At 72.0% G+C, this 115,343-nt stretch carries 98 protein-coding genes, 1 tRNA gene and 3 pseudogenes (2 of these 102 cut by a window edge); 61 read left to right on the forward strand and 41 right to left on the reverse strand.

Annotated features, from left to right (window positions below; all coding sequences use genetic code 11):
- From ftsZ to E6R18_RS03245, 6 genes are all read left to right on the forward strand, one after another.
- Positions 1–1,131, forward strand: partial view of a cell division protein FtsZ gene (gene ftsZ / locus E6R18_RS03220; protein WP_136315291.1) — the 3' portion only. It extends 87 nt beyond the left edge of the window; 1,131 of the gene's 1,218 nt are visible here — the last part of the coding sequence; its start codon lies off the left edge, out of view; it ends in the stop codon at positions 1,129–1,131.
- 17 nt (positions 1,132–1,148) lie between these two features.
- Positions 1,149–1,886, forward strand: coding sequence for a peptidoglycan editing factor PgeF (pgeF, locus tag E6R18_RS03225; RefSeq protein ID WP_136315292.1), 738 nt, complete (start codon positions 1,149–1,151; stop codon positions 1,884–1,886).
- A gap of 6 nt (positions 1,887–1,892) precedes the next feature.
- Positions 1,893–2,612 (forward strand): YggS family pyridoxal phosphate-dependent enzyme, encoded by a 720-nt coding sequence (locus tag E6R18_RS03230; protein ID WP_136315293.1) that lies wholly within the window; start codon positions 1,893–1,895, stop codon positions 2,610–2,612.
- A gap of 125 nt (positions 2,613–2,737) precedes the next feature.
- The gene (gene sepF / locus E6R18_RS03235; RefSeq protein WP_132902199.1) at positions 2,738–3,355 is read left to right on the forward strand and encodes a cell division protein SepF; all 618 of its coding nucleotides are present in this window, start codon (positions 2,738–2,740) and stop codon (positions 3,353–3,355) included.
- A gap of 71 nt (positions 3,356–3,426) precedes the next feature.
- Positions 3,427–3,711 (forward strand): YggT family protein, encoded by a 285-nt coding sequence (locus E6R18_RS03240; RefSeq protein ID WP_136315294.1) that lies wholly within the window; start codon positions 3,427–3,429, stop codon positions 3,709–3,711.
- A 49-nt stretch (positions 3,712–3,760) separates the two neighbouring features.
- A complete protein-coding gene (locus tag E6R18_RS03245; protein WP_136315295.1) occupies positions 3,761–4,885 on the forward strand; it encodes a DivIVA domain-containing protein in 1,125 nt (374 codons plus the stop codon).
- A 462-nt stretch (positions 4,886–5,347) separates the two neighbouring features.
- Here E6R18_RS03245 and ileS read toward each other — a convergent pair whose 3' ends face one another.
- Positions 5,348–8,497 carry an isoleucine--tRNA ligase gene (gene ileS, locus E6R18_RS03260; protein WP_136315297.1) on the reverse strand — a complete coding sequence of 1,050 codons (3,150 nt, stop codon included), beginning with the start codon at positions 8,495–8,497 and terminating at the stop codon, positions 5,348–5,350.
- Between the two features lie 587 nt (positions 8,498–9,084).
- Here ileS and E6R18_RS03265 point away from each other — a divergent pair.
- The 5 genes from E6R18_RS03265 (at position 9,085) to E6R18_RS03285 (ending at position 13,650) form a co-directional block, all read left to right on the forward strand.
- Positions 9,085–9,786: a TraR/DksA C4-type zinc finger protein gene (locus E6R18_RS03265; RefSeq protein WP_136315298.1), complete on the forward strand. Its 702-nt coding sequence runs from the start codon at positions 9,085–9,087 to the stop codon at positions 9,784–9,786.
- A 57-nt stretch (positions 9,787–9,843) separates the two neighbouring features.
- Positions 9,844–10,518 carry a signal peptidase II gene (lspA, locus tag E6R18_RS03270; RefSeq protein ID WP_136315299.1) on the forward strand — a complete coding sequence of 225 codons (675 nt, stop codon included), beginning with the start codon at positions 9,844–9,846 and terminating at the stop codon, positions 10,516–10,518.
- Between the two features lie 23 nt (positions 10,519–10,541).
- A complete protein-coding gene (locus E6R18_RS03275; RefSeq protein WP_136315300.1) occupies positions 10,542–11,483 on the forward strand; it encodes an RluA family pseudouridine synthase in 942 nt (313 codons plus the stop codon).
- Positions 11,480–11,956, forward strand: a complete 477-nt coding sequence (locus E6R18_RS03280) for a GNAT family N-acetyltransferase (protein WP_136315301.1) — start codon at positions 11,480–11,482, stop codon at positions 11,954–11,956. The genes E6R18_RS03275 and E6R18_RS03280 overlap by 4 nt, the downstream gene beginning before the upstream one ends.
- A gap of 107 nt (positions 11,957–12,063) precedes the next feature.
- Positions 12,064–13,650, forward strand: coding sequence for a Na+/H+ antiporter (locus tag E6R18_RS03285; RefSeq protein ID WP_136315302.1), 1,587 nt, complete (start codon positions 12,064–12,066; stop codon positions 13,648–13,650).
- A 27-nt stretch (positions 13,651–13,677) separates the two neighbouring features.
- Here the strand turns inward: E6R18_RS03285 and E6R18_RS03290 are convergent, their stop codons facing one another.
- On the reverse strand, positions 13,678–14,808 hold the full coding sequence (locus tag E6R18_RS03290) for a mechanosensitive ion channel domain-containing protein (RefSeq protein ID WP_136315303.1): 1,131 nt from the start codon (positions 14,806–14,808) through the stop codon (positions 13,678–13,680).
- Positions 14,809–14,845: 37 nt separating this feature from the next.
- Between E6R18_RS03290 and E6R18_RS03295 the strand changes: the two genes are divergently transcribed.
- The gene (locus E6R18_RS03295) at positions 14,846–15,424 is read left to right on the forward strand and encodes a dienelactone hydrolase family protein (RefSeq protein ID WP_136315304.1); all 579 of its coding nucleotides are present in this window, start codon (positions 14,846–14,848) and stop codon (positions 15,422–15,424) included.
- 57 nt (positions 15,425–15,481) lie between these two features.
- Here the strand turns inward: E6R18_RS03295 and E6R18_RS03300 are convergent, their stop codons facing one another.
- Positions 15,482–16,306 carry a thioredoxin domain-containing protein gene (locus E6R18_RS03300; protein ID WP_136315305.1) on the reverse strand — a complete coding sequence of 275 codons (825 nt, stop codon included), beginning with the start codon at positions 16,304–16,306 and terminating at the stop codon, positions 15,482–15,484.
- A 50-nt stretch (positions 16,307–16,356) separates the two neighbouring features.
- Entirely contained in the window at positions 16,357–17,076 is a 720-nt protein-coding gene (locus tag E6R18_RS03305; RefSeq protein WP_206308204.1) for a hypothetical protein, read from the reverse strand.
- 243 nt (positions 17,077–17,319) lie between these two features.
- Between E6R18_RS03305 and dnaE the strand changes: the two genes are divergently transcribed.
- Positions 17,320–20,856 carry a DNA polymerase III subunit alpha gene (gene dnaE / locus E6R18_RS03310; protein ID WP_136315307.1) on the forward strand — a complete coding sequence of 1,179 codons (3,537 nt, stop codon included), beginning with the start codon at positions 17,320–17,322 and terminating at the stop codon, positions 20,854–20,856.
- 87 nt (positions 20,857–20,943) lie between these two features.
- Here dnaE and E6R18_RS03315 read toward each other — a convergent pair whose 3' ends face one another.
- A complete protein-coding gene (locus E6R18_RS03315; protein WP_136315308.1) occupies positions 20,944–21,123 on the reverse strand; it encodes a hypothetical protein in 180 nt (59 codons plus the stop codon).
- Between the two features lie 222 nt (positions 21,124–21,345).
- Between E6R18_RS03315 and E6R18_RS03320 the strand changes: the two genes are divergently transcribed.
- From E6R18_RS03320 to E6R18_RS03335, 4 genes are all read left to right on the forward strand, one after another.
- A complete protein-coding gene (locus E6R18_RS03320; RefSeq protein WP_136315309.1) occupies positions 21,346–22,641 on the forward strand; it encodes an NYN domain-containing protein in 1,296 nt (431 codons plus the stop codon).
- A 180-nt stretch (positions 22,642–22,821) separates the two neighbouring features.
- On the forward strand, positions 22,822–23,796 hold the full coding sequence (locus tag E6R18_RS03325) for an ABC transporter ATP-binding protein (RefSeq protein WP_136315405.1): 975 nt from the start codon (positions 22,822–22,824) through the stop codon (positions 23,794–23,796).
- Positions 23,793–24,578, forward strand: a complete 786-nt coding sequence (locus tag E6R18_RS03330; RefSeq protein WP_136315310.1) for an ABC transporter permease — start codon at positions 23,793–23,795, stop codon at positions 24,576–24,578. The genes E6R18_RS03325 and E6R18_RS03330 overlap by 4 nt, the downstream gene beginning before the upstream one ends.
- Before the next feature lie 34 nt (positions 24,579–24,612).
- A complete protein-coding gene (locus tag E6R18_RS03335; protein WP_136315311.1) occupies positions 24,613–25,404 on the forward strand; it encodes an ABC transporter permease in 792 nt (263 codons plus the stop codon).
- Between the two features lie 212 nt (positions 25,405–25,616).
- On the opposite strand, the gene ybaK is transcribed toward E6R18_RS03335, so the two are convergent.
- The 4 genes from ybaK to E6R18_RS03355 form a co-directional block, all read right to left on the reverse strand.
- Complete coding sequence (gene ybaK / locus E6R18_RS03340) at positions 25,617–26,120, reverse strand: Cys-tRNA(Pro) deacylase (RefSeq protein WP_136315312.1); 504 nt, start codon at positions 26,118–26,120, stop codon at positions 25,617–25,619.
- 25 nt (positions 26,121–26,145) lie between these two features.
- Complete coding sequence (locus E6R18_RS03345) at positions 26,146–26,889, reverse strand: LON peptidase substrate-binding domain-containing protein (RefSeq protein WP_136315313.1); 744 nt, start codon at positions 26,887–26,889, stop codon at positions 26,146–26,148.
- A 5-nt stretch (positions 26,890–26,894) separates the two neighbouring features.
- Complete coding sequence (locus E6R18_RS03350) at positions 26,895–27,932, reverse strand: hypothetical protein (protein WP_136315314.1); 1,038 nt, start codon at positions 27,930–27,932, stop codon at positions 26,895–26,897.
- A 220-nt stretch (positions 27,933–28,152) separates the two neighbouring features.
- Positions 28,153–29,754: an oxidoreductase gene (locus E6R18_RS03355; protein WP_136315315.1), complete on the reverse strand. Its 1,602-nt coding sequence runs from the start codon at positions 29,752–29,754 to the stop codon at positions 28,153–28,155.
- Between the two features lie 146 nt (positions 29,755–29,900).
- Here E6R18_RS03355 and hisD point away from each other — a divergent pair, with 146 nt between their 5' ends.
- The 9 genes and pseudogenes from hisD to E6R18_RS03395 form a co-directional block, all read left to right on the forward strand.
- On the forward strand, positions 29,901–31,223 hold the full coding sequence (gene hisD, locus E6R18_RS03360; RefSeq protein WP_136315316.1) for a histidinol dehydrogenase: 1,323 nt from the start codon (positions 29,901–29,903) through the stop codon (positions 31,221–31,223).
- Entirely contained in the window at positions 31,220–32,347 is a 1,128-nt protein-coding gene (locus E6R18_RS03365; protein WP_136315317.1) for a histidinol-phosphate transaminase, read from the forward strand. Before hisD ends, E6R18_RS03365 begins: the two co-directional genes overlap by 4 nt.
- Entirely contained in the window at positions 32,344–32,940 is a 597-nt protein-coding gene (hisB, locus tag E6R18_RS03370) for an imidazoleglycerol-phosphate dehydratase HisB (protein ID WP_037786278.1), read from the forward strand. The genes E6R18_RS03365 and hisB overlap by 4 nt, the downstream gene beginning before the upstream one ends.
- A complete protein-coding gene (locus tag E6R18_RS33940) occupies positions 32,937–33,104 on the forward strand; it encodes a hypothetical protein (RefSeq protein WP_018518714.1) in 168 nt (55 codons plus the stop codon). The genes hisB and E6R18_RS33940 overlap by 4 nt, the downstream gene beginning before the upstream one ends.
- A 10-nt stretch (positions 33,105–33,114) precedes the next feature.
- Entirely contained in the window at positions 33,115–33,756 is a 642-nt protein-coding gene (gene hisH, locus E6R18_RS03375; protein WP_136315318.1) for an imidazole glycerol phosphate synthase subunit HisH, read from the forward strand.
- Positions 33,756–34,481 (forward strand): bifunctional 1-(5-phosphoribosyl)-5-((5-phosphoribosylamino)methylideneamino)imidazole-4-carboxamide isomerase/phosphoribosylanthranilate isomerase PriA, encoded by a 726-nt coding sequence (priA, locus tag E6R18_RS03380; RefSeq protein WP_136315319.1) that lies wholly within the window; start codon positions 33,756–33,758, stop codon positions 34,479–34,481. The genes hisH and priA overlap by 1 nt, the downstream gene beginning before the upstream one ends.
- Positions 34,478–34,876 carry a RidA family protein gene (locus tag E6R18_RS03385; RefSeq protein WP_136315320.1) on the forward strand — a complete coding sequence of 133 codons (399 nt, stop codon included), beginning with the start codon at positions 34,478–34,480 and terminating at the stop codon, positions 34,874–34,876. The genes priA and E6R18_RS03385 overlap by 4 nt, the downstream gene beginning before the upstream one ends.
- Positions 34,873–35,628 carry an imidazole glycerol phosphate synthase subunit HisF gene (hisF, locus tag E6R18_RS03390; RefSeq protein ID WP_136315321.1) on the forward strand — a complete coding sequence of 252 codons (756 nt, stop codon included), beginning with the start codon at positions 34,873–34,875 and terminating at the stop codon, positions 35,626–35,628. The genes E6R18_RS03385 and hisF overlap by 4 nt, the downstream gene beginning before the upstream one ends.
- A gap of 193 nt (positions 35,629–35,821) precedes the next feature.
- Positions 35,822–36,061, forward strand: a pseudogene (locus tag E6R18_RS03395) (PucR family transcriptional regulator); the annotation flags it as partial.
- A 158-nt stretch (positions 36,062–36,219) separates the two neighbouring features.
- On the opposite strand, the pseudogene E6R18_RS34640 reads toward E6R18_RS03395, so the two are convergent.
- Both E6R18_RS34640 and E6R18_RS03405 read right to left on the reverse strand, forming a co-directional pair.
- Positions 36,220–36,390 (reverse strand): annotated as a pseudogene (locus E6R18_RS34640) (aldo/keto reductase); the annotation flags it as partial.
- Between the two features lie 103 nt (positions 36,391–36,493).
- Positions 36,494–37,126, reverse strand: a complete 633-nt coding sequence (locus E6R18_RS03405) for a TIGR03085 family metal-binding protein (RefSeq protein ID WP_136315322.1) — start codon at positions 37,124–37,126, stop codon at positions 36,494–36,496.
- An 84-nt stretch (positions 37,127–37,210) separates the two neighbouring features.
- Here E6R18_RS03405 and hisI point away from each other — a divergent pair, with 84 nt between their 5' ends.
- The 10 genes from hisI (at position 37,211) to lgt (ending at position 46,093) form a co-directional block, all read left to right on the forward strand.
- Positions 37,211–37,594 (forward strand): phosphoribosyl-AMP cyclohydrolase, encoded by a 384-nt coding sequence (gene hisI, locus E6R18_RS03410; RefSeq protein WP_136315323.1) that lies wholly within the window; start codon positions 37,211–37,213, stop codon positions 37,592–37,594.
- An 11-nt stretch (positions 37,595–37,605) separates the two neighbouring features.
- Complete coding sequence (locus tag E6R18_RS03415; protein WP_136315324.1) at positions 37,606–39,093, forward strand: anthranilate synthase component I; 1,488 nt, start codon at positions 37,606–37,608, stop codon at positions 39,091–39,093.
- A gap of 50 nt (positions 39,094–39,143) precedes the next feature.
- Positions 39,144–39,800 (forward strand): TIGR02234 family membrane protein, encoded by a 657-nt coding sequence (locus tag E6R18_RS03420; RefSeq protein ID WP_136315325.1) that lies wholly within the window; start codon positions 39,144–39,146, stop codon positions 39,798–39,800.
- A 137-nt stretch (positions 39,801–39,937) separates the two neighbouring features.
- The gene (locus E6R18_RS03425) at positions 39,938–40,186 is read left to right on the forward strand and encodes an HGxxPAAW family protein (RefSeq protein ID WP_136315326.1); all 249 of its coding nucleotides are present in this window, start codon (positions 39,938–39,940) and stop codon (positions 40,184–40,186) included.
- A 127-nt stretch (positions 40,187–40,313) separates the two neighbouring features.
- Positions 40,314–40,796, forward strand: a complete 483-nt coding sequence (locus E6R18_RS03430) for a DUF2752 domain-containing protein (protein ID WP_136315406.1) — start codon at positions 40,314–40,316, stop codon at positions 40,794–40,796.
- Between the two features lie 127 nt (positions 40,797–40,923).
- Positions 40,924–41,733: an indole-3-glycerol phosphate synthase TrpC gene (gene trpC / locus E6R18_RS03435; RefSeq protein WP_136315327.1), complete on the forward strand. Its 810-nt coding sequence runs from the start codon at positions 40,924–40,926 to the stop codon at positions 41,731–41,733.
- A gap of 316 nt (positions 41,734–42,049) precedes the next feature.
- Entirely contained in the window at positions 42,050–43,336 is a 1,287-nt protein-coding gene (trpB, locus tag E6R18_RS03440; protein ID WP_136315328.1) for a tryptophan synthase subunit beta, read from the forward strand.
- Positions 43,333–44,145: a tryptophan synthase subunit alpha gene (gene trpA, locus E6R18_RS03445; protein ID WP_136315329.1), complete on the forward strand. Its 813-nt coding sequence runs from the start codon at positions 43,333–43,335 to the stop codon at positions 44,143–44,145. The genes trpB and trpA overlap by 4 nt, the downstream gene beginning before the upstream one ends.
- 75 nt (positions 44,146–44,220) lie before the next feature.
- Positions 44,221–45,039, forward strand: coding sequence for a thioredoxin domain-containing protein (locus E6R18_RS03450; RefSeq protein WP_136315330.1), 819 nt, complete (start codon positions 44,221–44,223; stop codon positions 45,037–45,039).
- A 106-nt stretch (positions 45,040–45,145) separates the two neighbouring features.
- On the forward strand, positions 45,146–46,093 hold the full coding sequence (gene lgt, locus E6R18_RS03455) for a prolipoprotein diacylglyceryl transferase (protein WP_136315331.1): 948 nt from the start codon (positions 45,146–45,148) through the stop codon (positions 46,091–46,093).
- 65 nt (positions 46,094–46,158) lie between these two features.
- Here lgt and E6R18_RS03460 read toward each other — a convergent pair whose 3' ends face one another.
- From E6R18_RS03460 to E6R18_RS03490, 7 genes are read right to left on the reverse strand one after another with little or no spacing between them, the layout of a single operon-like run.
- Complete coding sequence (locus E6R18_RS03460) at positions 46,159–46,980, reverse strand: CoA ester lyase (protein ID WP_136315332.1); 822 nt, start codon at positions 46,978–46,980, stop codon at positions 46,159–46,161.
- The gene (locus E6R18_RS03465) at positions 46,977–48,176 is read right to left on the reverse strand and encodes a CoA transferase (RefSeq protein ID WP_136315333.1); all 1,200 of its coding nucleotides are present in this window, start codon (positions 48,174–48,176) and stop codon (positions 46,977–46,979) included. The genes E6R18_RS03460 and E6R18_RS03465 overlap by 4 nt, the downstream gene beginning before the upstream one ends.
- A complete protein-coding gene (rbsK, locus tag E6R18_RS03470) occupies positions 48,173–49,057 on the reverse strand; it encodes a ribokinase (RefSeq protein WP_136315334.1) in 885 nt (294 codons plus the stop codon). Before rbsK ends, E6R18_RS03465 begins: the two co-directional genes overlap by 4 nt.
- A complete protein-coding gene (locus E6R18_RS03475) occupies positions 49,054–50,436 on the reverse strand; it encodes an ADP-ribosylglycohydrolase family protein (RefSeq protein WP_136315335.1) in 1,383 nt (460 codons plus the stop codon). Before E6R18_RS03475 ends, rbsK begins: the two co-directional genes overlap by 4 nt.
- Positions 50,433–51,635 carry an ADP-ribosylglycohydrolase family protein gene (locus tag E6R18_RS03480; protein ID WP_136315336.1) on the reverse strand — a complete coding sequence of 401 codons (1,203 nt, stop codon included), beginning with the start codon at positions 51,633–51,635 and terminating at the stop codon, positions 50,433–50,435. The genes E6R18_RS03475 and E6R18_RS03480 overlap by 4 nt, the downstream gene beginning before the upstream one ends.
- Positions 51,562–52,839 carry an ADP-ribosylglycohydrolase family protein gene (locus tag E6R18_RS03485; protein ID WP_136315337.1) on the reverse strand — a complete coding sequence of 426 codons (1,278 nt, stop codon included), beginning with the start codon at positions 52,837–52,839 and terminating at the stop codon, positions 51,562–51,564. The genes E6R18_RS03480 and E6R18_RS03485 overlap by 74 nt, the downstream gene beginning before the upstream one ends.
- Positions 52,836–54,047 (reverse strand): ADP-ribosylglycohydrolase family protein, encoded by a 1,212-nt coding sequence (locus tag E6R18_RS03490; RefSeq protein ID WP_240799578.1) that lies wholly within the window; start codon positions 54,045–54,047, stop codon positions 52,836–52,838. Before E6R18_RS03490 ends, E6R18_RS03485 begins: the two co-directional genes overlap by 4 nt.
- A gap of 267 nt (positions 54,048–54,314) precedes the next feature.
- Between E6R18_RS03490 and E6R18_RS03495 the strand changes: the two genes are divergently transcribed.
- From E6R18_RS03495 to E6R18_RS03505, 3 genes are all read left to right on the forward strand, one after another.
- Positions 54,315–55,049 (forward strand): VIT1/CCC1 transporter family protein, encoded by a 735-nt coding sequence (locus tag E6R18_RS03495; protein ID WP_136315338.1) that lies wholly within the window; start codon positions 54,315–54,317, stop codon positions 55,047–55,049.
- A 394-nt stretch (positions 55,050–55,443) separates the two neighbouring features.
- The gene (gltB, locus tag E6R18_RS03500) at positions 55,444–60,003 is read left to right on the forward strand and encodes a glutamate synthase large subunit (RefSeq protein WP_136315339.1); all 4,560 of its coding nucleotides are present in this window, start codon (positions 55,444–55,446) and stop codon (positions 60,001–60,003) included.
- Positions 59,996–61,456 carry a glutamate synthase subunit beta gene (locus tag E6R18_RS03505; protein ID WP_136315340.1) on the forward strand — a complete coding sequence of 487 codons (1,461 nt, stop codon included), beginning with the start codon at positions 59,996–59,998 and terminating at the stop codon, positions 61,454–61,456. The genes gltB and E6R18_RS03505 overlap by 8 nt, the downstream gene beginning before the upstream one ends.
- Before the next feature lie 116 nt (positions 61,457–61,572).
- Here the strand turns inward: E6R18_RS03505 and E6R18_RS03510 are convergent, their stop codons facing one another.
- Together E6R18_RS03510 and E6R18_RS03515 are read right to left on the reverse strand one after the other, a co-directional pair.
- Positions 61,573–62,793 carry an SLC13 family permease gene (locus E6R18_RS03510; RefSeq protein ID WP_136315341.1) on the reverse strand — a complete coding sequence of 407 codons (1,221 nt, stop codon included), beginning with the start codon at positions 62,791–62,793 and terminating at the stop codon, positions 61,573–61,575.
- Between the two features lie 35 nt (positions 62,794–62,828).
- Complete coding sequence (locus E6R18_RS03515) at positions 62,829–63,752, reverse strand: rhomboid family intramembrane serine protease (RefSeq protein WP_136315342.1); 924 nt, start codon at positions 63,750–63,752, stop codon at positions 62,829–62,831.
- 187 nt (positions 63,753–63,939) lie between these two features.
- Between E6R18_RS03515 and E6R18_RS03520 the strand changes: the two genes are divergently transcribed.
- The 4 genes from E6R18_RS03520 to E6R18_RS03535 all read left to right on the forward strand — a co-directional run bounded on the left by E6R18_RS03520 (position 63,940) and on the right by E6R18_RS03535 (position 67,173).
- Positions 63,940–64,446 (forward strand): pyridoxamine 5'-phosphate oxidase family protein, encoded by a 507-nt coding sequence (locus E6R18_RS03520; protein ID WP_136315343.1) that lies wholly within the window; start codon positions 63,940–63,942, stop codon positions 64,444–64,446.
- Between the two features lie 46 nt (positions 64,447–64,492).
- Positions 64,493–65,104 carry a TetR/AcrR family transcriptional regulator gene (locus E6R18_RS03525; RefSeq protein ID WP_136315344.1) on the forward strand — a complete coding sequence of 204 codons (612 nt, stop codon included), beginning with the start codon at positions 64,493–64,495 and terminating at the stop codon, positions 65,102–65,104.
- Positions 65,105–65,313: 209 nt separating this feature from the next.
- Positions 65,314–65,517, forward strand: coding sequence for a cold-shock protein (locus E6R18_RS03530; protein WP_018555593.1), 204 nt, complete (start codon positions 65,314–65,316; stop codon positions 65,515–65,517).
- Between the two features lie 84 nt (positions 65,518–65,601).
- A complete protein-coding gene (locus E6R18_RS03535) occupies positions 65,602–67,173 on the forward strand; it encodes a DEAD/DEAH box helicase (RefSeq protein ID WP_136315345.1) in 1,572 nt (523 codons plus the stop codon).
- 9 nt (positions 67,174–67,182) lie between these two features.
- Here the strand turns inward: E6R18_RS03535 and E6R18_RS03540 are convergent, their stop codons facing one another.
- The 3 genes from E6R18_RS03540 to E6R18_RS03550 all read right to left on the reverse strand — a co-directional run bounded on the left by E6R18_RS03540 (position 67,183) and on the right by E6R18_RS03550 (position 70,992).
- Entirely contained in the window at positions 67,183–68,187 is a 1,005-nt protein-coding gene (locus E6R18_RS03540; protein WP_240799579.1) for an ankyrin repeat domain-containing protein, read from the reverse strand.
- A 39-nt stretch (positions 68,188–68,226) separates the two neighbouring features.
- Positions 68,227–69,135: a hypothetical protein gene (locus tag E6R18_RS03545; protein ID WP_136315346.1), complete on the reverse strand. Its 909-nt coding sequence runs from the start codon at positions 69,133–69,135 to the stop codon at positions 68,227–68,229.
- Between the two features lie 69 nt (positions 69,136–69,204).
- Complete coding sequence (locus tag E6R18_RS03550) at positions 69,205–70,992, reverse strand: glycoside hydrolase family 35 protein (RefSeq protein ID WP_136315347.1); 1,788 nt, start codon at positions 70,990–70,992, stop codon at positions 69,205–69,207.
- A gap of 146 nt (positions 70,993–71,138) precedes the next feature.
- On the opposite strand from E6R18_RS03550, the gene E6R18_RS03555 reads away from it, so the two are divergent.
- The 5 genes from E6R18_RS03555 to E6R18_RS03575 all read left to right on the forward strand — a co-directional run bounded on the left by E6R18_RS03555 (position 71,139) and on the right by E6R18_RS03575 (position 78,034).
- The gene (locus E6R18_RS03555) at positions 71,139–72,017 is read left to right on the forward strand and encodes an AraC family transcriptional regulator (protein ID WP_136315348.1); all 879 of its coding nucleotides are present in this window, start codon (positions 71,139–71,141) and stop codon (positions 72,015–72,017) included.
- 54 nt (positions 72,018–72,071) lie between these two features.
- Positions 72,072–72,389: a chorismate mutase gene (locus E6R18_RS03560; protein ID WP_136315349.1), complete on the forward strand. Its 318-nt coding sequence runs from the start codon at positions 72,072–72,074 to the stop codon at positions 72,387–72,389.
- 82 nt (positions 72,390–72,471) lie between these two features.
- Positions 72,472–74,973 carry an aminopeptidase N gene (gene pepN, locus E6R18_RS03565; RefSeq protein ID WP_136315350.1) on the forward strand — a complete coding sequence of 834 codons (2,502 nt, stop codon included), beginning with the start codon at positions 72,472–72,474 and terminating at the stop codon, positions 74,971–74,973.
- A 257-nt stretch (positions 74,974–75,230) separates the two neighbouring features.
- The gene (locus E6R18_RS03570; RefSeq protein ID WP_136315351.1) at positions 75,231–76,634 is read left to right on the forward strand and encodes an aminotransferase class V-fold PLP-dependent enzyme; all 1,404 of its coding nucleotides are present in this window, start codon (positions 75,231–75,233) and stop codon (positions 76,632–76,634) included.
- Positions 76,631–78,034, forward strand: coding sequence for a SidA/IucD/PvdA family monooxygenase (locus E6R18_RS03575; RefSeq protein WP_136315352.1), 1,404 nt, complete (start codon positions 76,631–76,633; stop codon positions 78,032–78,034). Before E6R18_RS03570 ends, E6R18_RS03575 begins: the two co-directional genes overlap by 4 nt.
- 89 nt (positions 78,035–78,123) lie before the next feature.
- Here the strand turns inward: E6R18_RS03575 and E6R18_RS03580 are convergent, their stop codons facing one another.
- Complete coding sequence (locus E6R18_RS03580) at positions 78,124–79,929, reverse strand: 5'-nucleotidase C-terminal domain-containing protein (protein ID WP_136315353.1); 1,806 nt, start codon at positions 79,927–79,929, stop codon at positions 78,124–78,126.
- Positions 79,930–80,185: 256 nt separating this feature from the next.
- On the opposite strand from E6R18_RS03580, the gene E6R18_RS03585 reads away from it, so the two are divergent.
- Both E6R18_RS03585 and pyk read left to right on the forward strand, forming a co-directional pair.
- The gene (locus E6R18_RS03585; RefSeq protein WP_136315354.1) at positions 80,186–80,881 is read left to right on the forward strand and encodes an SIMPL domain-containing protein; all 696 of its coding nucleotides are present in this window, start codon (positions 80,186–80,188) and stop codon (positions 80,879–80,881) included.
- A 146-nt stretch (positions 80,882–81,027) separates the two neighbouring features.
- On the forward strand, positions 81,028–82,461 hold the full coding sequence (pyk, locus tag E6R18_RS03590; protein ID WP_136315355.1) for a pyruvate kinase: 1,434 nt from the start codon (positions 81,028–81,030) through the stop codon (positions 82,459–82,461).
- A 10-nt stretch (positions 82,462–82,471) separates the two neighbouring features.
- Here the strand turns inward: pyk and E6R18_RS03595 are convergent, their stop codons facing one another.
- Together E6R18_RS03595 and E6R18_RS03600 are read right to left on the reverse strand one after the other, a co-directional pair.
- Positions 82,472–83,236: a helix-turn-helix domain-containing protein gene (locus E6R18_RS03595; RefSeq protein ID WP_136315356.1), complete on the reverse strand. Its 765-nt coding sequence runs from the start codon at positions 83,234–83,236 to the stop codon at positions 82,472–82,474.
- Positions 83,237–83,344: 108 nt separating this feature from the next.
- Positions 83,345–83,420: transfer RNA gene (locus tag E6R18_RS03600), tRNA-Leu, on the reverse strand.
- A 94-nt stretch (positions 83,421–83,514) separates the two neighbouring features.
- Between E6R18_RS03600 and E6R18_RS03605 the strand changes: the two genes are divergently transcribed.
- On the forward strand, positions 83,515–84,165 hold the full coding sequence (locus tag E6R18_RS03605) for a response regulator (protein ID WP_136204607.1): 651 nt from the start codon (positions 83,515–83,517) through the stop codon (positions 84,163–84,165).
- A 63-nt stretch (positions 84,166–84,228) separates the two neighbouring features.
- Here the strand turns inward: E6R18_RS03605 and E6R18_RS03610 are convergent, their stop codons facing one another.
- The 7 genes from E6R18_RS03610 to E6R18_RS03640 all read right to left on the reverse strand — a co-directional run bounded on the left by E6R18_RS03610 (position 84,229) and on the right by E6R18_RS03640 (position 93,409).
- Positions 84,229–84,945, reverse strand: a complete 717-nt coding sequence (locus E6R18_RS03610; RefSeq protein WP_136315357.1) for an ABC transporter ATP-binding protein — start codon at positions 84,943–84,945, stop codon at positions 84,229–84,231.
- Positions 84,942–85,877, reverse strand: coding sequence for an ABC transporter ATP-binding protein (locus E6R18_RS03615; RefSeq protein WP_136315358.1), 936 nt, complete (start codon positions 85,875–85,877; stop codon positions 84,942–84,944). Before E6R18_RS03615 ends, E6R18_RS03610 begins: the two co-directional genes overlap by 4 nt.
- Positions 85,878–85,882: 5 nt before the next feature.
- A complete protein-coding gene (locus E6R18_RS03620) occupies positions 85,883–87,667 on the reverse strand; it encodes a branched-chain amino acid ABC transporter permease (RefSeq protein WP_136315359.1) in 1,785 nt (594 codons plus the stop codon).
- 5 nt (positions 87,668–87,672) lie between these two features.
- A complete protein-coding gene (locus E6R18_RS03625) occupies positions 87,673–88,602 on the reverse strand; it encodes a branched-chain amino acid ABC transporter permease (protein ID WP_136315360.1) in 930 nt (309 codons plus the stop codon).
- Positions 88,603–88,701: 99 nt separating this feature from the next.
- On the reverse strand, positions 88,702–89,925 hold the full coding sequence (locus E6R18_RS03630) for a branched-chain amino acid ABC transporter substrate-binding protein (protein ID WP_136315408.1): 1,224 nt from the start codon (positions 89,923–89,925) through the stop codon (positions 88,702–88,704).
- Between the two features lie 648 nt (positions 89,926–90,573).
- Complete coding sequence (locus E6R18_RS03635) at positions 90,574–91,044, reverse strand: hotdog fold thioesterase (protein WP_136315361.1); 471 nt, start codon at positions 91,042–91,044, stop codon at positions 90,574–90,576.
- Between the two features lie 91 nt (positions 91,045–91,135).
- Positions 91,136–93,409 carry an FdhF/YdeP family oxidoreductase gene (locus E6R18_RS03640; protein WP_136315362.1) on the reverse strand — a complete coding sequence of 758 codons (2,274 nt, stop codon included), beginning with the start codon at positions 93,407–93,409 and terminating at the stop codon, positions 91,136–91,138.
- 157 nt (positions 93,410–93,566) lie between these two features.
- On the opposite strand from E6R18_RS03640, the gene polA reads away from it, so the two are divergent.
- Positions 93,567–96,278 carry a DNA polymerase I gene (polA, locus tag E6R18_RS03645; protein WP_136315363.1) on the forward strand — a complete coding sequence of 904 codons (2,712 nt, stop codon included), beginning with the start codon at positions 93,567–93,569 and terminating at the stop codon, positions 96,276–96,278.
- On the opposite strand, the gene E6R18_RS03650 is transcribed toward polA, so the two are convergent.
- Positions 96,264–97,154 (reverse strand): DUF4184 family protein, encoded by an 891-nt coding sequence (locus E6R18_RS03650; protein WP_136315364.1) that lies wholly within the window; start codon positions 97,152–97,154, stop codon positions 96,264–96,266. The genes polA and E6R18_RS03650 overlap by 15 nt on opposite strands.
- 222 nt (positions 97,155–97,376) lie before the next feature.
- Here E6R18_RS03650 and E6R18_RS03655 point away from each other — a divergent pair, with 222 nt between their 5' ends.
- From E6R18_RS03655 to E6R18_RS03665, 3 genes are all read left to right on the forward strand, one after another.
- Positions 97,377–99,095 (forward strand): lytic transglycosylase domain-containing protein, encoded by a 1,719-nt coding sequence (locus tag E6R18_RS03655; RefSeq protein ID WP_136315365.1) that lies wholly within the window; start codon positions 97,377–97,379, stop codon positions 99,093–99,095.
- 136 nt (positions 99,096–99,231) lie between these two features.
- Complete coding sequence (locus E6R18_RS03660) at positions 99,232–99,369, forward strand: SPW_0924 family protein (RefSeq protein WP_136315366.1); 138 nt, start codon at positions 99,232–99,234, stop codon at positions 99,367–99,369.
- A 35-nt stretch (positions 99,370–99,404) separates the two neighbouring features.
- A complete protein-coding gene (locus E6R18_RS03665) occupies positions 99,405–100,370 on the forward strand; it encodes a DUF3068 domain-containing protein (protein WP_136315367.1) in 966 nt (321 codons plus the stop codon).
- Here the strand turns inward: E6R18_RS03665 and hrpB are convergent.
- Positions 100,357–102,864, reverse strand: coding sequence for an ATP-dependent helicase HrpB (hrpB, locus tag E6R18_RS03670; protein ID WP_136315368.1), 2,508 nt, complete (start codon positions 102,862–102,864; stop codon positions 100,357–100,359). The two genes, E6R18_RS03665 and hrpB, sit on opposite strands and share 14 nt — an antisense overlap.
- Before the next feature lie 49 nt (positions 102,865–102,913).
- A complete protein-coding gene (locus E6R18_RS03675) occupies positions 102,914–103,726 on the reverse strand; it encodes a class I SAM-dependent methyltransferase (protein ID WP_136315369.1) in 813 nt (270 codons plus the stop codon).
- Positions 103,727–104,123: 397 nt separating this feature from the next.
- On the opposite strand from E6R18_RS03675, the gene rpsA reads away from it, so the two are divergent.
- Entirely contained in the window at positions 104,124–105,635 is a 1,512-nt protein-coding gene (gene rpsA, locus E6R18_RS03680; RefSeq protein ID WP_018555634.1) for a 30S ribosomal protein S1, read from the forward strand.
- A gap of 89 nt (positions 105,636–105,724) precedes the next feature.
- Here rpsA and E6R18_RS03685 read toward each other — a convergent pair whose 3' ends face one another.
- A complete protein-coding gene (locus E6R18_RS03685) occupies positions 105,725–106,687 on the reverse strand; it encodes a right-handed parallel beta-helix repeat-containing protein (RefSeq protein WP_136315370.1) in 963 nt (320 codons plus the stop codon).
- Between the two features lie 155 nt (positions 106,688–106,842).
- On the opposite strand from E6R18_RS03685, the gene E6R18_RS03690 reads away from it, so the two are divergent.
- The 3 genes from E6R18_RS03690 to E6R18_RS03700 all read left to right on the forward strand — a co-directional run bounded on the left by E6R18_RS03690 (position 106,843) and on the right by E6R18_RS03700 (position 108,935).
- Positions 106,843–107,781 (forward strand): PAC2 family protein, encoded by a 939-nt coding sequence (locus E6R18_RS03690; RefSeq protein WP_206308205.1) that lies wholly within the window; start codon positions 106,843–106,845, stop codon positions 107,779–107,781.
- A gap of 52 nt (positions 107,782–107,833) precedes the next feature.
- Positions 107,834–108,436: a dephospho-CoA kinase gene (coaE, locus tag E6R18_RS03695; RefSeq protein WP_136315371.1), complete on the forward strand. Its 603-nt coding sequence runs from the start codon at positions 107,834–107,836 to the stop codon at positions 108,434–108,436.
- Positions 108,437–108,572: 136 nt separating this feature from the next.
- On the forward strand, positions 108,573–108,935 hold the full coding sequence (locus E6R18_RS03700) for a tetratricopeptide repeat protein (protein WP_136315372.1): 363 nt from the start codon (positions 108,573–108,575) through the stop codon (positions 108,933–108,935).
- On the opposite strand, the gene E6R18_RS03705 is transcribed toward E6R18_RS03700, so the two are convergent.
- From E6R18_RS03705 to E6R18_RS03720, 4 genes are read right to left on the reverse strand one after another with little or no spacing between them, the layout of a single operon-like run.
- Positions 108,932–109,180: a DUF6343 family protein gene (locus tag E6R18_RS03705; protein WP_136315373.1), complete on the reverse strand. Its 249-nt coding sequence runs from the start codon at positions 109,178–109,180 to the stop codon at positions 108,932–108,934. The two genes, E6R18_RS03700 and E6R18_RS03705, sit on opposite strands and share 4 nt — an antisense overlap.
- A 58-nt stretch (positions 109,181–109,238) precedes the next feature.
- Positions 109,239–110,318 (reverse strand): tyrosine-protein phosphatase, encoded by a 1,080-nt coding sequence (locus E6R18_RS03710; protein WP_136315374.1) that lies wholly within the window; start codon positions 110,316–110,318, stop codon positions 109,239–109,241.
- A 37-nt stretch (positions 110,319–110,355) separates the two neighbouring features.
- The gene (locus tag E6R18_RS03715; protein WP_136315375.1) at positions 110,356–112,347 is read right to left on the reverse strand and encodes a hypothetical protein; all 1,992 of its coding nucleotides are present in this window, start codon (positions 112,345–112,347) and stop codon (positions 110,356–110,358) included.
- Between the two features lie 3 nt (positions 112,348–112,350).
- A complete protein-coding gene (locus E6R18_RS03720; protein ID WP_136315376.1) occupies positions 112,351–113,253 on the reverse strand; it encodes an SGNH/GDSL hydrolase family protein in 903 nt (300 codons plus the stop codon).
- 184 nt (positions 113,254–113,437) lie between these two features.
- Here E6R18_RS03720 and E6R18_RS03725 point away from each other — a divergent pair, with 184 nt between their 5' ends.
- A complete protein-coding gene (locus E6R18_RS03725; RefSeq protein WP_136315410.1) occupies positions 113,438–114,685 on the forward strand; it encodes a helix-turn-helix domain-containing protein in 1,248 nt (415 codons plus the stop codon).
- Positions 114,686–114,740: 55 nt separating this feature from the next.
- A pseudogene (locus E6R18_RS03730) lies at positions 114,741–115,343 on the forward strand (methyltransferase domain-containing protein); it runs 91 nt beyond the window's last position.

Here is a 115,343-nt window from a genome sequence, read left to right on the forward strand (position 1 = left end):
GTCGGTCTCAAGGGCGTCGAGTTCATCGCGATCAACACGGATGCGCAAGCCCTGTTGATGAGCGACGCCGACGTCAAGCTCGACGTCGGCCGCGAACTCACCCGCGGCCTCGGCGCCGGGGCGAACCCGGCCGTCGGTCGTAAGGCGGCAGAGGACCACCGTGAGGAGATCGAGGAGGTCCTCAAGGGGGCCGACATGGTCTTCGTCACCGCAGGCGAAGGCGGCGGCACCGGTACCGGTGGCGCACCCGTCGTCGCGAACATCGCACGCTCGCTCGGCGCCCTGACGATCGGTGTGGTCACCCGCCCGTTCACCTTCGAGGGCAGGCGTCGCGCGAACCAGGCGGAGGACGGCATCGCCGAGCTCCGCGAAGAGGTCGACACCCTCATCGTCATTCCCAACGACCGGCTGCTGTCCATCTCGGACCGCCAGGTCAGCGTGCTCGACGCGTTCAAGTCGGCCGACCAGGTCCTGCTCTCGGGTGTGCAGGGCATCACCGACCTCATCACCACCCCGGGTCTGATCAACCTCGACTTCGCCGACGTCAAGTCGGTCATGTCCGAGGCCGGATCGGCGCTCATGGGCATCGGCTCGGCCCGCGGCGACGACCGTGCGGTGGCGGCCGCGGAGATGGCGATCTCCTCGCCGCTCCTGGAGGCGTCCATCGACGGCGCCCGCGGTGTCCTGCTCTCCATCTCCGGCGGCAGCGACCTCGGTCTCTTCGAGATCAACGAGGCCGCCCAGCTGGTGAGCGAGGCGGCGCACCCCGAGGCGAACATCATCTTCGGCGCGGTCATCGACGACGCGCTGGGCGACGAGGTGCGGGTCACCGTCATCGCGGCGGGCTTCGACGGCGGCCAGCCGCCGGCCCGGCGGGAGAACGTCCTGGGCGCGAACACGGCCAAGCGCGAGGAGCCGGCCCCGCCGGTCCGGGCCGCCGAGCCCGTGCGCCAGCAGGGCGGACTGGGCTCCGTGCCCCCGCGCGAGGAGCCGGCGGTCCAGGCCGAGCCGGCACCGGTGCAGGGCGAGAGCCACCTGCCGCCGGCCGTCTCCCCGCCGCACGTCCCGCCGGCCCGTCCCTACTCGGACTCCCAGGCCGAGGAGCTGGACGTACCGGACTTCTTGAAGTGATAGGTCCGCATGACGCAGTGAGCTCGAAGGTTTCTGTCTTTTCGCGGGGCGGCGCTCACTTCTCCTTCACCGACAGGTGGGGCGGGGTGAGCGCCGCTCCGTACGCGGAGCTCAACCTCGGCGGCGCGGTCGGTGACGACCCCGCCGCCGTTCGCGCCAACCGGGAGCGCGCCGCGCGGGCCCGTGGGCTCGATCCGGCGCGGGTCGTCTGGATGAACCAGGTCCACGGCCGTGATGTGGCCGTGGTGGACGAACCCTGGGGCGACGCCCGGGAGATCCCGGCCGTGGACGCGGTGGTGACCGCGCGGCGCGGGCTCCCGCTCGCCGTTCTGACCGCCGACTGCACCCCCGTCCTGCTGGCCGACCCGGTCGCCGGTGTCGTCGCGGCGGCGCACGCGGGCCGGCCGGGGCTGGTCGCCGGAGTGGTCCCGGCCGCGGTCGGGGCCATGGTCCGGCTCGGCGCGGCGGTCTCCCGGATCACCGCGCACACCGGGCCCGCCGTCTGCGGACGGTGCTACGAGGTGCCGGCGGCGATGCGGGACGAGGTCGCCGCGCGCGTGCCCGGCTCCTGGTCCGAGACGAGCTGGGGCACCCCGGCGGTGGACGTCACCGCCGGAGTCCACGCCCAGCTGGAGGCCCTCGGCGTCACCGACCGGCACACGTCGCCCTTCTGCACCCTCGAATCGGGCGACCACTTCTCGTACCGACGCGACCGCACCACCGGGCGGCTCGCCGGATATGTCTGGCTGGACTGATAGGGCATGACGGAACGCAAGGAACAACTCGCCGCGAATCTGGCGCAGGTGGAGGAGCGGATCCATTCCGCCTGCGCCGCGGCCGGCCGCGAGCGGGACGAGGTGACCCTCATCGTGGTCACCAAGACCTACCCCGCGAGCGATGTGCGGATTCTGCACGGACTCGGTGTGCGTCAGGTCGCGGAGAACCGCGACCAGGACGCCGCCCCCAAGGCCGCCGCATGCACGGATCTGTCCCTCTCCTGGCACTTTGTCGGTCAATTGCAGACCAACAAGGTCCGTTCTGTGGCAAGTTATGCCGATGTCGTGCAGTCCGTGGACCGTACGAAGCTGGTGACCGCCCTCTCGGCGGCGGCCGAGCGCGGCGGTCGCGAACTCGGCTGCCTCATCCAGGTCGCGCTCGACGCGGAGAGCGGCGAGCGGGGGGCCCGCGGCGGTGTCGCCCCCGACGGGATCGAGGAGTTGGCCGACGCGGTCGCGGCGGCGCCGGGCCTGCGGCTGGACGGTCTGATGACCGTCGCCCCGCTCGCCGGGCCGTACGCCGGGCGGCAACGGGCCGCGTTCGACCGGCTGATGGAATTCTCATCCCGGCTGCGCGGGAACCATCCGGCTGCGAACATGGTCTCCGCAGGGATGAGTGCGGACCTCGAGGACGCGATCGCGGCCGGAGCGACACATGTGCGCGTCGGTACTGCGGTACTCGGAGTCCGACCGGGGCTCGGGTAACGTCGCCAAGCAAGTCGGACCACAGCAGAAAATATGGTCATTACCGCCCTTGGCGGGCAGGCCGGAGTGGATCGCGGGCACTTGGTGACAGATGCCGATCCACCACAGAGCGGAGGACTCAGAGCATGGCCGGCGCGATGCGCAAGATGGCGGTCTACCTCGGCCTCGTGGAGGACGATGGGTACGACGGCCCGGGGTTCGACCCCGACGACGAATTCGAACCCGAGCCGGAGCCCGAGCGCGACCGGCGCCGGCACCAGCCCGCACATCAGGTGGAGCGCGACCGGGAGCGTGAAGAACCGGTCCGGGCGGTCCAGCCGCCGGCCCAGCGGGAGCCGGTTCAGATCCCGGCGGAGCGTGAGCGACCCGCCCGGATCGCACCCGTGGCATCCATCACACCTGAACGCCCGAACATGGAGAAGAACGCACCGGTGATCATGCCCAAGGTCGTGTCCGAGCGGGAGCCCTACCGGATCACCACGCTGCACCCCAGGACGTACAACGAGGCCCGTACCATCGGGGAACACTTCCGTGAGGGCACCCCGGTGATCATGAATCTCACGGAGATGGACGATACGGACGCAAAGCGACTTGTCGACTTTGCCGCGGGACTCGTCTTCGGTCTCCATGGCAGCATTGAGCGAGTGACACAGAAGGTGTTCCTGTTGTCGCCTGCTAACGTCGATGTCACGGCGGAGGACAAGGCCCGCATCGCAGAGGGCGGATTCTTCAACCAGAGCTGAGAACACGACACCGGGAACAACCCGGCCGCGAGGCCGGCGCTACGAGAGCCAGGGGAGAGGGAAGCGCGAGGATGGGCGTCGCACAAAGTGTTGTCTACATCGCGTTGATGTGTTTCCTCATCGTGCTGATCTTCCGGCTCGTCATGGACTACGTCTTCCAGTTCGCACGTTCATGGCAGCCGGGCAAGCCGATGGTGGTGGTCCTCGAGACCACTTACACGGTCACCGATCCACCGCTCAAGCTCCTGCGGCGGTTCATCCCGCCGCTGCGTCTCGGGGGCGTGGCACTCGACCTGTCCTTCTTCGTTCTGATGATCATCGTTTCCATCCTGATCAGCGTTGTGACCGGGCTGTGAGCGATACGGTCTTGCCGACTGCCGACGACTACGTAGAGGTGAAGAAGAGATGCCGCTGACTCCCGAGGACGTGCGGAACAAGCAGTTCACGACGGTCCGCCTCCGAGAGGGCTACGACGAGGACGAGGTCGATGCCTTCCTCGACGAGGTCGAGTCGGAGCTGACCCGCCTGCTCCGTGAGAACGAGGACCTGCGCGCCAAGCTGGCCGCCGCCACGCGTGCCGCCGCGCAGAACCAGCAGCAGCAGGGCATGCGCAAGCCGCCCGAGCAGCAGGACCGGCCGGGGGCCCCGGTGCCCGCCGCCATATCGGGCCCGCCGGTCCAGCAGCAGCCCCCGCAGATGGGTCCCCCCCAGCTGCCCGGTGGTGCTCCGCAGCTGCCCGCCGGTCCCAGCGGCCACGGCCCCCAGGGCCCGCACGGTCCCGGTCCGCAGGGCCCGCACGGCCCCGGCCCGATGCAGGGTGGTCCCATGGGCGGCCCGATGGGCGGTCCCATGGGCGGCCACAACCCGCAGCAGCAGATGCAGCAGATGCAGCCGCCGCCGCAGATGCAGCAGCAGGGCCCCGGTGGCGACAGCGCCGCGCGTGTCCTCTCCCTGGCGCAGCAGACCGCCGACCAGGCGATCGCGGAGGCCCGTTCCGAGGCCAACAAGATCGTCGGCGAGGCGCGCAGCCGCGCCGAGGGCCTGGAGCGCGACGCGCGTGCCAAGGCGGACGCGCTGGAGCGGGACGCGCAGGAGAAGCACCGCGTGGCGATGGGCTCGCTGGAGTCGGCCCGCGCGACGCTGGAGCGCAAGGTCGAGGACCTGCGGGGCTTCGAGCGCGAGTACCGGACCCGTCTGAAGTCCTACCTGGAGAGCCAGCTGCGTCAGCTGGAGACCCAGGCCGACGACTCGCTGGCTCCGCCGCGGACGCCGGCTGCCGCGTCGCTGCCGCCGTCGCCCTCGCTGGCTCCGGCCGGCGCCGGTGCCATGGGGCACACCATGGGCGGCAACCACGGCGGTCACGGCAACCAGCCGATGGGTGGCAACCAGTCCATGGGCGGTGGCCCGTCCTACGGCGGTCAGCAGCAGATGTCCCCGGCGATGACGCAGCCGATGGCACCGGTGCGGCCGCAGCCGATGCAGGCGCCGTCGCCGATGCGGGGATTCCTGATCGACGAGGACGACAACTGAGCGGGGCGCGCTCGTTGAGCGCGTAGCCGTCGGCAGGCTGAGGGCCGGGCCCCGGGGTTTTCCCCGGGGCCCGGCCCTTTGCCGTGGCCGGGGCCGGCCGGTGCGGGTGCGGTGGGCCGGGCCGCTGCGCGGGGCTTTGCCCCTGCCCGCCCCTTCCCGTAACCGGGGCTCCGTCCCGGGCCCCGCTCCTCAATCGCCGGAGGGGCTGGGTGGTGGGGCTCCGTCCCGGGCCCCGCTCCTCAATCGCCGGAGGGGCTGGGTGGTGGGGCTCCGTCCCGGGCCCCGCTCCTCAATCGCCGGAGGGGCTGGGTGGTGGGGCTCCGCCCCGGGCCCCGCTCCTCAATCGCCGGAGGGGCTGGGTGGTGGGGGCTCCGCCCCCGGGTTCGGGAAGGGGCGGGGTGGGAACAAGCAAGGGCCCGGCCGGAAGTTGCTTGTCCGGCCGGGCCCCAGGCGTTCCGCGGGTTACCGCTCCGTCTTGCGGAGGCGGAACGTCAGGGACAGGCCCTCGTCCTCGAACGGCGTGCCGTACGTGGCGTCCGCATCGCCCTCCGCGTAGTCCAGGGCCAGGACCTCGTCCGCGATCAGGGTCGCGTGCTCGGTCAGGGCCTCCGTCGTCGCGAGGGAGGCGGACGTCCAGCGGACGGCGATGCGGTCCGCGACGTCCAGGCCGCTGTTCTTGCGGGCCTCCTGGATGAGGCGGATCGCGTCACGGGCCAGGCCCGCCCGCCGCAGCTCTGGGGTGATCTCCAGGTCCAGCGCGACCGTCGCGCCAGAGTCGGAGGCGACCGACCAGCCCTCGCGCGGGGTCTCCGTGATGATCACCTCGTCCGGCGAGAGGGTGATCTGCTCGCCGTCCACCTCCACGGACGCCGTGCCCTCGCGCAGGGCGAGCGACAGAGCCGCCGCGTCCGCGTTCGCCACGGCCTTGGCCACTGCCTGGACGCCCTTGCCGAAGCGCTTGCCCAGCGCACGGAAGTTGGCCTTGGCCGTGGTGTCGACCAGCGAGCCGCCGACCTCGGAGAGGGAGGCCAGCGAGGAGACGTTCAGCTCCTCCGTGATCTGGGCGTGCAGCTCGGGGGAGAGGCTCTCGAAGCCCGAGGCCGCGACCAGGGCGCGGGAGAGCGGCTGGCGGGTCTTGACGCCCGACTCGGCACGCGTGGCCCGGCCCAGCTCGACCAGGCGGCGCACCAGCGCCATCTGTGTCGAGAGGGCGGGGTCGATCGCCGCCGGGTCCGCCTTCGGCCAGGACGACAGGTGGACCGACTCCGGGGCGTCCGGGGCGACCGGCACGACCAGGTCCTGCCAGACCCGCTCGGTGATGAACGGGGTCAGCGGGGCCATCAGCCGCGTGACCGTCTCGACGACCTCGTGGAGCGTGCGCAGCGCCGCCTTGTCGCCCTGCCAGAAGCGGCGGCGGGAGCGGCGCACGTACCAGTTGGACAGGTCGTCCACGAACGCGGACAGCAGCTTGCCGGCGCGCTGGGTGTCGTAGCCCTCCAGCGCCTGCGTGACCTGGTCCACCAGCGCGTTCAGCTCGCTGAGCAGCCAGCGGTCCAGGACCGTGCGGTCGGCCGGGGCCGGGTCGGCGGCCGAGGGAGCCCAGTTCGACGTACGGGCGTACAGGGCCTGGAAGGCGACCGTGTTCCAGTACGTGAGGAGCGTCTTGCGGACGACCTCCTGGATCGTGCCGTGGCCGACGCGCCGCGCCGCCCAGGGGGAGCCGCCGGCCGCCATGAACCAGCGGACCGCGTCGGCGCCGTGCTGGTCCATGAGGGGGATCGGCTGGAGGATGTTGCCCAGGTGCTTGGACATCTTGCGGCCGTCCTCGGCGAGGATGTGGCCCAGGCAGACCACGTTCTCGTACGACGACTTGTCGAAGACCAGGGTGCCGACCGCCATCAGCGTGTAGAACCAGCCGCGGGTCTGGTCGATGGCCTCCGAGATGAACTGCGCCGGGTAGCGGCTCTCGAAGACCTCCTTGTTCTTGTACGGGTAGCCCCACTGCGCGAACGGCATCGAGCCCGAGTCGTACCAGGCGTCGATGACCTCCGGGACGCGGTACGCCTCCAGCTGGCAGCTCTCGTGCGAGCAGGTGAACGTGATCTCGTCGATGAACGGCCGGTGCGGGTCGAGGCCGGAGAGGTCGGCGCCGGTCAGCTCGCTCAGCTCGGCGCGCGAACCCACGCAGGTGAGGTGGCCGTCCTCGCAGCGCCAGATCGGCAGCGGGGTGCCCCAGTAGCGGTTACGGGACAGCGCCCAGTCGACGTTGTTGGTCAGCCAGTCGCCGAACCGGCCGTGCTTGACCGAGTCCGGGAACCAGTTGGTCTTCTCGTTCTCCTGGAGCAGCCGCTCCTTGACCGCCGTCGTGCGGATGTACCAGGACGGCTGCGCGTAGTACAGCAGCGCGGTGTGGCAGCGCCAGCAGTGCGGGTAGCTGTGCTCGTAGGGGACGTGGCGGAAGAGCAGTCCGCGGTCGTTGAGGTCCTCGGTCAGCGCCTCGTCGGCCTTCTTGAAGAAGACCCCGCCCACCAGCGGCACGTCCTCCTCGAAGGTGCCGTCGGGGCGGACCGGGTTCACCACCGGCAGCCCGTACGCCTTGCAGACCTGGAGGTCGTCGGCGCCGAAGGCGGGGGACTGGTGGACCAGACCCGTACCGTCCTCGGTCGTCACGTACTCGGCGTTGACGATGTAGTGGGCCTCCGCCGGGAAGTCCACCAGGGCGAAGGGGCGCTCGTACGTCCAGCGCTCCATCTCGCGGCCCGTGAACGTCTGCCCGGTCGGCTCCCAGCCCTCGCCGAGCGCCTTCTCGACCAGGGGCTGCGCGACGACGAGCTTCTCCTCGCCGTTCGTCGCGACGACGTAGGCGACGTCCGGGTGCGCGGCGACGGCGGTGTTGGAGACCAGGGTCCACGGGGTCGTCGTCCAGACCAGGAGCGCCGCCTCGCCGGCCAGCGGGCCGGAGGTGAGGGGGAAGCGGACGAAGACCGAGGGGTCGACGACCGTCTCGTAGCCCTGCGCCAGCTCGTGGTCCGAGAGGCCGGTGCCGCAGCGCGGGCACCAGGGGGCGACGCGGTGGTCCTGGACCAGCAGGCCCTTGTTGAAGATCTCCTTCAGCGACCACCACACGGACTCGACGTACTCGGGATCCATCGTGCGGTACGCGTCGTCCAGGTCGACCCAGTAGCCCATGCGGGTCGTGAGCTCGGCGAAGGCGTCGGTGTGCCGGGTGACGGACTCGCGGCACTTGGCGTTGAACTCGGCGATGCCGTACGCCTCGATGTCCTTCTTGCCGTTGAAGCCGAGCTCCTTCTCGACCGCGAGCTCGACCGGCAGGCCGTGGCAGTCCCAGCCGGCCTTGCGGCCCACGTGGTAGCCCTGCATGGTCCGGAAGCGGGGGAAGACGTCCTTGAAGACGCGGGCCTCGATGTGGTGGGCGCCCGGCATGCCGTTGGCGGTCGGGGGGCCCTCGTAGAACACCCACTCGGGGCGGCCGTCGGACTGGTCGAGGCTCTTGGTGAAGACCTTGTTCTCGCGCCAGAAGTCGAGCACGGCGTGCTCCAGCGCGGGCAGGTCGACCTGGGCGGGTACCTGGCGGTACTGCGGCGATGTCATGTGCGGGCTTCCTCCGGCGGACGTCTTCCACTTCCGTCGGAGGGACGAGAACCGACGCCGGTCCCCGCGGTACCACCCTCCTTGGCCCCGGGCGTGCGCCCCGGGCCCCCTCATTGGGGTGCGATGCCGGCTCTACTGGCCCTGGAGCCCGTGGGCGGAGCCCACTGTCCCGAGCTTTCTTCCGACGGCTCCGGGTGATCTTCACGACGCGCTCGCCCCCGGGCTTCCACCGTCCCCGGGTCGCTCCTGGCCGCGTACGACGCTACTCGTCCCATCCACGCCTTTCGCTGGGCCCAGTGTACGGGCCCGGGGGACAGGCGCCGACCCGTTTACGGACCGGCCCCCGGACCGGCCCCCGCGTGACCCGAATGGCCAGACGGGCCGTACCGGGTTCCGGCGCGTCCCGGCGCGGTGCGGAAAGCCGGATTACCCGGCGGGGAGCTGGGCACAACGGATGGAGGCGCGCGGTGATCCGGAGACGGGGAGGGGCGATGCGGCGGCGTGCCCCGTTGCCGCGGGGCTGGGGTCGACTTATCGTCCCAGCACGACTCGCGAGCAAGATCACACTGCGTGAAGGGGCCGCGGCCATGGTGGAGAAGAAGGCAGCCGCACGGAAGACGGCGGCGGCCGAGCAGGCGCCCGCCAGGAAGGCCGCGGCGAAGAAGGCGCCCGCGAAGAAGGCGCCCGCGAAGAGAGCCGCCGCCGGGAAAGCCACAGCCAAGAAGACCCCGGCCGGGACTCCGGCCGGGGAGGGGTCGAAGACCACGGGGGCGGCGCAGGCCGCCGAGCAGACGGGAGCCCACACGGTGGTAGCCAAGAAGAGCGCGGCCAGTACCCGGACCGCGGGCGGGAGCACGGCACCCGTGCCGACGGCCCGCCTCGCCACGGCGCCCGGGGAGCTGGCCGTACGGCCGGGCGAGGACCCCTGGACGCCGGAGGAGGTCGAGGCCGCCCGCAGCGAGCTGACCGGTGAGAGCACCCGGCTGCGCAACGAACTGGAGGCGTCCGGTCTGGCGCTGGCCGGGCTGATGCGGGACTCCGGCGACGGAGCGGGCGACGACGAGGCCGACACCGGCACCAAGAACATCACCCGCGAGCACGAGATGCAGCTCGCCGCCAACGCCCAGGAGATGCTGGACCAGACCGAGCGCGCCCTGGCGAGGCTGGAGGCCGGTACGTACGGGCTCTGCGAGGTCTGCGGGAACCCGATCGGCAAGGCGCGGATGCAGGCGTTCCCCCGCGCCACCCTCTGCGTCGAGGACAAACAGAAGCAGGAGCGACGAGGCTGATCCGCACAGGTGTGCCGTACCCTCGTTCTCTGTCGGGAACTAGCTTGAGGGACTCACGTGGCAGAGGCGGAGCGCATCATCGGTACGCCGGACATCACCGGGCCTGAGGGAAGCGGAGAGACCGGGCCGGACGGCGCGGCCGCTTCCCCGGAGGCCGGCACGTCGTCGGACGGGCAGGACACCGGCGCGACCGCGGCCGACGTCGACGCGGAGGCGGAGGCGGCGGTCGACCGCTCGCCGGCCACCCGCCGGCGCCGGATCATCCTGCTCTTCTGCGTCGCCGTCGTCGCCTACCTGCTCGACCTCGGCAGCAAGATGCTCGTCGTGGCGAAGCTGGAGCACCAGGAGCCGGTCGAGCTCCTCGGCGACTGGCTCAAGCTCGACGCCATCCGCAACGCGGGCGCCGCATTCGGGTTCGGTGAGGCGTTCACGATCATCTTCACGATCATCGCGGCGACCGTCATCGTGGTGATCGCGCGGCTCGCCCGCAAGCTGTACAGCCTGCCGTGGGCCATCGCGCTCGGCCTGCTGCTCGGCGGGGCGCTCGGCAACCTCACCGACCGCATCTTCCGCGCGCCGGGCGTGTTCGAGGGCGCGGTGGTGGACTTCATCGCCCCCGCGCACTTCGCCGTCTTCAACCTGGCCGACTCCGCGATCGTCTGCGGTGGCATCCTGATCGTCCTCCTCTCCTTCAAGGGCCTGGACCCCGACGGCACCGTGCACAAGGACTAGTGGGCACAAGGCATACTCGACAGGTGAGTACGCAACCCGAGATCCGCACCCTGCCCGTCCCCGATGGCCTGGAGGGCGAGCGCGTCGACGCCGCCATCTCCCGGATGTTCGGTTTCTCCCGCACCAAGGCCGCCGACCTGGCCGCCGCCGGCAAGGTGCAGGTGGACGGCTCGGTGGTCGGGAAGTCCGAGCGGGTGCACGGCGGTGCCTGGCTCGAAGTGGAGATGCCGCAGGCCCCCGCGCCCGTGCAGGTCGTCGCCGAGCCCGTCGAGGGCATGGAGATCGTGCACGACGACGACGACATCGTCGTGATCGTGAAGCCGGTCGGCGTCGCCGCGCACCCCAGCCCCGGCTGGACCGGCACCACCGTCATCGGCGGCCTCGCCGCCGCCGGGTACCGGATCTCGACCTCCGGCGCCGCCGAGCGCCAGGGCATCGTCCACCGCCTGGACGTCGGGACCTCCGGGCTGATGGTCGTCGCCAAGTCGGAGCGCGCCTACACCCTGCTGAAGGCCCAGTTCCGCGACCGGGTCGTCGAGAAGAAGTACAACGCGCTGGTCCAGGGCCACCCGGACCCGATGAGCGGCACCATCGACGCGCCCATCGGCCGCCACCCCAACCACGACTACAAGTGGGCGGTCGTCGCGGACGGCAAGGCATCGGTGACGCACTACGACCTGATCGAGGCGTACCGGGCCGCCAGCCTCCTGGACATCAAGCTGGAGACCGGCCGCACCCACCAGATCCGGGTGCACATGTCCGCCCACCGCCACCCCTGCGTCGGTGACCTCACCTACGGCGCCGACCCGACCATGGCCAAGCGCCTCGGCCTGACCCGGCAGTGGCTGCACGCGGTGAAGCTCGGCTTCGAGCACCCCTCGGACGGCGGCTGGGTCGAGTTCACCAGCTCCTACCCGGACGACCTCCAGCAGGCGCTGGACCGCATCGCGGCGGAGAGCGAATGACCCCCAGGCCCTCTTGGTACGTCACGCGTACCGTCACCGACGAGCAGGACCGCGCCGCGTGCTTCCAGCTCCGCAAGGACGTCTTCGTCGGTGAGCAGAACGTGCCCGAGGAGATCGAGTACGACGCCTACGACGCGGACGCGGTGCACGTCATAGCCGTCGCGGCCGACGGCACCGCGCTCGGTACCGGCCGGCTGCTGCACGGCCCCGCCGCCGCGTCGCACACGGGCCCGGACCCCGTGGTCGGCTCGCTGGGCCGGCTCGCGGTGAGCAAGGAGGCGCGGGGCCTCGGCGTCGGAGCCGCGCTGGTGCGGGCCATCGAGGACGCGGCCCGGGACGCCGGCCTGACCGCCGTCGACCTGCACGCCCAGACGCACGCGCTCCGCTTCTACGAGCGCCTCGGGTATGTGGCGTACGGCCCCGAGTTCATGGACGCGGGCATCGCGCACCGGGCGATGCGCCGGGCGATCTGACGCCCCGCCGAACCCCCTGAACCCGGGGCGGGCAGGGCACATGGCAGGGTGAGGGGCATCGGCCGAGCGGATACCGGGCCCGGCCGGAACGCTTCGGAAGGCACCCCGTGGACCAGATGACCCTGCTGCTCCTGCTGCTGCTCGGAGCCGTGGTCACGGTTCCGCTCGGGGACCGTCTCAAACTGCCCGCGCCGGTGCTGATGACGATCCTCGGCGTCCTGATGGCCTTCGCCAGCTTCGTGCCGAACGTGGACATCCCGCCGGAGATCATCCTCCCCGCGCTGCTGCCCCCGCTGCTCTACGCCTCCGTGCAGCGCACCTCCTGGCGGCAGTTCGCCGCCAACAAGCGGCCCATCTTCCTGCTGGCCGTCGCGCTGGTCTTCCTGACGACGGCGGCCGTCGCCGCGGTGGCCAACGCGATCGTGCCCGGACTGCCGATTGCCGCCGCCGTCGCGCTCGGCGCGCTGGTCGCACCGCCCGACCCGGTCGCCGCGACCGCCGTCGCCGGCTCGGTCGGGCTGCCCCGCCGGCTCGTCTCCATCCTGGAGGGCGAGGGCCTGTTCAACGACGTCACCGCGATCGTGCTGTACCACGTGGCCATCGCGGCTGCGGTCAGCGGCACCTTCTCGCTGCCCGAGGCGTTCGGCCTGCTGATCCTGTCCGCCGTCGTCGCCGTCGTGGTGGGCCTCGGGCTCGGCTGGCTCACCATCAAGCTCATGGGGCTGCTCGGTGACGCCACCCTCCAGGTCGGCCTGACCCTGCTGGTGCCGTTCGTCAGCTACGTGCTCTCCGAGGAGCTGATGGGCTCAGGCGTGCTCGCCGTCCTGACCACCGCGCTCTTCCTCGCCGAGCACACCGCGGACGCCGACGACGTCCTCGGGCGGCTCACCGGGCGCACCTTCTGGGACATCGTCGACACCCTCGTCACCGGCGTCGCCTTCGGGCTGATCGGCCTGGAACTGCACAGCGTGTTCGGTACGGCCCACGGACACGAGCTGCGGATGGCCGGCTGGGGCCTCGTCGTCGTCGCGGTCGTCGTCGGCGTACGGCTGCTGTACCTGCTGCCGGCGACCTGGCTGGCCAAGCGGCTGCACACCCGGCGGGACGTCAGCGAGGAGATCCCCACCAGCTGGCGCGAGACGGTGATCATGTGGTGGGCCGGGATGCGCGGGGTGGCCTCCGTCGCGCTGGCGCTCGCGATCCCGCTGGAGACGGACGACGGCAAACCCTTTCCCGGCCGCGACGAGATCGTCTTCATCGCCTTCGCCGTGATCATGGTGACCCTGGTCTTCCAGGGCCTGACGCTGCCGTGGCTGGTGCGCCGACTGGGCGTGCGCGCGGACACGGACGCCGAGGCGGCCCTGGAGAGGGACCTCGCCATCCGGGCGGCCAAGGCGGCCAGGCAGCGGCTCAAGGAGATCGAGAAGGCCGAGGACTTCCCCGAGGAGGTCACCGAGCGGCTGCACCGGCTCGCCTACGACGTGGGGGCCAGGATCAGCCCCGACATGGTGGACGACGAGCGGCGCGACGCCTACGCGACACGTGCCGAGCGCTTCAAGGCGGTCAGCCGCGTCCAGCGCGAGATGATGTCGGCCGCCCGCCACGCGGTGCTCTCCGCCCGCAGCGAGCCCGGCGCGGACCCCGAGGTCGTGGACCGGGTCCTGCGCCAGCTCGACGTACGCAGCCTGCGCTGACCCCGGCCCCCGCCCGGGGGCGGGCGGTCAGCCGCGTCCTGTGCGCGGGGCCTTGCCCCAGCTCGCGTGCTTCTCGGCCCGGCCGTGGCCGTTGACGGACGGCCACGTGTCGCCGGGCGGGAGCGCCGCGGGGGCCGTCGCGACCCGCGGCAGCGCGTACGGGTGGTGGTCGCGCAGCCAGCCGACCATCTGCTCGCGGACCGCGCAGCGCGCCGTCCACAGGTCGCCCGAGTCCTTCGCCGTGACCACCGCGCGCACCTGGATCGTGGTGGGCGTGGTGTCCGTGACCGCGAGCGACCAGTCCCGGCCGTCCCACGCGGCGCACTCGCCGAGGATGTCCCGCAGCTGGTCGCGCATCGCCTCGATGGGCGCCGAGTGGTCCAGGTGGAAGAAGACCGCACCGGTCATCTGCACACCGCCGCGCGACCAGTTCTCGAACGGCCTGCCCGTGAAGTACGAGACTGGCATGGTGATCCGCCGCTCGTCCCACGTCCGCACGGCGAGGAAGGTCAGCGTGATCTCCTCGATGGTGCCCCACTCCTCGTCCACCACCACGGTGTCCCCGATCCGCACCATGTCGCCGAAGGCGATCTGCAGTCCGGCGAAGAGGTTGCCGAGCGTGGACTGGGCGGCGACACCGGCGACGATGCCGAGGAGGCCGGCCGACGCCAGCATCGAGGTGCCGACCGTCTGCATCGCGGGGAACGTCAGCAGCATCGCGGACACCGCCACGGTCGCCACCACCGCCACGACCACCCGCTGGATCAGCGTCACCTGCGTACGCACCCGGCGCACCCGGGCCGGGTCCCGGTTGTGGGCCGCCGCGTAGCGCGCGTACACCGAGTCCACCACCGCGACGGCGATCCGCACCACCAGCCAGGCGGACGCGCCGATCAGCACCAGCGTCAGCAGCCGGCCGATGCCCACCCGGTGGTCCTTGACCGCGCCGAGCCCGGTGTGGGCGTACGTGCCGCGCAGCAGCGCCGCGCACATGACCAGCTGGAACGGTATCCGGCAGCGCCGCAGCAGACCCCACAGCGGGGTCTCGTGGTGCCGGGCGTCGGCGCGCCTGAGCAGCCGGTCGAGCAGCCAGCCCGCCGCCACCGTGATCACGATCGAACCGCCGAGGACGATCAGCGGCCGCAGAACGTTTTCCATGCTGTCGCTCTCCATCCCTTCGAACGCAACTGGCACCATGGGCCTCATGAACATCATGCTTTTCCACTCGATGTACGGTCTGCGCCCCGCGGTCCACGCGGCAGCCGAACGGCTGCGCGCCGCCGGGCACGAGGTGCGCGTGCCCGATCTGTTCGAGGGCCACACCTTCGAATCGGTGGAGGAAGCGGAGGCGTTCCGGGAGGAGACCGGCAAGGAGGAGCTGCTGAAGCGGGCCGTGCTGGCCGCCGCGCCCTACTCCGACCAGGGCCTGGTGTACGCCGGCTTCTCGCTCGGCGCCTCGGTGGCCCAGACGCTGGCGCTCGGCGACGCGAAGGCGCGCGGGCTGCTGCTCTTCCACGGCACCTCGGACATCGCCGAGAACGCCTCGGTGGACGAGCTGCCCGTACAGCTGCACGTCGCCGACCCGGACCCGTACGAGACGCACGACTGGCTCAACTCGTGGTACCTGGAGATGCAGCGGACCGGGGCGGACGTCGAGGTCTACCGCTACCCGGGCGCCGGGCACCTGTTCACCGACGCGGAGCTGCCGGACTTCGACCAGGCGGCGGCGGAGCTGGCCTGGAAGGTCGCGATCGGGTTCCTCGCCACGCTGTGACGCGCGAAGGGCTCCGCGCGGCGGCCGCGCGGAGCCCTTCGGGAGGTGCGGGGCGGATCAGCCCTTCAGGGCGGCGGTGAGCGCCGTCGTGTACTCGTCCACGGTCATCGGCGCGTTCTTGTCGTCGCTGCCCGTGACCTTCTTGTCGTCCATGACGAGGGTCGGCGTGCCCTGGAAGTCGTACTTCGCCCCGTCCTCGTTGAATTTGTCGCTCAGCGTCAGGGCCCACTTGTCGAAGGTGCCGTCCTTGACGTCCTTCTGGAACGCCGTATTGCCCTTCAGCGTGTCAACGGTGTCGGCGACCTTGATCAGGTACGAGTCGTCCTTGAACTTGTCGTCCTGCTCGTCGGGGTGGTACTTCGCCGAATACAGTGCGCTCTTGTATTCGAGGAACGCCTCGGGGCTCACGTCCAGTGCCGCGCCCAGTGCGCTCAGAGCGTTCCTGGACCCTTCCCCGGGGATGTTGGTGTCGAGGAAGGTCGCGCCGACGAACTGAACCTTGTACTTGCCGTCGTCGATGTCCTTCTTCATGGTCGGGCCGACGGTCTGTTCGAGCTGCGCGCACACGGGGCAGCGCGGGTCCTCGTACACCTTCAGGGTCTTCTTCGCGCTGTCCTTGCCGAGGACGACCGTGGTGCCGTTCTTACCCGTGGTGTTCTTGGGCGCGACCAGCTTGGCGTCCTTGGCCGCTTCCCAGTAAGCGGGCTCGTTGAGCTTCATCACGCCGTAGCCGACACCGGCCGCGATGGCGAGGACGGCGACGACCGAGGCGCCGACGACGATCTGCCGGCGGGCCCTGTCCTTCTTCGCCTGGCGCTCGCGCTCCGCGCGCAGCCGCTCGCGGGCGGCGGACTTGTTGGCCTGGCTGTTGCGCTTGCTCATGGGGCTGTCTCCGTGGGGTCGTGGGGTCGTACGGTCCGGGGTTCGCGTGCTCAGGCGGCACAGGCCCTAAGCGGCGGACCCCTCCGTCCCACGGAGTGCACGAGGAGGCGGGCGGGCGCGAGCGGGTGCGGGCCCCGGGGCGCGGGCCGTGCCGAGCGGGGGGTCAGGCGCCGGGCGGTGCCCACCACGGCCACCGCGGTCAGCAGCGGCCGGAACGCCAGCAGCGCGCACGCGCCGACCAGCCCGGCGAGCGCCAGCTCACCGCGGTGCAGCCAGGCGGCGGCGAGCAGCCCGACCGTCACATGGGCGGCCAGCAGCAGCCACGGGACCAGCGGGCCGGGGGAGGCGAGCAGTGCGGCGGCGCCCTGGCCGCCGGTCGTCACCGAGGCCAGCGGGGTGCCGACGTCGCCGAGGTGCGAGGCGCCGGGACCGACGTCACCGCCGCCGCACAGGACATCGACGCCGACCGAGCGCAGCGGTCCGGCTATGGGGCCGCCCGCCGCCCCGTAGCAGAGGTGCTGGCCGGTGGTGAAGAAGGTGTCGGCGGCCAGCTCCAGTGGGACAAGGAGTCCGGCGATCGCCCCGAAGCCGCGCTGGCGGCCGGCCAGGGCGTAGGCCGCCGCGAAGACGGTCACGGCCAGCACGGCGACGGGGACCAGCGGCAGCGGGACCTGCGAGAGCAGGACGTGGGACGCGGCGGAGAGCGTCACGACGAGCGCGGTGAAAAGCGCCGCGCGTGCCGCTCTGAGCTGCGTCCCGGATATGTCCATCGCCCAGGAGTGTCGCATGCGAACCTGTAAGCGAGTCCTGAAGCCCCGGATTCCGGCCTGCCTCCCGGTGCCGGGCCCGCGTGACGAAGTACATGACAAAAGGGGCGGGTGGCGGTGCCCTTCCCCCGCGCGACCGTATCCAGGAGTGCCCGCCGTTCGGCTCCCCGGAGACGTAGACTTCCACGCTGTCCCCCCCAGACACCCCCAGCCCCGTCGTCCCCCTTTCCCCGGAGGCACAGCGCCGTGACCAAGCCGCCTTTCACGCACCTTCACGTCCACACGCAGTACTCGCTCCTGGACGGTGCCGCGCGGCTCAAGGACATGTTCAACGCGTGCAACGAGATGGGCATGTCCCATATCGCGATGACCGACCACGGCAACCTGCACGGGGCGTACGACTTCTTCCACTCGGCGCAGAAGGCGGACGTGACGCCGATCATCGGCATCGAGGCGTACGTCGCGCCCGAGTCGCGCAAGCACAAGCGGAAGATCCAGTGGGGGCAGCCGCACCAGAAGCGCGACGACGTCTCCGGTTCGGGTGGTTACACCCACAAGACGATCTGGGCGGCGAACGCGAAGGGGCTGCACAACCTCTTCAAGCTCTCCTCGGACGCCTACGCCGAGGGCTGGCTCCAGAAGTGGCCGCGTATGGACAAGGAGACCATCGCGCAGTGGTCCGAGGGCCTGATCGCGTCCACCGGCTGCCCCTCCGGCGAGGTCCAGACCAGGCTGCGGCTCGGCCAGTTCGACGAGGCGCTCAAGGCGGCCTCCGACTACAAGGACATCTTCGGCGAGGGGCGCTACTTCCTGGAGCTGATGGACCACGGCATCGAGATCGAGCGCCGGGTCCGCGACGGGCTTCTGGAGATCGGCCGGAAGCTGGACATCCCGCCGCTCGTCACGAACGACTCGCACTACACGTACGCCTCCGAGGCGACCGCGCACGACGCCCTGCTCTGCATCCAGACCGGCAAGAACCTCTCCGACCCGGACCGCTTCCGCTTCGACGGCACCGGCTACTACCTCAAGACCACGGACGAGATGTACGGCGTCGACTCTTCCGACGCCTGGCAGGAGGGGTGCGCCAACACCCTCCTGGTCGCCCAGCAGATCGACACCACCGGGATGTTCGAGAAGCGCGACCTGATGCCGAAGTTCGACATCCCCGAGGGCTACACGGAGATCACCTGGTTCCAGGAGGAGGTCCGGGTCGGGATGAACCGCCGTTTCCCGAACGGCGTCCCCGAGGACCGGCAGAAGCAGGTCGAGTACGAGATGGACATCATCATCCAGATGGGGTTCCCGGGGTACTTCCTGGTCGTCGCCGACTTCATCATGTGGGCCAAGAACAACGGCATCGCCGTGGGCCCCGGCCGAGGTTCCGCGGCCGGTTCGATCGTCTCGTACGCGATGGGCATCACCGACCTCGACCCGATCGAGCACGGGCTGATCTTCGAACGCTTCCTCAACCCCGAGCGCGTCTCCATGCCCGACGTCGACATCGACTTCGACGAGCGCAGGCGCGTCGAGGTGATCCGGTACGTCACGGAGAAGTACGGCGCCGACAAGGTCGCCATGATCGGCACCTACGGCAAGATCAAGGCCAAGAACGCCATCAAGGACTCCGCCCGCGTCCTCGGCTACCCGTACGCCATGGGCGACCGGCTCACCAAGGCCATGCCCGCCGACGTCCTCGGCAAGGGCATCGACCTCAACGGCATCACCGACCCCAACCACCCGCGCTACAGCGAGGCGGGCGAGATCCGGGGGATGTACGAGAACGAGCCGGACGTCAAGAAGGTCATCGACACCGCGAAGGGCGTCGAGGGCCTGGTCCGGCAGATGGGCGTGCACGCCGCCGGCGTCATCATGTCCAGCGAACCGATCGTCGACCACGCCCCGGTCTGGGTGCGGCACACCGACGGCGTCACCATCACGCAGTGGGACTACCCGCAGTGCGAGTCGCTCGGCCTGCTGAAGATGGACTTCCTGGGGCTGCGCAACCTGACGATCATGGACGACGCCATCAAGATGGTGAAGTCCAACAAGGGCATCGACCTGGAGATGCTCGCCCTCCCGCTGGACGACCCCAAGACCTACGAGCTGCTCTGCCGCGGTGACACACTCGGCGTGTTCCAGTTCGACGGCGGCCCGATGCGCTCCCTGCTGCGCCAGATGCAGCCCGACAACTTCGAGGACATTTCCGCCGTCTCGGCCCTCTACCGGCCGGGCCCGATGGGCATGAACTCGCACACGAACTACGCCGAGCGCAAGAACGGCCGCCAGGAGATCACCCCGATCCACCCGGAGCTGGAGGAGCCCCTCAAGGAGGTCCTCGGCCTCACCTACGGCCTGATCGTGTACCAGGAGCAGGTGCAGAAGGCCGCCCAGATCGTCGCCGGCTACTCGCTCGGCGAGGCCGACATCCTGCGCCGCGTGATGGGCAAGAAGAAGCCCGAGGAGCTGGCCAAGAACTTCGTCCTCTTCGAGGCCGGCGCCAAGAAGAAGGGCTTCTCGGACGCGGCGATCAAGGCGCTGTGGGACGTGCTGGTCCCGTTCGCCGGGTACGCGTTCAACAAGGCGCACTCCTCCGCGTACGGCCTGGTCACCTACTGGACCGCCTACCTCAAGGCGAACTACCCCGCCGAGTACATGGCGGCCCTGCTGACCTCGGTCAAGGACGACAAGGACAAGTCCGCGGTCTACCTCAACGAGTGCCGGCGCATGGGCATCAAGGTGCTCCCGCCGAACGTCAACGAGTCGGAGTCCAACTTCGCCGCGCAGGGTGACGACGTGATCCTCTTCGGGCTCACCGCCGTCCGCAACGTCGGCCAGAACGTCGTGGACTCGATCATCCGGTGCCGCAAGACGAAGGGGAAGTACAGCACCTTCCCCGACTTCCTGGACAAGGTCGAGGCGGTCGTCTGCAACAAGCGGACCGTGGAATCGCTCATCAAGGCCGGCGCCTTCGACGAGATGGGCCACACCCGCAAGGGGCTCGTCGCCCACCACGAGCCCATGATCGACAACGTGGTGCAGGTCAAGCGCAAGGAGGCCGAGGGGCAGTTCGACCTCTTCGGCGGCGGCGAGGAGGACAGCGACGAGCCGGGCTTCGGGCTCGACGTCGAGTTCTCCGACATCGAGTGGGAGAAGTCCTACCTGCTGGCCCAGGAGCGCGAGATGCTCGGGCTCTACGTCTCCGACCACCCGCTCTTCGGCATCGAGCACGTCCTGAGCGACAAGTCGGACGCGGCGATCTCGCAGCTGACCGGCGGCGAGCACAGCGACGGCGCGATCGTCACCATCGGCGGCATCATCTCGGGCCTCCAGCGCAAGATGACCAAGCAGGGCAACGCCTGGGCCATCGCCACGGTGGAGGACCTGGCCGGTTCCATCGAGTGCATGTTCTTCCCGGCCACCTACCAGCTGGTCTCCACCCAGCTCGTCGAGGACACCGTCGTCTTCGTCAAGGGGCGCCTCGACAAGCGCGAGGACGTGCCGCGCCTGGTCGCCATGGAGATGCAGGTCCCCGACATCTCGAACGCGGGAACCAACGCGCCCGTGGTGCTGACCATCCCCACCGTCAAGATCACCCCGCCCATGGTCAGCCGGCTCGGCGAGGTGCTCAGCAGCCACCGGGGCGACACCGAGGTGCGCATCCGGCTCCAGGGTCCGCGCAAGACCACGGTCCTGCGGCTCGACCGGCACCGGGTGAAGCCCGACCCGGCGCTCTTCGGTGACCTGAAGGTGCTGCTCGGCCCGTCCTGCCTGGCCGGCTGAGCACAGACGTACGAGAGGGGCGGCTCCGCTTGCGCGGGGCCGCCCCTCTCGGTCCTACCGGCCTGTGGCCGTACCGGAAGAGTCCGGTCAGTTGTGGCCGAAGCGCCGCTGATGCTTACGCGCAACATCGGCAGGGCTGCCCTGGGACTGCGCCTGCGGCTGGTTCTGTGACTCGAAAGCCGTCGAACGAGCCTCCTGCGCACCGCGCTCCGCCTGCGAAGCGCGGTCCTGCTGGCTGCCCTGCTTGCGGTTCTTGTTCTTGGCCATGGTGTTCCTCCTGTAAGGACTCTCGGGGCCAGGACCAACGTCAGATTCACATAATCGGATAAACATCGCATGTCGGGGCATTACCGTGCGTAGTGACGGGGTATGATGCGCGCTTTTCCCGATCCGCCACGCCGATGATCGAGTTCCGGCCGTCAACCCAGGCGCGGTCGGGCAGACTCGAAGGAACCTTTTGAAAACCCGATCCCGAATTCCTGGAAGAGGGTGGAACGCGTGGACCGTTGCGTCGTCCTGGTGGACGCCGGCTATCTGCTGGGCGCAGCCGCGAGTCTGCTGGCAGGAGAGCCCGCCCGGTCCCGCATCACCGTCGACCACGCGGCCCTCATCCAGCAGCTGCGCGAACGGGCCGAGGCCGACACCGAACAGCCGCTGCTGCGGATCTACTGGTTCGACGGCGCCCCCGACCGCGTACCGCAGCCCGAACACCGGCGGCTGCGCGTCATGCCGCGGGTCACGGTCCGCCTGGGAGCGCTCACCCGCAGTGACGGGCGCTGGGCGCAGAAGGGCGTCGACGCGGCCATGCACGCCGAACTCACCGAGCTGGCGCGCAACCGGGCCTGCTCCGACGTGGTCCTGGTGACCGGCGACGGCGACCTGCTGCCCGGCCTGATGTCCGCCAAGGAGCACGGAGTCGCCGTCCATCTCTGGGCCGTCCAGGCCGCCGACGGCGACTACAACCAGTCCGAGGACCTGGTGGCCGAGGCCGACGAGCGCCGCGTCCTGGACCGGGCCTGGATCACCCAGGCGGTCCGGGCCAAGGAGACCGGCGGTGCCTGCGCCCCGGCGCCCGTGACGCGCCCCGACATCGCCGCGATCCTGTCCGCGCCGCTGCCCGAATCGGCCCTCGCCGCCTCCGCCGAGCGCGCCTCCCGGGCCGCGCGGGCCGAAGCCGCCCGTACCGAGGAAGCGGCCCCAGCGCCCGACGAGAGCACCGCCGCCGCGCCCCCGCACAGCCACGGCGGCAAGGGCGTCCCCACCCCGAAGGACCTCGCCGGCACCCTGCGCGGTCCCGCCGGCCAGCCGGACCGGCACCCCGCCCCGCAGCCCGCGGGCGCGACCCTGCGCTGGTCCTCCGACCGGGGCTGGGTGGAGCGCGGCGGCCTGGGCGAACCCGCCGAGACCGCATCCCTGCCCACGCTCGCCCAGCTCACCAGCGCCGAACAGCGCTGGGCCGACCGCGAGGAGGACATCACCACGGTCGGCGGCGACCCCTTCGAGGTGGGCCAGGTCTTCGCCCGGCGCTGGATGGAGCGGCTGCCCGAGACCGTCCACCTGCAGAAGCTCTCCACCCTCTACCCCCGCATCCCGCACCGCATCGACGGCGAACTGCTGCGGTACGCGGCACGCTTCGGGCTCCTCGCCCACAAGGACGACCAGATCGACGAGCACGACCGGTACGCGATCCGGGCCGGGTTCTGGCGCGAGATCGACGTCCGGGCGGCGGCCGACCACGCACCGGCGGCGGAGAAGGCGGGGAGGTCGAGTTCCGCAGGGGACTGAGTCCGCGTTCGTTCCCCCCAAGGGATGTCCGAGAAACCTTTCCGGCCGCTCAACCCTCCCGCTGTCTGCCGCGTTGATGTCCGATCGGTGCGGCCCCGGGCGTAATGCCGGTCCCCGGACCCCGTACCCTCGTACCTCGTGAGTACGGGGACAGCACAGGCGCCGACAACGACCGGCACCGTGTGCGCGGTGCGTGACCTGGTGAAGACCTACCCCCCGGCCCGGGGCCGCCGCGGCACGCCCGCGACCCCGGAAGTGCGCGCCACCGACGGCATCAGCCTCGACGTCCGGCGCGGCGAGATCTTCGGGCTGCTCGGCCCCAACGGTGCCGGGAAGTCCACCCTCGTACGGCAGCTCACCGGTCTCATGCGGCCCGACTCCGGCAGCGTCGACATGCTGGGCCACGACCTCGTACGCCACCCCGAGCGGGCCTCCCGGCTGATCGGCTACCTCGGGCAGGAGTCCACCGCGCTGGACGAGCTGACCGTCGCCCTCGCCGCCGAGACCACCGGGCGGCTGCGCGGGCTCCCGGTGCGCGAGGCCCGGGCCGAGCGCGACGCCGTCCTGGACGAACTCGGCCTCGCCGACATCGCCGGCCGGCCCCTGAAGAAGCTCTCCGGCGGCCAGCGGCGGCTGGCCTGCGTGGCCGCCGCGCTCGTCGGGGAGCGTCCCGTGCTCGTCCTGGACGAACCGACGACCGGCATGGACCCGGTGGCCCGGCGCGCCGTCTGGGCCGCCGTCGACCGCAGGCGCGCCGAGCGCGGTGCGACGGTCCTGCTGGTCACCCACAACGTCATCGAGGCCGAGACCGTCCTCGACCGCGTCGCCGTCCTCGAACGCGGCAAGGTCATCGCCTGCGACACCCCCGCCGGGCTCAAGGAGCGCGTCGCCGGCGAGGTCCGGGTCGAGCTGGTGTGGCGCGAACGCGCCCCGCTGGAGATCCCCGAGGTCGCGGCCCTGCGCGCCTGCGCGCAGGAGTCCGGGCGCCGCTGGGCGCTGCGGCTCGCGCCCGACGAGGCCCGGGCGGCGGTCGCCGCGGTGACCGGTGGCGCGGCCTTCGCCGCGCTCGACGACTTCAGCCTGGCGACGCCGAGCCTGGAAGACGTCTACCTCGCCCTCGGCGGCGGCGCGACCAAGGGACTGGTGAAGGCATGAGCGCCATCGGTGCGGTGGCCGGGGCAGAGGCGGCACTCGCGCCCAGGGCCCGGCTGTTCCCCTCGCTCGCGGCCGTCTACCGGGCCCAGCTCTCCCGGGCCCGGGTGGCCCGCATCCCGCTGCTGTTCGTCGCGACGTTCCAGTCCGTAGGGATCATGGTCCTGATGCGCGGGGTCGTGGACGGCGGCTCCGAGGCGCGGGCCGTCGTGGCCGGGTCCAGCGTCCTGGTCGTCGCCTTCGTCGCCCTGAACCTGCTCGCCCAGTACTTCGGGCAGCTGAGGGCCGGCGGGGGCCTCGACCACTACGCGACCCTGCCGGTGCCGCCCGCCGCCGTGGTGCTCGGCGCGGCCGGGGCGTACGCCTCCTTCACCGTGCCCGGCACCATCGTCACCGCCGTCACCGGCAGCGTGCTGTTCGGGCTGCCGATGGTCCACCTCTGGGTGCTCGTCGCCGTCGTCCCGCTCTCCGGGGCGGCGCTCTCCGGCCTCGGCGCCGCCCTCGGGCTCCTCGCGCCGCGCCAGGAACTCGCCACGCTGCTGGGGCAGCTGGGCATGTCCGCCGCGCTGCTGCTGGGCATCCTGCCCGCCGACCGGCTGCCGGGGCCGATCGGCTGGGCGCGCGATCTGCTGCCGTCCACGTACGGGGTCGAGGCGCTCTCCCGGTCCTTCGACGCCCACCCCGACTGGGCGGTCGTCGCCCTCGACCTGGCCGTCTGCGCCGTCGTCGGCGTGCTCTCGCTCGCCGTGGCCACCTGGGCGTACCGCAGGGCAGCGGTCCGGTGAGGCGCGGCGGGCGGGCGCCTGGCACGATGGCACGGTGACCGCACCTCTGACGCCGCCGCACCGGCCCTCGTCCGACGACCACCACGACTGGCAGAAGCCGCCGGCCGGGGGCGGGCCCTTCGACCCCCGCGGCCCCCACTGGGCCCCTTCGGAGGCGGAGCACGGGAGCGACCTGGGCGCGGACCTGCGCCGGGCGGGCGTCGCCGCGGCGGCGGTGACCGTCGCGGGCGTGCTGATGGGGCTCCTGTGGCTGTGGCTGGCTCCCCGGGTGCCGCTCGTCTCCGACAACACGGCGGTCTTCCTCAGCGACAGCGAGGGCGAGGAGGCGATCGGGGCCGACGGCACGTTCGCCCTGCTCGGGCTGGCGTTCGGGGCGGTCTCGGGGGCCCTGGTCTTCTGGTTCCAGCGGCGCGGCGGAATCCTGCTGTCCCTCGGGCTCGGGGTGGGCAGTGTGCTCGGGCCGGTGCTGGCCTGGCAGGTCGGGACGCGGCTGGGACCGACGGACGACGTGGTGGCCCATGCGCGTGAGGTCGGCAAGGGCGTGATCTTCGATGCGCCGCTGGAGCTGCACGCGAAGGGGGCGTTGCTGGCCTGGGGGCTGGCGGCGATGGCGGTGCATCTGGGGGTTACGGCGGTGTTCGGGCCGCGGGAGTTCGAGGGGGAGTGGGGGGCCTACGCGGGGGGTTGGGGGGCGACTGCGCCTTCGGCGCCTTCGGCGCCGGCGTCTGGGGCGGCTGGGTCGTCCGGGGCGGCTGGGTCTGGGCCGGCGTCTGGGGCGGCTGGGTCGTCCGGGGCGGCTGGGTCTGGGCCGGCTACGGGGGGTTGAAGGGCGCTGCGCGGGGCTTTTCCCCTACCCGCCCCTTCCCGAAACCGGGGCTCCGCCCCGGGCCCCGGTCCTCAATCGCCGGACGGGCTGGAAGTGGTCGGACGGGCTGGGAGCGGCCGGACGGGCTGGGAGCGGCCGGACGGGCTGGATTTTCCAGCTCGTCCGGCGATTGAGGACGGAACCGGGGCGTCGGAGGGCGGGGGCCTCTCGGACTACGGGCGCCCGATCTCCGCGAACACCGCCCCCGTCAGCGCCGCCAGGTCCTCGGGGGACAGTTCCACCTCCAGGCCCCGGCGGCCCGCCGACACGCAGATCGTCGCGTGGGTGCGGGCCGACGCGTCCAGGACCGTGGGGAGGCGTTTGCGTTGGCCCAGGGGGGAGATTCCGCCCCGTACGTAGCCCGTGGTGCGTTCCGCCGCGGCCGGGTCCGCCATCGTGGCGCGTTTGCCGCCCACCGCCGAGGCCAGGGCCTTGAGGTCGAGGGAGCCGGCCACCGGGACCACCGCCACCGTCAGACGGCCGTCCACGTCGGCCACCAGGGTCTTGAAGACGCGGTCGGGGGAGACGCCCAGGGCTTCGGCCGCCTCCTCGCCGTAGGACGGGGACGCGGGGTCGTGCTCGTAGGCGTGCACCGTGAACGTGGTGCCCGCCGCGGTCAGGGCGACCGTGGCGGGGGTGCCGCCGGACTGGGCCTGCTTCTTCTGCTTCTTCGCCACGGGGCGCGGTTCTCCGGTCGCTCGGTCAGTTGGGGTGGGTCGGGGCGACGGTCAGGTCCACCGCCGGGAGCGACGGAAGGTGCCGGATGACCGCGGTCTCCGAGCGCAGGAGTTTCAGTTCCTCGCGGAGCCGGGTCGCGGTGTCCGTGGCCTGGAGCAGGCGCTGCCTGGCGGGGACGTCGAGGACCACGGCGGAGGCGACCAGGTAGGAGACGACGGACGGGTCGTCGGGCAGGTCGGCGCCCGTGGTGAGGGACTGCTCGCTCGCCCCGGCCAGCCGCTTCTGGTAGCCCCGGAAGGCCCGCAGGACGCCCTGGGCGAGCGGGCCCGCCTCGTCGCCCGGGTCCTCCTCCAGCTCCTCCAGCTCGGCCATGAGGTACGGGCCGCTCGCGTCCACCGAGAGGAGCCGGACGCGGGTGGTGCCGGTGGCCAGGACCTCGTAGCTGCCGTCCGCGCGTTCCCGGATGGTCGCCGCGTCGGCGATGCAGCCCACCCGGTGCAGCGCCTGGACGGGGTCGGTGCCGAAGCCGTCCGCCGGGCCGCGTTCGACGGGCCCCCGCACCGCCTCCGGCATGCCGACGCCCGTGGCGGCGGTCTCGCGGCCGTCGCGGATGGCGACCACGGCGAAACGGCGCGGTTCGTCCTCGTCGATGGTGAGGAGCTCACGCATCATGGCGCGATATCGCTCCTCGAAGACGTTGAGGGGCAGCACGAGGCCGGGGAACAGCACCGCGTTCAGCGGAAACAGAGGCAGGCGAGCGGTGGTCACAGCGGTCAAGCGTAATGGCCGCGCGCCCGTCCTCGTCCGGCCCCATGGCGCAGCGGTGTCGCGGAGGCCACCCGGAGCCGGGCGCTGTCCCGCGCGTCGAGGAACCGGCCCAGCGGATCGCCGGACACCGAGGCCCACGGGAACGAGGCCGCGTGCGGCCCGATCCGCCGGAACTGCTCCAGCGCCTCGGCCCACCGGCCCCGTGCCACCAGCACGTACGCGAGGAGGTTGCGCACCTCGGCCGGCCACGGGTCGCCGGGTGCGAAGGCGGCGGACAGCGCGATCGCCAGGTCCGCCGCCGCGTCGATCCGCTCCTCCTGCACCGAGGTGGACCGGGCCCCGGACCCCTCGGCCAGCATCGCGAACGCGGCCCGCAGCGGCAGTGCCTGGACCAGGGAGCTGGGCAGCGAGTCCTCGGCGGCCCGCTCGGCGAAGTCGAAGCACTCGCGGTGCGAGCCGTACCAGGCGGCCGAGAGGTACTGGAGGGCCGCGACATGGCAGCCGTAGTGGTGTGTGGAGCGCAGCAGCGCCTGCTCCCACAGCGCCTCGAACGTGGTGTGCGTGGCCTGCGTGCCCCGGGCGTGGTCCAGCGCGAGGCGCCAGGGCACCGGGTCCCGCGGATCGCTCTGCACGGCGGCCGTGATCACCGGCCCCACCTCACGCAGCTGCTCCGCACGGGCCGGCGACTCCCAGGCGCGGTCGACGGCGAGCTGGGCCTTGACCAGCAGCGCGTCGGGGTCGTGCGGGGCGGCGGACAGCCAGTGGCCGAGCCAGCCGTCCCGGCTGCGGGCGAACGCGACGAGCCGCTTCAGATAGCGGTCCCTGCTCTCCCACTCGGCGCCGTCCCGGGTGGTGGCCAGCAGCTTCGCGGCCGGTTCGTACTCCCCGGCGGCGGCGGCCACCAGTGCGGGCGACAGCCGCTCGTCGGGGGCGTCGAGCAGCACCGCGTGGTCCGCGGGCAACCCGGAGGACAGCGCCGGGGTGTTCCGGATCACGCGCGCGGTACGGAGCAGAGCGCGGAGGAAAGGCATGGTGCAGACCATTGAAAAGCGCTGGTGGGGGCGGGCGCCAGGGGAGCGCTGTGAAGCTTTGGTGCTGAGTGGATGGTTGCCCGGGGCCCAGTCAAGAAGAAGTAAAGGAAAGCGCGGATTCTGGCTGATACTCGCCGGTGCTGGGCAGAAGGTCCGTGGTCCGCCCCGCGCCGGAGGGTGACCGTGCGGCCCGCCGGGCAAGGGCGTGCCGCCTCCGCCGCCGGTGCGGCCGTCAGCCGCGGCGCAGCAGCCGGGAGGCGCCGGCCGCGACCGTGGTGGCCAGTATCCAGCCCAGCAGGATCAGCGACGCGGCCATCCACTGCCAGCCGCCCTCCATCCGCCAGTAGCCGTCCTGGCCGAGGTCGATCACCGGGATGAGCAGATCCAGCGCGTACAGCGCCGCGTTCCACTGCGGATGCTCCTCGCCCTTGAGCGAGGCCGGGTCGTACCGGGAGAACGCCAGCGTCCCCGCCGCCCACAGCACCGCCATCCACACCGCCGCCCGCCCCGGCCGGTAGCCGTACGCCACCGTCCAGTCCTGGAGGTAGCCCCAGAGCTTCCCGGCGGGCGGCAGTGTCTCGCGGCGGCGGCGCTGCTTGGCGAGCAGCACCTCCCGGGCGTCCGCGTCCTCGCCGCTGCCGCGCAGCACGGCCGCCAGCCGCTCGTACGGCTCCGGCACGTACTCCGGGGTGGCCGCCGCCACCCACTCCAGGCGCCGGGAGAGCGGGAAGTGCCCGTACGGGACGAGGTTCTCGTAGACGAACCCGCCCATCGCCAGGCCGCCGGGCCCCGGCCAGCTCGTCGACACGTCGATCAGCGTGACGACCTTCGCCCCGCTGAGCACGACCCGCCCCCGGGCCGGGCGCTCGGGGTTGAACCGCAGTTCCGGGGTGACCGTCCGGCGCAGCGACAGCTCCTCGTGCGTGTCCAGCACGAAGACCGCCTTGTGCAGGTCCACCGCGTCACCGAACCGGCCGTCGTCCAGGCGCACCCCGCCCCGGCAGCGGAACACCTGCGAGCGGGTGCCGCGCGCCGGGGTCGGCGAGGTGGCGATGCCGTACGGGGGAGTGGTGCCCTGGTTCCCCGTGTCCACGCTGACCCACGCCTCGCTCATGTACAGCGTCCGCTCGACGCTCAGCTGCGGTGCGTTCAGCGCGCGGCGGCCCCGGCCTGCGCGCAGCCGGCTGCCGCGCAGGCTCAGCGAACCGCCCACCTTCGCCCCGCGCAGGCTCAGCTCGCCCAGCGTCTCGATCATCTCGGCCTGGAGGTCCTGGGCGACCGTCAGCCCGTCCCCGAGCAGCGCCCGCCCCTGCCGGTCCGGGCCGATGTCGATCTGGCTGAGCAGCAGGTCCGTACCGATCTGCGCGTCCGTGAGGCGGATGCCGCGCTCCACCCGGCAGCGCGGCAGATGCAGATCGCCCTCGGTGCGCAGCCGGGCCGCCTCCAGCCGAGGCACCGCGCACCCCACCAGGCGCAGGGTCGTGAAGTGGCACTCGGGGAACGCCACCTCCTCGTCGAACCGGCAGCCCGTCAGCTCCACGTACGGATCGACGCGCCCGCCCGCCAGGTCCAGTTTTCCCGTGATCCGTACGCCCCTCAGCTTCAGGGCCGTCACCCGGCCGGGCCGGGCCGGCGGACCGCTCAGCAGCAGCCGCGCCACGACCCGGGCCTCCACACTGCGCTCGGGCCCCCACTCGTGCGGGGCGAAAGGGTCGTCGCGGGCCTTGTCGCGGGCCCGCAGGTCGTAGGTCGTGCCGTTCCGGAAGGACTGCCACATGCCCAGCTCGGCTGCGCTGAGGCCGTCCGGAAGATCCCCGTCGTGCCGCTCCGTCACCGGTGCCCCTTTCGTTCGGAGGCGTGATCCCGTTATTCCCACTGAGTGACCGGATGAACGCACTTAGTCAGCCGTCACAGCGTGGGCGTGTATCAGCCAGTGATACGGCCGTCCGGGCGCTCGCGGCGGTCTGCGAGAATTGCGGTGTGATCTCTCGAATCGATCTGCGCGGCGATGCCCTCCCCGAGGGCGGCGCCCTGCGCGACCTGCTGCCCCGTGCCGAGTTCGACGTGGAAGCCGCCCTGGAGACGGTGCGGCCCATCTGCGAGGACGTGCGCCATCGCGGCTCGGCGGCAGTGATCGACTGGGGGGAGAAGTTCGACGGCGTCCGGATCGAGTCGGTCCGGGTGCCCGCCGCCGCCCTCGCCCGGGCGCTCGAAGAGCTCGATCCGGCCGTCCGCGCCGCCCTGGAGGAGTCGGTCCGCCGCGCCCGCCTCGTCCACCGCGCCCAGCGCCGCACCACGCACACCACCCAGGTCGTCCCCGGCGGCACCGTCACCGAGAAGTGGGTGCCGGTCGAGCGCGTCGGTCTTTACGTGCCGGGCGGACGTTCGGTCTATCCCTCGTCCGTGGTGATGAACGTGGTGCCCGCCCAGGAGGCGGGCGTCGAGGGCGTCGCCGTCGCGTCCCCGCCGCAGAGCGGCTTCGGCGGTCTGCCGCACCCCACCATCCTGGCCGCCTGCGCCCTGCTCGGCGTGGACGAGGTCTACGCGGCAGGCGGCGCCCAGGCCGTCGCGATGTTCGCGTACGGCACCGAGGACTGCCTGCCCGTCGACCTGGTCACCGGCCCCGGCAACATCTACGTCGCCGCCGCCAAGCGCCTCCTCAAGGGCCGCATCGGCATCGACGCCGAGGCCGGCCCCACCGAGATCGCGATCCTCGCCGACGCCGGCGCCGACCCGGTGCACGTCGCCGCCGACCTGATCAGCCAGGCCGAGCACGACCCGATGGCCGCCGCCGTCCTGGTCACCGACTCCGAGGAGCTGGCCGCCGCCACCGAGGCCGAACTGGCCGGGCAGGTCGCCGCGACCAAGCACGTCAAGGAGCGCATCGAGCCCGCGCTGGCCGGCCGGCAGTCCGCGATCGTCCTGGTCAACGACCTGGAGGACGGGCTCACGGTCGTCAACGCGTACGCCGCCGAGCACCTGGAGATCCAGACCGCCGACGCCGCCGCCGTCGCCGACCGGGTCCGCAACGCCGGGGCGGTCTTCGTCGGCCCCTGGTCGCCGGTCTCGCTCGGCGACTACTGCGCCGGCTCCAACCACGTCCTGCCCACCGGCGGCTGCGCCTGCCACTCCTCGGGCCTGTCCGTGCAGTCCTTCCTGCGCGGCATTCACATCGTCGACTACACGCGCGACGCGCTCGCCGAGGTCACCCACCACGTCGTGACCCTCGCCGAGGCGGAGGACCTCCCCGCCCACGGCGCCGCCCTCAAGGCCAGGTTCGGCTGGAAGGTTCCGCAGCAGTGACGAACGACAGCACCGCGCGCAACGCCTGGGACGAGCTCCCCATCCGCGACGAACTGCGCGGCCAGTCCCCGTACGGGGCGCCCCAGCTCGACGTACCCGTGCGCCTCAACACCAACGAGAACCCCTACCCGCTGCCCGAGGCGCTGGTCGACCGCATCGCCGAACGGGTCCGCGAGGCCGCCCGCGACCTCAACCGCTACCCCGACCGCAACGCCGTCGAACTGCGCACCGAGCTCGCCCGCTACCTCACCCGCACCGCCGGGCACCGGGTCGAGACCGCCAACGTGTGGGCGGCGAACGGCTCCAACGAGGTGCTCCAGCAGCTGCTGCAGACCTTCGGCGGACCCGGGCGCACCGCGATCGGCTTCGAGCCCTCGTACTCCATGCACGCCCTCATCGCCCGCGGCACCGGAACCGGCTGGATCTCCGGACCGCGCAACGAGGACTTCACCATCGACGTGGACGCCGCCCGCGCGGTCATCGCCGAGCGCCGCCCCGACGTCGTCTTCATCACCTCCCCCAACAACCCCACCGGCACCGCCGTCGACGCCGAGACCGTCCTCGCGCTGTACGACGCGGCGCAGGCCGCCAAGCCGTCGATGGTCGTGGTGGACGAGGCGTACGGCGAATTCAGCCACCACCCCTCGCTGCTCCCGCTGATCGAGGGCCGCCGCCACCTGGTCCTCTCGCGGACCATGTCGAAGGCGTTCGGCGCCGCCGGGCTCCGCCTGGGCTACCTCGCCGCCGACCCGGCCGTCGTGGACGCGGTCCAGCTGGTGCGGCTGCCCTACCACCTGTCCTCCGTCACCCAGGCCACCGCGCTCGCCGCCCTGGAGCACACCGATACGCTCCTCGGGTACGTCGCGCAGCTCAAGAGCGAGCGCGACCGGATCGTCACCGAGCTGCGCGCCCTCGGCTTCGACGTCACCGAATCGGACGCCAACTTCGTCCAGTTCGGCCGCTTCGCCGACAACCACACCGCCTGGCGGCAGATCCTCGACCGGGGCGTCCTGGTCCGGGACAACGGCGTACCGGGATGGCTGCGGGTCTCCGCGGGGACCCCGGCAGAGAACGACGCGTTCCTCGACGCGGTTCGCGAAATCAAGAAGGAGCACGACGCATGAGCCCCCGCGTAGGCCGCGTGGAACGCACCACGAAGGAAACGTCCGTGCTGGTCGAGATCAACCTCGACGGCACCGGCAAGGTCGATGTCGCGACCGGGGTCGGCTTCTACGACCACATGCTCGACCAGCTCGGCCGGCACGGTCTGTTCGACCTCACCGTCAAGACCGACGGCGACCTGCACATCGACTCCCACCACACCATCGAGGACACCGCCCTCGCGCTCGGCGCCGCCTTCAAGCAGGCACTCGGCGACAAGGTCGGCATCTACCGCTTCGGCAACTGCACCGTCCCGCTGGACGAGTCGCTCGCCCAGGTCACCGTCGACCTCTCCGGCCGCCCCTACCTGGTGCACACCGAGCCCGAGAACATGGCGCCGATGATCGGCGCGTACGACACGACGATGACCCGGCACATCCTGGAGTCCTTCGTCGCGCAGGCGCAGATCGCCCTGCACGTCCACGTCCCGTACGGGCGCAACGCGCACCACATCGTGGAGTGCCAGTTCAAGGCGCTCGCCCGCGCCCTGCGCTACGCCAGCGAGCACGACCCGCGCGCGGCCGGAATCCTCCCCTCCACGAAGGGCGCCCTGTGACCGGCCTCAACACCATCCTGATCCTGGTCGGCCTGTTCCTGGCCGGCGGGGTCTACTCCTTCTCCAAGCAGGGCATGCCCAAGGGCGTCATCGTCCTGCTCGCCATCGCCTCCCTGATGTGCCTGGTGGCGGGCGTCCTGCGCATCCAGGGACTCTGGGACTAGGGGCCGACACGTGGACACGAAGAAGAAGGTCGTCGTCTTCGACTACGGCTTCGGCAACGTCCGTTCCGCCGAGCGCGCCCTCGCCCACGTCGGCGCGGACGTCGAGATCACCCGCGACTTCGACGCGGCGATGAACGCCGACGGGCTGCTGGTGCCCGGCGTCGGCGCGTTCTCGGCGTGCATGGAGGGCCTGAAGAAGGCCCGCGGCGAGTGGGTCATCGGCCGCAGGCTGGCCGGCGGGCGCCCCGTCATGGGCATCTGCGTCGGCATGCAGATCCTGTTCGAGCGCGGCATCGAGCACGGCGTCGAGACGGATGGCCTGGACGAGTGGCCCGGCACGGTCGGCCCGCTGAAGGCCGACGTCGTCCCGCACATGGGCTGGAACACCGTCGAAGCCCCCGAGGAATCCCAGCTGTTCGCCGGACTCGACCCCGAGGCCCGGTACTACTTCGTGCACTCCTACGCGGCGCACGACTGGAGCCTCGAAGTCACCAACGCGAAGATCCGTGCCCCCAGGGTCACCTGGGCCACGCACGGCGAACGGTTCGTGGCGGCCGTGGAGAACGGCGCGCTGTGGGCCACCCAGTTCCACCCCGAGAAGTCCGGCGATGCCGGCGCCCAGCTGCTGACCAACTGGATCGAGACGCTGTAATGCCGAAGCTTGAACTGCTCCCCGCCGTAGACGTCCGCGACGGCCAGGCGGTCCGCCTGGTGCACGGCGAGTCCGGCTCCGAGACCTCCTACGGCTCCCCGCTGGAGGCCGCACTCGCCTGGCAGCGCGCCGGCGCCGAGTGGCTGCACCTGGTCGACCTGGACGCCGCCTTCGGCACCGGCGACAACCGCGCGCTCATCGCCGAGGTGGCCGGCGCCATGGACATCAAGGTCGAGCTGTCCGGCGGCATCCGCGACGACGCCTCGCTCGCCGCCGCCCTGGCCACCGGCTGCCGCCGGGTCAACCTCGGCACCGCCGCCCTGGAGACCCCCGAGTGGGTCGCCAAGGTCATCGCCGAGCACGGCGACAAGATCGCCGTCGGCCTCGACGTGCGCGGCACCACGCTGCGCGGCCGCGGCTGGACCCGCGACGGCGGCGACCTCTACGAGACGCTCGCCCGCCTCGACTCCGAGGGCTGCGCCCGCTACGTCGTCACCGACATCGCCAAGGACGGCACGCTCCAGGGCCCCAACCTGGGCCTGCTGAGGGACGTCTGCGCGGCCACCGACCGCCCCGTCGTCGCCTCGGGCGGAGTCTCCTGCCTCGACGACCTGCGGGCGATCTCCCTGCTCGTCCCCGAAGGCGTCGAGGGCGCGATCGTCGGGAAGGCGCTGTACGCGAAGGCGTTCACGCTGGAGGAGGCCCTGAAGGCGGTCTCCGTATGACCGACTCCGTACGCCGCGTCTCCTCCGGCGCCCCGTGGGAGGAGAGGTTCGGCTACTCCCGCGCGGTCGAACTGCCGAACGGCCTGGTGCTGGTGGCCGGCTGTACGTCGGTGGTGGGCGGCGAGATCGCCCCCGGCGGCCCCTACGAGCAGACCGTCACCGCCTTCCAGGTCGCCTTCGAGGCGCTGAAGGAGCTGGGCCTGGGCCGCGAGGACGTCGTCCGCACCCGGATGTACGTCATGCACGCCCGGGACACGGAGGAGGTCGGCCGCGCCCACAAGGAGCTGTTCGACGCCGTGCGCCCCGCCGCCACCATGATCGTCGTGTCCGGCTTCGTGGACCCCGGCCTCGTCGTCGAGGTCGAGGTCGAGGCATACCGGGCGGGTGCGCGATGAGCCTCGCGGTACGCGTCATCCCCTGCCTCGACGTGGACAAGGGCCGGGTCGTCAAGGGCGTCAACTTCCAGAACCTGCGTGACGCGGGCGACCCCGTCGAGATGGCGAAGCTGTACGACGCCGAAGGCGCCGACGAGCTGACCTTCCTGGACATCACCGCCTCCAGCGGCGACCGGGAGACCACCTACGACGTGGTGCGCCGCACCGCCGAGCAGGTATTCATCCCGCTCACCGTCGGCGGCGGCGTCCGCACCCCGGACGACGTCGACAAGCTGCTGCGGGCCGGCGCGGACAAGGTCGGCGTCAACACGGCGGCCATCGCCCGGCCGGAGCTGATCCGGGAGATCGCCGAGCGCTTCGGCCGCCAGGTCCTGGTGCTCTCCGTGGACGCCCGGCGCACCCCCGCCGGCACCTTCGAGGTCACCACGCACGGCGGCCGCAAGGGCACCGGCATCGACGCCGTCGAGTGGGCCCACCGGGCCGCCGAGCTCGGCGCCGGCGAGATCCTGCTCAACTCGATGGACGCCGACGGCACGAAGGACGGCTACGACACCGAGATGATCGCCGCCGTACGCGAGCACGTCCGGGTCCCCGTCATCGCCTCCGGCGGCGCGGGCCGGCTCGCGGACTTCGCCCCGGCCATCGGCGCCGGGGCCGACGCGGTCCTGGCCGCGTCCGTCTTCCACTTCGGCGACCTGCGGATCTCCGAGGTCAAGGGCGCCCTCAAGGAGGCCGGACACCCGGTCCGCTGACCCGGACCGGTTGTGCGGGCGCACAGCCCGGGGCGCCCCTCCTCGGGAGGGCGCCCCGCAGGCGCACGCGCACCCTTCTGAGCCGGTGCCCCCGGACGTGGTGAGAAGGAGGGCGTACACCCCTAGGTACCGACTGGGCGGTATGTCATTCTGCGGGCGTCAGGATCTTTCGGTGCGCCCGTGCCCGTGCGGGATCCAGCCCCGCGAGTTCCGGGACGCCGCGCACCGCACCTCCCGGCGGATCGGCGAGGTCCGGGCGGAGCAGGGGGTGCCGCTGGACGCGGTCCTGCACGCGTTCCGGATGGGCGGGGCGATGGTCTGGCAGGACCTGGTGGACGAGACCGCGTGCCGCCACCCCGAGGACATCCGGCTGCTGGTCCATGTCGCCGCGGACGTCTGGAACTTCGTGGACGAGCACTGCGGTGTCGTCAGCGGTCGAGTCGTCGTGAGACACCGGGCGGCCGGGTGAGCTGAACCATCGAGGGCAACCGGCTGAAAGCCATACCCGGCGTCTCTGGATCTCTGGACCTTACGACGGCCCGTCCAACCCACCAACAACGTAGGACCGGCTGAGCGGGAGCCCGGCACTCGGGCCGGGGCTCGTTCCGTGAGCGGGCGGCGGCGCAGGGCGGTGTCGGTCAGCGAGCGCGGCGGGAAGGAGGTGGCGGGGTTGTAGAGGCTCACCCCCGGCGGCACGATCGCGTCGAGCGCGGCGCCGTCCAGGGTGAGCACGGCGCCCTTGAGCAGGCCCTCCAGCTGTTCCCGCCTCCGCCCTGCTCCCGGCCGTACAGGGCCGGGCGCCCCGGGCCGGGCTCACCGTGTCCCCGGCCCTGCTGACCGGGGCCGCAGGGCGTACGCACGCGGGCTACATACCCAGCTTCGCCGTCGTCACCCGGCCGATCGCGTCCGGCTCGCCCTCCAGCTCCACCCGCGCCGCCTCCTGCCGCCCGAACGCGAACAGCAGCAGCTCGCCCGGCTCACCGGTCACCGTCACCACCGGCGTCCCCCGGTGCGCCACCGCGGTCTGTCCGTCCGGGCGGCGCAGGACCAGGCCCACCGGCGCCTTGCGGCCCAGCATCCGCGCCGCCTTCTCCGTACGCGACCACAGGACGTCGGCGAAGACCGGGTCCAGCTCCCGCGCCGACCAGTCGGGCTGCGCCCGGCGCACGTCCTCGGCGTGGACGTAGAACTCCACCGTGTTCGCCGCCTCGTCCAGCTGCTTCAGCCCGAACGGGGACATCCGCGGCGGGCCCGTACGGATGAGCTGGATCAGTTCCTCGTACGGCTTCGCGGTGAACTCGGCCCGGACCCGCTCACTCCGGTTCTTCAGCGGGCCGATCATGCTCCCGGCGGCCGCATCCGGCCGCCGCTCCCGCACCACCACATGGGCCGCGAGATCACGGGCCGTCCAGCCGTGGCACAGGGTCGGGGCCTGCGGACCCGCCGCCTCCAACAGGTCGGCGAGCAGAAGTCGTTCGCGCTTCGCATGGGTCGACATGCCCGCCAGCGTACGGCCGCCGCCCCCCGTCCGCCCAGTGGACGCACGCCCGGACCCCTCGCGCCGCCACGGCACAATGGGCCCATGACCAGCACGCCCACGCCCGGCACCCCCCGGCCCGCCAGCGCCCTCGACCCCGCCATCGCCGCCCGGCTCAAGCGCGGCGCCGACGGGCTGGTCCCGGCCATCGCCCAGCAGTACGACACCGGCGAGGTACTGATGCTGGGCTGGATGGACGACGAGGCGCTGCACCGCACCCTCACCACCGGCCGCTGCACCTACTGGTCGCGCAGCCGCCAGGAGTACTGGGTCAAGGGCGACACCTCGGGCCACGTCCAGCAGGTCAAGTCCGTCGCCCTGGACTGCGACGCCGACACCGTCCTCGTCAAGGTCGACCAGACCGGCGCCGCCTGCCACACCGGCGACCGCACCTGCTTCGACGCCGACGTCCTTCCGCTCGGACAGTAGGGTCTGCCGCCATGGACCTCGACACGTTCCGCAAGCTGGCCGTCGACCGGCGCGTCATCCCCGTCACCCGCCGCCTCCTCGCGGACGGCGACACCCCGGTGGGCCTCTACCGCAAGCTCGCGGGCGAACGCACCGGCACCTTCCTCCTCGAATCCGCGGAGAACGGCCGCACCTGGTCGCGCTACTCCTTCATCGGCGTACGCAGCGCCGCGACCCTCACCACCCGCGACGGCGAGGCCCACTGGCTCGGCACCCCGCCGGTCGGCGTCCCCGTCGACGGCGACCCGCTGCACGCCCTGCGCGCCACCATCGAGGCCCTGCACACCCCGCACGACCGGGAAGCCGGCCTCCCGCCCTTCACCGGAGGCATGGTCGGCTACCTCGGCTACGACATCGTGCGGCGCCTGGAGAAGATCGGCGACAGCGCCGGCGACGACCTGAAGCTGCCCGAGCTGACGATGCTGCTCACCTCCGACCTCGCGGTCCTGGACCACTGGGACGGCAGCGTCCTGCTCATCGCCAACGCCATCAACCACAACGACCTGGCCAGCGGCGTCGACGAGGCGTACGGCGACGCCGTCGCCCGGCTCGACGCGATGGAGCGGGACCTGCGCCGCCCCGTCGAGAACGCCCCCGCCGCCCTGCCGCCCTCCGAGCTGCCCCCGTACACCGCGCTGTGGGGCGGACCGGCCTACCAGGACGCCGTCGAGGACGTGAAGGAGCGCATCCGGGCCGGCGAAGCCTTCCAGGTCGTGCCCTCCCAGCGCTTCGAGACCCCCTGCACGGCGAGCGCGCTCGACGTCTACCGGGTCCTGCGCGCCACCAACCCCTCGCCGTACATGTACCTCTTCCGGTTCGACGGCTTCGACGTCGCCGGCTCCAGCCCCGAGGCCCTGGTCAAGGTCGAGGACGGCCGGGCCATGGTCCACCCCATCGCCGGCACCCGGCACCGCGGCGCCACCCCCCAGGAGGACCAGGCCCTCGCCGACGAACTCCTCGCCGACCCCAAGGAACGCGCCGAGCACCTGATGCTGGTCGACCTCGGACGCAACGACCTGGGCCGGGTCTGCGAACCGGGCAGCGTCGAGGTCGTCGACTTCATGTCCATCGAGCGCTACTCGCACGTGATGCACATCGTCTCCACCGTCACCGGCAAGGTCGCCGAGGGCCGCACCGCCTTCGACGTCCTGACCGCCTGCTTCCCCGCCGGCACCCTCTCCGGCGCCCCCAAGCCCCGCGCCCTGCAGATCATCGAGGAGCTGGAACCCACCCGCCGCGGCCTGTACGGCGGCTGCGTCGGCTACCTCGACTTCGCCGGGGACTCCGACACCGCCATCGCCATCCGCACCGCCCTGCTGCGCGACGGCACGGCCTACGTCCAGGCCGGGGCGGGCGTCGTCGCCGACTCCGACCCGGCCGCCGAGGACGACGAGTGCCGCAACAAGGCGGCGGCGGTACTCCGCGCCGTCCACACCGCCAACCGCCTCGGCGGCGTCTGAGCAGGCCCCTCACCGGCCCGCGGTGGGCCACCGCGGGCCGGTAAGGGATAGTGGAGTACGTGAGTGCCGTCCCCATACCCCAGCCACGTGCCGAAGCCGCCGACGCGCCCGACAGCGCGGGAAGCCGCCGCAGCCTGGCCGCCGGCCTGCTCCTCGGAGCGGCCGGCGCGACCGTCGTCCTGCTCGCCTCCGGGCAGACCTGGGCCGAGGGCAAGGCCCCGGTCGGCGGCGGCACCCTGCCGCTCAGCGCCGACGGGCAGGACGTCACCGGACTGCCCGCCGCCCTCGCGATCGTCGGCCTGGCCGCCCTCGTCGCCGTCTTCGCCGTGCGCGCCACCGGCCGGCGCGTGGTCGCCGGACTGCTCGCCCTCAGCGGACTCGGTGCCGCGCTGAGCGCCTTCCTCGGCGCGTCCGACAGCGGGGCGCTGGACGAGAAGGCCGCACAGACCAGCGGCGACAGCGCGGCGACCATCACCGCCCTCAGCCACACCGCCTGGCCCTACGTCACGGCCGTCGGCGGCCTGCTGATCCTGCTCGCCGGGCTCCTCGCCCTGCGCTACGGCAGCCGCTGGCCCACGATGTCGGGACGCTACGAGCGCGACGGCACCCCGCGCCCCCGCAAGGCCCCCCGCGCCCCGGACCCGGACCGGCCCGAGGACCTGTGGAAGGCCCTGGACCGCGGCGAGGACCCGACGCGCGAGGCATGACCCCCAAGCTCACGTCGTACCCGCACGTACGGGACAATGACCGTGAGCTCACAGCACAGCGGCAGCCACAGCGGCACCGGCCGTGCGTACAGCGACCCGAGCGATTCCAACAGCGCAACACCAACGAGGAGCAACTCATGGCGGGCAGCAGCCACGGACACACCCCGGCCGCCTGGACCGGTGTCATCATCGCCTTCATCGGCTTCTGCGTCGCGGGCGTCTTCATGGTCGCGGCCAACCCGCTCGGCTTCTGGGCCGGCATGGGCGTCGTCCTCATCGGTGGTGTCGTCGGCCTCGCGATGAAGCTCGCCGGCCTCGGCATGCCGAAGGAGTCGGCGGACCTGGCCGCCGCCAGGGCCCGCGCCGGCCACGCGCAGACCTCTTGATCCAGGACATACGCATGCGAGGCGCAGCCCGGTCCGGGCTGCGCCTTTCCGCGTCAGCGGCGACAATCACCGGGTGGACGCATCGCCTACCCCCGCCGCAGCACCGTCGACGCCGGGCCCAGCCCCGGTGAACGCCGGACCGCCCCCGGTCCCGGAGCCCGCCCCCGGCCCCCCGGCGGGCCCGCCGCTCTTCCCCACCGCCCCCGCGGGCGCCTCGCGGCTGCGCCGGACCGCCACCCCGGTGGGCGTCCTGGCCGCCGTCGTCGGCGCCTTCGGCTACGTCGCCACGGTGGACCCGAACCAGCCGGGCCACTACCCCGTCTGCCCGCTGCTGCGGCTCACCGGCATCTACTGCCCCGGCTGCGGCGGACTGCGCAGCGCCCACGCCTTCGCCCACGGCGACCTGGCGGCGGCCTTCGGCTCCAACGCGCTCGCCGTCGTCGGCTACGGGATCTTCGCCGTGCTCTGGGCGGTGTGGATGGTCCGCGAGGCCACCGGGAAGCCCTGGCGGTTCGCCCTGCGGCCGGTCCACTGGTGGGGGATCGGAGCCGTACTGCTGATCTTCACCGCCGTCCGGAATCTGCCGTTCGGCTCGGCGCTCGCCCCGTGAATGCCCAGGTAGTGGGACGGGCGGTGGCCGGATGCGGGCGCAGCGGCCTCCTGCGGATACCATCGAAGGGGCTGATCCTGTGGCCTGTTACGTTTTTCAGTCACCGTTCCGGAAGGGGGCCGCTCGCGTGAGTGTGCTCGACGAGATCATCGACGGCGTCCGCGCCGACCTCGCGGAGCGGCAGGCGCGCGTCAGCCTCGACGAGCTCAAGGAACGCGCCGCCCGAGCACCCCGTGCCAAGGACGGCGTCGCCGCCCTGCGCGGCGAGGGCGTGACCGTCATCTGCGAGGTCAAGCGCTCCAGCCCCTCCAAGGGCGCGCTCGCCGCCATCGCCGACCCGGCCGCGCTCGCCGCGGACTACGAGGCCGGCGGGGCTTCCGTCATCTCCGTCCTCACCGAGGAGCGCCGCTTCGGCGGTTCGCTGGCCGACCTGGAGGCCGTCCGCGCCAAGGTCGACATCCCGATCCTGCGCAAGGACTTCATCGTCACCTCGTACCAGCTGTGGGAGGCCCGCGCCTACGGTGCCGACCTCGCGCTGCTGATCGTCGCCGCCCTCGAACAGGAGGCGCTGGTCTCCCTGATCGAGCGCGCCGAGTCCATCGGCCTGACGCCGCTGGTCGAGGCGCACGACGAGGAGGAGGCCGAGCGCGCCGTGGAGGCGGGCGCCAGGATCATCGGTGTCAACGCGCGCAACCTGAAGGACCTCAAGGTCGACCGCTCCACCTTCGAGCGCGTCGCCCCCGAGATCCCCGACCACATCGTCAAGGTCGCCGAGTCCGGCGTCCGCGGCCCGCACGACCTCATCGCCTACGCCAACGCCGGCGCCGACGCCGTGCTCGTCGGCGAGTCCCTGGTCACCGGCCGCGACCCGCGCACCGCCGTCGCCGACCTGGTCGCCGCCGGCGCCCACCCGGCCCTGCGCCACGGGCGAGGCTGATCCGGCCGTGTCCCTCCCGCACCCCGAGCCGATGCGCTGCGCACTGCCCACGTGGCACCGCGGCTGCCGGGCCCCGGCCCGCCGTGTACACGGCCGGCGGGTGCGGTACGTGATCGGCGACGAGCCCGGTCAGGTCAACGGCATGCGATGGCGCACGGGGTCCGCGCAGTAGAGCGAGCCCCGGCCGCCGTGACAGCCCAGCCCGCGAGGGCCGGTTCCGTGCGTCCGCATCCGCCCCGGCCCCCGGCCGAGGCGGCGCTCCGCTCACGGCGCACACGGTGTAGACAGCCATGCCATGACGAGGAGCACATCCCAGATGTTGTCCGAATTCTTCATCCCGGACCCCGAGGGTCTGATCCCCAGCGCCGAGGGTTATTTCGGCGCCTACGGCGGAAAGTTCATCCCGGAGGCGCTGGTCGCCGCCGTGGACGAGGTCGCCGACGAGTACGAGAAGGCCAAGGCCGACCCCGCCTTCGCGGCCGAGCTGGGCGAGCTGATGGTCCACTACACCGGCCGTCCCAGCGCCCTCACCGAGGTCCCGCGCTTCGCCGAGCACGCGGGCGGCGCCCGGATCTTCCTCAAGCGCGAGGACCTCAACCACACCGGCTCCCACAAGATCAACAACGTGCTGGGCCAGGCGCTGCTGACCCGGCGCATGGGCAAGACCCGCGTGATCGCCGAGACCGGAGCCGGCCAGCACGGCGTCGCCACCGCGACCGCCTGCGCCCTCTTCGGCCTCGACTGCACCATCTACATGGGCGAGATCGACACCCGGCGGCAGGCGTTGAACGTGGCGCGGATGCGGATGCTGGGCGCCGAGGTCATCGCCGTGAAGTCCGGCTCCCGCACCCTGAAGGACGCCATCAACGAGGCGTTCCGCGACTGGGTCGCCAACGTGGACCGCACCCACTACCTCTTCGGCACGGTCGCGGGCCCGCACCCCTTCCCGGCGATGGTCCGCGACTTCCACCGCGTCATCGGCGTCGAGGCCAGGCGGCAGATCCTGGAGCGGGCCGGCCGGCTACCCGACGCCGCCGTGGCCTGCGTCGGCGGCGGCTCCAACGCCATCGGCCTCTTCCACGCCTTCGTCCCCGACGCGGACGTCCGGCTCATCGGCTGCGAGCCCGCCGGACACGGCGTGGAGACCGGGGAGCACGCGGCGACCCTCACCGCGGGCGAGCCCGGCATCCTGCACGGCTCGCGCAGCTACGTCCTCCAGGACGAGGAGGGCCAGATCACCGAGCCCTACTCCATCTCGGCGGGCCTGGACTACCCGGGCATCGGCCCCGAGCACGCGTACCTCAAGGACGCGGGCCGCGGCGAGTACCGCGCGGTCACCGACGACGCGGCCATGCAGGCGCTGCGCCTGCTCTCCCGTACCGAGGGCATCATCCCGGCCATCGAGAGCGCGCACGCGCTGGCCGGGGCCCTGGAGGTCGGCAAGGAGCTGGGCAGGGACGGGCTGATCCTCATCAACCTGTCCGGCCGGGGCGACAAGGACATGGACACGGCGGCCCGCTACTTCGGGCTGTACGAGACGGACGCCGCCGTCGAGGCGGACGCCGAGGGCGGCAACGCGGAGATCGAGGGGGACGTCCAGTGAGCGGCAACACCGAGCTGCTGAGCACCACGCTCGCCACGGCACGGGCCGAGGACCGGGCCGCGCTGATCGCGTACCTGCCCGCCGGCTTCCCGACCGTCGACGGCGGCATCGAGGCGGTCAAGGCCGTGGTGGCGGGCGGCGCCGACGTCGTCGAGGTGGGCCTGCCGCACAGCGACCCCGTGCTCGACGGCCCCGTCATCCAGACCGCCGACGACATCGCGCTGCGCGGCGGCGTGAAGATCGCCGACGTCATGCGCACGGTGCGCGAGGCGTACGAGGCGACCGGGGCGCCGATCCTCGTCATGACGTACTGGAACCCGATCGACCGGTACGGCGTCGAGCGCTTCACCGCCGAGCTCGCCGAGGCGGGCGGGGCCGGGTGCATCCTGCCCGACCTGCCGGTCCAGGAGTCCGCGCTGTGGCGCGAGCACGCGGAGCGGCACGGCCTCGCCACCGTCTTCGTCGTCGCGCCCAGCAGCAAGGACGAGCGGATCGCCACCATCACGGCGGCCGGCTCCGGCTTCGTCTACGCGGCGTCCCTGATGGGCGTCACCGGCACCCGCGCCTCGGTCGGCGCACAGGCCGAGGACCTGGTGCGGCGCACCCGCGCCACCACCGAGCTGCCGGTCTGCGTCGGCCTCGGCGTCTCCGACGCCGCCCAGGCCGCGGAGGTCGCCGCCTTCGCCGACGGCGTCATCGTCGGCTCGGCCTTCGTCAAGCGGATGCTGGACGCCCCCGACGAGGCGGCGGGCGTCGCGGGCGTCCGTTCGCTGGCGGCCGACCTTGCCGAAGGTGTTCGAAAGCGCTGACACCTGGCGTCATCCGAACGGGTGGACCTCGGACCGGGGAGGCACGCGAGTGCCTCCCCGGGTCGTTGCTGCGGTGTGAGCGAGAAGAATCAACAGGGTAAGAGGGCCGCGCGAGACCGGCTGGTCCAGGAGCGCGAGCAGGCGAAGGCGCGCGACCGCCGCCGCCGGACGCTGATCGTGTCCACGGCGGTGGTGGGGGTCCTGGGGCTGGCCGCCGTCGTCGGTGTGATCGCGGCGAACACCGACGGCAAGAGCGACAAGTCCAAGGCGTCAGGCCCCGCCGTGGCGCCGTCGGGCGCGACCGGCAAGGACGCCCTGGCGATCCGGGTCGGCGCGGACGACGCCCCGTCCACCCTCACCATCTGGGAGGACTTCCGCTGCCCGGTCTGCGCCCAGTTCGAGAACGCCTTCCGCGACACGATCCATCAGCTGGAGCGCGACGGCGAGCTCAAGGTGGACTACCACCTGGCCACGATCATCGACGGCAACATGGGGGGCAGCGGCTCGCTCAAGGCGGCCAACGCGGCGGCCTGCGCGCAGGACGCCGGGAAGTTCTCCGCGTACCACGACGTGCTGTACCGCAACCAGCCGCAGGAGACCGACGACGCCTTCGGGGACAACGCCAAGCTGATCGATCTCGCCAAGAAGGTCGACGGGCTCGACACGCCGGGATTCCGCAGCTGCGTCGAGGACGGCAAGCACGACGCCTGGGTGGAGAAGTCGAACAGGGCCTTCCGCGACGGCGGCTTCCAGGGCACGCCCACCGCGCTGCTCAACGGCGAGTCGATCTTCCCGAAGAAGGGGGACGAGGCGATCACCGCGGCCAACCTGAAGAAGTGGGTCGCCGAGGCCGACAAGGGCAAGAAGCCGGGCACCGCGACGCCCACGCCGTAGCGGCCGGCGCGGGGCCGGTCGGCGTAATCGATGACCCGCTCGTTACCCAGAAGTTGCCGGGCGGGTTGCCGTACCTCCCGCCCGGCAAGGTAGCGTCGACGCTGCCATGAACCTTGCCTACATTCCCAGCCCGTCGACCGGCGTGATCGATCTCGGACCGATCCCGCTGCGCGGCTACGCGTTCTGCATCATCATCGGTGTCTTCGTCGCCGTCTGGTTCGGCAACAAGCGCTGGGTCGCCCGAGGAGGCACCGCCGGCACCGTTGCCGACATCGCCGTCTGGGCCGTGCCCTTCGGGCTTGTCGGCGGCCGGCTCTACCACGTCATCACCGACTACCAGCTGTACTTCAGCGACGGTGAGAACTGGGTCGACGCCTTCAAGATCTGGCAGGGCGGCCTCGGTATCTGGGGTGCGATCGCGCTGGGCGCGGTCGGTGCCTGGATCGGCTGCCGCCGCCGTGGGATTCCGCTGCCCGCCTGGGCCGACGCACTCGCCCCCGGCATCGCCCTCGCCCAGGCATGCGGCCGCTGGGGCAACTGGTTCAACCAGGAGCTGTACGGCAGGGAGACCGACGTCCCGTGGGCGCTGAAGATCAGCGAGGGCCCCAACCGGGTGGCCGGCACCTACCACCCGACCTTCCTGTACGAGTCGCTGTGGTGCATCGGTGTGGCCCTCCTGGTGGTCTGGGCCGACCGCCGCTTCAAGCTCGGGCACGGGCGGGCGTTCGCGCTGTACGTCGCGGCGTACTGCGCGGGGCGCGCGTGGATCGAGTACATGCGCGTGGACGAGGCCCATCACATTCTGGGCCTGCGGCTGAACGTGTGGACCGCCCTCATCGTGTTCGTGCTGGCGGTGACGTACATCGTGGTCTCGGCGAGGGTGCGGCCGGGGCGCGAGGAGGTTGTCGAGCCCCGGGCGCCGGAGGCGCCGGAGGGCTCGGAGAAGGCGGATGCGGCTGAGGCGGACGAGCCTGTCGAGGCTGCGGACGCGGACGCAGATGCGGACGCGGATGCGCCGAAGGCGGACGGGACGGCAGAGGCGGCCAAGGGCTGACGTCGCGCAAGCTGAGTGAGGGGCCGCCGAGATTCTCGGCGGCCCCTCACCGTTGTGCGGTGTCCTCAATCGCCGGACGGGCTTGATCTCGCCAGCGCAAGCGTTCGTTGCGCCTGCGCAACCACCGCCGCGTCCACGAAGCGGCCGTCCGGGAGGGCCTGGGCCCCTGCCTGGTCGCGGGCCGCTTCCACGATGTGCCAGGCCGCTTCGATCTCCTGCGGCGTCGGCCGGAACGCCCGTTCGATCACCGGGAGCTGCCGGGGGTGGATCGCCGCCCGGCCGAGGAAGCCCAGCGTCCGGCCGTGGGCGCAAGAGGTCCACAGGCCGTCCAGGTCCCGGACGTCCGGGAACACCGACTGGGCCGGCGGTGCCAGGCCGGCCGCGCGGGCGGCGACCACCACCCGGCTGCGCGACCAGTCGAGCCCCGCGTCCTCCCGTACGCCCAGGTCGGCCCTCAGGTCCGCCTCGCCCAGGGCGATGGCGTGGACCTGGGGGTGGGCGGAGGCCACCGAGTACGCGTGCTCGATGCCGAGTGCGGACTCCAGCAGCGGGCAGAGGGCGACCCCGGGGGCCAGCGCCGCGATGTGGTGGACGGACGCGGCGTGGGTGATCTTCGGCAGCCGCAGCCCGCCGAGGCCCGGCAGCCCCGCCAGGGCCAGGACGTCCGCCTCGTCGTTGACCCGGACGTGGACCGGCGGCGCCGTGGCGGAGGGCGGGTCGGACAGGAGCTCCACCGTCGCCGAGCGCGCGTACTCCTTGCGGTCGGGGGCGACCGCGTCCTCCAGGTCGACGATCACCACGTCCGCCCCCGCGACGGCCGCCTTGCGGATGACGTCGGGCCGGTCCCCGGGCACGTACAGCAGGGTGAGAGGGGCCGCCGTGCTCACAGCACCCGCTCCGCCCGCAGCGCCGAGATCTCCGGGCCGCTCAGCCCCAGCTCGGTGAGGATCTCCTCGGTGTCGGCCCCGTGCGGGCGGCCCGTCCAGCGGATCGCCCCCGGGGTCCGGGAGAGCCGGAAGAGGACGTTCTGCATCCGCAGCGGGCCCAGCTCCGGGTCGTCCACCTCGGTGACGGAGTCCAGGGCGCGGTACTGCGGGTCCTCCATCACGTCCCGGACGTCGTGGATGGGCGCGATGGCGGCCTGCGCCTTCTCGAACGCGGACAGGGCCTCGTCCCGGGTGTGCCGGGCGATCCAGTGCCCGACGGCCTCGTCCAGCTCGTCGCTGTGCTCGGCACGGGTGGTGCCGGACGCGAACCACGGCTCGTCGATCAGGTCCGCCCGCCCGACCAGGCGCATCACCCGTTCCGCGACGGACTGGGCGGAGGTGGAGACGGCCACCCACTGCCCGTCCGAGGTGCGGTAGGTGTTGCGGGGGGCGTTGTTGCGCGAGCGGTTGCCGGTGCGCGGCTGTACGTAACCGAGCTGGTCGTACCAGAGCGGCTGCGGGCCGAGCACGGTCAGGATCGGTTCGATGATCGCCATGTCGACCACCTGGCCCTCGCCGGTGCGGTCGCGCCCGGCCAGCGCGGCCATCACCGCGTACGCCGTGGCGAGCGCCGCGATCGAGTCGGCCAGCCCGAACGGCGGCAGGGTCGGCGGCCCGTCCGGCTCCCCGGTGATCGCCGCGAAGCCGCTCATCGCCTCGGCGAGGGTGCCGAAGCCGGGCCGGTGGGCGTACGGGCCGAACTGGCCGAAGCCCGTGACGCGGACCAGCACCAGGCGCGGGTTGACGGCGTGCAGCTCCGCCGGTCCGAGGCCCCAGCGCTCCAGCGTGCCCGGCCGGAAGTTCTCGATGATCACATCGGTGCCGGCGGCGAGCCGCAGGAGCAGATCGCGGCCGTCCGGGCAGGACAGGTCCAGTGTCAGGTTGCGCTTGTTGCGGCCGAGCAGCTTCCACCACAGGCCGATGCCGTCCTTCGCGGGTCCGTGTCCCCGGGAGGGGTCGGGGCGGGTCGGATGCTCGACCTTGATCACCTCGGCGCCGAAGTCGCCGAGCATCGTGGCGCAGAGCGGGCCCGCGAACAGCGTGGCGAGATCGACGACGCGCAGCCCGGTCAGCGGCGCCGCCTCCGGGGCGCTCACGCGGTGTCGATTTCGCTGCGGTACGGCATGGAGGCCGAGGCGCCCGGTTTCTGTACGCAGAGTGCGGCGGCCGCCGAGGCCCAGGCGATGGCCTGCGGCACCGGGCGCCCCTCGCCCAGCGCCACGGCGAGCGTGCCGACGAAGGTGTCCCCGGCGCCGGTCGTGTCCACGGCGGAGACGTCCGGGGCGGGGAAGTGGATGGCCCGGCCGCCCCGGGCCGCGTACAGGCAGCCCTTCGCGCCGAGCGTGATGAGCACCGCCGGCACCTGGCTGAGCAGGATCTCCGCCGCCGCGTGCGGCTCTTCGTGGCCGGACAGCTCGGCGGCCTCGTGCTCGTTGGGGATCAGCAGATCGACGTGGTCGAGGAGTTCGGCGGGCAGCTTCTGCACCGGGGAGGGGGTGAGCACGGTCCGTACGCCCTGGGCGTGGCCGGCCCTCGCCCCCTCGATCACGGCGGACAGCGGCAGCTCCAGTTGCAGCAGCAGCAGATCGGCCTCGGCGATGGCGGCGATCTCGCCCGGGCCGAGCGAGGTGACGGTGCCGTTGGCGCCGGGGATGACCACGATCGCGTTGGAGCCCTCGGCGTCGACCACGATGTGCGCGGTGCCGCTGGGGCCCTCGGCCGTGTGCAGGAGGTCGGTGTCGACGCCGGAGTGCTCCAGGCTCTCCCGCATCCGTACGCCGTACTCGTCGTCGCCGACCGCACCGATCATCAGCACGTCACCGCCGGCGCGGGCCGCGGCGACGGCCTGGTTGGCGCCCTTGCCGCCGGGGATGGTGCGGAACTCCCGTCCGGTGACGGTCTGCCCGCGTTCCGGGGCCCGGTCGACGTAGGCCACAAGATCCATATTGGTGCTGCCGAGCACCGCGACTCTGGTCATGGGCGGAGTGCCTCCTCGTGGGTGAGCCGGTGGGTCAGGTCGGCCAGGGTGTCGAAACCGGCCGAGTCGAATCCGGGGACGGACGTGGCGAGCCGGTTCTTCAGCGGGGTGGTCCACCGGTCCGGCAGCGCGTCCGGGCGCCCGGCGAGCAGTCCGGCGAGCGAACCGGCGGTCGCGCCGTTGGAGTCGGTGTCCCAGCCGCCGGAGACAGCCCGGCAGATGGAACCGGTGAAGTCGCCGTCGGCATGGGTGAGGGCGGCGGCCAGCAGAGTCGCGTTGGGCAGCACATGCACCCAGTGATACCTGCCGTACACCGTGTGCAACCGGTCGACGACCGTATCGAAATCATGTTCCGCGCGGGCCGCCGCGATCCCGTCCCGTACCGCCCGGGCGTACCGCGAGCGCGGCGGCACCACCCGCAGCCCCGTGGCCAGGCAGCCGTGCACGTCCCGCTCGCCGGTGGCGGCCTCGGCCAGGGCCGCCGCCGTGAACATCGCGCCGTAGACGCCGTTCCCGGTGTGGGTGAGGACCGCGTCGCGGTACGCCTGCTCCGCCGCCCCGGCCGGGTCGCCGGGGCGGGTCCAGCCGTGCACGTCGGCCCGGATCTGGGCGCCGATCCACTCGCGGAACGGGTTGCGGTGGCGGGCGGTGTCCGGCGGCTCCACCCCGTCGAGCAGATTGCGGTACGCGACCCGCTCGGCGGTGAACGTACGCCCCGCCGGAAGCTCGTCCAGCCACAGCCGGGCCAGGTCGGCGGTGGTGAACGACCGGCCGTGCCGCCGGAGCAGCAACAGGGCGAGCAGCGGGTGGTCGAGGTCGTCGTCCTCGGGCATCCCGTCGATGTTCTCGGCCAGCGAGGTTCCCGCGGAGCGCCGGTTCCACGGGTAGGCGGCGGCCAGCGACGGGGGCAGGCCCCGGGCGGTGAACCAGGTGTTCAGCGGCCAGTTCCCGGTGGCGCGGGCCAGGGCGCGGATGCCCTCCAGCGGCAGCTTCTCGACCGGCTTGCCCAGCAGGCACCCGGCGGCGCGCCCCAGCCAGGCCGCGTGCAGCCGTTCCCGGCCGGCCGCCGGCTGGGCGCTCCGGGTGCGCGGCCACTGCGGGCAGGCGGCCCGGATCGCGTCCAGGCAGGTCGGTTCGTCGTCCGCCAGCGGGGATTCCAGCAGGGCGAGTTCGTCCAGCAGCCGCTCGGCGACCGCGCGCAGCCCGGGAGGGGCGCCGGGAGCGGAGGCGCCCGCGCGCTCCGGGGCGGGGGAGCCGCCGGCCTCGTACCACCGGCGCGCGATGTCGCGCGCGTCGCGCCCGTCCTCGGCGGCCTGCCGCAGCTCGTGGCCCACCAGGTCCTCCGGCTGCACCCAGGTCACGCGCACCGCCGTGGTCACGGGGTGCCCGCCAGCGTGGCGAAGGCGGCCTCGTGGGCGCGGCGGCGGGCGGTGTCCTGCGCGAACACCTCGCGGGCCACCTCCGCGAGGGTCCGGGCCGGGGCACGCAGGTCGAGGCGGCTGGCCTCGGCGACCGTCGCCGCCCAGTCGGCGGGGATGGCCCGCTCGCCGTGCAGGGCGCCCGCGAGCGCGCCGCTCATGGTGGCGATCGAGTCGCAGTCGCGCCCGTAGTTGACCGAACCGAGCACCGCCCGCCGGTAGTCCCCGCCGGCGACGAGCAGCATGCCGAGCGCGATGGGAAGCTCCTCGATGGCGTGCAGCCGCGACGGGCGGCGGGCGCCGAGCGAGGGCGCGCGGTAGTCGGGGCCGACCGTGTCGAACGGGGCGACGGCCTCGCGCAACGGGGCGAGCGCGGCCTCGAAGTCCTGGTAGCGGGCGGCGGTTTCGCAGACGGCATCGATGGCGGCGCGGGTACCGTCCTTGGCCAGCGACAGACAGGTCTCCACGACCGTCTCTGGCGTCGCCCGGGGCGCGCAGGCGGCGGCGACGGCCGCCGCGAAGACGCCCGCCGCCTCCCTGCCGTAACTCGACTGATGGGCGCCCGCCACATCGAGCGCCTCGGCGTACGCGGCGTGCGGCTGGGCGGCGTTCACCAGCCCGACCGGCGCCATGTACATCGCCGCCCCGCAGTTGACGATGTTTCCGCAGCCCGCCTCGCGCGGGTCCACGTGCCCGTAGTGCAGCCGGGCGACGATCCACTTCTCGGCGAGGAAGACCCGCTGGAGCGGCAGCGCCTCGGCCTCCAGCTCCGGAATCCAGCGCGTTTCGCCGATCAGCTCCGGCACGAGGTGGTCGGCCACCGCGTACGCGTCGAGACGGCCGCGCACCTTCCCGTACACCCGCACCAGCGCATGGGTCATCAAGGTGTCGTCGGTGACGTGCCCGTCTCCCTTGTGGTACGGGGCGATCGGGCGGGCGGTGCGCCAGTCGTCGCCGTCCCACGGGCCGACGACGCCGGTGATCCGGCCGCCGTGGCGGGCCGCGATCTGCTCCGGGGGGCGGCCCTCGACCGGGCCGCCGAGCGCGTCGCCGACCGCGGCGCCGACGAGGGCGCCCGCGATCCGGTCATCGAGCGTGGGCGCCGTGGGTGTCGTGGGGGACGCGGACGACGTGGGCGCCAGGGGCACTGTGGATGTCATGTCCGAATTGTCCACCCGTGGGTGCCGGTTCCGTGTCTGCCAGCAGCCCGGCGAGTTCGATCAGGTCCGTGCCCGCGAGACGGGGCAGCGCGCACCCGGCCAGCGTCCGGCACGCCTCGCGCCAGCCGTCGGGCACGGAGCCGAGCGACCCCAGCGCGCCGGTCAGCGCCCCGGCCAGGGCGGGGGCCGAGTCCGCGACCCGCGACAGGCAGGCCGCCGCGGGCACCGCCTGCGCGATGTCGCCCCGGGCCGCGGTGGTCAGCGCGAGGGCGACGGGGACGGTCTCGGCGGCGGCGATCCCGTAGCTGTAGACGTGGTCCACGATCTGGTGCTCCAACACGGGGACCAGGGCGAACGCCCCGGCCCGCTCACCGGCGAACTCCCGGGCGATCCGGACCGCGTGGGCCGCGTTGCGCGCGATCTCGGTGCCCTCGGGGAGCTGGGCGAGCGCGGCGTTCACCGCCGTGTCGACGTCCGCACCGGCCAGCGCCTCGGCGCACGCGGCGGCCATGGCCCGCGCCCCGTGCACCCCGTCGCCGTCCTGCGTGTAGCGCGCGTCGAACTCCGCGAGTCCGGCCGCCGCGACCGGGTCCCCGGGGTGTACGACGGCGAGCACGGCGGCCCGTACGCACGCCGCGTCGTCGAAGTAGTGCGGGTTGTCGTGGCCGGTGGCGGGCGGGCGGAGTCCGGCGGCGAGGTTGCCGAGCCCGGCCCGCACCGAGATCCGGGCGCGCAGCGGCAGCACCGCCGACTCCACCTCGGGCGCGCGTGCCGCGGCGGCGGCGACCTCGGCGGCGAGGGAGTTCCAGGCACCGGCGACGGCGGCGCGCACGCAAGCGTCGCCGGGGGCGGAGGAGGTACGGGCCTGGGCGGGTCCGGCGGTCGATGCGGTCCGCATCTGCCCGGTGCCGGCCCGCGCCCGTCCGGCGGTTGCGGCCAGCACGGTGCCCGCCGCGAACGCCGCCCACTCGGCGTCGTCGGACGGGCCGAGCCGCAGCGGTTCGGGTGGCTGGTTGAGCGCGATGGGGACGGGCAGCGTGGTCGTCGCGTTCTGCTCGGCGAAGGTGTCCAGTTCGCGGGTCAGACGCCGGGTCCACTCCGGCATCCGGGCCGCCCGGTGCCGCGCGGCCGGCCACCCCGCCGCGTCCCCGGCGGCCAGCCCGATCAGCAGCCCCTCGATCCGGGCCCGCCACGCGCCGCTCATCGCGGCCCCGCCCCGGCGCGGGCGGGACGGGCGTCCCGGCAGTTGGCACCGTCCGCCGCCGGTCTGGGGCCCACCCGTTCACCCGTGCCCGCCGCCGGGCCGGCCCCCGGCGTTGCGAGGGCGTCGCCCGGCGATCCGCCCGCGCCACCCGCCGCGGGCCCCGGCGCGAGCAGGTCCGCGATGTCCAGCACGTGGTAGCCGCGCATCGAGGGCAGGCAGCTCCCGCGCACCGGCCCGATCGCCTCCGCCCAGACGCGCGGGACGGCCGACGCCCCGTGCAGCGCCCCGGCCAGCGCACCCGCCACCGCGGCCGTCGTATCGGCGTCCCGGCCCATGTTGACCGCCATGAGCACCGCCGTGCGGAAGTCGCCGCGCGCCGCCGCGAACGCCCCGAACGCCAGGCCCACCGCCTCCGGCGCCAGATCCGTCCAGGGATAGCCGCCGACCACCACCGCCGAGCGCACCGCGCGTTCCCCGGTGAGCCGGTCGGGGTACGGGCGCTGCGCCGCCGTCACCGCGCGGCGCAGCGAGCGGGCCGTCCAGGAGTCCATGGGGACGACGGAGAGCGCGGCGGCGATCACGGAGGTGACCCCGGCCCCGGTCATCGCGGCCGCCACCCCGGCGGCCACCGCCTGGCCGCCGTAGATGCCCTCGCCCTCGTGGCTGACCCGGCCGTCGACCGCGACCAGCCGGGCCGCCTCGTCGGGGCGCCCGGCCGCGAAGACGCCGAAGGGCGCGGCCCGCATCGCCAGGCCGTCGCTCCAGGCGTGCCGGTGCTGGGCGGAGATGGGGGCGGCCAGGCCCCGGCGCAGGTTCTCCAGCGTGCCGCGCTCGCTGAAGCCCGCGCCCCGGAACGGCCCCTCGTCCACGTCCGCGATCCACATCCGCCAGGCCCGCTCCACATCCGTGACGGTCAGCGCCGAACCGTGCCGGGCCAGCAGCAGCCCGGAGAAGATCGCGTACTCGGTGTCGTCGGTGCCGGCCGGGTCGTCGCTGACGAAGCCCTCGATCCGGCCCCAGCGGCGGCGGATCTCGGAGGGCCGCATGTTCTCCGCCGGGGCGCCGAGCGCGTCGCCGACCGCCAGGCCGAGCAGCGCGCCCCTGGCCCGGTCGCCGGGCCCGCCCCGGTCCGGGTCGTCGGCCGGGAGCCGGGCCGTCCTTGTGCCGCCCGCCCGCGGTGCCGCCGGATTTCCTGCGACCGTCTCCATCGCGTCGACCCTTCGCTCGTACCGAGCCAGTTCTCGTCCCTGTGGGATCCGTTCCACGCGGAGCCGGTACGAAGACCGGTAATCCCCACAAAAGGGCCACTCGGATGAAACCTTCCGGACAGCAAGGCAAGCCGTACCTATCCGGTTACGCAGGGTGGTAAGTACGGCCTGCCTTGCTGGCGGGGGCCGTTTTTCGTGCGTATTTTCGACGGTGTCGAGTGGGGGCGGAGCGGGTGAATTCCGTTCCGGAGAAGGGGAGTGACAGCTGTGGCCATCATCGAGACCGACGCCGTACTGCACGAGGCGCACCGGGACAACCACACCCACCGTGACGTGAACGGCGGCTGGCTGCGTCCGGCGGTCTTCGGTGCGATGGACGGGCTCGTCTCGAACCTGGCCCTGATGACCGGTGTCGCGGGCGGCGACGTCTCGCACCGCACCATCGTGATCACCGGCCTGGCCGGTCTCGCCGCCGGTGCCTTCTCCATGGCGGCCGGTGAGTACACCTCCGTGGCCTCCCAGCGCGAGCTGGTCGAGGCGGAGCTGGACGTCGAGCGGCGGGAGCTGCGCAAGCACCCGGTGGACGAGGAGCGGGAGCTCGCCGAGCTCTACGTGTCCCGGGGCGTCGAGCCGGTGCTGGCCCGCGAGGTGGCCCGGCAGCTCTCGCGCGACCCGGAGCAGGCGCTCGAAATACACGCCCGCGAGGAGCTGGGCATCGACCCCGGCGACCTGCCCTCGCCGCTGGTGGCCGCCGTCTCCTCGTTCGGCGCGTTCGCGCTCGGCGCGCTGCTGCCCGTGCTGCCCTTCCTGCTCGGCGCGGACGCGCTGTGGCCGGCCGTGCTGCTCGCCCTGGCCGGACTGTTCGGCTGCGGCGCGGTGGTGGCCCGGGTCACGGCCCGCAGCTGGTGGTTCAGCGGGCTGCGGCAGCTGACGCTCGGCGGGGCGGCCGCCGCGATCACGTACGGTCTGGGCACGCTGTTCGGTGTGGCCGTCGGGGGCTGAGGCGGCCCGGCCGGTCACGCGACCGGTCCGTGACCTGTGCGTCATCCGTGTGACGTACGTCTTGGTCCGCGCCACTGGGCGCGATGGCATTGCGCGTCGTAAAATGAGTCTCTATGCAGGGCTACACATAAGTAGCCATTACCCGGCGGTTTCGTCTTCTCTCCCACCGGGCAAGAGCCGTAGGCACCACGGGCAACGACGCCTGTGCTCCGCGGGTCCCGGGCGCCGATCCTCCGACAGCGACCCTCGACACCGTCATCGACGTTGTCCGTATGTTGGAACGATCCATCCGCTTTGTGAGAAGCGCCCCATCATGTAATCTGCATCAACTTTTCGCAGAGGGCCAACGTCGTCCCTCGGCACTGCATATGCCACGACGACGACGGGAGAGCCGATGCGCACCGACGCCTGGTCGCCCATGGACGGTCGCCCCGCCCCGCAGGGGATGTACGACCCCCGCAACGAGCACGACGCCTGTGGCGTGGGCTTCGTAGCCACACTGACCGGTGTGCCCGGCCACGAGATGGTCGAGCAGGCGCTGACCGTCCTGCGCAACCTCGAACACCGCGGAGCCACCGGGTCCGAACCCGACTCCGGTGACGGCGCCGGAATCCTGCTCCAGGTGCCGGACGCCTTCCTGCGCACCGAGGTCCCCTTCGCCCTCCCCGACGCCGGAGCCTACGCCGTCGGCATCGCCTTCCTGCCCGCCGACGACTCCGCCGCGGCCGTCGCCGCCCTGGAACGGATCGCCGGCGAGGAGGGTCTGAACGTCCTCGGCTGGCGCGAGGTCCCGGTCACCCCCGGCATCCTCGGCAACGGCGCCCGCGCCACCATGCCCGAGTTCCGCCAGCTGTTCGTCACGGACGGCCAGAGCACCGGCATCGCCCTGGACCGCAAGGCATTCCTGCTGCGCAAGCGCGCCGAGCGCGAGGCCGGGGTCTACTTCCCGTCGCTCTCCGCCCGCACGATCGTGTACAAGGGGATGCTCACCACCGGGCAACTGGAACCCTTCTTCCCGGACCTCTCCGACCCCCGCTTCGCCACCGCGGTCGCACTGGTCCACTCGCGCTTCTCGACCAACACCTTCCCGAGCTGGCCGCTCGCACACCCGTACCGCTTCGTCGCGCACAACGGCGAGATCAACACGGTCAAGGGCAACCGCAACTGGATGAAGGCCCGCGAGTCCCAGCTCGCCTCCGGCCTCTTCGGCGACGCGCCGCTCGACCGGATCTTCCCCGTCTGCACCCCCGACGCTTCCGACTCCGCCTCCTTCGACGAGGTCCTGGAGCTGCTCCACCTCGGCGGCCGCTCGCTGCCGCACTCGGTGCTGATGATGGTCCCCGAGGCGTGGGAGAACCACGACTCGATGGACCCGGCCCGCCGCGCCTTCTACCAGTACCACTCCGCGATGATGGAGCCCTGGGACGGCCCGGCCTGCGTCACCTTCACCGACGGCGTCCAGGTCGGCGCGGTCCTCGACCGCAACGGCCTGCGCCCCGGCCGCTACTGGGTCACCGACGACGGCCTCGTCGTCCTCTCCTCCGAGGTCGGCGTCCTGGACATCGACCCCGCCAAGGTCGTCCGCAAGGGCCGCCTGCAGCCCGGCCGGATGTTCCTCGTGGACACCGCCGAGCACCGCATCATCGAGGACGACGAGATCAAGGCGTCCCTCGCCGCCGAGCACCCCTACCAGGAGTGGCTGGAGACCGGCGAGATCGAGCTGGAGGACCTCCCCGAGCGGGAGCACATCGTCCACACGCACGCCTCCGTCACCCGCCGCCAGCAGACCTTCGGCTACACCGAGGAAGAGCTGCGCGTCATCCTCGCCCCGATGGCCCGCACCGCCGGCGAGCCGCTCGGCTCCATGGGCACCGACTCGCCCATCGCCGCGCTCTCGGCCCGCCCCCGGCTGCTCTTCGACTACTTCACCCAGTTGTTCGCGCAGGTCACCAACCCGCCGCTGGACGCCATCCGCGAGGAGCTCGTCACCTCGCTGCGCTCCACGCTGGGCCCCTCGGGCAACCTCCTGGAGCCGAACTCCGCCTCCTGCCGCAGCGTCGCGCTCCCCTTCCCGGTGATCGACAACGACGAGCTGGCCAAGCTCATACACATCAACGCCGACGGCGACATGCCGGGCATGAAGGCCGCCACGCTCTCCGGCCTCTACCGGGTGGGCGGCGGCGGCGAGGCGCTGGCCGCGCGGATCGAGGAGATCTGCACCGAGGTCGACGCCGCCATCGAGGACGGCGCCCGCCTGATCGTCCTGTCCGACCGGCACTCCGACGCCGAGCACGCGCCGATCCCCTCGCTGCTGCTCACCTCGGCCGTCCACCACCACCTCATCCGCACCAAGCAGCGCACCCAGGTGGGCCTGCTGGTCGAGGCCGGTGACGTCCGCGAGGTCCACCACGTCGCGCTCCTGATCGGCTACGGCGCCGCCGCGGTCAACCCGTACCTGGCCATGGAGTCCGTCGAGGACCTGGTCCGCGCCGGCACCTTCATCGAGGGCATCGAGGCCGAGCAGGCCATCCGCAACCTCATCCACGCCCTGGGCAAGGGCGTCCTGAAGGTCATGTCCAAGATGGGCATCTCCACCGTCGCCTCCTACCGGGGCGCCCAGGTCTTCGAGGCCGTCGGCCTCGACCAGGCATTCGTGGACCGCTACTTCAACGGCACCGCCACCAAGATCGGCGGCGCCGGGCTCGACGTCATCGCCAAGGAGGTCGCCGCCCGGCACACCAAGGGCTACCCCGCCTCCGGCATCTCCGCCTCGCACCGCGCGCTGGAGATCGGCGGCGAGTACCAGTGGCGCCGCGAGGGCGAGCCGCACCTGTTCGACCCGGAGACGGTCTTCCGCCTCCAGCACGCCACCCGCAACCGCCGGTACGACATCTTCAAGAAGTACACGGACCGGGTGAACGAGCAGTCCGAGCGGCTGATGACGCTGCGCGGCCTGTTCGGCTTCACGTCGGACCGCCCCTCGATCGACATCGACGAGGTCGAGTCCGTCGCGGACATCGTCAAGCGCTTCTCCACCGGCGCCATGTCCTACGGCTCCATCTCGCGCGAGGCGCACGAGACCCTCGCCATCGCCATGAACCAGCTGGGCGGCAAGTCCAACACCGGCGAGGGCGGCGAGGACGCCGACCGCCTCTACGACCCGGCCCGCCGCTCGTCCATCAAGCAGGTCGCCTCCGGCCGCTTCGGTGTCACCAGCGAGTACCTGGTCAACGCGGACGACATCCAGATCAAGATGGCCCAGGGCGCCAAGCCCGGCGAGGGCGGCCAGCTGCCCGGCCACAAGGTCTACCCCTGGGTCGCCAGGACCCGGCACTCCACCCCGGGCGTCGGCCTCATCTCCCCGCCCCCGCACCACGACATCTACTCCATCGAGGACCTGGCTCAGCTGATCCACGACCTCAAGAACGCCAACCCGGCGGCCCGCATCCACGTGAAGCTGGTCTCCGAGGTCGGCGTCGGCACGGTCGCCGCCGGTGTCTCCAAGGCCCACGCGGACGTCGTCCTCATCTCCGGCCACGACGGCGGCACGGGCGCCTCCCCGCTCACCTCGCTCAAGCACGCGGGCGGCCCCTGGGAGCTGGGCCTCGCCGAGACCCAGCAGACCCTGCTGCTCAACGGCCTGCGCGACCGCATCGTCGTGCAGACCGACGGCCAGCTCAAGACCGGCCGCGACGTCGTCATCGCCGCACTGCTGGGCGCCGAGGAGTTCGGTTTCGCGACCGCGCCGCTCGTCGTCTCCGGCTGCGTCATGATGCGCGTCTGCCACCTCGACACCTGCCCGGTCGGCATCGCCACCCAGAACCCCGTCCTGCGCGACCGGTTCTCCGGCAAGGCCGAGTACGTCGTCAACTTCTTCGAGTTCATCGCCCAGGAGGTCCGCGAACTCCTCGCCGAGCTCGGCTTCCGCACGATCGAGGAGGCCGTCGGCCACGCCGAGCTGCTCGACACCGACCGGGCCATCACGCACTGGAAGGCGCAGGGCCTGGACCTCGCCCCGCTGTTCTACGTCCCCGAACTGCCCGAAGGCGCGGTCCGGCACCGGAACACCGAGCAGGACCACGGCCTGGTCAAGGCGCTCGACAACGAGCTGATCAAGCTCGCAGCCGACGCCCTCAAGGCCGACAGCCCCGAGGCCGCTCAGCCGGTCCGCGCGCAGATCGCCGTCCGCAACATCAACCGGACGGTCGGCACCATGCTCGGCCACGAGGTGACGAAGAAGTTCGGCGGCGCGGGCCTGCCCCAGGACACCATCGACATCACCTTCACCGGCTCCGCCGGCCAGTCCTTCGGCGCCTTCCTGCCGAGCGGCGTCACCTTGCGGCTGGAGGGCGACGCCAACGACTACGTCGGCAAGGGCCTGTCCGGCGGCCGCGTCATCGTCCGCCCGGACCGCGGCGCCGACCACCTCGCCGAGTACTCCACCATCGCGGGCAACACCATCGCCTACGGCGCCACCGGCGGCGAACTGTTCCTGCGCGGCCGCACCGGTGAGCGGTTCTGCGTCCGCAACTCCGGCGCCACCGTCGTCTCCGAAGGCGTGGGCGACCACGGCTGCGAGTACATGACCGGCGGCCACGCCGTCGTGCTCGGCGAGACCGGACGCAACTTCGCGGCCGGCATGTCCGGCGGCGTCGCCTACGTCGTCGACCTGAACCGCGACAACGTCAACGCCGGCAACCTCGGCGCCGTCGAGGAGCTCACCGACGCCGACAAGCAGTGGCTGCACGACGTCGTGCGCCGCCACCAGGAGGAGACCGCCTCCACCGTCGCCGGGAAGCTCCTCGCCGAGTGGGACACCGCGGTGGCCCGCTTCAGCAAGATCATCCCGTCCACCTACAAGGCAGTGCTCGCCGCCAAGGACGCCGCTGAGCTCGCCGGTCTCTCCGAGCAGGAGACCACCGAGAAGATGATGGAGGCGGCGACCAATGGCTGACCCCAAGGGCTTCCTGACCACCGGCCGCGAGGTCGCCGAGACCCGCCCGGTGGGCGAGCGCGTCAAGGACTGGAACGAGGTCTACGTTCCCGGCTCGCTGCTCCCGGTCATCAGCAAGCAGGCCGGCCGCTGCATGGACTGCGGCATCCCGTTCTGCCACAACGGCTGCCCGCTCGGAAACCTCATCCCCGAGTGGAACGACTACGCCTACCGCGAGGACTGGGCCGCCGCCTCCGAGCGGCTGCACGCCACGAACAACTTCCCGGAGTTCACCGGGCGGCTGTGTCCGGCCCCCTGCGAGTCGGCGTGCGTGCTCGGCATCAACCAGCCGGCCGTCACCATCAAGAACGTCGAGGTCTCGATCATCGACAAGGCGTGGGGCAACGGCGACGTCACCCCGCAGCCGCCCGAGCGCCTCTCCGGCAAGACCGTGGCCGTCATCGGCTCGGGCCCGGCCGGCCTCGCCGCCGCCCAGCAGCTGACCCGGGCCGGCCACACGGTCGCCGTCTACGAGCGCGCGGACCGCATCGGGGGCCTCCTCCGATACGGCATCCCCGAGTTCAAGATGGAGAAGTCGCACATCAACCGCCGCATCGAGCAGATGCGCGCGGAGGGCACCAAGTTCCGCACCGAGACCGAGATCGGCCGGGACATCGACGCCGCGAAGCTGCGCCGCCGCTACGACGCCGTGGTCATCGCCGCCGGCGCCACCGTCTCGCGCGACCTGCCGGTCCCGGGCCGTGAGCTGAACGGCATCCACTTCGCGATGGAGTACCTGCCGCTCGCCAACAAGGTGCAGGAGGGCGACCTGACGGTCTCCCCGATCACCGCCGGGGGCAAGCACGTCGTCGTCATCGGCGGCGGCGACACCGGCGCCGACTGCGTCGGCACCGCGCACCGCCAGGGCGCCCTGTCCGTCACCCAGCTGGAGATCATGCCCCGGCCGGGCGAGGAGCGGAACGCCAACCAGCCCTGGCCGACCTTCCCCATGCTCTACAAGGTCACCTCCGCGCACGAGGAGGGCGGCGAGAGGGTCTACTCCGTCTCGACGACCCGCTTCGAGGGCGACGAGAACGGCAACGTCCAGGCCCTCCACCTGGTCGAGGTGGAATTCAAGGACGGTAAGCTGGAGCAGAAGCCCGGCACCGAGCGGACCATCCCCGCGCAGCTGGTCACGCTCGCGATGGGCTTCACCGGCACCGACCAGGCCAACGGCCTGGTCAAGCAGTTCGGTCTGGAGCTCGACGCACGGGGCAACATCGCCCGTGACGAGGACTACGCCACCAACGTCGACGGCGTCTTCGTCGCCGGAGACGCGGGCCGCGGCCAGTCCCTCATCGTGTGGGCCATCGCCGAGGGCCGCTCCGCGGCACGCGGCGTGGACCGCTTCCTGACCGGAGCCAGCGAACTGCCGGCCCCGATCCGCCCGACGGACCGTTCCCTGATGGTCTGACACGGCACACAGACGTCCCGTACAACGGCGTACGGAACTGAACGCGGCGCCTGCCCGTCCCCGACCGGACGATTCGGCAGGCGCCGTGGCGCGTCCGGGGCAGGTCCCGCCCGGCCTCAGACGGTCAGGGCCAGCGCGCAGGTGGCGGCGCCCGTCGCCCCCACCGCCAGCACCAGACCGGTCAGCACGAACCGCCGTACGCCGATGCGCGTCCCCTGCCACCGGCACCGCTCGAACCACAGCAGCGTCGCCAGCGACCCCCACGGCGTGACCAGCGGGCCCGCGTTGACCCCGATCAGCAGGGCGAGCAGCTGGTGGTGGTTGCCCGCCGGGACGACCGCCTCGCCCGCCACGTACGCCGGAAGGTTGTTCAGTACGTTGGCGAGCCCGGCGCCCACCCCGGCGGTGCGCAGCATGCCCGCGAGGCCGTTGTCCGAGCCGAGCGCCCGCACCAGCAGCTCGTGCAGCCCGTGCGCGTCGACCGTCTCCACGACCAGGAACATCCCCGGCACCAGGACCAGCAGCCGCCACGGCACCAGCGACAGCCGCAGCTCCTCGCGGCGCCGCACCGCGTAGGCCGCCACCACGACCGCCATCGCCACCAGCGAGGCCGCCCACAGCGGCACGTCCACGACCAGGATCGCCAGCAGGAACCCGGCGCACGCCACCGAGCAGACGCCCAGCAGCACCCGGTCGTCGGGGGAGGGCACCGGCGGCGGGGTGTACGTGTCGGCGCCCCGCCGGCCGCGGCGCCAGTAGAACACCCACAGGCACAGCGCCGTCATCCCGATCGCGGCCAGCTGCGGCAGCCACATCACGGCCGCGAGCCCGGTGGGCGTCAGCGCCACCCGGTCCGCCGCCAGCAGGTTGGTCAGGTTCGACACCGGCAGCAGCAGGCTCGCGGTGTTGGCCAGCCACACCGTCGTCATCGCGAGCGGCACCGCCGCGATGCCCACCCGGCCGGCCAGCGCCAGCATCACCGGCGTGAGCAGGACGGCCGTGGTGTCCAGGTTCAGGGTGATCGTGGTCAGCGAGGCGAAGCCCACGCACAGCCCGAACAGCAGCGGATAGCGGCCCCGGCCCGCCCGGGCCACCCAGGCCGCGACCACGTCGAAGACCTGGGCCCGGCCCGCCAGCTCGGCCAGCACGATCACGGTGGCCAGGAACGCCAGCAGGGGCCCGATGCGCCGCATCTGGTCCTGCGCCGGACCGGCGGGCAGCAGCCCGGTCGCCGCGGCGATCACACCGGCCAGGAGCAGCCCGCCGGCCAGCCAGTCCAGGGGATGCGGCCGCCGCACCAGGGCGCGCGGAGACAGCGTGGAGTGATCGTTCCGCATGCGGTCATCGTGTCAGACCGGGCACCCGGCTCCGCTCAGCCCGTCAGCGCGGACGTCTTGAGGACCACCAGCAGCACCAGCACCGCCGCCAGCACCACGCACCCGGCCGCCTGCACCGCCGTACGCCGCCCGGCGGGGGCGTACGCGTACACGACCGTCACCGCCGCCCCGGTCAGCAGCCCGCCCAGGTGCGCCTGCCAGGAGGTGAACCCCGCCGAGATCAGCATCCAGACCAGGAACACGGCCAGGAAGCGGTTCACCGCCCGCATGTCCCGGCCCAGGCGCCGGCTGATCACGTAGAACGCGGCCGCGAGACCGAAGATCGCCCCCGAGGCGCCGACCGTGTCGCCGGACGGCGCGACCAGGTACACCAGCACCGAACCGCCCAGCGCGGCCAGCAGATACAGGGCGAGGAAGCGGACCCGGCCCAACTGCTCCTCGACCACCCGGCCGAGGTTCCACAGCGCGTACATGTTGAACACGATGTGCAGCGCCCCGAACGGCACCGACCCGAACGACGAGCCGTCCGGCGGCAGATGGAGGAAGGCCCCGGTCAGCAGCCGGTACCACTCACCGTCCACCACCCCGAACACGTCGTACCCGGGGTAGCCCCCGTCGACGTACACGTACCGTCCGCCGTCCGGGCCGGACAGCCCGGCCCCCGCCATCGCGAACCGGTCGACGAGCTCCGGGCGGATCAGCTCCGCCAGGTACGCCAGGACGTTGAGGCCGATCAGTACGTAGGTCACGACCGGCACCGCGCTGCGGGACACCGCACCGCCGAACGCCGTCCGCGCCTGCCGGACCGAGCGCTGCCCCTCCTTCACGCACTCCACGCACTGATGGCCGACCGCCGCCTCGCGCATGCAGTCCGGGCAGATGAAGCGCTCGCACCGGACGCAGCTCACGTACGTCTCGTACGAGGGGTGGCGATAGCACGTGGTGACGGCGGCCTCCATGGCCGGCTCCTTCGTCTGTACGGGGACCAGAGGCCGGTGGGGGCGGCGGCGATCAAGATAGCGAACGCGGCACGGCCGCCCGCATCCGGGCTCCGCGGGCCGCGACGGCACCCGAACGGGTGGGCCGTGGCCCGTCCCGCGGGAAACCCGACAGAGGATGTCGGGTTTCCCGGGTTCGATCGACGTCATGACTCCGACTTCCTGGACAGACTTCCGCACCGCCGAGCCGGCCCTCGCCGACACCGTGCGCCGGCGGTTCGAGCGGTACCGCCACCACGTCCTCGCGACGCTCCGCGCGGACGGATCGCCCCGGCTCACCGGCCTGGAGGTGGACTTCTGGCGGGACGAGCCGCACCTCGGGATGATGCCGGACTCCCGCAAGGCCCTCGACCTGCGCCGCGACCCCCGATTCTGCGTGCACGCCAACCCCGGGCCCGACGCCGGGATGGCCGACGGGGACGTCCGGATCTCCGGGCGCGCGGTCGAGGTGACCGATCCGGACGTGCTCGCCCGCTTCATCGACGAGAGGAAGCCGCCCGAGCCCTTCCACCTGTTCCGCGTCGAGCCGACCGAGGTGGTGCGCGTCGGCCTGGAGGACGGCGACACCCTCGTCATCAGCGCCTGGCGGCCCGGCCGGCCGCTGCGCACGATCCGCCGGGGCAACGACGAGGGGACGCTCTCGCAGGACCTCTGAGGGCGGCCCCGGCCCGTGGGCCGCGCGGCGGGCGGAGAATGGGCGGGTGCCTACCAAGAAGAAGCCCCAGGGGACCCCCTCGCCCGAGCGCCGCGCCGAACTGCTGGCTACCGCCGCCGAGGTCTTCGCCGCCCAGGGATACAACGCCACGACCGTGCGCAGGATCGCGGACGCGGCCGGGATGCTCGCGGGCAGCCTCTACTACCACTTCGATTCCAAGGAATCGATGGTGGACGAGATCCTCTCCACCTTCCTCGACGAGCTCTGGGAGGGGTACGACGCGGTGCTCGAAGCCGGGCTCGGTCCCCGGGAGACCATCGAGGCGCTGGTCACCGAGTCCTTCCGGGAGATCGACCGGCACCGCGACGCCGTCGCCATCTACCAGAAGGAGGCCCGGCACCTGGCCGCCCAGCCGAGGTTCCAGTACCTGGACGACTCGCAGCAGAAGTTCGAGAAGGCATGGCTCGGCACCCTGGAGCGCGGCGTCGCCGACGGCACCTTCCGCGCCGACCTGGACATCCGCCTGACCTACCGGTTCGTCCGCGACACCGTCTGGGTCGCCGCGTCCTGGTACCGGCCCGGCGGGCGGCACAGCCCCGAGGAGATCGCCCGCCAGTACCTGTCGATGGTCCTGGACGGAATCGCCCTGCGGCACTGACACGGCCGAGGTCACCCGCCACTCGCCGCCGGATCGTGCTAAGCTGGTCCCGTTGCAGTTTTGGTACCCATGAACTTTATGTGCGCCTGACGGGAATGCTTCGTCAGGCGCTTTATTGTTTTCCGGCTTTCTCCGGATGGGGCTCAATGCGGCGACTTGGAATTCGTAAAGTGCGAATTTCCGGCACTGCACCTCCTTAGGAGAATGACATGGCTACTGGAACCGTGAAGTGGTTCAACTCTGAAAAGGGCTTCGGCTTCATCGAGCAGGACGGCGGCGGCGCCGACGTCTTCGCCCACTACTCGAACATCGCCACCTCGGGCTTCCGTGAGCTCCTGGAAGGCCAGAAGGTCACCTTCGACGTCACGCAGGGCCAGAAGGGCCCGCAGGCGGAGAACATCGTCCCGGCCTAATTGCCGGACGCGTACCTCGCAGCCGGGGCCCGCACCGTGAAGGTGCGGGCCCCGGCTCGTGCTGTCCCAGGAGGACATCCCGTTATGACCCGCTCCGAACGTCAGGACCGCCCCGCCCGCAACCGCCCGTCGAGGGGGCGCGGCACGGCCCAGGCAAAGGCAACCGCACAGGGTTCCGGCAAGGGAACCGGAAAGGCGTCGCCCCGTCGCAGGGCCACGCCGCCGCAGGGCGAATTCACGCTGCCCGAGACCATCACCCCCGCACTGCCCGCCGTCGAGGCGTTCGCCGAGCTGGACATGCCCGCCGCCCTGCTGAAGACCCTTGCCGCGCAGGGCGTCACCGAACCGTTCCCGATCCAGGGCGCCACCCTGCCGAACTCGCTGGCCGGCCGGGACATCCTCGGCCGGGGCCGCACCGGCTCCGGCAAGACCCTCGCCTTCGGCCTCGCGCTCCTGGCCCGCACCGCCGGCCGCCGCGCCGAGCCGAAGGCACCCCTGGTCCTCGTCCTCGTCCCGACCCGCGAGCTCGCCCAGCAGGTCACCGACGCGCTGACGCCGTACGCCACCGCGGTCAACCTGCGGCTGGCCACCGTCGTCGGCGGTATGTCGATCACCAAGCAGTCGGCCACGCTGCGGCGCGGCGCCGAGGTGCTCGTCGCGACCCCGGGCCGGCTCAAGGACCTCATCGAGCGCGGCGACTGCCGCCTGGACCAGGTCTCGGTCACAGTCCTGGACGAGGCCGACCAGATGGCCGACATGGGCTTCATGCCGCAGGTCGTCGCCCTGCTCAAGCAGGTCGAGCCGGACGGCCAGCGCATGCTGTTCTCCGCGACCCTGGACAAGAACATCGACCGCCTGGTCAAGATGTTCCTCACCGACCCCGTCGTGCACTCGGTCGACCCCTCCGCCGGCGCGGTCACCACCATGGAGCACCACGTCCTCCATGTCCTGGACGAGACCGACAAGAAGGCCGTCGCCACGAAGATCGCCGCCCGCGAGGGCCGCGTGATCATGTTCGTGGACACCAAGCGGGCCGCCGACCGCTTCGCCAAGCGGCTGCTGGCCAGCGGGGTGCGGGCCGCCGCGCTGCACGGCGGGCGTTCGCAGCCGCAGCGCAACCGGACCCTGGACCAGTTCAAGAACGGCCAGGTCACCGCCCTCGTCGCGACGAACGTGGCGGCGCGCGGCATCCACGTCGACGACCTCGACCTCGTGGTCAACGTGGACCCGCCCACCGACCACAAGGACTACCTGCACCGAGGCGGGCGCACCGCGCGCGCCGGCGAGTCCGGCAGCGTCGTCACGCTGGTGCTGCCCGACGAGAAGCGGGACATGACCCGGCTGATGCAGGACGCGGGCATCGCGCCGCGCACCACCCGGATCAAGTCCAGCGACGAGGAGCTGACCCGCATCACCGGGGCGCGTGAGCCGTCCGGTGTCGCGGTCGTCATAGAGGTCCCGCAGCCGACCCAGCCGAAGCCGCGCACGCGGCCGGCCGGAGCCGGTACGGGCACCGGCGCCCGGGTCCGCTCGGGCAGCCGGGGCCGCGGGCGCCGGGGCGGCGGTGGCACGGGCGGGGCCGGGGCCGCTGCCGGTGGCGCTTCGCGCGGAACCGGCCGCAGCGGCGCGCCCACGCGCAGCCGTCGCGCCGCGTAAGGCGGGCGTTCAAGCCCCTCGGGCGATCGGGGAGCGGGGGTGCGGGGGCAGCGCCCCCGCGACCTCCGCTCCGAACGCCCGCCGCACCGCGTCCCCGCTCGCACGCCACGCGGCCGCCGCCTGCCGCGTCTCCTCGTCGCCCCGGCCGGCCAGCGCCTCCACCGCGACCCGCCAGTTGTCCAGCCCCGGGTCCCCGGACCGCAGCGCCCGGCGGGCCAGCTCCTCGTAGGACGCCCGGACGCCGAGTTCGCCCTCCAGCACCGTGGCGATCGCGCCGTGGCCCATCTGCTGGTCCCGGCCCGCGAACACCTGTCCCTCATGCACCAGTTCGACGGTAAGCGTCTCGCCGCCGTCGACCACATCCCGCCGCACCACGACCTCGTACGCCGCCCCGCCCCCGTACACCTCGCGCAACCCGGCCCGCAGCTCCCCCTCCAGGTCCGTGTCCAGCAGGCGCCGCGCCTCGCCCAGCGCCTCCTCGACCACCTCCCGCCGCGCCCCCGCACCGTGCCGCAGCAACTCCCGTACGGTCGCCGACGAGCCCCGGCGCACGGCCGTCAGCAGCGGCGCCTCGCCCTCGGGGCCCGGGCGGCACGGGTCCGCGCCGTACGCGAGCAGCACGCCCGCCGTCCGCGCGTGGCCGAGCCCCACCGCCCAGCGCAGCGCCGTGAACCCGAACTGCTCGGGCAGGTCCGGCCGCGCCCCGGCGGCGAGCAGCGCCTCGGCCACCTCCGTATGGCCGCCGCACGCCGCCCCGCACAGCGGCAGATCACCCGACTCCGGCCCGCAGGCCCGGTCGGGGTCGGCGCCCGCCGCGAGCAGCAGGCGCACCGCGCCCGGCCGGTCCGAGACCGCCGCGAGGTAGAGCGCGCTCATCCCCTCCGCGTCCACCGACTCGGCGGACACCCCGGCGCGCAGCAGCCGTACGACGGCGTCATCGCCCTCGTACAGGGCGTCGAACAGGCTCTGCCCGTCCGCCACCCGCACAGCTCGCAACCTCGGATCTTCTGCCACATTTCGACTGTAATACGCCCGGACTGAAACACCGTCGGCTCAGGTCGCGCAGTCGAGCACCGTGCGGCACAGCCCACACCTGGCCCGCACCCGGCCCCGGACCGGCACCCGGTTGCGCTGGTGGCAGGTAGGGCACGGGAAGGAGACCCGCAGCCCGTCCCCAGCCCCCTCGAAGGCGTACGGGACCTCCCGCCCCGGGGCCGCACCCCCGCCCGGATAATCCTGCGCGAACCGCCGGTCCCTGGCGTACCGGCGGCGGCCCGCCCAGCCGGCCGCCGCCAGCGGCGGCTGCACGCTCTCCCGCAGGGCCCGCGCCCGGCCCTCGGTGTACGCCGTGTACGCCTGCGGGCTGGTGAACCACGGCGAGGGGTCCTCGCCGAACACGAGCGCCCGCTTGGCCAGCACGTACCCGAACTCCTCCGGCGTGAGGTAGCCCAGCTTCTGGCTGGTGACGGCGTCCTCGCGGAACGCGTCCAGCAGCAGCCAGCCCGCCCCCAGATAGGCCGCCGCCGTGTCGGTCAGGATCTCGTTGTCCCGGGTCCCGGCGAATTCGAGACCGAGCCGGTGCAGCAGCACGTGCGTGACCTCGTGCGACAGGGCCGCGCCGATGTCCCGGCGGTGCGTACGGAAGCGGTCGTTCAGCTCGATGAAGTACTCCGGACCCGCCGCGAGTTCGACGCTGCCCGCGTGCTCCATCGCCCGGAACGCCACGATCATCCGGGCGTCCGGCAGCCGGAAGTGGCGCACCATCGCCCGCGCCACCCGCTGCGCGCCCAGGTGCAGATCGTCCGTATCGGCGAACGCGGCCTCCACGGGGGCCAGGCTGTCGGCGAACCGCTGGACACCGTCGTACGAAAGGCGCCGGTACAGCGCGGTGATCGCCGAGCGGACGGTGTCCAGATGCGGGAAACCGTGCTCGACCGGGCTGCGGCGAGGGCTGTCCGGCACGTCCCCACCCCCGCTCGCGCGACGCTCGACTCCTCCCCACTGTAGACCGGGGCGGGCGGCCCGGGGCCGTCAGCCGCCCGTGCGCACCGGCAGCCCCGGGCCCAGCTCCACGTACGGCGCCCCCGCACCCTCCGTCTCCAGCACCCACACCTCGTTGACCCCGTCCCGCAGCACCGGCCCCGGCACGTACAGCGTCCGCTGCGGGCCCACCGACCAGTAGCGGCCCAGGCAGAAACCGTTCACCCAGACGAACCCGCGCGTCCAGCCCGGCAGTTCCAGACCGGCGTGATCCACCCCGGACGCGTCCGCGATCTCGAACGTGCCCCGGTACAGGCCCGTCCCGCCGGACCCGTCGACCGGTGCGAACGGGACCCCCGCCACCGCGCCCGGCTCGTCGAACGCGTCGAGCCGCAGCGCCCGCGCCCGCACCCCGTGCAGGTACTGCCGCTCGTGCAGCACGCCCCCCGTGATCCCCTTCGGCTCGCCCAGGCGCGGCCCGTAGTTGACCCGGCCCAGCGACTCCACCCACAGCTCCACAACGGCGGGCCCCGCCACCGGCTCCGCCAGATCGGCCGCCTCCTCGCTCAGCACGCCCCGGCGCACCCCGTCCACGTACACCACGGCCCGGTCCCGCAACCCCGAGACGCCAAGGGTGTACGGGCGGCGCGGACCCGGCACGGCGACCCGGTAGCGCACCACGCCCCGGTCGACCCCCAGCTCCTCGAACGTGGGCGGCGCCCCGCACTCGGCCGTCTCCTCGTCGCCCAGCGCCTCCAGCACGGCCGGCAGCGGCGCCCACTCGGTCAGCTCCGCACGCACCGGCACCTTCGGCCCGACCGGCTCGGGCGGCAGCGGGGGCAGCGGCCCGTCCGCGTAGGCGGCCAGCACCTCACGGAACAGGTGGAACTTCTCCGTGGGCCGGCCGTACTCGTCGACGGGCGCGTCGTAGTCGTACGACGTCACCGTAGGCCGCAGCTCCTCGTCCTGGAGCGGGCCCGAACGGTTGGCACCCGCCCAGCCCGCGAAATTCGTGCCACCGTGCGCCATGTAGATGTTCACCGACGCCCCGCACTCCAGGATCTCCGCCAACGCGCCGGCGGCCTGCGCCGGGTCCCGCACGACCGGCGGCGCGCCCCAGTGCTCGAACCAGCCGCACCAGAACTCCATACACATCAGCGGACCCGTCGCCTGATGGCGGCGCAGCACCCGGAACGCCTCGCGGGCACCCGAGCCGAAGTTCGCCGTGGCGAGCAGACCGGGCACCGAACCACCGGTGAGCATGTGGTCCTCCGGCCCGTCCGAGGTGAACAGCGGCACGCCCACCCCGAACTCGCCGAGCAGATCGGCCACCTCGCGCAGGTAGACCGCGTCGGTGCCGTAACTCCCGTACTCGTTCTCGGCCTGCACCATGATCACCGGGCCGCCGCGCCCGATCTGGCGCTCCGCGACCTGCGGCAGCAGGGCGGCGAACCAGGAGCGCACCGCGTCGAGATAGCCCTCGTCACGGGTCCGCACCCGCCGCCCGAACCGGCCGGTCACCCAGGCGGGCAGACCGCCGTTCTCCCACTCGGCGCAGATGTACGGCCCCGGGCGCACGATCGCCCACAGCCCGGCCCGGTGCGCCGCGTCCAGGAACCGGCCCAGCGCCCCGACGTCCCGGAAGCCGCCGGGACGCGGCTCGTGGAGGTTCCACGGGACGTACGTCTCCACGCAGTTCAGACCCATCGCCCGCAGCATCGAAAGCCGGTGGTCCCACTGCGCCTCGTGCACCCGGAAGTAGTGCAGGGCCCCTGACAGCAGCCGTACGGGCCTCCCGTCGATCCGGAAACCGTCGTCCCCCACGGTGAAGTCAGCCATCGTGCTCGTTCTCTCCTGTGCGCGGAATGTCTCGGTCCAGCCTCACCCCTGGCGTGCGGCCGGTCCATGGACAAAGATCATGGCTGTTTGGACGCAGCGCCTGCTCCTGTGCGGCGCACGAGGCGGGGACCGGGGAGTGAAGGCCGATGTACCACACCTGGATGCGCTTCTTCACCCCGAGCCCGCTCCACCACCGCCTCGGCCTGGTCTGCCTCGGGGTCGGCCTCCAGCACGGCACCCTGCCGACCGTGGGCCCGCGCACCCTCGACCACCACGTGGCCGTCGTCATCAACGCGGGCAGCGGCTGGTTCGCCGGGCCGGACGGGCGCCGGGTGCCCGTGACCGCGCCCAGCCTGATCTGGCTGACCCCGGGCACCCCGCACCACTACGGCGCCGACCCGGCGACCGGCTGGGACGAGAGCTTCGTCGACTTCACCGGACCCGCCACCGCCACGTACACCGAGCTCGGCTACATCGAACCGGACCGCCCCCTGGTCCCGCTCGCCGACACCGCGGCCCCGCGCGCCGCGGTCGGCCGCATGGTCCGGGCGGCCCGGCGCGGCAACCCGCTCCTGGAGGTGGAGACCGGGGCCGCCGTGCACGAACTCCTCGTCGCGCTGCGCAGGGCCCGCGCCGACGTCGGCCCGGACGGCGACCCGGTCCTCCAGGCCCTGGCCCGCGACGCCTTCCAGCCGCTGTCGGTGGCCGAGCACGCGGCCCGGCACGGCATGACCTCCGCCGAGCTGCGGACGGCGGTGCGCCGGGGCGCGGGATGCAGCCCGAAGGACTACCTCCTCGGCATCCGGCTCGGCCGCGCCAAGGAACTCCTCGCCACCGGCGACCTGCCGATCGCGGCCGTCGCCCGCCGCGTCGGCTACGACGACCCGGCGTACTTCTCGCGCCTGTTCGCCCGCCGCGTGGGCATGGCCCCCGTCCGCTTCCGCGAGCAGCAGGGCCGCAGCGTGCCGGGCGGCTGGAGCGATCAGGTCCCGGACCCGGAGCACCCGCCGACGATCACCCCGTAGCCGGTCCCGAGGGGGTCCGGCGACCGGGGCGCGGACCCTCTAAGCTCGCTGACCATGACCACGAGCGACACCGACGACTCCGTACGCGTCGAACTGAACCGGCTGCGCCAGAGCATCGACAACATCGACGCGGCCGTCGTCCACATGCTGGCCGAGCGCTTCAAGTGCACCCAGCAGGTCGGTCACCTCAAGGCCGCCCACCAGCTGCCCCCGGCCGACCCGGCCCGCGAGGCCCGCCAGATCGCCCGCCTGCGCGAACTCGCGGAGAGCGCCCACCTGGACCCGGCCTTCGCCGAGAAGCTGCTGAACTTCATCGTCGCCGAGGTCATCCGCCACCACGAACGCATCGCGGAGGAGTCGGCGAAGCAGTAGCCCCCGGCCCCCGGCTCCGCCCCCGCCCGGCCCCACCGGAACCCCCCTGCACACCGCCCCGCGCATACGGCAGCATGTCCCCATGTCCGTACTGACGCGCGATGAAGCGCAGGCCCGAGCCCAGATCCTCGACGTGCAGCGATACACGATCGAACTCGACCTCACCGCGGGGGAGGAGACCTTCGACTCCCGGGCCGTGATCGAGTTCACCGCCCGCACGGCCGGTGACACCTTCATCGAGCTCAAGCCCGCGGCCCTGCGCTCGGTCAGCCTGGACGGGCAGCCGCTGGACCCCGCGGACCTCACCGAGAACCGGTTCCCCCTGCACGGCCTCACCACCGGCCCCCACGAACTGCGTGTCGACGCCGCGATGAGCTACTCCCGCACCGGCGAAGGCATGCACCGCTTCACCGACCCCAGCGACAACGAGACCTACGTCTACACCCAGCTGTTCATGGAGGACGTCCAGCGCGTCTTCGCCGCGTTCGACCAGCCCGACCTGAAGTCCGTCTTCGCCCTCACCGTCACCGCCCCCGAAGGCTGGACCGTCCTCGGCAACGGGATCGCCGAGCACACCGGCGACGGCCGCTGGACCCTCGCCCCCACACCCCCCGTCTCCACCTACCTCGTCGCCGTCGCCGCGGGCCCCTGGCACTCCGTGACCACCGAGCACGCCGGCCTGCCCTTCGGCATCCACTGCCGCCGGTCCCTCGCCCCCCACCTCGACGCCGACGCCGACGAGATCCTCGACATCACCCGGGCCTGCTTCGACCGGTTCCAGCAGAAGTTCGACGAGCCCTACCCGTTCGACTCCTACGACCAGGCGTTCGTCCCCGAATTCAACGCCGGCGCCATGGAGAACCCCGGCCTCGTCACCTTCCGCGACGAATTCGTCTACCGCTCGGCCGTCACCGACACCGAACGCCAGACCCGCGGCATGGTCATCGCCCACGAGATGGCCCACATGTGGTTCGGCGACCTCGTCACCCTCGCCTGGTGGGACGACATCTGGCTCAACGAGTCCTTCGCCGAGTACATGGGCTACCAGACCCTCGCCGAAGCCACCGGCTTCACCGACACCTGGGTCGAATTCGGCGTCGCCCGCAAGGGCTGGGGCTCCGACGCCGACCAGCGCCCCTCCACCCACCCCGTCGCCCCCGACCCCGCCGACGTCCCCGACACCGCCTCCGCCCTCCTCAACTTCGACGGCATCTCCTACGCCAAGGGCGCCTCCGCCCTGCGCCAACTCGTCGCCTGGCTCGGCGAGAAGGACTTCCTCGCGGGCATCAACACCCACTTCGCCCGCCACAAGTTCGCCAACGCCACCCTCGCCGACTTCCTCGACAACCTCGCCTCCGCCACCGACCGCGACGTCCACGGCTGGGCCGACCAGTGGCTGCGCACCACCGGCATCGACACCCTCACCGCACACACCACCGAGACCGACACCACCTGGTCCCTCACCGTCGGACAGCAGGGCACCCGCCCCCACCGCATCAGCGTCGGCGCCTACGACCACTCCCTCGACACCCGGCACGGCCCCACCCCCCTCGTCCTGCGCGAACGCTTCGAAACCGGCATCCCCGAGGACACCTCCGTCACCCGCCCCGGCCGCCGCCCCGCCCTCGTCGTCCTCAACGACGAAGACCTCACCTACGCCAAGATCCGACTCGACCCGGACTCCTGGAACACCGTCCTCACCAGCCTCTCCGGCATCCCCGACGCCCTCACCCGCGCCGTCCTCTGGAACGCCGCCCGCGACATGGTCCGCGACGGCGAACTCGCCCCCAGCACCTACCTCGAAGCCGCCCGCACCCACCTCCCGTACGAGACCGACCTCGCCCTCCTCCAAGGCGTCCTCCTCTTCACCGGCACCCGGATCGCCGACCGCTACACCGCCCCCGACGACCGGCCCGCCGCCCTCGCCACCCTCACCGCCCTGTGCCGCGACCTCATCCGCCGCACCGAGGACGGCACCCACCCCGGGCTGCGCCTCACCGCCGTACGCCACCTCATCGACGCCGCCACCCAGCCCGACACCATCCAGGGCTGGCTCACCGAGGACACCGTCCCCGGCGGACCCGAACTCGACCCCGAACTGCGCTGGCGCATCCTCACCCGCCTCGCCGTCCTCGGCGCCGCCGACGAGACCGCCATCGCCGCCGCCCTCGAAGCCGACCCCAGCGCCACCGGCCAGGAAGGCGCCGCCCGCTGCCGCGCCGCCCTGCCCGACCCCGAGGCCAAGGCCGCCGCCTGGCACGCCATGTTCAGCGACGACAGCCTCTCCAACTACCTCTTCACCGCCACCGCCCAAGGCTTCTGGCAGCCCGAACAAGCCGACCTCGTACGCGCATACGTGCCCCGCTACTACCCCGACGCCGCCCAACTCGCCGTCCGCCGGGGCCCCGCCATCGCCGAAGCCGCCGGAGCCCACGCCTTCCCCGCCCACGCCATCGACGCCGACAGCCTCCGCCTCGGCGAAGAAGCCCTCACCGACCAGGCCCTCATCCCCGCCCTGCGCCGCAAGCTCACCGACCAGATCGACGACCTGCGCCGCGCCCTGACCGTACGCAACGCCCACTGACCCAGGACGCGTACCGAAAACACCCGCACCACCCGTGCCCGGCCCGCACCTCACCACCGAGGAGCAGGCCGGGCACACCCGTACAACAGCACCCCCATACCACCCCGCCCCCCGACAGCCCGCCCCCAATCGCACCGGTCACCCTTTCGAGTTCAGATCACCCGGCTCCCCGGACGCGCCACCCGAAACCCGGACAAGCTGGCACGCACACCCATGCCCGCACCCCGCCCACGCGCGCCCGAAGGACCAGCCACCCCATGCCCACCCCGCCCCTCGCCGGCTCCACCACCGGACCCACCGCGCTGCGCCCCCTCCTCGACACCGTCCTCACCGCACTGACCGAAGGCGCCCGCCGCCGCGACGGCCCCCTCCCCGCAGGCGGACCCGACACCGTCACCCCCCGCATCCGCGCCACCCTCACCCCCCTCATCCCCGACCAGGGCACCGGCGCCCACCACGCCCTCGCCACCGTCGTCCAAGCCCTCACCGAAGGCGCCGCCGACCCCGCCGACCCCCTCTGCGCCGCCCACCTCCACACCCCGCCCCTCGCCCTCGCCGCAGCCGCCGACCTCGCCGCCTCCGCCCTCAACCCCTCCATGGACTCCTGGGACCAGGCCCCCGCCGCCTCCGCCCTCGAAGCCGACACCACCGCCGCGCTCGCCGCCGAGATCTACCCCCACCACCCCGCACCCGACGCCGTCATCACCACCGGCGGCACCGAGGCCAACCAACTCGCCCTCCTCCTCGCCCGCGAACGCCAAGGCCCCGTCCAGACCATCACCGGCGCCAACGCCCACCACAGCACCGCCCGCGCCGCCTGGCTCCTCGGCCTCCCCGAACCCCTCACCGTGCCCGCCCCCACCGGCACCATCGACCTCACCGCCCTCCACGACACCCTCACCCGCAACCAGGGCAAGGCCCCCCTCCTCGTCACCGCCACCGCCGGCACCACCGACACCGGACAGATCGACCCCCTCACCGCCATCGCCGACCTCTGCGCCCACCACGGCGCCGCACTCCACATCGACGCCGCCTACGGCGGGCCCCTCCTCTTCAGCCCCACCCACCGCCACCTCGTCGACGGCCTCGACCGCGCCGACAGCGTCACCCTCGACCTGCACAAACTCGGCTGGCAACCCGCATCCGCCGGCATCCTCGCCGTCCCCGACCGCCGCCACCTCGACGCCCTCCACCACCACGCCCCCTACCTCAACGCCGACGACGACACCGAAGCCGGCCTCCCCGACCTCCTCGGCCGCTCCCTGCGCACCACCCGCCGCCCCGACGCCCTCAAAATCGCCGTCACCCTCCAGGCACTCGGCCGCACCGGACTCGCCGACCTCATCGACCGCACCTGCACCGCCGCCCATCACCTCGCCGACCTCATCGCCCGCACCCCCGCCCTCGACCTCTACGACCGCCCCACCATCAGCACCGTCCTCTTCCGCCCCACCGCCGCCGACGACCACACCGTCGCCACCATCCGCCGCACCCTCCTCACCCGCGGCCACGCCGTACTCGGCCGCACCCACGCCCACGACCGCCTCTGGCTCAAAGCCACCCTCCTCAACCCCCACACCACCCCCCACGACCTCCGCCGCCTCCTCGACCTCGTCACCCACCTCACCACCGAACTCAAGGAAGGCAGCACCCTGCGATGACCGACCGGCCCACCCCCGACCCCCACCGGCCGCACGACCTCGTCGGCATCGGCATCGGCCCCTTCAACCTCTCCCTCGCCGCCCTCGCCCACGGCCTGCCCACCCCCCTCACCACCGCCTTCTACGAACAACGCCCCGCCTTCCACTGGCACCCCGGCCTCCTCATCGACGGCGCCACCCTCCAAGTCCCCTTCCTCGCCGACCTCGTCACCCTCGCCGACCCCACCAGCCCCTGGAGCTTCCTCAACTACCAACGCACCCAGGACCGCCTCTTCCCCTTCTACTTCGCCGAGCGCTTCCACATCCACCGCACCGAATACGACGCCTACTGCCGCTGGGTCAGCGACCAGCTCCCCGCACTCCACTTCAGCCACCAGGTCGACGCCATCCGCTGGAACCCCCGAGCCGCCCACTTCGAAGTCGACTACACCCAACTCGACGCACTCGGCGAAGCCACCTCACTCGGCCGCGCCCACACCCGCCACATCGCCCTCGGCATCGGCACCGAACCCCACATCCCCGAACCCCTCAAACCCCTCACCGACGCCGCCACCGTCCCCGTCATCCACTCCGCCGACTACCTCCACCACCGCGACCGCCTCCTCGACGCCGACCACATCACCGTCATCGGATCCGGCCAGTCCGGCGCCGAGATCTTCCTCGACCTCCTGCGCGCCCGCCCCGCGGGCCACGAAAAACTCCACTGGCTCGCCCGCACCCCCGCCTTCGCCCCCATGGAGTACTCCAAACTCGGCCTCGAACACTTCACCCCCGACTACACCCGCTACTTCCACGCACTGCCCGAACCCACCCGCGACACCCTCGTCCCCCAGCAATGGCAGCTCCACAAAGGCATCGACCACGACACCATCGCCGCCATCCACGACGAGCTCTACCGCCGCACCCTCCACGGCGGCTGGCCCGACACCACCCTCACCCCAGGCGTAGCCGTACGCACCGCCGGCCGCGTCGCCAACACCCGCGTCGAACTCCACCTCGAACACATCCAGCAAGGCACCCGCACCCGCCTCACCACCGACGCCGTCGTCCTCGCCACCGGCTACCGCGAACGCCCCCTCGACCAGATCCTCGACAGCCTCGCCCCCCACCTGCGCCGCGACGCCTCCGGCCGCCCCCGCATCGACGACCGCTACCGCCTCGGCCTCGGCCCCGACATCACCGGCCACATCTACGTACAGAACGCCGAACGCCACACCCACGGCGTCGGCGCCCCCGACCTCGGCCTCGCCGCCTGGCGCAGCGCCACCATCCTCAACGACCTCACCGGCACCACCCCCTACCCCCTCCCGCAACGCACCGCCTTCACCACCTTCGGCCTCACCCAGCCCGCCATCCCCACCCAGAACCCCACCCTCCGCCCCCTCACCCGCAACAACTGACCCCGCTACCCACACACGAAGAAGGCGGCCGCCCCACCTCCCGCAAAGGAAGAGGAACGACCGCCCTCAGCAAACCCGTACCGCAGAAATCAGAACACCGGCGTACCGTCCCGCGTCAGCCGCCAGTCCACCGAGGCGAACTGCGCACCATCCACCGAACCCTTCGCCTGCACCCAGGCGATGATCGTGTTCCGAATCTCCTCCGAATTCGCCCACAACTGCTTCGCACCCGGAACATGCGGGAAATTGCCCCCACCACTCGCCCGGTAATTGTTCACCGCCAGCACGAACTGCGCCGCCGGATCGATCGCCTTCCCCTCGAACGACAGATTCACGATCCGCGAACCCGCCGGCTTCGCGATGTCGATGTCATACGTCAGACCCGACACCGCGTCGTAGTTGTAATCCGGCGTGTTGTCCGCATTCGTCAACTTCTCCGGATCCACCGGCGCGCCCGCCGCCGTCTGCACGTAATACCGGGCCGAGAACTCCAGGTAGTCCAGGATCTGCGCGCCCGTCAGCAGCCGCGCCTCCAGCGTGTTCTCGAACGGGTAAAGCCCCGCCGCGTCCTTGATCGTCACATCCCCGGCCGGAATCCGCGCCGTACGCGAGAAGCACGACGCCTGCGACAGCACCGGCAGATCCGCGTACTCACCACCGGCCAGCGCCTCCCGCACCGTCTCCGTCTGGACCACGTTGATCAGGTCGATGATCGGCTCGTCCTTCCACGCCGCCTCGGCCGTCGTCATCGCCGCCGTCGACGTACCGATCACCTGGTTGACGTACGCCACGACCTTCTTGTGCTCACCCGTCAGCAGCCTCGTGATCTTCGGGTCCTCCGCCGCCGTGTTCGAGTTCAGCACCCGGGAACCGGCCTTCTCGACCACCCAGCGCCCCTTCTCCCACACCACGTCGAAGTCGAACAGCGTCAGCCGCTGCCCCCACTTCAACGGCTCCGACAGCACGACCTTCTTCCCCGTCTTCTTGTTCTCCACGAAGTACTCGGGAATCTCCAGATGCGCGTGACCCACCAGAATCGCGTCGATCCCCGGCACCTGCTCGGCCACCAGACCCGCCGCGTTCTCCACGTACGGAATCTGATCCCCGTACGACGACGTCCCGCTGTTGCCCGAGTGCGCCGACACGATCACCACGTCCGCGCCCATCGAACGCAACCGCGGCACATACTTCGCCGCCTGCTCCTCCAGGCCCGGGAACACCATCTTCCCGCCGACATTCGCCTTGTCCCAGATCGCGATCCCCGGATTCGTCAGCCCCAGGACCGCCACCTTCACATCCCGCCCGTGCGGAGTGCGCAGCTTCTTGATGACATACGGCGCGAACGCCGGCCGCAACGTCTTCGCGTCCAGCGCATTCGCCCCGAGCAGCGGGAAATCACACTGCTCCTCGAACTTCCGCAGCACCGGAATGCCGTAGTTGAACTCGTGGTTGCCCAGCGCCGCCGCGTCGTAACCGATCGCGTTCATCGCCCGCGCCATCGGGTGCACCGGACCGCGCTTCGCCGTGATCGGATCGATCTTCGCGTAGTAGTACGAGAGCTGCGTGCCCTGAATCGTGTCACCCGCGTCGATCATCAGCGTGTTGTGACGGCCCTTCTCCCGCCGCACCTGGTTCACCAGCGTCGAGATCTTCGCCAGACCGACGTCGTTGTGGTCCTTGTCGTCGAACTCCGCGTCGGTGAAGTAGTCCCAGTTGAAGACGTTCCCGTGCAGGTCGGTCGTCCCCATCACGGTGAACGAGTACCGCTTCTGCCCGTGCCCATGACCATGCCCGCGCCCGTGCGCCTGGGCGGGCGCCGCGGCACCGCCCGCGATCACCGCACCCGCGCCGGCCGCGGCCGATGTCCCCAGGAACGTCCTTCGGTTCAGCGGCATCTCGTCTCCCACATCCCAGTTCTCTTGGTGCTTGGTGCTTGGTGCGAAGTTCTGTCCTGCGCGGTCCGCCCACCGGGTGACGCGTGTAGATCACACACATGCGCGGACAACGCGCGTAGATAATCACCCACGCACCACCCCCGGCAACACCCCCGACAGGTTTCCCTTCCATGTCCATCCCACATCCACCAGCCATCCACCCGCCAACCATCCGCACCACCACCCGGCTGTCACACCCGGATGCCACAGTGGACACATGACCGACACCCCGCAGCCCTACGGCACCCCGGACCAACCCCGCCTCGCAGTCCGAGGCGAAGCCCGCCTCGAAGTCGACCCCGAGACCGCCCACCTCTCCATCACCGTCACCGCCCGCGGCAAAGACCGCCGCGCCGCCCTCGAAGACCTCACCCGCCGCAACACCACCGTCCTCGAACTCGCCCGCGGCTACGGAGACGCCGTCGAGAAACTCGAAACCGGCACCCTCTCCATCACCCCCGAACTCACCCAACGCGGCCGCGACGAAAGGATCCGCGCCTACCACGGCCGCGTCCACATCACCGCCGTCCTCAACGACTTCACCGCACTCGGCGAATTCACCACCCGCGTCGGCGACCTCGACATGACCCGCGTCAACGGCCCCTGGTGGGCCCTGCGCCCCACCTCACCCGCCCACGGCGAAGCCCGCCGCCAAGCCGTCCGCGAAGCCGTCCAGCGCGCCCGCGAATACGCCGACGCCGTCGGCGCGGAACTCGCCGCCCTCGTGGAACTCGCCGACATCGGCGCGGAGAACGCAGCCCCCGCCGCCTACGCCCGCAGCGGCTACGCCGGAGCGCCCCCGGCCGCCCCGGGAGCCGCCGGAGCCGCCCCCGCCATCGACCTCGAACCCCAGCGCCAGACCGTCTACGCCCAGGTGAACGCCCGCTTCACCATGACGCCGCCGAAACTCTGAATTTCCACCCCCCGGCGCGCCCCGGCATGCTCATTCGAGCGTGCCGCCGCACAATTCAACACTTGTCAATAACCCTTCGTTCAAAGGTGGTTGGACAGTCATACGGAGCCAATTACCTACCCATAGGTAAGGTCTAGGCTCGAACCATGCGCCGAGCCAAAATCGTTTGCACCCTGGGACCCGCCACCGACACATACGACCAGATCAAGAGCCTGGTCGAGGCAGGGATGGACATCGCCCGCCTCAACCTCAGCCACGGCACCTACGCCGAACACGAAGAGCGCTACCACCGCGTCCGCGAGGCGTCCGACGAGGCCCGCCGCAGCGTCGGCATCCTCGCCGACCTTCAAGGCCCGAAGATCCGCCTCGGCCGCTTCCACGAAGGCCCCGTACTCCTTGAACGCGGCGACGACTTCACCATCACCGTCGAACCCGTGGAGGGCGACCGCCACGTCTGCGGCACCACGTACTCCGGCCTCGCCTCCGACGTCACCCCCGGCGAACGCATCCTGATCGACGACGGCCGCGTCACCCTCGAAGTCACCGAGGTCGACGGCCCCCGCGTCCGCACCACCGTGGTCGAGGGCGGCATGGTCTCCGACCACAAGGGCCTCAACCTCCCCGGCGTCGCCGTCTCCGTCCCCGCGCTCTCCGAGAAGGACATCGACGACCTGCGCTGGGCCATCCGCACGGGCGCCGACATCATCGCCCTCTCCTTCGTCCGCAGCGGACGCGACATCGAGGACGTCCACCGGGTGATGGACGAGGAGGGCCGCCGCCTCCCCGTCATCGCCAAGGTCGAGAAGCCCCAGGCCGTCGACAACATCGAGGACATCGTCGCCGCCTTCGACGGCATCATGGTCGCCCGCGGCGACCTCGGCGTCGAAATGCCGCTGGAGCAGGTCCCGATCGTCCAGAAGCGCGCGATCAAGCTCGCCAAGCGCAACGCGAAGCCGGTCATCGTGGCGACCCAGATGCTCGACTCGATGATCGACAACTCCCGGCCCACCCGCGCCGAGGCGTCCGACGTCGCCAACGCCGTCATCGACGGCACGGACGCGGTGATGCTCTCCGGCGAGACCAGCGTCGGCACGTACGCGATCGAGACGGTCCGCACGATGTCCCGCATCGTGGAGGCCGCCGAGGAGGACATCCTCGCCAAGGGCCTCCCGCCCCTCACCGACCGCAACAAGCCCCGCACCCAGGGCGGCGCGGTGGCCCGCGCGGCGGCCGAGATGGGCGACTTCCTCGGCGCGAAGTTCCTGGTCGCCTTCACCCAGAGCGGCGACACGGTCAAGCGCCTCTCCCGCTACCGCTCGCCCATTCCCCTCCTGGCCTTCACCCCGGACCCGGCCACCCGCTCCCAGCTGAACCTGACGTGGGGCGTGGAGACGTTCCTCGGCCCGCACGTGGACTCGACGGACGCGATGGTCGCCCAGGTGGACGAGGAACTGCTGAGGATCGGCCGCTGTCAGAAGGGCGACGTGGTGGTCATCACGGCCGGCTCCCCGCCAGGCATGGCCGGCTCGACGAACCTGGTACGCGTGCACCACATCGGCGAGGACGACAGCCCGAAGTAGGGCGGCTCGCTCAGCATTTCGGCCCGACGTGCGCATCCATGAGGGCGACGGATGCCCGTCGGGCTACGGAGATGTTCTTGCCGTTGGTGTGTTTCCACTCGACGCCGAGCTTGTCGAGTGTGTCGGTGTAGAGGCACAGGATGTCGGCCGACAGGTTGGTGAAGAAGTAGCGGGGGTACTCATAGCGCCGCCGTTCGCTACGGACGAGGCGTGTGGCCCAGTTGGTGATTCGGCAGCCGTCGGAGTGGATGAGACCACGGATGAAGTCCCACGGATGGGCGTCGACGATGGCTTGTTGCCACTCGGCCAGAGCGATCTTGCGATGGTGCTTCTTGCCGGGTCCGTGCTGAGGGAAGAGGCAAGGCCAGTGCTTGCTGAAGCAGGTGACGTACTGGCAGCCCGGACTTGATACCAAGCACACCTTGTTCGCAGGTCGCGCGATCTGCACGGCTTCGACGCAGGCATCGATGAGGCCCGGCCAGGCGTCCGCACATGCGATGCGGAGTGAGTACACGCCACGCTTACTCGCGCTGATACACCCGTCGCCAAGGTAAAGGCCGAGTAGATACGAGTATGAGGCCGGAGCTTCGGGCGGACTGGGTGTATCGCCACATCGGGGACAATCGCGACCGCGTGCGTATTCAAGGGGTTCCATCCGGACTAGCCAGGACCGGATGGCGGCTCGGGAAATGCCGGTCTGCTTGCTCACGGCATTTTGACTGAGGCCCTGATCGAGGAGGTCCAGCGCGTGCCTGCGAGTTTCAAGGTCGTACATGCGGCCGAGCTTGAGGAGGCTTTCGAGCTCAGGGGCGGAATCCGTGTTGCGGTCACACGATCACGTGAATCCGCCTCTTTTCCGCGTGACCTTGGAATCGAAGGAAAGTGCCCCAGGTGGGATTCGAACCCACACTTTCGGCTGTTTGAGAGCCGCCTCTCTAGACCAGTTGGAGTACTGGGGCCTTAGAAGAGAAGGGCTGCGACGCCCTGTGTAGCTACACCATACCGTAGCTAGGTAGGCTCATGGAGAGCCATATGCCCTGACCAAGGAGCCCCGTGACCACCCCCGAGTCGCCCCAGCCCGTCGCCGACGACGACAAGTCGCACGTCCCGCCGCTGACGACCCGCGTCGTCATCGCCGAGGACGAGGCGCTCATCCGCCTCGACCTCAAAGAGATGCTCGAAGAAGAGGGCTACTCGGTCGTCGGTGAGGCCGGGGACGGGCAGCAGGCCGTCGAGCTGGCCCGGGAGCACAAGCCGGACCTGGTCATCCTCGATGTGAAGATGCCGGTCCTGGACGGCATCTCCGCCGCCGAGAAGATCGCCGAGGAGTCCATCGCGCCGGTCCTCATGCTCACCGCGTTCTCGCAGCGCGACCTCGTGGAGCGGGCCCGGGACGCCGGGGCGATGGCGTACCTCGTGAAGCCGTTCAGCAAGAGCGACGTCGTACCGGCCATCGAGATGGCCGTCTCGCGGTTCTCCGAGCTGAAGGCGCTGGAGAGCGAGGTCGCGGACCTGGCGCAGCGGCTGGAGACGCGGAAGCTGGTGGACCGGGCGAAGAGCATTCTGCAGACGGACTACGGGCTGTCCGAGCCGGAGGCGTTCCGGTGGATCCAGAAGACGTCGATGGACCGCCGGCTGTCGATGCAGCAGCTCGCGGAGGCGTTGATCGAGGACGCCGAGGAGAAGAAGAAGGCTGCGGAGTAGGTTCCGTGGGACAGGGGAAAGGCCCGCGCCAGGAGGCGCGGGCCTTTCTCGTGCCGGTACGGCTCAGTCCTCGCCGAGGTACGCCTTGCGGACGGACTCGTCGTGGAGGAGGTCCGCTCCGGTGCCGGAGAGGACGATCTTGCCGATCTCCATGACGTGGCCCTGGTCCGCGAGGGAGAGCGCGGCCTGGGCGTTCTGCTCGACCAGGAGGATCGTGGTGCCGGAGGACTTCAGCTCGACGATGGTCTCCATGATCTTCTGCATCATGATCGGGGAGAGGCCCATGGAGGGCTCGTCGAGCATGAGGAGCTTGGGCTGCGACATGAGCGCGCGGCCCATGGCGAGCATCTGCTGCTCGCCGCCGGAGAGGGTTCCGGCGGCCTGCTTGCGGCGTTCCCCGAGGATGGGGAAGAGGTCGTAGGCGCGCTGGACGTCCTTCTCGATGCCCGCCTTGTCGCTGCGGAGGTACGCGCCGAGGAGGAGGTTCTCGGTGATCGTCAGCCGGGGGAAGATGTGGCGGCCCTCGGGGGAGTGGGCGAGGCCCAGGGAGACGATCTTGTGCGCGGGCACGTTGGTGAGCGGCTTGCCCTCGAAGAGGACGCGGCCGCCGAGTGGTTTGAGCAGCCCGGAGAGGGTGCGCAGGGTGGTGGTCTTGCCGGCGCCGTTGGTGCCGATGAGGGTGACGACCTGGCCGGTCTCGACGGTGAACGAGATGCCCTTGACGGCTTCGATCTTGCCGTAGGCGACGCGGAGGTCCTCGACCTCCAGCAGTGCGGTCATCGGTTGTCCTCCTCTTCGGTGGGAGCGGTGGTGGTGGCGGGGGTTTCCTCGGCTGGGGCGGCCGCTTCCGGTGTCGCCGTGGCTTCCGCTTCCGCTTCGGCCGCTTCGACCTCCGCGACCTCCTCGGCGCCGGGGGCGCCTTCGAAGGGGGTGCCGAGGTAGGCGGCGATGACGCGTTCGTCGCTCTGGACGACGGAGGCGGTGCCCTCGACCAGTTTCTCGCCCTGGACGAGGCAGGCGACGCGGTCGCAGAGGTTGAAGATGAAGCGCATGTCGTGCTCGATGACGAGGACGGCGATGCCCTGGTCCCGGATGGCGAAGATGAGTTCTTCGGTGACCCGGGTCTCCTGCGGGTTCATGCCGGCGGTGGGCTCGTCCAGGAGGAGGAGTCCGGGGTCGCTGGCGAGCGCGCGGGCGATTTCCAGTTTGCGCTGGTCTCCGTAGGGGAGGTTGCGCGCGAGGTGGTCGGCCTTGTCCTGGAGGCCGATGAACTCCAGGAGCTCCATGGCGCGTTCGCGGCTGGAGTTCTCGGCCTTGCTGTAGCCGGGCAGGCGCAGCAGGGCGGACCAGAGACCTTCCTTGGTCCTGGTGTGGCGTCCGACGAGGACGTTCTCCAGGACGGTCATGTTGGCGAAGAGGCGGATGTTCTGGAAGGTGCGGGCGATGCCGGCCTTGGTGACGAGGTGGGGCTTGGGCGGCAGGACGGTGCCCTTGTAGCTGACCTTGCCCTCGGTGGGGACGTAGAGGCCGGTGAGGCAGTTGAAGAAGGTGGTCTTGCCGGCGCCGTTGGGGCCGATGAGACCGACGATCTCGCCGGCGTTGACGGTGAGGTCGACGCCTCGTACGGCGGTGAGGCCGCCGAAGCGCATGGTGACTCCGCTGGCGTCCAGGACGGTCGTCGCGGTGGTGGCGGTGTTCGTGGTGGTGGTCATGGTGGTTACGCCCCCGCCTTGGCGATGCCGGCGTCTGTCTCGTCGGGCTTCCGGGGTTTGGGCACGTCGAGCTGGTCGGTCTCGTGGAATTCGAGCTGCTTCCTGCGGTCGGCGACCAGGCCCTCGGGGCGGAAGCGCATGAGGAGGACGAGCGCGATGCCGAAGAGGAAGAGCTGGTAGTCCTGCATGAACTGCAGCTTGGCCGGGATGAGGTAGAGCAGTGCGGCGCCGACGAAGGGTCCGCTGAGGGTTCCCATGCCGCCGAGGATGACGGCGGCGAGGAGGAACGCGGAGTTCGGGGGCACGGAGCCGGCGAACTGGTACTGCTCGGGTGTCACGGTGTAGTTGACGTGTGCCTGTACGGTGCCGGCGAGTCCGGCGAGGGTGGCGCCGAGGGCGAAGGCGAGCAGTTTGAGCCGGAAGGCGTTGATGCCCATGGCGGTGGCTGCGGTTTCGTCCTCGCGGATGGCGACCCAGGCGCGGCCGATGCGGGAGTCGCCGGAGCGGCGGAAGACGAGCACGACGACGGCGGTGACGACGAGCATCAGCAGGTAGTAGTTGGCCGGCCTGCTGAGGGTGAAGGGGCCGATGTCGTGGGTGAGCCCGAAGTCGATCCCGAAGAGGTTGAGGTCGGGGATGCTGGGGATGCCCTGGGAGCCGTTGGTGAGGTCGGGTCCGCTGTTGCCGTTGAGGTTGTTGACGGTGACGCGGAAGATCTCACCGAAGCCGAGTGTGACGATGGCGAGGTAGTCGCCGCGCAGTCGCAGGGTCGGGGCGCCGATGAGGACGCCGAAGATGAGGGAGACGACGGCTCCGGTGAGGACGGCGGCCCAGAAGGGGAACTGGACGCCGATCGCGGAGAGGGGTGCGCCGGAGACGAGGGCGGCGGTGTAGGCGCCGACGCCGAGGAAGGCGACGTAGCCGAGGTCGAGGAGGCCGGCGAGGCCGACGACGACGTTCAGGCCGAGGGCGACGGTCGCGAAGATGAGGATGTTCGCGCCGATGAGGGCGTATTCCGCGGTGTCCTGGGTGAAGGGGAAGCAGAAGGCGGCGACCAGGGCTGCGGTGAGGGTGACGTTGCGGTGCTTGGTGGTCAGCGCGGTGATGCGGGCGATGAGTCCGGCCCGGGTGAGCGCGGTGAACGCGAAGGCCGCGGTGATGAGGAAGCCGATGAACTGTTCGGAGTCCTCGGTGGGGATGTCGATCCCGTAGGTGAAGATGTACAGCGCCAGGCCGAAGGCGGCGGCGATGACGAGGATTTCGGCCCAGGCCGGGAGGGTCTTGGCGCGGGGTGCCGAGGGGGCGGCGAGGCTGTTGCGGAAGCGCTGCCAGGCGTTCGGCTCGGGCCCGTCGGCGGGGAGTGCCACGTCGCTGGGGAGTGCGAGGGAGGCGATGACGGCGATGAGTGCGCCGATGCCGCTGACCCAGGCTCCGGGTTCGAGGTTGACGACGCCGCCGAGCTCGTAGGAGATGGCGCCCATGGCGTAGCCGGTGGTGCCGAGGGTGGCGAGGGCGAGGAGGCGGACGGGGCTGTTGGTGCCGCCGGGGGTGAGCCAGCGCAGTCCGGGGATGCCGTATCCGGTGGCGGTGAACAGCAGGGTGAGGATGGCGCCGGTGAGGGTGAGGACCTGGAGGCCGCCGGGGTAGCCGGTGACGGTGAGGTCGCCGGGGAATTCGGAGGTCCAGGTCCAGGGGAGGAGGGTGCCGGCGAGTGCGGCGGCGGCGCCGGCGAGGGTGGCGATCCGGGCGGCGGGGGCGGGGATCGGGATGAGCGTGGTCTGGGTGGTCATCCGTATCACGCCCTGTCCGCGACGCGTTCGCCGAGCAGGCCCTGGGGTCGCAGCAGCAGGACGACGATGAGGAGGACGAAGGCCCATACGTCCTTCCAGGCGCCGCCGCCGAAGAGGTCCATGCCGGGGACGTCGCTCATGTAGCCGGTGGCGAGGGATTCGGCGACGCCGAGGACGACGCCGCCGAGCATGGCGCCGTAGATGTTGCCGATGCCGCCGAGTACGGCGGCGGTGAATGCCTTGAGGCCCATGAGAAAGCCCATTTTGAAGCCGATCTGGCCGTTCTTGAGCCCGTAGGCGACGGCGGCGACGGCGGCGAACGCGGCACCGATGGCGAAGGCCATGACGATGATGCGGTCGGTGTTGATGCCCATGAGCTTGGCGGTGTCGGGGTCCTGCGAGGTGGCCTGCATGCCGCGGCCGGCGCGGGTCTTGGAGACGAAGAGGCCGAGGGCGATCATGCAGACGGGGGCGGCGATGAGGACGAAGAGGTCACCGCGCTGGACGTGGGCGCCGAAGACGTCGAAGGCTTCGCCCTTGAACTGCGGGAAGGGGCGGTCCTTCGTGGCGTTGGGGTACCACTTCCAGATGGCCTGCTGGAGTGCGAGGGAGAGTCCGATCGCGGTGATCAGCGGGGCGAGCCGGGGGGCGTTGCGCAGCGGCCGGTAGGCGAAGCGTTCGGCGGCGACGCTGACGGCGACGGAGCATATGACGCCGCCGATGATCATGAGGGGGACGATCGCGAGGAGGTTGGAGCCGGCCGGCATCCAGAGGTACACGGTGAGAGCTCCGAAGCCTCCGATCATGAAGATCTCGCCGTGGGCGAAGTTGATGAGCTGGATGATTCCGTAGACCATCGTGTAGCCGATCGCGATGAGTCCGTACATCGCGCCGAGGATGAGTCCATTGGCCAGCTGTTGCGGCAGTTCGTGCACCGCAGGGCCTCCGTGGAGTGGTTCGGATATGGCACCGCGCGGGAGTGCTGGTAGCGCTCCCGCGCGGTCTGGGGTCAGTCGGGTGTGACCGGGAGCTTGTTACGGCTTGTATGCCTCGCTGAGCTTGGAGGCCCACTTGCCGCCGTCGACCTGGTAGGCGGTCATCATGGTGTTGGTGGTGTCGCCGAACTCGTCGAACGAGACGGGGCCGGTGACGCCGTCGAACTTGACCTTGCTCATGGCGTCGAGGACCTTGGCGCGGGCGTCGTCGGGGAGCTTTCCGTCGTTCTCGGCGACGGCGAGCTTGACGGCCTCGATGATCGACCAGGTGGCGTCGTAGGTGCCGCCCCCGTACGCCTCGTAGGCGTCCTTGTATCCGGCCGTCTGGTAGTCCGCGATGAACTTCTTGGCGGAGTCGAGCTCTTCGACGGGCTTGCCGACGGAGGTGGCGATGTCGCCCTGGGCCTTCTTGTTGAGCTTGATGAAGTCGGCGCTGTACATGCCGTCGCCGCCCATGAGGGGGATCTGGACGCTGTCCTTGAGCTGCTGGCTCAGGGGGGCGCCGGCGGGGTACTCGCCGCCGTAGTAGACGGCCTTGGCGCCGGACTTCTTGACCTTGGTGACGACGGCGTTGAAGTCGCGGTCGTCGGGGTTGACGTGGTCGGAGCCGACGATCTTGCCGCCGAGGTCGGTGAAGGTGGCCTTGAAGGAGGCCGCGAGACCGGCGCCGTAGGGCTTCTGGTCGTCGATGAGGTAGACCTGCTTGATCTTCGCGTTGTTGTACAGGTACTTCGCGGCGAAGGCGCCCTGGATCTGGTCCGTGGTGGCGGTGCGGAAGTAGGTCTTGAAGGGGCGCTTCTTGTCGCCGGTCTTCCAGTTGTCGCCCTGGGTCAGCTCGGTGCCCGTGTTGGCGGGGGAGACCTGGGTGAGGCCGGCGTCGTTGAGCGGCTTCTGCATCGACTGGGAGACGCCGGAGTTCAGCGGGCCGACGACACCGACGACCTTCTTGTTGTCGATGAACTTCGTGGCGTTCTGCTGGCCGACGGAGGGCTGGGCCTGGTCGTCGAGCGGCTGCACCTCGAAGGTGATGCCCGGGACGGTCTTCTCCTTGTTCGCCGTTTTGGCGGCGAGGTCGGCGGAGTTCTTGATGCCGAGGCCGAGGGCGGAGAGGTCACCGGTGAGCGGCGCGTCGACGCCGATGACGACGGTCGTGTTGCCGCTGCCGCTGCCGCTGTTGCCGTCGCTCTTGTTGTCGTCGTCGCGCGACCCGCAGGCGGTGAGCGTCAGTGCACCGGTGGTGAGCACTGTGGTGAGGATGAGCAAAGAACGGTGTCGCACGAAAGGTCCTTTCCCTGGCGCGGCCTCCTCGCTTGAGGTGCCGTGTCGTTCGCCGGGCCGTACTGGGTTGGTACAGGGCCGTGCTGCAGACGCGCCCGGCGGCGCGGTGACTGGCGGTGACTCTAAGGGCAGTGGTGGGGGTCGGGAGCGGTGCCGGCCAAGGATGTGACTGTCTTGTTATGCCCTTGAGCAAGGCTTGAGGTGGCTGGGCGGACATGTACGGCTTTTTACCGGACCGTGAAGTGACCGCAATGTGAGAACGCGCAGCTCTGCTAAGGGGCTTGAGGTGATCTTGGTGCTGTCGCCCGGTGGGGGCCGGCTGAGGGTGTGCGGGGGCATGCCGGGGGGAGCCCGGTGGCTGTGGGGCCGGGCTCGTCGCGTCGCGGCGGGGGGCTTCACCTCGCGCGTTGGTTACGCAGAGTTACGATGGTGGGGGCGCGGCGACGCGGTGTGGTGGTGGGGGCGGGTGAGGTGTGGCAGCTGAGTGGGCCACGGAACGGGGCGCGGGGTCAAGGGGGTTGATGTGGTGCGGCGTTCAATTTCCTTGGGTGGGACGGTGATTGTGCCCGGAGATGGCGCTGCCCGGCCGTTTTGGGGGGCGGCCGGGCAGGGGTGGTGGGGCGTGGTGCGGGGTCAGACGGCTTCGGGGGCCGGGGCGTCGCGCAGGAGGCAGGTGAGGCGGGCCGTGCAGACCCGCTTGCCCTGTTCGTCGGTGATGGCGATCTCGTACGTGGCGGTGGTGCGGCCGCGGTGTACGGGGGTGGCGACGCCGGTGACGAGGCCGCTTCGTACCCCTCGGTGATGGGTGCAGTTCAGGTCGACGCCGACGGCGAGTTTGGCGGGGCCGCCGTGGAGCATGGTGCCGACGGAGCCGAGGGTCTCGGCGAGGACGGCGGAGGCGCCGCCGTGCAGGAGGCCGTAGGGCTGGGTGTTGCCCTCGACGGGCATGGTGCCGACGACGCGCTCGGCGGAGGCTTCGAGGATCTGGACGCCCATGCGCTCGCCGAGGTGGCCGGCGGAGAACAGGGCGGGCAGGTCGACGCCGAGCGCGGCGTACTCGTCGATGATTGCCTGGGGGAACGTGGGTGCGGTGTGCTCGCCCATGGGGCCGCCTTCCGTCGCTGCGCGGTGGTACGTGTCCGGGTCGTTCTTATCAGACGGCTGAGCGGGCGCTTAGTACCTGGGGTGGGTGCGCTCAGTGCGCGGGCTCGAAACGCACCACGACGGACTTGGAGGCGGGGGTGTTGCTGGTGTCGGCGGTGGAGTCGAGGGGGACGAGCACGTTGGTCTCGGGGTAGTAGGCGGCGGCGCAGCCCCGGGCGGTGGGGTAGTGGACGACGCGGAAGCCGGGGGCGCGGCGCTCGACGCCGTCCTTCCACTCGCTGACGAGGTCGGTGTAGGCGCCGTCGGCGAGTCCGAGTGCGGCGGCGTCGTCGGGGTGGACGAGGACGACGCGGCGGCCGCCCTTGATGCCGCGGTAGCGGTCGTCGAGGCCGTAGACGGTGGTGTTGTACTGGTCGTGGGAGCGCAGGGTCTGGAGCAGGAGGCGGCCCTCGGGGAGTTCGGGGAACTCGACGGGGGCGGCGGTGAAGTTGGCCTTCCCGGTGGCGGTGGGGAAGCGGCGGGAGTCGCGGGGCGGGTGGGGGAGGGTGAAGCCGCCGGGGTGGGCGATGCGCGCGTTGAAGTTCTCGAAGCCGGGTACGACGCGGGAGATGCGGTCGCGGATCGTCGCGTAGTCCTGCTCGAACTCCTCCCAGGGCGTCGCGGACGCGGGGCCGAGGACGGCGCGGGCGAGGCGGGCGACGATGGCGGGTTCGGAGAGCAGGTGGGGGCTCGCGGGGGTGAGGTTGCCGCGCGAGGCGTGGACCTTGCTCATGGAGTCCTCGACGGTGACGAACTGCTTGCCGCTCGCCTGGACGTCCTTGTCGGTGCGGCCGAGGGTGGGCAGGATCAGGGCCCGGGCGCCGGTGACGGCGTGGGAGCGGTTGAGCTTGGTGGAGACGTGGACGGTGAGGCGGGCGCGCCGCATCGCGGCCTCGGTGACGTCGGTGTCGGGGGTGGCTGAGACGAAGTTGCCGCCCATGGCGAAGAAGACCTTGGCGTCGCCGTCGCGCAGGGCCCGGATGGCGCGGACGACGTCGTAGCCGTGGTGGCGTGGTGAGGTGATCCCGAATTCCCTGTCGAGGGCGTCGAGGAAGGCGGGTGCGGGCCGTTCGAAGATGCCCATCGTGCGGTCGCCCTGCACGTTGGAGTGGCCGCGGACGGGGCAGACGCCGGCGCCGGGGCGGCCGATGTTGCCGCGCAGCAGCAGGAAGTTGACGATCTCGCGGATGGTCGGCACGGAGTGCTTGTGCTGGGTGAGGCCCATGGCCCAGCACACGACGGTGCGCTTCGAGGCGAGGATCAGGTCGAGGGCCTGTTCGATGGTGGCGCGGTCGAGTCCGGTCGCGGCGAGCGTGTCGTCCCAGTCGGCTTCGGCGGCGGCGGCGGTGAACTCCTCGTAGCCGTGGGTGTGTTCGGCGACGAATGTCTTGTCGACGGCGCCCTCGGTCTGGAGGATCAGCTTGTTCAGGAGCCGGAAGAGGGCCTGGTCGCCGCCGATGCGGATCTGGAGGAAGAGGTCGTTGAGGGCGGTGCCCTTGAGCATGCCGAGGGGGGTCTGCGGGTTCTTGAAGCGTTCGAGGCCGGCCTCGGGCAGCGGGTTCACCGAGATGATCTTCGCTCCGGCGGCCTTGGCCTGCTCCAGGGCGGAGAGCATCCGGGGGTGGTTGGTGCCGGGGTTCTGTCCGGCGATGATGATCAGATCGGCGTGGTGGAGGTCCTCCAGGGATACGGAGCCCTTGCCGACGCCGATCGTCTCGGTGAGCGCGGAGCCAGAGGACTCGTGGCACATGTTGGAGCAGTCCGGCAGGTTGTTGGTGCCGAATTCGCGGGCGAAGAGCTGGAGCAGGAACGCGGCCTCGTTGCTGGTGCGCCCGGAGGTGTAGAAGAGCGCCTCGTCGGGGGAGCCGAGCGCGCCCAGCTCCTCGGCGATGACCTCGAAGGCGCGCTCCCAGGTCACGGCCTCGTACCGGTCGGCGCCCTCGGGCAGATACACGGGCTGGGTGATGCGTCCCTGCTGGCCGAGCCAGTAGCCGCTGCGGGCGGCGAGGTCGGCGACGGGGTGCGCGGCGAAGAAGTCCGGGGTGACCCGGCGCAGCGTCGCCTCCTCGGCGACGGCCTTGGCGCCGTTCTCGCAGAACTCGGCGGTGTGCCGCTTGTCGCCCTCGGGCCAGGCGCAGCCGGGGCAGTCGAAGCCGTCCTTCTGGTTGACCTTGAGGAGGGTCTGCGCGGTGCGGCGCAGGCCCATCTGCTGCTGGGCGATGCGCAGGCTCTGGGCGACGGCGGGCAGCCCGGCGGCAGCGTGCTTGGCCGGTTCGACCTGCGGGGCGTCCTGGACGGGGTCTCCTGCGGGCGGCTTGCTGGCCATGGTGCTTCCCCTTCGGTCCTGCTGCGGGCGCCTGCGCGGTCCGCCGTGTGTGTTTCCTCGCCTTCGATCCTGGCACGCGGGGCGGGCGGGGCGCCCGGTGAGGCGTCGCGGGCGGTGGCCGGTCCGCATTGTCAGTGGTACGTGGCAGGATCGGGGTGTGGCTGAGACGGCATCGAAGAAGACGGCAGACAACCGACCGCGCCTGCTCCTGATGGACGGGCACTCCCTGGCGTACCGGGCGTTCTTTGCGCTGCCTGCGGAGAATTTCACGACGGGGGCGGGCCAGCCGACGAATGCGGTGTACGGCTTCATGTCCATGCTCGCGAATACGCTGCGTGACGAGGCGCCGACGCATTTCGCGGTGGCGTTCGACGTGTCCCGCAAGACGTGGCGGGCGGCGGAGTTCCCGGAGTACAAGGCGAACCGGTCGAAGACCCCCGACGAGTTCAAGGGGCAGGTCGAGCTGATCGGGGAGCTGCTGGACGCCATGCACGCGGAGCGCTTCGCGGTCGAGGGCTTCGAGGCGGACGACGTCATCGCCACGCTGGCCACGCAGGCGGAGGCGGCCGGCTTCGAGGTGCTGATCGTCACCGGTGACCGGGATTCGTTCCAGCTGATCACGGACAACGTCACCGTGCTCTACCCGACCAAGGGCGTCTCCGAGCTGACCCGGTTCACCCCGGAGAAGGTCGTGGAGAAGTACGGCCTCACCCCCCGGCAGTACCCGGACTTCGCGGCGCTGCGCGGGGACCCGTCGGACAACCTTCCGGGCATCCCCGGGGTCGGTGAGAAGACGGCCGCCAAGTGGATCAACCAGTTCGGTTCGTTCGACGAGCTGGTGGAGCGGGCCGAGGAGGTCAAGGGCAAGGCGGGCCAGAATTTCCGCGACCACCTGGACGCGGTGAAGATGAACCGCGTGCTGACCGAGATGGTCAGGGACGTGGAGCTGCCGAAGACCCCGGCCGACCTGGAGCGCGCTCCCTACGACCGCACGGCGGTCACCGGCGTCCTGGACGTGCTGGAGATCCGCAACCCGAGCCTGCGCGAGCGGCTGCTCGCGGTGGACCCGGGCGCCGCCGAGGACGAGGCGCCGGCGCCCGCCGCGGGCATCGCGCTGGACGGTGCGGTGCTCGGCGCGGGCGAGCTCACCCCGTGGCTCACGGAGCACGGCGGGCAGCCGCTCGGCGTCGCCACGGTGGACACCTGGGCGCTCGGCAGCGGCACGGTCACGGAGATCGCGCTCGCCGCGGCGGACGGGGCGGCGGCCTGGTTCGACCCGGTGCTGCTCGACGAGGGGGACGAGCAGGCGTTCGCGGCCTGGATCGCGGACCCGGCCCGCCCCAAGGTCATGCACAACGCCAAGGGCGCGATGCGGGTCTTCCCGGAGCACGGCTGGCGGATCGAGGGCGTCTCGATGGACACCGCGCTCGCCGCCTACCTCGTCAAGCCCGGCCGGCGCTCCTTCGCGCTGGACGCCCTCGCCGTGGAGTACCTGGGCCGGGAGCTGGCCCCCGCGGCCGCCTCCGACGGGCAGCTGGCCTTCGGCGCGGACGACCAGGCCGAGGCCGACGCCCTGATGGCCCAGGCCCGAGCCGTCCTGGACCTCGGGGACGCGTTCACGGAGCGGCTCAAGGAGGTCGGCGCGGCCGAGCTGCTGCACGACATGGAGCTGCCGACGTCGATCCTGCTGGCCCGCCTGGAGCGGCACGGCATCGCGGCGGACCGGGCCCACCTGGAGGGCATGGAGCAGCAGTTCGCCGGTGCGGTCCAGCAGGCGGTGAAGGAGGCGCACGCGGCGGTGGGCCGGGAGTTCAACCTCGGCTCGCCCAAGCAGCTCCAGGAGGTCCTGTTCGGGGAGCTGGGCCTGCCGAAGACGAAGAAGACCAAGACCGGCTACACGACGGACGCGGACGCGCTGGCCTGGCTGGCCGCCCAGACCGAGCACGAGCTGCCCGTGCTCATGCTGCGCCACCGCGAGCAGGCGAAGCTGCGGGTCACCGTCGAGGGTCTGGTGAAGTCGATCGCGGCGGACGGCCGCATCCACACCACGTTCAACCAGACCGTGGCGGCGACCGGCCGGCTCTCGTCCACCGACCCCAATCTGCAGAACATCCCCGTCCGCACCGACGAGGGCCGGGCCATCCGCCGCGGCTTCGTCGTCGGCGAGGGCTTCGAGACCCTGATGACGGCGGACTACAGCCAGATCGAACTGCGGGTGATGGCCCACCTCTCCGAGGACGCGGGCCTGATCGAGGCGTTCACCTCCGGCGAGGACCTGCACACCACGGTCGCCTCGCAGGTCTTCGGCGTCGAGAAGTCCGCGGTCGACCCGGAGATGCGGCGCAAGATCAAGGCCATGAGCTACGGGCTCGCGTACGGTCTTTCCGCGTTCGGCCTCTCCCAGCAGCTGAACATCGAGGCGGGCGAGGCACGGGGCCTGATGGACACCTACTTCGAGCGGTTCGGCGGTGTCCGCGACTATCTGCGCCGCGTGGTGGAGGAGGCCCGGGCCACCGGCTACACCGAGACGATCTTCGGCCGCCGCCGCTATCTGCCCGACCTGAACAGCGACAACCGCCAGCGCCGCGAGACGGCCGAGCGGATGGCGCTCAACGCCCCGATCCAGGGCACCGCCGCCGACATCGTCAAGGTCGCCATGCTGCACGTCGACCGGGCGCTGAGGGAGGCGGAGCTGAAGTCGCGGATGCTGCTCCAGGTGCACGACGAAATCGTGCTGGAGATCGCCGAGGGCGAGCGGGAGCAGGTCGAGGGGATCCTGCGCCACGAGATGTCCACCGCGGTCCGGCTGCGGGCCCCGCTGGACGTGTCGGTCGGCGTCGGCGGCGACTGGGAGTCAGCGGCGCACTGACCGCGAGGTGCCGGGGCCCGCGGGGGCCCCGGCCTCCACCGGCGGCCGTCCCGCCGCCGGGCCGGGGCGGCTGGTGAGCCGGAGGGCCGCCGCGTACAGCAGGAGTCCGGCCGCGAGACCGGCGCCCGCGCCGAAGCAGGCCGTCGGGATGATGTCCAGCGGTGTGTCGATGTGCCCGAAGTAGGCGTACCAGCGGGCGCACCGGTGGGCGATGCCCAGCAGGACGCACAGCCCGATGCCGGCGAGCGCCCACCGCCGCCTGCGCCGGTCCAGGGCCGGTACGGACGCGGGCACCGGCAGCTCCCCGGCCCGCCGCAGCGCCGACACCGCGAACCAGGCGAGCACCAGCAGGGCGGGCGCCGACGTGCCGTACTGGACGAGGGTGAAGACGGGAAGGCCGCCGACGCTGCCGTCGAGCCCGGGCACCAGCCGTACGCCCCACCGGTCGTGGTGGGTGAAGGCGTCCCAGACGACATGGGTCGCCGAGCCGATGACCGCCGACACCACGAACCACGCCGCGTCCCGGAGGCGAAGTCCCCGTCCCCCTGTGCCCGTTGCGGGACGGGACCCGCGCAGGCATGCGTACGCGCGCCCCCGCAGGCGCTCTGGCAGCAGTGCCACCAGGGGCTCGCGCAGCAGCAGCCACCCGGCGACGGCGAGCGCGGTGATCAGGACATCCACCGTGACGACACCCCACACCGCGTGGGTGACCTCCCCGAACTCCATCGCGCCCGGAATCGCCGTGTCCGCGAAGTACGTCAGGTCGGGGGCGAACGAACCGGCGACCAGGGCCGAGGCGACGAGCGGACCGCGGCCCGTGCCGTCGCGCCGGATTCCCGGGAGCACGGCGGCGGCATGGCTGAGTGTGAAGGGCATGCGGGCAGTATGCGTGTACCGGGAGGACAGAGACGGGTGTCCGATCGGACGTGAACGGCCGTCACGGGCCCGTCCCCCCGTGGACAACATGTGTTCAGGAAGGTGAGAAAGCGGTAAGAACCGGTCCGTCCGCTGTGTGCGGGCGATACGAGTTGCCGTAGGGTCGCCTCAGTCCAGGCGCAGGGGAGCGCCGACAGCGACGACGGGGAGGGCCCACACGTCATGGCAGCGCAATTCGGTCGCCGACTGTACAGAGGGGCGGCCACCACCGCCGTGGCTGCCGCCGCCGTGGCGGCGCTCTCCGCCTCGCAGGCCCCGGGGTCTCCGCTGGTCGCGGCGGACGGCGACCAGCCGGCCGCCGGTGCGACGACGCCCACCGGGGACAGCAGCGTCTCCGGCGACTCGCCGTACTACACGGACCTTCCGCCGCTGAACACACCGGACAAGCCGGGCAGTTCCGCCAATCTTCCGGTGACCGGCACCGCCGAGTCGGGGATACCCGCCTCGGTCCTGGCGGCCTACAAGAAGGCCCAGCAGACGATCGCGGGCACCGACGCGGCCTGCCGGCTGCCGTGGCAGCTGCTCGCCGCGATCGGCAAGGTCGAGTCCGGGCAGGCCCGGGGCGGCAAGGTCGACGCGCAGGGCACCACGCTCACGCCGATCCTCGGCCCCGCCCTCAACGGCCAGGGCTTCGCCCTGATCAAGGACACCGACAACGGCGCCTACGACGGGGACCGGGAGCACGACCGGGCGGTCGGCCCGATGCAGTTCATCCCGTCCACCTGGGAGACCTGGGGCCAGGACGGCAACGGCGACGGCCGCAAGGACCCCAACAACATCTACGACGCCGCGCTCGCCGCCGGACGCTACCTCTGCGCCGGCTCCCGCGATCTGTCGACCGCCACCGACCTGGACCGGGCGGTCCTGAGCTACAACCACTCGGACGAGTACCTGCGTACGGTCCGCTCGTGGTTCGAGTACTACAACCGGGGCACGCACGAGGTCCCCGACGGCTCAGGCGTCCTGCCGTCCGGCCCCACGAGCCGCAACCGGGGCGCCGGCACCGACCACGTGGGCGGCGGCCCGTCCAAGTCGCCGTCACCGAAGCCCTCGACGTCGACCACCCCGAAGCCGGGCGGCTCGACCAAGCCGGAGACCCCGTCCAAGCCGAGCGCCGAGCCCTCGAAGCCGGGCGGTATCGGCAAGCCCTCGTCGCCCACCCCGACCCCTGCTCCCACCCCGTCCCAGACCGTGACCGGGGTGCAGAACGCCGGCACCGGCGCGCTCACCGCCACGGCCGGCGACGCCTTCGCCGAGCGGATCAAGGTGCGGGCGCACAACGGCCTCGGCGGCCCGGTCGCCAAGACGTCCGTGACCTTCACCGTCGCCGGTGGCACCGACGCCGCGTTCGACGGCGGCTTCAAGTCCGTCACCCTCGCCACCGGGACCGACGGCACCGTCTTGGCCCCGGTGCTCCACGCGGGGGAGAAGACCGGCGAGTTCACCGTTCGGGCGGCCGCCACCGGCACCTCGCTGGGGGCCGTCACGTACAAGGCGACCGTCACCGCCCGCCGGGCCGACGCCATCGCCAGGACCGGCACCGAGAAGCTGACCGCCGTCGCCGGCGAGACGTTCGAGGACATCACGGTCGCCGCCACCTACAAGGGCGAGGCCGCCGACCGGGTCGCCGTCACCGCCACCATGATCACCGACGACGCGGTGCCGGCCGAGAACGACAAGGGCCCGTACTGCACCGACGAGGACGGCGATCCCGTCCGCAGCATCGTCCTGACCACGGACGCCGACGGCAAGCTCACGCTCCCGAAGATCTACGCCGACGGCCCGGCCGGCACGTACAAGCTGCGCCTCACCACCGAGGGCGGCGCCACGGTCGTCATCGAGCTGACCGTCCAGGAGCGCACCGCCTCCGCCGCCTCCTGACCCGCCCGGCCCCGAACAGCCCCTTCGCCGCCGCCGCGGCCGAGGGGCTGTCCGACGTGTTCTCATCTCGCGCCCCGGTTGCTACGGTGCCCCAGCCCTGACGACCCATCAGCTACCTGTTTCCGGGAGGCCGAGCATGCGTGCCCTCGTCGCCGCCGCCATCGGGCTGGCCGCCGCCCTCGCCCTCGTCCTCACCGTCAGCGCGGTGGGCGCCCCGCCCGGCGAAACCTCCCCCAAGCCGCTGCTGACCACCGTCCCGGGCCCCGAGAAGTAGCCGTCCGCGCCACGCACCGCCGAAGGAGGACACCCATGCGCCGTCGAGCAGGTCTCGTACTCCTGGCCCTCGCCGTCTTCTTCGCCGCGCTGTCACCGCTGCTGCGCTGGTACGCCTTCCCGAGGCTCGCGAAGATCCCGCCCAGCCAGTACCAGGAGACCGTGCTGGAGGCGAAGCCCGCCACCCTGCTCGACTACAGCACCCTCACCGCCAAGAAGGTCGACAAGATCACCATCGTGCAGACGCTCAAGGGCAACGTCGAGGAGTCCGAGCGGATCGAACGCACCGCAGGACGCGACGTCGTCGTCTGGGACGCGCTCTCCTACGTCCAGGGCCCCGACGGCAAGATGGTCTCCAAGATCCCCGAGCGCTACGTCTTCGACGCCCACAGCCAGGCCCCCGTCCACGCCACCGGCGAGATGGTCGACGGCGACCCCGTCACCCGCGAGGGCATCGAGTTCAAGTGGCCCTTCCTCACCGAGAAGCGCGACTACCAGTACTTCGACGCCCAGACCCGCACCAGCTCGCCCATCCACTACAAGGGCACCCGCACCTTCCACGGCCTGGAGGTCTACTACTTCGAGCAGACCGTCCCCTGGACCAAGGTCCCCATGCCCAAGACCATGCCCATCAAGGGCATCACCCCGCAGCAGATCGCCAAGACCGGCATGACCCGCTGGTACACCACCAAGCGGATGTTCTGGGTCGACCCCGTCACCGGGGCACCGGTCAACGGCGAGGAGATCCACCGCGAGGAGATGCGCAACGCCAAGGCCATGGGCATGCCCCAGGACACCGTCACGGTGTTCGCCGGACACGTGAAGATGCGCGAGGACTACATCGCCTCGATCGTCGACCTGGTCAAGTCCCAGCGGTTGCTGGTCCTGCTGCTGACCTCGTACCTGCCGTGGGGCTTCCTCGCCGTGGCCGCCGTGCTCCTGGCCCTCGCCCTGTGGCTGGAGGCCCGCTCCCGGCGCCCGGCACCCCCTACTCCCGCCTGAGCCGCGCCTTGGTGAACCGGGTCGCCTCCACCGTCGTGGGGTCCTCGGGCCACGGGTGCTTCGGATACCGGCCGCGCAGCTCCGCACGGACCGCCTTGTAGCCCTCCCGCCAGAACGACGCCAGGTCCGCCGTCACCGCGGCGGGCCGGCCGGCGGGGGAGAGCAGGTGCACCAGGACCGGCACGCCGGCCACCCTCGGCGTCTCCTGGAGGCCGAACAGCTCCTGGAGCTTCACCGCCAGCACCGGCTGCTCCCCGCCGTACTCCACCCTGATCCGCGAACCGCTCGGCACCTCGATCCGCTCCGGCGCCAGCTCGTCCAGCCGCACCGCCTCACCGGTCGCCCACGGCAGCAGCCTGCGCAGCGCCTGCCCCGCGTCGATCCCGGCCAGGTCGGAGCGGCGCCGGGCCCGCGACAGCTCCGGCTCCAGCCACTGCCCGGGCCGGCCGAGCAGCGCCTCGTCCGACACGTCCGGCCAGGGCTCGCCCAGCTCCCGGCGGAGGAACGCCAGCCGCTCCCGCAACTGCCCCGCGTCCCGGCTCCAGCGCAGCAGCCCCGGCCCCTCCCGCCGCAGCCCCTCCACCAGGGCCTCGCGGACCAGCGCCGGATCGGGCTGCTTCAGCGGGCGCGCCGACAGCTCGACGGCCCCCAGGCGCTCCACCCGGCGGGCCACCACGTCCCGGCCGTCCCAGCGGACCTCCTCGCCCGCGCACCGCAGATGCCCGGCCGCCAGGCGCGCGGTGTCCTCGTCGATCACGGCCGCGAGGCGCACCCGGGCGGACGCGGCGTGCGCCGGCCGGTCCGCGACCGCGACGGCCAGCCAGGGCGCGCTGCGCAGCCGCGACCCCTCGCCCAGCTCCGCGCCCGTGCCCGACGCCATCAGGAACGCCCCCTCGCCCCGCGCCCGCGCCACCCGCTCCGGGAACGCCAGGGCCGCCACCAGGCCCACCGCCGCATCGTCCGTACCCGGCCCGCCGGACCCGCCGCTCTCGCCCTTCACCGAGGACGACAGCCGCCGCACTTCCTGGCGCCAGCGCCCCGCGTAGCCGTCCTGGCCCCGGCGCGCGGTGCGCAGCGCGGCCGCCAGATCGTCCCCGTACGCGCGGGGCGGCTCCTCGCTCAGCAGCGCCACCACCTCGGCGGCCCTGCGCCCGCCGACCTCGGCCGCCCCGTCCAGCAGCGCCCGGGCCAGCCGGGGGTGCAGCCCGAGGCGGGACATGCGCACGCCCCGCTCGGTGACCCGGCCGTCCGGGCCCACCGCGCCGACCGCGCCCAGCACCTCGCGCGCGGCGGCCATCGCCCCGTCCGGCGGCGCGTCCAGCAGCGCGAGTCCCGAGGCGTCCGGATCGCCCCAGCAGGCCGCCTGGAGGGCGAACGCGGCGAGGTCGGCCACCTTGATCTCCGGGGACGGGAACCGGGCGAGCCGCCCGTCCTCCGCCCGGTCCCAGCAGCGGTAGACCGTCCCCGGCGCCTCGCGCCCGGCCCGGCCCGCGCGCTGGCGGCCCGCCGTCTGCGAGGCCCGTACCGTCGTCAGCGCGCTCAGGCCCCGGGCGTGGTCGGTGCGCGGCTCCCTGGCCAGCCCGGAGTCGACCACCGTCCGCACCCCGGGAACGGTCAGCGACGACTCCGCGACCGAGGTCGCGAGCACGACCCGCCGCCCCCCGGACGACCCGGCCAGCACCGCGTCCTGCACCGCCGCCGGGGCCCGCCCGTGCACCTGGAGCACCTCGGCCTCCACCCCGGACAGCTGACCGGCCACCCGGCCGATCTCGCCCACCCCCGGCAGGAAGCACAGCACGTCGCCCTCCCGCTCGGCCAGGGCCCGCCGCACCACGGAGGCGACATGGCTCAGCAGCGCCGGGTCCACCCTCATCCCGTGCGGCGGCCGCACCGGCTTGACCGGCGGGGCCCACACCACCTCCACCGGATGCGACACGCCCTGCGCCTCCACCACCGGGGCGTCGCCCAGCAGCCGCGCCCAGCCCTCCGCGTCCGTCGTCGCCGACGCGGCCACCAGCCGCAGATCGGGGCGGATCGCCTCGCGCACGTCCAGCAGGAACGCGGCCACCGTGTCCGCGTCGAGATGGCGCTCGTGGCACTCGTCGATGATCACCGCGTCCACGCCCGCCAGCTCCTGGTCGCGTTGCAGCCGCTGGAGCAGGACCCCGGTGGTGACGACCTCCACCACGGTGCCGGGGCCCACCACCCGCTCGCCGCGCACGGTGAAACCGACCCGCTCGCCGGTGCGCTCGCCGAGCAGCCAGGCCATGCGCCGGGCCGCCGCGCGGGCGGCGATCCGGCGCGGTTCGGCGACCACGACCCGGCGCACCGGACCGTCCCCGGTCAGACCGGCCAGGACGAGGGGGACGAGCGTGGTCTTGCCGGTGCCGGGGGGCGCGCACAGCACCGCGACCCCGCGGTCGTCGAGCGCCCGCCGCAGCGCGGGCACGGCGGAGCGGACGGGCAGCCGGTCGAGGGCGTCGGTGCGGATCACGCCCCCAGTCTCGTACGGCCGGCCCCGGCCGCCCGCACCGGCCGGTGGCTCAGTCGCGTACGCAGACGAAGATCGCGGTGCCCGGGATCAGGTTGCCGCGCAGCGGGGACCAGCCGCCCCACTCCTGGGCGTTCCAGGCGGGCCACTCCGGCTCGACCAGGTCGGCCAGCCGGAAGCCGCCCGCCACCACGTCCCGCACCCGGTCGCCCAGCGTGCGGTGGTGCTCGACGTACACCGCGTCGCCCCGCTCGTCCTGCTCGACGTAGGGGGTGCGGTCGAAGTAGGAGGCGGCCACCGACAGGCCCTCGGGGCCCGGCTCGTCCGGGAACGCCCAGCGGATGGGGTGCGTCACGGAGAAGACCCAGCGGCCGCCGGGGCGCAGCACCCGGTGGACCTCCCGGAAGACCTGGACGGGGTCGGCGACGAAGGGCACCGCGCCGTAGGCGGAGCAGGCCAGGTCGAAGGAGCCGTCCCGGAAGGGCAGCCGCCCGGCATCGGCCTCGACCAGCGGGACGTCCTCGCCGATGCGCAGGGCGTGCTGGAGCTGGCGGTGGGACAGGTCGAGGGCGACCGGGCGGGCGCCCTGGGCGGCCAGCCAGCGCGAGCACTGCGCCGCGCCGGCGCCGATCTCCAGGACGTCCAGGCCCTTCAGCGCGGCGGCGGGGCCCAGGAGCCCGGCCTCCGCCTCGTCCAGACCCTCCGGGCCCCAGATGAAGCGGTCGTCGCCGAGGAAGGCGCCGTGGTCGCCCTGGTACTCGTCGGCGTTGCGGTCCCACCAGCCCCGGCTGGCCCGGCTGCTCTCGGCCTCACCGGCGTCGCGGCGTGTCGCCTCGGGTTCGGCGGCGTACATCTCTTGGCTCATCGTGTCCGTCGTTGTAGTTTGCCTTCACCCCGTCGTACGCGGTACGTACCAAGGGGGCCTGTGAGAAGCGCGGGACCCGTGTGTCCGGAGCTCTCCGGGGCCGATCCGGCCCCGGTGAACCCGAGTTGTGCCGGGTATGGGCCGTTGTGCCCGCGGTGTGCGCCTTCGCGCATTGACCCTGCCCTGCTGCCCCCGTATGCTACAAGTTGCGCTGCGAGCCTGCGCGCCTCAGACCTAGCAGGCCGCGCTCGCATCTGTTGTATGTCCCCTCGGTTCACGAGGCGCCTCCGGTCACGGGCTGGGCGCTTCCCAGGCTGTCCGGCTTATGCAGAGGCGATACGGGCTTTCGGCGTAGCAGTACCTACGACTCACTGTCCGTACCGGAGCCCTTTCCCACATGACGAGCAGCACCGAGACCACCGCCACCACTCCGCAGGTTGCGGTCAACGACATCGGCGACGCGGACGCGTTCCTCGCGGCGATCGACGAGACGATCAAGTACTTCAACGACGGCGACATCGTTGACGGTGTCATCGTCAAGGTTGACCGGGACGAGGTTCTCCTCGACATCGGTTACAAGACCGAAGGCGTCATCCCGAGCCGCGAGCTCTCGATCAAGCACGACGTCGACCCGAACGAGGTCGTCAAGGTCGGTGACGAGATCGAGGCCCTGGTTCTCCAGAAGGAGGACAAGGAAGGCCGCCTGATCCTCTCGAAGAAGCGCGCTCAGTACGAGCGTGCCTGGGGCACCATCGAGAAGATCAAGGAAGAAGACGGCATCGTCACCGGTACCGTCATCGAGGTCGTCAAGGGTGGTCTCATCCTCGACATCGGCCTCCGCGGCTTCCTGCCGGCGTCGCTCGTCGAGATGCGCCGCGTCCGCGACCTCCAGCCGTACGTGGGCAAGGAGCTCGAAGCCAAGATCATCGAGCTGGACAAGAACCGCAACAACGTGGTCCTGTCCCGCCGTGCCTGGCTCGAGCAGACCCAGTCCGAGGTCCGCCAGACGTTCCTCACGACCCTCCAGAAGGGTCAGGTCCGCTCCGGCGTCGTCTCCTCGATCGTCAACTTCGGTGCCTTCGTGGACCTGGGTGGCGTCGACGGTCTGGTGCACGTCTCCGAGCTGTCCTGGAAGCACATCGACCACCCCTCCGAGGTTGTCGAGGTCGGCCAGGAGGTCACCGTCGAGGTCCTCGACGTGGACATGGACCGCGAGCGCGTGTCCCTGTCGCTCAAGGCGACGCAGGAAGACCCGTGGCAGCAGTTCGCCCGTACGCACCAGATCGGGCAGGTCGTTCCCGGTAAGGTCACCAAGCTCGTTCCCTTCGGTGCGTTCGTGCGCGTCGACGAGGGCATCGAGGGCCTGGTCCACATCTCCGAGCTGGCCGAGCGCCACGTGGAGATCCCGGAGCAGGTCGTCCAGGTCAACGACGAGATCTTCGTCAAGGTCATCGACATCGACCTGGAGCGCCGTCGCATCAGCCTCTCGCTGAAGCAGGCCAACGAGTCCTTCGGTGGCGACCCGGCCTCGGTCGAGTTCGACCCGACCCTGTACGGCATGGCCGCGTCCTACGACGACCAGGGCAACTACATCTACCCCGAGGGCTTCGACCCCGAGACCAACGACTGGCTCGAGGGCTTCGAGGCTCAGCGCGAGATCTGGGAGACCCAGTACGCCGAGGCGCAGCAGCGCTTCGAGCAGCACCAGGCCCAGGTCATCAAGTCCCGCGAGGCCGACGAGGCCGCTGCCGCCGAGGGCGCTGCCGCCCCCGCCGGCAACGCCCCGGCCGCCTCGGGCGGCAGCGGTGGCGGCTCCTACTCCTCGGAGTCGGCGGACAACTCCGGCGCCCTGGCGTCGGACGAGGCCCTTGCCGCCCTGCGCGAGAAGCTGGCGGGCGGCCAGAGCTGAGGCTCTGACCTTCCGGCCGGTCATCGGCTGCGGTCGTAGGTGACCGTGAGGCCCGCTCCCTTCGGGGAGCGGGCCTCACGCGTTCCCGCCTACGGGGTCACCGGGATGTTGGTGAGCCCGTTGCCGCCGGAGACGGTGTTGCTCGCGTAGACCGTCGTCGGGCAGCTCGCGCTGTGGTTGGTGACGTTGAACGCGATGCGCCGGTCGCCGCTCGCGCCGGACAGGTCCGAGGTGTTGTCCTTGAAGACGGTCCCGCAGCCCCAGCCGCTCTGCTGGGTGTGCGTCTCGTAGCCGTTGTTGGTCGTACGGGTGCCGTGGTTGCCCTCGACCAGGACGTCGTTGCCCTTCACGTCGACCCAGGAGTCGTCGTAGTTGGCGCCGGTCAGGCCGCTGCCGTCGAAGGTGTTGCCGACGACCCGGGTCCCGGTGGTGCCCTCCTTGATGTCGACGTTCTCGCCGCCGACGTCCGGCCCGATCGTGTTGTCCACTATCCGCACCCGGTCGCTGCGGTCGGAGAGGTCGCCGGCCGTGCCGACGTAGACGCCCTCGCCCATGCCGCGGCCGTTGTGCCCGGTGTCGTAGATCCGCGAGTTCCGGATGACGCCGTCGCTGCTGGACGTGCGGAAGTGGACGCCCTCCATGTCGAGGTCGTGGACGGTCACCGATTCGATGACCACGCCGTTCGCGCCGTCGGTCACGATGCCCTTCTGGCCGCCGGTGACGGTGACGCCGCGCACCGTCCAGTACGAGGCGCCGTCGAGGTGCAGCCCGTAGCCGCCGCCGGCCGTCAGGACCGCCCCGGCGGAGCCGGTCAGCGTGATGCGCGCGGTGGCGGTCGCGGGGACGAGCGCCTTGAAGTTCCCGGTGTACGTGCCGTCCGCGAGGTGGATCGTGCCGCCGGGGACGACGGCGGACAGCGCCGCCTTGAGCTGGGCGGCGGTGCTCACCTCGACGACGGTCGCGGCGCCGGCGCTGCCGGCGCAGCCGAGGACCAGGCCGCCGGTGGCGAGTGCGGTGCTCAGCAGGGCGGGGAGCAGGGTGCGGGTGCGCATGGGGGTGCCTTCCCGTGAAGGGGTCAGGATGTGCTGGCACTTGAGACTTCCCCCGGGTGGAGATCGGCAAGTTCCGGCCGGGAAAGGGGCGCGTACGGGAATGCCGGTGATCCGCGGGACGTTCTTCCCCAGGAACACAAGGAGGAGCGGTAACCGTGCCTGATCCGCAGAGTTTGTACGAATGGGAGCCGAAGGGCCTGGCTGTCGTCGACATGGCGCTCGCCCAGGAGTCGGCCGGCCTGGTCATGCTCTACCACTTCGAGGGATACATCGACGCGGGTGAGACCGGTGAGCAGATCGTCGACGGCCTGCTCGAATCGCTGCCGCACCAGGTCGTGGCCCGCTTCGACCACGACCGCCTGGTCGACTACCGCGCACGGCGCCCGCTGCTGACCTTCAAGCGCGACCGCTGGTCGGCGTACGAGACCCCGACCCTGGACGTCCGCGTGGTCCAGGACGCCACCGGGGCGCCGTTCCTGCTGCTGTCCGGGCCGGAGCCCGATGTCGAGTGGGAGCGGTTCGCCGCCGCCGTCGAGGAGATCGTGGAGCGGCTCGGCGTCCGCCTCGCGGTCAACTTCCACGGCATCCCGATGGGCGTCCCGCACACCCGTCCCGTCGGTATCACCCCGCACGGCAACCGCACCGACCTGACGCCCGGCCACCGCAGCCCCTTCGAGGAGGCGCAGGTCCCCGGCTCCGCCGAGGCGCTGGTGGAGTACCGCCTGATGGAGGCCGGACACGACGTGCTGGGTGTCGCCGCCCACGTGCCGCACTACGTGGCCCGCTCCGCCTACCCCGACGCCGCGCTCACCGCCCTGGAGGCGATCACGGCCGCGACCGGACTGGTCCTGCCGTCCGTCGCGCACGCCCTGCGCACCGAGGCGCACCGCACCCAGACCGAGATCGACCGCCAGATCGGCCAGGGCGACGAGGAGCTGGTCTCGCTGGTCGAGGGCCTTGAGCACCAGTACGACGCGGTCGCGGGCGCCGAGACCCGCGGCAACCTGGTCGCCGAACCCGCGGACCTGCCGTCCGCCGACGAGATCGGCCTCGAATTCGAGAAGTTCCTCGCCGAACGCGAGGGAGACGCCTGACCCGCTGCCCCGCCCCTCAAAGCCCCGGGGGGCGGGCACTAGGCTGCCGCCCATGCTGAAAGTGGGTCTCACCGGTGGCATCGGCGCCGGCAAGAGCGAAGTGTCCCGGCTGCTCGTCGGCCACGGAGCCGTCCTCATCGACGCGGACCGGATCGCCCGCGAGGTGGTCGAGCCCGGCACCCCGGGCCTCGCCGCCGTCGTCGCGGAGTTCGGCCCGGGCATCCTGACCCCGGAAGGCACCCTGGACCGGCCCGCGCTCGGCTCCATCGTCTTCGCGGACCCGGACCGCCTCGCCGCGCTCAACGCGGTCGTCCACCCCCTCGTCGGCGCCCGGTCCGCCGAACTCGAGAAGGCGGCGGGACCCGACTCGGTCGTCGTCCACGACGTGCCGCTCCTCACCGAGAACGGCCTCGCCCCCCTCTACGACCTGGTCGTCGTGGTCGACGCGGCGCCGGAGACCCAGCTCGACCGGCTCGTACGGCTGCGCGGCATGACCGAGGAGGACGCCCGCGCGCGCATGGCCGCCCAGGCCACCCGCGAGCAGCGGCGCGCCGTGGCGGACCTGGTCATCGACAACGACGGACCGGTCGAGGCGCTTCAGGCGCAGGTGCGCACGGTCTGGGCTGAGCTGGTACGGCGGGCCGAGGCGGGCTGACCCGGGGCAGCACGGTCTGGGCTGAGCTGGTACGGCGGGCCGAGGCGGGCTGACCCCGGGCCGGAATACCGGCGGGCGGTGCGACGTTCACCCCGGAACGGACGAGCCCCGCGACGGATGACGGAAGGATGCCACCGTGCCCGAGAGGAACCCGGAGACCGATGTCATCGACTTCCGCGCGGCCGAGCAGCTGCTCGCCGCGCGCGACCCCCGGGGCGCCGTGCGGCTGCTCGACTCGGTGATCGCCGCCCACCCGGAGAACACCGCGGCCCGGCTGCTGCGGGCCCGCGCCTTCTTCGCGGCCGCGCAGCTGCGCCCCGCCGAGCTGGAATTCGAGCTGGTGCTGGAGCGGGAGCCGGACAACGCCTTCGCGCACTTCGCCCTGGCCCGCACTTTCGAGCGCTCCGGCCACCCCGAACGGGCCATGCGCCATTTCCGGCTGGCCGCCGCGCTCGACCCGAAGCCGGAGTACCTGCGAGCCGCCCGCTTCGACAGCTAGGGGTTTTCTTTTCGTTCCGGTCCGGGGCCGCCCGGCTGGGTGCCCCTGCGCAGCCGGTACACGACCACGCACAGGTCCGCGAGGATCAGCGCGAGCAGCACCCCGCAGGCGACCGCCCAGCCGGTGCGGCCGTTCACCGCGAATGCGGTCACGCCGAAGACGGCCCAGGCCAGTCCCCACAGACTGAGCCAGAGCCGCATCCGCAGCGGGCTGCGGGCGGTCGTCGGTTCCTTGCCGGTACGCATAGCATCGCCTCACCTACCAGCATGGACCCGCGACGGCGTATGTGCAGCGGGAGAGGGCTCAGCCGGTCAGCATCTTGGCCCGCAGCGTCGCCACGGTCGCCGCGTCGAGCCTCAGCCCCTCGCGTACGTACGTGTCGAAGTCGCCGTAGATGTGGTCCACCTCCGCGAACGCGGCGCGCAGCCAGCTCAGCTCGACGGCCTTCGGGTTGCCGGTGTACTGGTTGCTGGCGAGGAAGTCCGCCTCGACCGTCTCCCGGGGGACACCGAGCAGGGTCAGCAGGACGGCCGTGCCCCAGCCGGTGCGGTCCTTGCCGGCGCTGCAGTGGAAGACCGTGGCGCCCGAGGTGTTCGTGGTGACGGCCGTGACCAGGTCGTGGAAGGCGTAGTCCGCGCCCACGAAGTTGACCATGAACGGGTAGCCGATGGACTGGCCCAGGTCGGAGGAGCCGGAGAAGAGACCGGCGGCGATGGCCTCGGCCAGGGTCATCAGGGCGGAGTCGTGGAAGCGGACGCCGTGGGCGAGCGAGACGACGTCGGCGACCTGGTAGGTCACCCCGGCGGGCAGCCGGTCCGGGTCGTCGTGGCGCTCCATGGCGTTGCGCAGGTCCACGTCGAGCGTGAGGTGCTGGGAGACCAGCCGCTGCTGGTCGGCGTCGGTGAGACCGTTCAGCTTGTCGGAGCGGTAGACGAGGCCGGAGCGGACCCAGTGTCCGTCCGTGGTGCGGTAGCCGCCGATGTCCCGGAAGTTGCGGGCCGACTCCAGGCCGGGCGACCGGTCGGCGACGACCAGCGGGCTCCCGCTGTCCGGTACCAGCCGGAAGTACCAGCGTCCGGCCTCCGGGAGCGCCCCCGGCGCCACGGTCAGCGAACCGGTGCCCGGTGCCGTGCCGAGCGCGGTGCCGGTGGTGGCGTCGGGCGAGGTCACGGCGGTGACGGTCACCGATCCGGCGGGCGAGGCCCAGGAGACGGTGTGGCCGCCGTCGGCCGTGCGCGCGGCGGTGGCCGCCGTGAACGGTACGGCGGACCGCGCGACGGCCGGCGCGGCCGCGGGCGGCGCGGCGAACGCGGCCGGCGCCGCGGCCGTACCGGTGAGGAGGACGGCCGCGAGGGCGGCTCCGGCTATGCGGTGCGTACGCATGGTGCTCCTTGTCTGGTCCCTGCGGGCAGGGGAGGCGTCAGGAGGTCGGTGAGGCGGTGCACGGGGTGGTGCCGCAGACATTGATGACACGGCCGGTGGTCAGGAAGGTGGCCTTCTGCTGACGCGCGGCGGGCGAGTTGCGGGGATCTTCGTGCGGGTCGTGCCCGTAGGCGGGCCCGGCGGGCGGGGTGTTGGTGACGGGTGGCGTGGGCGTGCCGCTGTCCCAGACGGTCATGGCCGAGCCCCGGTAGGGCGGTTGGCCCGGACCGATGCGGCGGATGCCCCAGTACGGGACGGTGTCCGGGCTCCGGCCGGCGGCGAGCGCGGGGGAGAGGAGCCGGGCGCCGATGGTCCGCGCCTCCACGTCGGCCGCCGCGTTCGCGACCTGGTGGTCGCCGTACGCGATGTGCATCAGGACCTGGTGGTGGTCGGTGAGGTGGTTCGCGTACGCGTTGGTCTCGCCCCGGTCCCAGACCATCTGGAACAGCTGGAGGACCAGTTGCTGGTGCAGCTTGTCCGGGTAGGCGGCGTCCAGGACCCGCTGGAAGGGGGCGAAGTCGGCGCTGCGGTCGAGGAGCAGCCCGTAGTTCATGCCGGTGACGCCGAGCACCCCGCGCCGGATGTCGGACGAGGCGGCGACCAGGGCCCCGCCGAGGATGCCGCCCTGGCTGTTCCCGTCGTACGCCAGACCGTGCCGGATGTCGACGAGCGGACGCCCGCCGGCGGTACGGAACGCCGGATCGGTGGTCAGGCCCTTGGTGTGGATCAGGGCGCGGCCGAGGAACAGGGCGTTCAGCATGCCCTGTTCGCTGCGCTCGGGGACGGCCGGGAAGAGGTTCGGGTCGGCGAGCGCGGCCAGCACGACGGGGATGTCGTCCTTCGCCATGCCGATCCAGTCCGTCGCGCAGAAGGTGAAGTCGTGCTCGGCGGCCATGTCCTTGACGTTGCCCGCGCCTACCTCGTTGCGGGAGCCGAGCAGCCCGTGCCCGTAGAGCGAGGGCCGGGAGGGGGTGCGGAAGGCTGCGCGCGGGATCTCGCAGCGGAACGTGGCGGGCTGGGTGCTGCGCGGGAGCCGGTGCGGGGTGCCGTTCCGGTCGCGGTTGAGCACGGCACCGGGCGGGCCGCCGGGCTGGTCCAGATAGCCGGGGACGGTGATCTGCCCGGTGACCTCGCGGGCGATCCGGGGGTCCTGGTCCGCGGTGAAGTCCGTGACCCCGGTGACCGTGAAGCCGGGCGAGCGGGTGCCGAGGCGGCGGAACGCGTCGTCGCGGATGGTGAACAGGTCGCCGGTGAGGCTGCGGGTGGAGGCGACCGTGAAGTCCCAGGCCAGATTGAGCCCTTGGGTGCCGACTCCGGCCTTGCGCAGGGCGGTCAGCGCGGGCCGCAGTCGGTCCTGGCGGGCGCGCAGCGGATCGCGGGCGGGCAGCCGCTTCCCGGCGACGGCGGCGAACGGGGCGGCTGCCGGGATCGTGCGGCCCGCACCGTCCTTGAGCCGGCGCAGCGCCACGGCGTAGTGGTGGCCGTCGCGGAAGTTGCGGGCCGGGTGGATCAGCAGGGCCCGGCGCGCGGGGTCGGTGGCGCCCGCGTCCGGCTCCGCCCAGTACGGCCACCGCTCACCGGTCGTGGTGTCCAGCAGGACGACCGGGGCGTCCCGGTCCAGGGAGCTGCCGATGTCGGTGAGCGGGGCCGCGCCGGTCCTGGCCAGGTCGAGGCCCGGCACCTGGGCGATCAGGGCCGAGCCGGGTGAGAAGCCGTCGGACCGGTTCCAGGCGGCCGGATCGATGGCCCGCCCGGTCGCGGGGCGGGGCAGGACGGAGGCGTCGAAGGCCACCCGGCGGCCCGTGTCGGTGCGCGGGTCCGGCCGGGTGTACCAGTCGTTGGGGAACGGCAGCAGGCACTCGGCGGGTGCCAGCGGGTCGCAGCCGCCCGCCCCGGAAGGGCCCGCCGGTGCCGTGTGGGCGGGCGGGGCGAGGAGTGCGGCGGCGCCGAGCGCCGCCGCGAGCAGTCCGCTCAGGAGCCGCTGCCGCACGGGTCAGCGCCCCTGGAGGTGCGCGCCGATGATCCGGGCGTAGGCGGCCTCGCCCCGCTTGTTCGGGTGCAGCGGGGCGGCCGCGGCGGTCGGCACGTACCCCTCGACCCACTTGTCCGACGGCGCCTGGCAGGCGTCGTGGCCCTTGCTCGGGGTGGCGACGTCGACGTACTCCGCGCCGTGCGCGGCGCTCTGCTCGGCGATCGCCGCGTTCATCCGGTTCACACTGCCCTGGAGGAAGTCGGCGTCCACCGGGAGCACGGGCTGCAGCGGCCAGCAGCCGCCCGGCTTGATGTAGAGCCCGTAGCCGGTGACGAGCACCCTGGCCTGCGGGGACCGCTGGTGGATGCCGTCGAGTACGGCTCCGAGGCGCGGCGCGAACTCCGCGATCCGCTGCGCCACCTGGTCGACCCCGCCCTCGGTCAGCTTGTCCTTGCACGGGGAGGCGGTCGGGTCGAGCTGCATGCAGTCCTGCGCGATGCCGACCAGACCGGCGTCGTTGCCGCCGATGGTCAGGGTCACCAGGTCGGTGTCCGCGCGCAGCGCGTCGAACTGGGGCGGCGCCGAACCCATCGGGATGTCGAGCAGCGACAGCGACTGCTTCTCGGTCATGTGCTTGGACTTGGCGCCGCTGCACGTGACGTCGCGCAGCGAGGCGCCGATGCTCGCCGCCAGTTCGTGCGCGTAGTTGTGCGTGGAACGGCCGCAGGCCACCGGTCCCGTGATGTCCGGGATGAGCGGCCCCGAGGCCATGGAGTCGCCGAGCGCCACGTACGAGATCGAGTCGTCGGCCGACGCGGCCCAGGCGCCGGACGCGGTGGTGCCGACGGCGAGACCGGTCAGCGCGACGGCGGCGGCCGCGCCTCTGACGGTCCGACAGAATGCCTTGTTTCGGGACGGGTTCACGGCGACCTCCGGTGGGGCGTGAGTGGGGGTATGGCGGGTGTCGCCGGTCATCATGCAGACTCGAACGCCGTCGTTTAACTGGTGGGTAACGCAGACTTCGCCGGGGGCTTTTGTGACGCATGACAAAGAACGGCTCGCCGCGAGAGGCGGACGCACGGGCCGCGGGGCCGCCCGGCAACGGCCGCTGTCCATCGCCGGACGCCCCGTGGCGGGCCGGCTGCGGGCCCGCGTCCCCGCCCTGACCACCCGGGTCGTCGCCCGGCTCCTGAGCGATCTGCCGGTCTACGCGGAGCTGCCGCACGAGGAGATCGCGGGGGACATCGCGGACATCGTCCAGCACAACCTGCGCCTCTTCGCCGACGTCCTCGAACACCGCAGGGGCGCCACCGACGACGAACTCGCCCAGCAGCGCGACTCGGCGGCCCAGCGCGCCGAGGAGGGCGTGCCGCTGGACGCCATCCTCGCCGCGTACCAGGTGGGCGTCGCGATGTGCTGGGAGGAGACCGCGCAGGACGCCGGGCCCGGGGACCTGCCCGCGGTCCTGGAGATCATGGACCGCATCCTGGTCCTCCAGCAGCAGCTGACCTCCGCCGTGAGCGGCGCCTATCTGGAGGCCCGGAAGATCCTGGACAGCCAGGAGCACGGCGGACGGCACGCGCTGATGGCCGCGCTGCTGACCGGCGAGGACCTGGACGGCTTCACCCGGCGCACCGGCCTGCGCCCGGCGGCCCGCTACCTGACGATGACGCTCGCGCTGGCCCCGCACCCGGACGAGACGGGCCAGGGGGCGGGCGCGGTCCCGGGTCCCGTCACGGGTGCGGTCCCGGGCCCCGGCGCGGGGGTGGCCGCCCGGCGCAAGATACGGCGCATCCGGACGGCCCTGGACCGGTTCGCCGGGACGCCCGCGCTGACCGCCCTGGACGCGTCCGGCGGCACCGTGCTGCTGCCCGTGGCGGAGCCGCCGCCGTGGAACGGGCCCGGCGGGCTGTGCGACCTGATCGCCGAGGCGACCCGGGCGGCCGGGGTCCCCGTCACGGCCGCCGCCGAGACCGCACAGCCGGCGGGGGTGCCGGCGGCGGTGGCCCGCAACGGCGAGATCGTCGACCTCGTCGCCCGTACCGGACGGGCCCCCGGCCTCTACCGGCTGGCCGACGTGCTCCTTGAGTACCAGCTGAGCAGGCCGAGCGAGGCGCTGCGCGGGCTCGCGGGCCTCCTCAACCCGCTGGAGGCCAAGCCGGAGCTGCTGCACACGCTGGAGACGTACCTCGGACACGGGCTGGACCGCCGGGCCGCGGCGGCCGCGCTGCACGTCCACCCCAACACCGTCGACTACCGCATCCGCCGCATCGACCGGCTCACCGGCCTCTCCCCGGCCCGCCCCGCCGACCTCCAGCACCTGAGCGCGGCCCTGGTCGCGCGCCGCACGGTGTGAGGAGGACCGGGAACGGCCGTGGAGGGGCGCTCGTTCGGCCTGTACGAGCGGACAACTGGTACATGAGGGTTACTCAGGAACCGGGCCGGGCGCCATCACGCCGGACGGCTGCGCGGTCGAGCTGTACACCCGGCTGGCGGTGGGCGGCGAACCGGACGTGATCGAGGCGGCCGTCCCCGCCGGGGTGAGCATCCTGGAACTGGGCTGCGGTGCGGGCCGGGTGACGCATCCGCTGATCGACCGCGGCTTCCGGAACACGGCCGTGGACGAGTCGGCGCAGATGCTGGAGCAGGTGCGCGGCGCGCGGACGGTGTGCGGCCCCATCGAGTCGCTGGACCTCGGCGACGAGACCTTCGACGTGGTGATGCCGGCGTCGTTCCTGGTGCACGCGGGCGACCACCGGGTGCGCGACGGGCTGCTGCGGACCTGTCGCGGATATGTGCGCGACGGGAGGCGTGGTGCTCATCCAGCGCGAGGGCACGGACTACCACGAGGTCCCGCGCGAGCGCGTCGACCCCGCCGGTTACACGGTGCGCATCGTCTCCTCGGAGCCGGTCGGGGACGGGGTGCGCTCGGTGTGCGCCGAGTACGAGTTCGACGACGCCCGGTGGACGCAGACCTTCCTGTCCCGGGAGCTGACGAAGGAGGCGTTCGAGGG

It is taken from the genome of Streptomyces sp. A1277 (assembly GCF_004795015.1).
In the GTDB taxonomy this organism is placed as follows: Bacteria; Actinomycetota; Actinomycetes; order Streptomycetales; family Streptomycetaceae; genus Streptomyces.

What these genes read in the sequence shown, in the direction of transcription:
- E6R18_RS03230 (WP_136315293.1), top strand. Translation starts at nt 1,893, where the DNA reads ATGACGGAACGCAAGGAACAACTCGCCGCGAATCTGGCGCAGGTGGAG.
- sepF (WP_132902199.1), top strand. Translation starts at nt 2,738, where the DNA reads ATGGCCGGCGCGATGCGCAAGATGGCGGTCTACCTCGGCCTCGTGGAG.
- E6R18_RS03240 (WP_136315294.1), top strand. Translation starts at nt 3,427, where the DNA reads ATGGGCGTCGCACAAAGTGTTGTCTACATCGCGTTGATGTGTTTCCTC.
- E6R18_RS03245 (WP_136315295.1), top strand. Translation starts at nt 3,761, where the DNA reads ATGCCGCTGACTCCCGAGGACGTGCGGAACAAGCAGTTCACGACGGTC.
- ileS (WP_136315297.1), bottom strand. Translation starts at nt 8,497, where the DNA reads ATGACATCGCCGCAGTACCGCCAGGTACCCGCCCAGGTCGACCTGCCC.
- E6R18_RS03265 (WP_136315298.1), top strand. Translation starts at nt 9,085, where the DNA reads ATGGTGGAGAAGAAGGCAGCCGCACGGAAGACGGCGGCGGCCGAGCAG.
- E6R18_RS03280 (WP_136315301.1), top strand. Translation starts at nt 11,480, where the DNA reads ATGACCCCCAGGCCCTCTTGGTACGTCACGCGTACCGTCACCGACGAG.
- E6R18_RS03290 (WP_136315303.1), bottom strand. Translation starts at nt 14,808, where the DNA reads ATGGAAAACGTTCTGCGGCCGCTGATCGTCCTCGGCGGTTCGATCGTG.
- E6R18_RS03295 (WP_136315304.1), top strand. Translation starts at nt 14,846, where the DNA reads ATGGGCCTCATGAACATCATGCTTTTCCACTCGATGTACGGTCTGCGC.
- E6R18_RS03300 (WP_136315305.1), bottom strand. Translation starts at nt 16,306, where the DNA reads ATGAGCAAGCGCAACAGCCAGGCCAACAAGTCCGCCGCCCGCGAGCGG.
- E6R18_RS03305 (WP_206308204.1), bottom strand. Translation starts at nt 17,076, where the DNA reads ATGGACATATCCGGGACGCAGCTCAGAGCGGCACGCGCGGCGCTTTTC.
- E6R18_RS03315 (WP_136315308.1), bottom strand. Translation starts at nt 21,123, where the DNA reads ATGGCCAAGAACAAGAACCGCAAGCAGGGCAGCCAGCAGGACCGCGCT.
- E6R18_RS03330 (WP_136315310.1), top strand. Translation starts at nt 23,793, where the DNA reads ATGAGCGCCATCGGTGCGGTGGCCGGGGCAGAGGCGGCACTCGCGCCC.
- E6R18_RS03350 (WP_136315314.1), bottom strand. Translation starts at nt 27,932, where the DNA reads ATGGTCTGCACCATGCCTTTCCTCCGCGCTCTGCTCCGTACCGCGCGC.
- hisB (WP_037786278.1), top strand. Translation starts at nt 32,344, where the DNA reads ATGAGCCCCCGCGTAGGCCGCGTGGAACGCACCACGAAGGAAACGTCC.
- priA (WP_136315319.1), top strand. Translation starts at nt 33,756, where the DNA reads ATGCCGAAGCTTGAACTGCTCCCCGCCGTAGACGTCCGCGACGGCCAG.
- E6R18_RS03385 (WP_136315320.1), top strand. Translation starts at nt 34,478, where the DNA reads ATGACCGACTCCGTACGCCGCGTCTCCTCCGGCGCCCCGTGGGAGGAG.
- hisF (WP_136315321.1), top strand. Translation starts at nt 34,873, where the DNA reads ATGAGCCTCGCGGTACGCGTCATCCCCTGCCTCGACGTGGACAAGGGC.
- E6R18_RS03405 (WP_136315322.1), bottom strand. Translation starts at nt 37,126, where the DNA reads ATGTCGACCCATGCGAAGCGCGAACGACTTCTGCTCGCCGACCTGTTG.
- hisI (WP_136315323.1), top strand. Translation starts at nt 37,211, where the DNA reads ATGACCAGCACGCCCACGCCCGGCACCCCCCGGCCCGCCAGCGCCCTC.
- E6R18_RS03415 (WP_136315324.1), top strand. Translation starts at nt 37,606, where the DNA reads ATGGACCTCGACACGTTCCGCAAGCTGGCCGTCGACCGGCGCGTCATC.
- E6R18_RS03425 (WP_136315326.1), top strand. Translation starts at nt 39,938, where the DNA reads ATGGCGGGCAGCAGCCACGGACACACCCCGGCCGCCTGGACCGGTGTC.
- trpB (WP_136315328.1), top strand. Translation starts at nt 42,050, where the DNA reads ATGTTGTCCGAATTCTTCATCCCGGACCCCGAGGGTCTGATCCCCAGC.
- lgt (WP_136315331.1), top strand. Translation starts at nt 45,146, where the DNA reads ATGAACCTTGCCTACATTCCCAGCCCGTCGACCGGCGTGATCGATCTC.
- rbsK (WP_136315334.1), bottom strand. Translation starts at nt 49,057, where the DNA reads ATGACCAGAGTCGCGGTGCTCGGCAGCACCAATATGGATCTTGTGGCC.
- E6R18_RS03480 (WP_136315336.1), bottom strand. Translation starts at nt 51,635, where the DNA reads ATGACATCCACAGTGCCCCTGGCGCCCACGTCGTCCGCGTCCCCCACG.
- E6R18_RS03485 (WP_136315337.1), bottom strand. Translation starts at nt 52,839, where the DNA reads ATGAGCGGCGCGTGGCGGGCCCGGATCGAGGGGCTGCTGATCGGGCTG.
- E6R18_RS03490 (WP_240799578.1), bottom strand. Translation starts at nt 54,047, where the DNA reads ATGGAGACGGTCGCAGGAAATCCGGCGGCACCGCGGGCGGGCGGCACA.
- gltB (WP_136315339.1), top strand. Translation starts at nt 55,444, where the DNA reads ATGCGCACCGACGCCTGGTCGCCCATGGACGGTCGCCCCGCCCCGCAG.
- E6R18_RS03505 (WP_136315340.1), top strand. Translation starts at nt 59,996, where the DNA reads ATGGCTGACCCCAAGGGCTTCCTGACCACCGGCCGCGAGGTCGCCGAG.
- E6R18_RS03510 (WP_136315341.1), bottom strand. Translation starts at nt 62,793, where the DNA reads ATGCGGAACGATCACTCCACGCTGTCTCCGCGCGCCCTGGTGCGGCGG.
- E6R18_RS03515 (WP_136315342.1), bottom strand. Translation starts at nt 63,752, where the DNA reads ATGGAGGCCGCCGTCACCACGTGCTATCGCCACCCCTCGTACGAGACG.
- E6R18_RS03520 (WP_136315343.1), top strand. Translation starts at nt 63,940, where the DNA reads ATGACTCCGACTTCCTGGACAGACTTCCGCACCGCCGAGCCGGCCCTC.
- E6R18_RS03530 (WP_018555593.1), top strand. Translation starts at nt 65,314, where the DNA reads ATGGCTACTGGAACCGTGAAGTGGTTCAACTCTGAAAAGGGCTTCGGC.
- E6R18_RS03535 (WP_136315345.1), top strand. Translation starts at nt 65,602, where the DNA reads ATGACCCGCTCCGAACGTCAGGACCGCCCCGCCCGCAACCGCCCGTCG.
- E6R18_RS03550 (WP_136315347.1), bottom strand. Translation starts at nt 70,992, where the DNA reads ATGGCTGACTTCACCGTGGGGGACGACGGTTTCCGGATCGACGGGAGG.
- E6R18_RS03555 (WP_136315348.1), top strand. Translation starts at nt 71,139, where the DNA reads ATGTACCACACCTGGATGCGCTTCTTCACCCCGAGCCCGCTCCACCAC.
- E6R18_RS03560 (WP_136315349.1), top strand. Translation starts at nt 72,072, where the DNA reads ATGACCACGAGCGACACCGACGACTCCGTACGCGTCGAACTGAACCGG.
- pepN (WP_136315350.1), top strand. Translation starts at nt 72,472, where the DNA reads ATGTCCGTACTGACGCGCGATGAAGCGCAGGCCCGAGCCCAGATCCTC.
- E6R18_RS03570 (WP_136315351.1), top strand. Translation starts at nt 75,231, where the DNA reads ATGCCCACCCCGCCCCTCGCCGGCTCCACCACCGGACCCACCGCGCTG.
- E6R18_RS03575 (WP_136315352.1), top strand. Translation starts at nt 76,631, where the DNA reads ATGACCGACCGGCCCACCCCCGACCCCCACCGGCCGCACGACCTCGTC.
- E6R18_RS03580 (WP_136315353.1), bottom strand. Translation starts at nt 79,929, where the DNA reads ATGCCGCTGAACCGAAGGACGTTCCTGGGGACATCGGCCGCGGCCGGC.
- E6R18_RS03585 (WP_136315354.1), top strand. Translation starts at nt 80,186, where the DNA reads ATGACCGACACCCCGCAGCCCTACGGCACCCCGGACCAACCCCGCCTC.
- pyk (WP_136315355.1), top strand. Translation starts at nt 81,028, where the DNA reads ATGCGCCGAGCCAAAATCGTTTGCACCCTGGGACCCGCCACCGACACA.
- E6R18_RS03595 (WP_136315356.1), bottom strand. Translation starts at nt 83,236, where the DNA reads ATGTACGACCTTGAAACTCGCAGGCACGCGCTGGACCTCCTCGATCAG.
- E6R18_RS03610 (WP_136315357.1), bottom strand. Translation starts at nt 84,945, where the DNA reads ATGACCGCACTGCTGGAGGTCGAGGACCTCCGCGTCGCCTACGGCAAG.
- E6R18_RS03615 (WP_136315358.1), bottom strand. Translation starts at nt 85,877, where the DNA reads ATGACCACCACCACGAACACCGCCACCACCGCGACGACCGTCCTGGAC.
- E6R18_RS03620 (WP_136315359.1), bottom strand. Translation starts at nt 87,667, where the DNA reads ATGACCACCCAGACCACGCTCATCCCGATCCCCGCCCCCGCCGCCCGG.
- E6R18_RS03635 (WP_136315361.1), bottom strand. Translation starts at nt 91,044, where the DNA reads ATGGGCGAGCACACCGCACCCACGTTCCCCCAGGCAATCATCGACGAG.
- E6R18_RS03640 (WP_136315362.1), bottom strand. Translation starts at nt 93,409, where the DNA reads ATGGCCAGCAAGCCGCCCGCAGGAGACCCCGTCCAGGACGCCCCGCAG.
- E6R18_RS03650 (WP_136315364.1), bottom strand. Translation starts at nt 97,154, where the DNA reads ATGCCCTTCACACTCAGCCATGCCGCCGCCGTGCTCCCGGGAATCCGG.
- E6R18_RS03655 (WP_136315365.1), top strand. Translation starts at nt 97,377, where the DNA reads ATGGCAGCGCAATTCGGTCGCCGACTGTACAGAGGGGCGGCCACCACC.
- E6R18_RS03660 (WP_136315366.1), top strand. Translation starts at nt 99,232, where the DNA reads ATGCGTGCCCTCGTCGCCGCCGCCATCGGGCTGGCCGCCGCCCTCGCC.
- E6R18_RS03665 (WP_136315367.1), top strand. Translation starts at nt 99,405, where the DNA reads ATGCGCCGTCGAGCAGGTCTCGTACTCCTGGCCCTCGCCGTCTTCTTC.
- E6R18_RS03675 (WP_136315369.1), bottom strand. Translation starts at nt 103,726, where the DNA reads ATGAGCCAAGAGATGTACGCCGCCGAACCCGAGGCGACACGCCGCGAC.
- rpsA (WP_018555634.1), top strand. Translation starts at nt 104,124, where the DNA reads ATGACGAGCAGCACCGAGACCACCGCCACCACTCCGCAGGTTGCGGTC.
- E6R18_RS03685 (WP_136315370.1), bottom strand. Translation starts at nt 106,687, where the DNA reads ATGCGCACCCGCACCCTGCTCCCCGCCCTGCTGAGCACCGCACTCGCC.
- coaE (WP_136315371.1), top strand. Translation starts at nt 107,834, where the DNA reads ATGCTGAAAGTGGGTCTCACCGGTGGCATCGGCGCCGGCAAGAGCGAA.
- E6R18_RS03705 (WP_136315373.1), bottom strand. Translation starts at nt 109,180, where the DNA reads ATGCGTACCGGCAAGGAACCGACGACCGCCCGCAGCCCGCTGCGGATG.
- E6R18_RS03710 (WP_136315374.1), bottom strand. Translation starts at nt 110,318, where the DNA reads ATGCGTACGCACCGCATAGCCGGAGCCGCCCTCGCGGCCGTCCTCCTC.